At 61.0% G+C, this 114,366-nt stretch carries 108 protein-coding genes and 1 pseudogene (1 of these 109 only partly in view); 40 read left to right on the top strand and 69 right to left on the bottom strand.

Annotated elements, in window-relative coordinates; translation table 11 throughout:
* Positions 1-1,892, top strand: the 3' portion of a protein-coding gene (gene katG, locus B6S08_RS17065; protein ID WP_094202015.1) for a catalase/peroxidase HPI. Its footprint begins 298 nt before the window's first position; only the last 1,892 of its 2,190 coding nucleotides appear in the window; its start codon lies beyond the left edge, outside the window; the stop codon is at positions 1,890-1,892.
* 91 nt (positions 1,893-1,983) lie between these two features.
* Here the strand turns inward: katG and arsJ are convergent, their stop codons facing one another.
* Genes arsJ through B6S08_RS18635 form a run of 6 tightly spaced genes read right to left on the bottom strand, consistent with a single transcriptional unit; the run spans position 1,984 to position 7,276 of the window.
* Entirely contained in the window at positions 1,984-3,213 is a 1,230-nt protein-coding gene (gene arsJ / locus B6S08_RS17060; RefSeq protein WP_094202014.1) for an organoarsenical effux MFS transporter ArsJ, read from the bottom strand.
* Entirely contained in the window at positions 3,214-4,215 is a 1,002-nt protein-coding gene (locus tag B6S08_RS17055) for an ArsJ-associated glyceraldehyde-3-phosphate dehydrogenase (RefSeq protein ID WP_094202013.1), read from the bottom strand.
* Positions 4,216-4,239: 24 nt separating this feature from the next.
* Positions 4,240-4,728 (bottom strand): phosphatase domain-containing putative toxin, encoded by a 489-nt coding sequence (locus B6S08_RS17050; protein ID WP_094202012.1) that lies wholly within the window; start codon positions 4,726-4,728, stop codon positions 4,240-4,242.
* 2 nt (positions 4,729-4,730) lie between these two features.
* A complete protein-coding gene (gene arsB, locus B6S08_RS17045; protein ID WP_094202011.1) occupies positions 4,731-5,759 on the bottom strand; it encodes an ACR3 family arsenite efflux transporter in 1,029 nt (342 codons plus the stop codon).
* Positions 5,760-5,775: 16 nt separating this feature from the next.
* Positions 5,776-6,495, bottom strand: a complete 720-nt coding sequence (gene arsH / locus B6S08_RS17040) for an arsenical resistance protein ArsH (protein WP_094202010.1) — start codon at positions 6,493-6,495, stop codon at positions 5,776-5,778.
* Positions 6,485-7,276: a metalloregulator ArsR/SmtB family transcription factor gene (locus tag B6S08_RS18635; protein WP_094202009.1), complete on the bottom strand. Its 792-nt coding sequence runs from the start codon at positions 7,274-7,276 to the stop codon at positions 6,485-6,487. Before B6S08_RS18635 ends, arsH begins: the two co-directional genes overlap by 11 nt.
* A gap of 331 nt (positions 7,277-7,607) precedes the next feature.
* On the opposite strand from B6S08_RS18635, the gene folE2 reads away from it, so the two are divergent.
* Together folE2 and B6S08_RS17025 are read left to right on the top strand one after the other, a co-directional pair.
* Positions 7,608-8,525, top strand: a complete 918-nt coding sequence (gene folE2, locus B6S08_RS17030; protein WP_094202008.1) for a GTP cyclohydrolase FolE2 — start codon at positions 7,608-7,610, stop codon at positions 8,523-8,525.
* A gap of 59 nt (positions 8,526-8,584) precedes the next feature.
* Positions 8,585-9,916 carry a dihydroorotase gene (locus B6S08_RS17025; protein WP_094202007.1) on the top strand — a complete coding sequence of 444 codons (1,332 nt, stop codon included), beginning with the start codon at positions 8,585-8,587 and terminating at the stop codon, positions 9,914-9,916.
* A 2-nt stretch (positions 9,917-9,918) separates the two neighbouring features.
* Here the strand turns inward: B6S08_RS17025 and glmS are convergent, their stop codons facing one another.
* The 30 genes from glmS to gspE form a co-directional block, all read right to left on the bottom strand.
* Positions 9,919-11,748: a glutamine--fructose-6-phosphate transaminase (isomerizing) gene (gene glmS, locus B6S08_RS17020; protein ID WP_094202006.1), complete on the bottom strand. Its 1,830-nt coding sequence runs from the start codon at positions 11,746-11,748 to the stop codon at positions 9,919-9,921.
* Between the two features lie 10 nt (positions 11,749-11,758).
* Complete coding sequence (locus B6S08_RS17015) at positions 11,759-12,529, bottom strand: DeoR/GlpR family DNA-binding transcription regulator (RefSeq protein WP_094202005.1); 771 nt, start codon at positions 12,527-12,529, stop codon at positions 11,759-11,761.
* 256 nt (positions 12,530-12,785) lie between these two features.
* The gene (gene glmU, locus B6S08_RS17010; protein ID WP_094202004.1) at positions 12,786-14,144 is read right to left on the bottom strand and encodes a bifunctional UDP-N-acetylglucosamine diphosphorylase/glucosamine-1-phosphate N-acetyltransferase GlmU; all 1,359 of its coding nucleotides are present in this window, start codon (positions 14,142-14,144) and stop codon (positions 12,786-12,788) included.
* A gap of 182 nt (positions 14,145-14,326) precedes the next feature.
* Positions 14,327-14,752 (bottom strand): F0F1 ATP synthase subunit epsilon, encoded by a 426-nt coding sequence (locus B6S08_RS17005; RefSeq protein ID WP_094202003.1) that lies wholly within the window; start codon positions 14,750-14,752, stop codon positions 14,327-14,329.
* 18 nt (positions 14,753-14,770) lie between these two features.
* The gene (gene atpD / locus B6S08_RS17000; RefSeq protein ID WP_094202002.1) at positions 14,771-16,159 is read right to left on the bottom strand and encodes a F0F1 ATP synthase subunit beta; all 1,389 of its coding nucleotides are present in this window, start codon (positions 16,157-16,159) and stop codon (positions 14,771-14,773) included.
* Positions 16,160-16,192: 33 nt separating this feature from the next.
* The gene (gene atpG / locus B6S08_RS16995; RefSeq protein ID WP_094202001.1) at positions 16,193-17,053 is read right to left on the bottom strand and encodes a F0F1 ATP synthase subunit gamma; all 861 of its coding nucleotides are present in this window, start codon (positions 17,051-17,053) and stop codon (positions 16,193-16,195) included.
* A 45-nt stretch (positions 17,054-17,098) separates the two neighbouring features.
* Positions 17,099-18,640: a F0F1 ATP synthase subunit alpha gene (gene atpA, locus B6S08_RS16990; RefSeq protein ID WP_094202000.1), complete on the bottom strand. Its 1,542-nt coding sequence runs from the start codon at positions 18,638-18,640 to the stop codon at positions 17,099-17,101.
* A gap of 14 nt (positions 18,641-18,654) precedes the next feature.
* Entirely contained in the window at positions 18,655-19,185 is a 531-nt protein-coding gene (gene atpH, locus B6S08_RS16985; protein WP_094201999.1) for a F0F1 ATP synthase subunit delta, read from the bottom strand.
* A gap of 13 nt (positions 19,186-19,198) precedes the next feature.
* Positions 19,199-19,669 carry a F0F1 ATP synthase subunit B gene (atpF, locus tag B6S08_RS16980; RefSeq protein ID WP_014290940.1) on the bottom strand — a complete coding sequence of 157 codons (471 nt, stop codon included), beginning with the start codon at positions 19,667-19,669 and terminating at the stop codon, positions 19,199-19,201.
* 50 nt (positions 19,670-19,719) lie between these two features.
* Complete coding sequence (gene atpE / locus B6S08_RS16975; protein WP_071471457.1) at positions 19,720-19,944, bottom strand: F0F1 ATP synthase subunit C; 225 nt, start codon at positions 19,942-19,944, stop codon at positions 19,720-19,722.
* A gap of 60 nt (positions 19,945-20,004) precedes the next feature.
* The gene (atpB, locus tag B6S08_RS16970) at positions 20,005-20,784 is read right to left on the bottom strand and encodes a F0F1 ATP synthase subunit A (protein ID WP_094201998.1); all 780 of its coding nucleotides are present in this window, start codon (positions 20,782-20,784) and stop codon (positions 20,005-20,007) included.
* 8 nt (positions 20,785-20,792) lie between these two features.
* Positions 20,793-21,185 (bottom strand): ATP synthase subunit I, encoded by a 393-nt coding sequence (locus tag B6S08_RS16965; protein ID WP_094201997.1) that lies wholly within the window; start codon positions 21,183-21,185, stop codon positions 20,793-20,795.
* Between the two features lie 197 nt (positions 21,186-21,382).
* Positions 21,383-22,288 (bottom strand): ParB/RepB/Spo0J family partition protein, encoded by a 906-nt coding sequence (locus tag B6S08_RS16960; RefSeq protein ID WP_094201996.1) that lies wholly within the window; start codon positions 22,286-22,288, stop codon positions 21,383-21,385.
* Positions 22,285-23,088: a ParA family protein gene (locus B6S08_RS16955; protein ID WP_094201995.1), complete on the bottom strand. Its 804-nt coding sequence runs from the start codon at positions 23,086-23,088 to the stop codon at positions 22,285-22,287. The genes B6S08_RS16960 and B6S08_RS16955 overlap by 4 nt, the downstream gene beginning before the upstream one ends.
* Before the next feature lie 9 nt (positions 23,089-23,097).
* Positions 23,098-23,721, bottom strand: coding sequence for a 16S rRNA (guanine(527)-N(7))-methyltransferase RsmG (gene rsmG, locus B6S08_RS16950; protein ID WP_094202019.1), 624 nt, complete (start codon positions 23,719-23,721; stop codon positions 23,098-23,100).
* Positions 23,722-23,729: 8 nt separating this feature from the next.
* On the bottom strand, positions 23,730-25,619 hold the full coding sequence (gene mnmG / locus B6S08_RS16945) for a tRNA uridine-5-carboxymethylaminomethyl(34) synthesis enzyme MnmG (RefSeq protein WP_094201994.1): 1,890 nt from the start codon (positions 25,617-25,619) through the stop codon (positions 23,730-23,732).
* Positions 25,620-26,143: 524 nt separating this feature from the next.
* Positions 26,144-26,599 carry an FMN-binding protein MioC gene (gene mioC, locus B6S08_RS16940; protein ID WP_094201993.1) on the bottom strand — a complete coding sequence of 152 codons (456 nt, stop codon included), beginning with the start codon at positions 26,597-26,599 and terminating at the stop codon, positions 26,144-26,146.
* 59 nt (positions 26,600-26,658) lie between these two features.
* Positions 26,659-27,306: a general secretion pathway protein GspB gene (locus B6S08_RS16935; protein ID WP_094201992.1), complete on the bottom strand. Its 648-nt coding sequence runs from the start codon at positions 27,304-27,306 to the stop codon at positions 26,659-26,661.
* 13 nt (positions 27,307-27,319) lie between these two features.
* Complete coding sequence (locus B6S08_RS16930) at positions 27,320-28,972, bottom strand: ExeA family protein (RefSeq protein WP_094201991.1); 1,653 nt, start codon at positions 28,970-28,972, stop codon at positions 27,320-27,322.
* A gap of 49 nt (positions 28,973-29,021) precedes the next feature.
* Positions 29,022-31,118 (bottom strand): type II secretion system secretin GspD, encoded by a 2,097-nt coding sequence (gene gspD / locus B6S08_RS16925; protein ID WP_094201990.1) that lies wholly within the window; start codon positions 31,116-31,118, stop codon positions 29,022-29,024.
* Complete coding sequence (locus tag B6S08_RS16920; protein WP_094201989.1) at positions 31,115-31,639, bottom strand: type II secretion system protein N; 525 nt, start codon at positions 31,637-31,639, stop codon at positions 31,115-31,117. The genes gspD and B6S08_RS16920 overlap by 4 nt, the downstream gene beginning before the upstream one ends.
* Positions 31,636-32,229 carry a type II secretion system protein GspM gene (gene gspM, locus B6S08_RS16915; protein WP_094201988.1) on the bottom strand — a complete coding sequence of 198 codons (594 nt, stop codon included), beginning with the start codon at positions 32,227-32,229 and terminating at the stop codon, positions 31,636-31,638. Before gspM ends, B6S08_RS16920 begins: the two co-directional genes overlap by 4 nt.
* Entirely contained in the window at positions 32,226-33,302 is a 1,077-nt protein-coding gene (locus B6S08_RS16910; RefSeq protein WP_245849892.1) for a PilN domain-containing protein, read from the bottom strand. Before B6S08_RS16910 ends, gspM begins: the two co-directional genes overlap by 4 nt.
* 12 nt (positions 33,303-33,314) lie before the next feature.
* Positions 33,315-34,229, bottom strand: coding sequence for a type II secretion system minor pseudopilin (locus B6S08_RS16905; protein ID WP_245849891.1), 915 nt, complete (start codon positions 34,227-34,229; stop codon positions 33,315-33,317).
* The gene (locus B6S08_RS16900; RefSeq protein WP_094201986.1) at positions 34,207-34,872 is read right to left on the bottom strand and encodes a prepilin-type N-terminal cleavage/methylation domain-containing protein; all 666 of its coding nucleotides are present in this window, start codon (positions 34,870-34,872) and stop codon (positions 34,207-34,209) included. Before B6S08_RS16900 ends, B6S08_RS16905 begins: the two co-directional genes overlap by 23 nt.
* Positions 34,869-35,270 (bottom strand): type IV pilus modification PilV family protein, encoded by a 402-nt coding sequence (locus B6S08_RS16895; protein ID WP_094201985.1) that lies wholly within the window; start codon positions 35,268-35,270, stop codon positions 34,869-34,871. The genes B6S08_RS16900 and B6S08_RS16895 overlap by 4 nt, the downstream gene beginning before the upstream one ends.
* Complete coding sequence (locus tag B6S08_RS16890) at positions 35,263-35,727, bottom strand: GspH/FimT family pseudopilin (RefSeq protein WP_094201984.1); 465 nt, start codon at positions 35,725-35,727, stop codon at positions 35,263-35,265. Before B6S08_RS16890 ends, B6S08_RS16895 begins: the two co-directional genes overlap by 8 nt.
* Positions 35,696-36,124, bottom strand: coding sequence for a type II secretion system major pseudopilin GspG (gene gspG / locus B6S08_RS16885; protein ID WP_094201983.1), 429 nt, complete (start codon positions 36,122-36,124; stop codon positions 35,696-35,698). Before gspG ends, B6S08_RS16890 begins: the two co-directional genes overlap by 32 nt.
* A gap of 10 nt (positions 36,125-36,134) precedes the next feature.
* Entirely contained in the window at positions 36,135-37,355 is a 1,221-nt protein-coding gene (locus tag B6S08_RS16880) for a type II secretion system F family protein (protein ID WP_094201982.1), read from the bottom strand.
* 1 nt (position 37,356) lies between these two features.
* The gene (gene gspE / locus B6S08_RS16875) at positions 37,357-39,069 is read right to left on the bottom strand and encodes a type II secretion system ATPase GspE (protein ID WP_094201981.1); all 1,713 of its coding nucleotides are present in this window, start codon (positions 39,067-39,069) and stop codon (positions 37,357-37,359) included.
* Between the two features lie 227 nt (positions 39,070-39,296).
* On the opposite strand from gspE, the gene gdhA reads away from it, so the two are divergent.
* The 6 genes from gdhA to urtE all read left to right on the top strand — a co-directional run bounded on the left by gdhA (position 39,297) and on the right by urtE (position 46,639).
* Entirely contained in the window at positions 39,297-40,649 is a 1,353-nt protein-coding gene (gene gdhA, locus B6S08_RS16870) for an NADP-specific glutamate dehydrogenase (RefSeq protein ID WP_094201980.1), read from the top strand.
* Between the two features lie 298 nt (positions 40,650-40,947).
* Positions 40,948-42,258 (top strand): urea ABC transporter substrate-binding protein, encoded by a 1,311-nt coding sequence (urtA, locus tag B6S08_RS16865; RefSeq protein WP_245849890.1) that lies wholly within the window; start codon positions 40,948-40,950, stop codon positions 42,256-42,258.
* 132 nt (positions 42,259-42,390) lie between these two features.
* Entirely contained in the window at positions 42,391-43,989 is a 1,599-nt protein-coding gene (gene urtB, locus B6S08_RS16860) for an urea ABC transporter permease subunit UrtB (RefSeq protein WP_094201978.1), read from the top strand.
* A gap of 3 nt (positions 43,990-43,992) precedes the next feature.
* Positions 43,993-45,099, top strand: a complete 1,107-nt coding sequence (gene urtC / locus B6S08_RS16855; RefSeq protein WP_094201977.1) for an urea ABC transporter permease subunit UrtC — start codon at positions 43,993-43,995, stop codon at positions 45,097-45,099.
* Positions 45,096-45,941 (top strand): urea ABC transporter ATP-binding protein UrtD, encoded by an 846-nt coding sequence (gene urtD, locus B6S08_RS16850; protein WP_094201976.1) that lies wholly within the window; start codon positions 45,096-45,098, stop codon positions 45,939-45,941. Before urtC ends, urtD begins: the two co-directional genes overlap by 4 nt.
* Positions 45,941-46,639: an urea ABC transporter ATP-binding subunit UrtE gene (urtE, locus tag B6S08_RS16845; RefSeq protein ID WP_094201975.1), complete on the top strand. Its 699-nt coding sequence runs from the start codon at positions 45,941-45,943 to the stop codon at positions 46,637-46,639. Before urtD ends, urtE begins: the two co-directional genes overlap by 1 nt.
* A 19-nt stretch (positions 46,640-46,658) precedes the next feature.
* Here urtE and B6S08_RS16840 read toward each other — a convergent pair whose 3' ends face one another.
* A complete protein-coding gene (locus B6S08_RS16840; protein ID WP_094201974.1) occupies positions 46,659-47,009 on the bottom strand; it encodes a RidA family protein in 351 nt (116 codons plus the stop codon).
* 97 nt (positions 47,010-47,106) lie between these two features.
* Between B6S08_RS16840 and B6S08_RS16835 the strand changes: the two are divergent.
* Positions 47,107-47,919 (top strand): annotated as a pseudogene (locus B6S08_RS16835) (MOSC domain-containing protein); the annotation flags it as partial.
* A gap of 51 nt (positions 47,920-47,970) precedes the next feature.
* Positions 47,971-48,219, top strand: coding sequence for a 2Fe-2S iron-sulfur cluster-binding protein (locus B6S08_RS18710; RefSeq protein ID WP_425435403.1), 249 nt, complete (start codon positions 47,971-47,973; stop codon positions 48,217-48,219).
* 30 nt (positions 48,220-48,249) lie between these two features.
* Here the strand turns inward: B6S08_RS18710 and B6S08_RS16830 are convergent, their stop codons facing one another.
* The 5 genes from B6S08_RS16830 to B6S08_RS16810 form a co-directional block, all read right to left on the bottom strand.
* Positions 48,250-51,051, bottom strand: a complete 2,802-nt coding sequence (locus B6S08_RS16830) for an FAD-binding and (Fe-S)-binding domain-containing protein (RefSeq protein ID WP_094201972.1) — start codon at positions 51,049-51,051, stop codon at positions 48,250-48,252.
* Positions 51,051-51,704 carry a LutC/YkgG family protein gene (locus tag B6S08_RS16825; protein WP_094201971.1) on the bottom strand — a complete coding sequence of 218 codons (654 nt, stop codon included), beginning with the start codon at positions 51,702-51,704 and terminating at the stop codon, positions 51,051-51,053. The genes B6S08_RS16830 and B6S08_RS16825 overlap by 1 nt, the downstream gene beginning before the upstream one ends.
* The gene (locus tag B6S08_RS16820; protein ID WP_094201970.1) at positions 51,705-53,123 is read right to left on the bottom strand and encodes a LutB/LldF family L-lactate oxidation iron-sulfur protein; all 1,419 of its coding nucleotides are present in this window, start codon (positions 53,121-53,123) and stop codon (positions 51,705-51,707) included. It lies immediately after the preceding gene.
* On the bottom strand, positions 53,116-53,883 hold the full coding sequence (locus B6S08_RS16815) for a (Fe-S)-binding protein (RefSeq protein ID WP_206063769.1): 768 nt from the start codon (positions 53,881-53,883) through the stop codon (positions 53,116-53,118). The genes B6S08_RS16820 and B6S08_RS16815 overlap by 8 nt, the downstream gene beginning before the upstream one ends.
* Positions 53,884-53,946: 63 nt before the next feature.
* Positions 53,947-55,647, bottom strand: coding sequence for an L-lactate permease (locus B6S08_RS16810; protein ID WP_245849889.1), 1,701 nt, complete (start codon positions 55,645-55,647; stop codon positions 53,947-53,949).
* 160 nt (positions 55,648-55,807) lie between these two features.
* On the opposite strand from B6S08_RS16810, the gene B6S08_RS16805 reads away from it, so the two are divergent.
* On the top strand, positions 55,808-56,713 hold the full coding sequence (locus B6S08_RS16805) for a LysR family transcriptional regulator (RefSeq protein ID WP_165662648.1): 906 nt from the start codon (positions 55,808-55,810) through the stop codon (positions 56,711-56,713).
* Positions 56,714-56,731: 18 nt separating this feature from the next.
* On the opposite strand, the gene glcF is transcribed toward B6S08_RS16805, so the two are convergent.
* Genes glcF through B6S08_RS16790 form a run of 3 tightly spaced genes read right to left on the bottom strand, consistent with a single transcriptional unit; the run spans position 56,732 to position 60,461 of the window.
* Positions 56,732-57,946: a glycolate oxidase subunit GlcF gene (gene glcF, locus B6S08_RS16800; protein WP_094201967.1), complete on the bottom strand. Its 1,215-nt coding sequence runs from the start codon at positions 57,944-57,946 to the stop codon at positions 56,732-56,734.
* Positions 57,947-57,957: 11 nt separating this feature from the next.
* A complete protein-coding gene (gene glcE, locus B6S08_RS16795) occupies positions 57,958-59,016 on the bottom strand; it encodes a glycolate oxidase subunit GlcE (RefSeq protein ID WP_094201966.1) in 1,059 nt (352 codons plus the stop codon).
* Complete coding sequence (locus B6S08_RS16790; RefSeq protein ID WP_094201965.1) at positions 59,016-60,461, bottom strand: FAD-linked oxidase C-terminal domain-containing protein; 1,446 nt, start codon at positions 60,459-60,461, stop codon at positions 59,016-59,018. Before B6S08_RS16790 ends, glcE begins: the two co-directional genes overlap by 1 nt.
* 208 nt (positions 60,462-60,669) lie before the next feature.
* Here B6S08_RS16790 and B6S08_RS16785 point away from each other — a divergent pair, with 208 nt between their 5' ends.
* Both B6S08_RS16785 and B6S08_RS16780 read left to right on the top strand, forming a co-directional pair.
* On the top strand, positions 60,670-61,440 hold the full coding sequence (locus tag B6S08_RS16785; RefSeq protein ID WP_211284259.1) for an FCD domain-containing protein: 771 nt from the start codon (positions 60,670-60,672) through the stop codon (positions 61,438-61,440).
* 108 nt (positions 61,441-61,548) lie between these two features.
* The gene (locus tag B6S08_RS16780; RefSeq protein WP_094201964.1) at positions 61,549-62,583 is read left to right on the top strand and encodes a Gfo/Idh/MocA family oxidoreductase; all 1,035 of its coding nucleotides are present in this window, start codon (positions 61,549-61,551) and stop codon (positions 62,581-62,583) included.
* On the opposite strand, the gene B6S08_RS16775 is transcribed toward B6S08_RS16780, so the two are convergent.
* A complete protein-coding gene (locus B6S08_RS16775) occupies positions 62,577-63,548 on the bottom strand; it encodes a TDT family transporter (RefSeq protein ID WP_094201963.1) in 972 nt (323 codons plus the stop codon). The genes B6S08_RS16780 and B6S08_RS16775 overlap by 7 nt on opposite strands.
* 91 nt (positions 63,549-63,639) lie before the next feature.
* On the opposite strand from B6S08_RS16775, the gene B6S08_RS16770 reads away from it, so the two are divergent.
* The 14 genes from B6S08_RS16770 (at position 63,640) to B6S08_RS16705 (ending at position 77,102) form a co-directional block, all read left to right on the top strand.
* On the top strand, positions 63,640-64,512 hold the full coding sequence (locus B6S08_RS16770; protein WP_094201962.1) for a LysR substrate-binding domain-containing protein: 873 nt from the start codon (positions 63,640-63,642) through the stop codon (positions 64,510-64,512).
* A gap of 96 nt (positions 64,513-64,608) precedes the next feature.
* Positions 64,609-65,541: a metal ABC transporter substrate-binding protein gene (locus B6S08_RS16765; RefSeq protein WP_094201961.1), complete on the top strand. Its 933-nt coding sequence runs from the start codon at positions 64,609-64,611 to the stop codon at positions 65,539-65,541.
* Positions 65,538-66,443: a manganese/iron ABC transporter ATP-binding protein gene (locus B6S08_RS16760; RefSeq protein WP_094201960.1), complete on the top strand. Its 906-nt coding sequence runs from the start codon at positions 65,538-65,540 to the stop codon at positions 66,441-66,443. The genes B6S08_RS16765 and B6S08_RS16760 overlap by 4 nt, the downstream gene beginning before the upstream one ends.
* Positions 66,427-67,281: a metal ABC transporter permease gene (locus tag B6S08_RS16755; protein ID WP_094201959.1), complete on the top strand. Its 855-nt coding sequence runs from the start codon at positions 66,427-66,429 to the stop codon at positions 67,279-67,281. Before B6S08_RS16760 ends, B6S08_RS16755 begins: the two co-directional genes overlap by 17 nt.
* Complete coding sequence (locus tag B6S08_RS16750) at positions 67,281-68,126, top strand: metal ABC transporter permease (protein WP_094201958.1); 846 nt, start codon at positions 67,281-67,283, stop codon at positions 68,124-68,126. Before B6S08_RS16755 ends, B6S08_RS16750 begins: the two co-directional genes overlap by 1 nt.
* A gap of 104 nt (positions 68,127-68,230) precedes the next feature.
* Positions 68,231-68,356, top strand: coding sequence for an SDR family oxidoreductase (locus B6S08_RS16745; RefSeq protein WP_281254946.1), 126 nt, complete (start codon positions 68,231-68,233; stop codon positions 68,354-68,356).
* Between the two features lie 407 nt (positions 68,357-68,763).
* Positions 68,764-68,904: a hypothetical protein gene (locus B6S08_RS18435; protein ID WP_169716427.1), complete on the top strand. Its 141-nt coding sequence runs from the start codon at positions 68,764-68,766 to the stop codon at positions 68,902-68,904.
* A 291-nt stretch (positions 68,905-69,195) separates the two neighbouring features.
* Entirely contained in the window at positions 69,196-70,212 is a 1,017-nt protein-coding gene (locus tag B6S08_RS16735; RefSeq protein ID WP_094201956.1) for an XdhC family protein, read from the top strand.
* A 2-nt stretch (positions 70,213-70,214) separates the two neighbouring features.
* Complete coding sequence (locus tag B6S08_RS16730; RefSeq protein WP_094201955.1) at positions 70,215-70,931, top strand: nucleotidyltransferase family protein; 717 nt, start codon at positions 70,215-70,217, stop codon at positions 70,929-70,931.
* The gene (locus B6S08_RS16725; protein ID WP_094201954.1) at positions 70,924-71,415 is read left to right on the top strand and encodes a (2Fe-2S)-binding protein; all 492 of its coding nucleotides are present in this window, start codon (positions 70,924-70,926) and stop codon (positions 71,413-71,415) included. Before B6S08_RS16730 ends, B6S08_RS16725 begins: the two co-directional genes overlap by 8 nt.
* A 3-nt stretch (positions 71,416-71,418) precedes the next feature.
* Positions 71,419-73,704, top strand: a complete 2,286-nt coding sequence (locus B6S08_RS16720) for a xanthine dehydrogenase family protein molybdopterin-binding subunit (protein ID WP_094201953.1) — start codon at positions 71,419-71,421, stop codon at positions 73,702-73,704.
* Positions 73,705-73,821: 117 nt separating this feature from the next.
* Complete coding sequence (locus B6S08_RS16715; RefSeq protein WP_094201952.1) at positions 73,822-74,523, top strand: hypothetical protein; 702 nt, start codon at positions 73,822-73,824, stop codon at positions 74,521-74,523.
* 30 nt (positions 74,524-74,553) lie between these two features.
* Positions 74,554-75,165, top strand: coding sequence for an NAD(P)H-dependent oxidoreductase (locus B6S08_RS16710; protein ID WP_094201951.1), 612 nt, complete (start codon positions 74,554-74,556; stop codon positions 75,163-75,165).
* A complete protein-coding gene (locus tag B6S08_RS16705) occupies positions 75,165-77,102 on the top strand; it encodes a monovalent cation:proton antiporter-2 (CPA2) family protein (protein WP_094201950.1) in 1,938 nt (645 codons plus the stop codon). The genes B6S08_RS16710 and B6S08_RS16705 overlap by 1 nt, the downstream gene beginning before the upstream one ends.
* Positions 77,103-77,152: 50 nt before the next feature.
* Here B6S08_RS16705 and B6S08_RS16700 read toward each other — a convergent pair whose 3' ends face one another.
* The 14 genes from B6S08_RS16700 to azu form a co-directional block, all read right to left on the bottom strand.
* A complete protein-coding gene (locus tag B6S08_RS16700) occupies positions 77,153-77,512 on the bottom strand; it encodes a DnaJ family domain-containing protein (protein ID WP_094201949.1) in 360 nt (119 codons plus the stop codon).
* Positions 77,513-77,568: 56 nt separating this feature from the next.
* On the bottom strand, positions 77,569-78,459 hold the full coding sequence (locus tag B6S08_RS16695; protein WP_094201948.1) for a DMT family transporter: 891 nt from the start codon (positions 78,457-78,459) through the stop codon (positions 77,569-77,571).
* Positions 78,460-78,547: 88 nt separating this feature from the next.
* Positions 78,548-79,909 (bottom strand): tRNA uridine-5-carboxymethylaminomethyl(34) synthesis GTPase MnmE, encoded by a 1,362-nt coding sequence (gene mnmE, locus B6S08_RS16690; RefSeq protein WP_094201947.1) that lies wholly within the window; start codon positions 79,907-79,909, stop codon positions 78,548-78,550.
* Positions 79,910-80,027: 118 nt separating this feature from the next.
* Positions 80,028-81,689, bottom strand: coding sequence for a membrane protein insertase YidC (gene yidC, locus B6S08_RS16685; RefSeq protein WP_094201946.1), 1,662 nt, complete (start codon positions 81,687-81,689; stop codon positions 80,028-80,030).
* Positions 81,690-81,693: 4 nt separating this feature from the next.
* Positions 81,694-81,939, bottom strand: coding sequence for a membrane protein insertion efficiency factor YidD (yidD, locus tag B6S08_RS16680; protein ID WP_094201945.1), 246 nt, complete (start codon positions 81,937-81,939; stop codon positions 81,694-81,696).
* Entirely contained in the window at positions 81,900-82,262 is a 363-nt protein-coding gene (rnpA, locus tag B6S08_RS16675) for a ribonuclease P protein component (RefSeq protein WP_094201944.1), read from the bottom strand. Before rnpA ends, yidD begins: the two co-directional genes overlap by 40 nt.
* Positions 82,262-82,396 (bottom strand): 50S ribosomal protein L34, encoded by a 135-nt coding sequence (gene rpmH, locus B6S08_RS16670; RefSeq protein ID WP_014290886.1) that lies wholly within the window; start codon positions 82,394-82,396, stop codon positions 82,262-82,264. The genes rnpA and rpmH overlap by 1 nt, the downstream gene beginning before the upstream one ends.
* A gap of 261 nt (positions 82,397-82,657) precedes the next feature.
* The gene (locus B6S08_RS16665; RefSeq protein ID WP_094201943.1) at positions 82,658-83,398 is read right to left on the bottom strand and encodes an amino acid ABC transporter ATP-binding protein; all 741 of its coding nucleotides are present in this window, start codon (positions 83,396-83,398) and stop codon (positions 82,658-82,660) included.
* Between the two features lie 10 nt (positions 83,399-83,408).
* Positions 83,409-84,074 carry an amino acid ABC transporter permease gene (locus B6S08_RS16660; protein WP_094201942.1) on the bottom strand — a complete coding sequence of 222 codons (666 nt, stop codon included), beginning with the start codon at positions 84,072-84,074 and terminating at the stop codon, positions 83,409-83,411.
* 4 nt (positions 84,075-84,078) lie between these two features.
* Positions 84,079-84,837, bottom strand: a complete 759-nt coding sequence (locus tag B6S08_RS16655; protein ID WP_094201941.1) for an amino acid ABC transporter substrate-binding protein — start codon at positions 84,835-84,837, stop codon at positions 84,079-84,081.
* A gap of 233 nt (positions 84,838-85,070) precedes the next feature.
* The gene (locus tag B6S08_RS16650; RefSeq protein ID WP_094201940.1) at positions 85,071-86,015 is read right to left on the bottom strand and encodes a LysR substrate-binding domain-containing protein; all 945 of its coding nucleotides are present in this window, start codon (positions 86,013-86,015) and stop codon (positions 85,071-85,073) included.
* A gap of 27 nt (positions 86,016-86,042) precedes the next feature.
* Positions 86,043-88,052: a CocE/NonD family hydrolase gene (locus B6S08_RS16645; RefSeq protein WP_094201939.1), complete on the bottom strand. Its 2,010-nt coding sequence runs from the start codon at positions 88,050-88,052 to the stop codon at positions 86,043-86,045.
* Positions 88,036-89,640: a BCCT family transporter gene (locus B6S08_RS16640; protein WP_094201938.1), complete on the bottom strand. Its 1,605-nt coding sequence runs from the start codon at positions 89,638-89,640 to the stop codon at positions 88,036-88,038. Before B6S08_RS16640 ends, B6S08_RS16645 begins: the two co-directional genes overlap by 17 nt.
* 265 nt (positions 89,641-89,905) lie before the next feature.
* Positions 89,906-90,358, bottom strand: a complete 453-nt coding sequence (azu, locus tag B6S08_RS16635; protein WP_094201937.1) for an azurin — start codon at positions 90,356-90,358, stop codon at positions 89,906-89,908.
* Between the two features lie 325 nt (positions 90,359-90,683).
* Here azu and dnaA point away from each other — a divergent pair, with 325 nt between their 5' ends.
* The 7 genes from dnaA to B6S08_RS16600 all read left to right on the top strand — a co-directional run bounded on the left by dnaA (position 90,684) and on the right by B6S08_RS16600 (position 99,823).
* Complete coding sequence (gene dnaA, locus B6S08_RS16630) at positions 90,684-92,066, top strand: chromosomal replication initiator protein DnaA (RefSeq protein ID WP_094201936.1); 1,383 nt, start codon at positions 90,684-90,686, stop codon at positions 92,064-92,066.
* A 12-nt stretch (positions 92,067-92,078) separates the two neighbouring features.
* On the top strand, positions 92,079-93,179 hold the full coding sequence (gene dnaN, locus B6S08_RS16625; protein ID WP_094201935.1) for a DNA polymerase III subunit beta: 1,101 nt from the start codon (positions 92,079-92,081) through the stop codon (positions 93,177-93,179).
* 1 nt (position 93,180) lies between these two features.
* Positions 93,181-94,287 carry a DNA replication/repair protein RecF gene (gene recF, locus B6S08_RS16620; RefSeq protein WP_094201934.1) on the top strand — a complete coding sequence of 369 codons (1,107 nt, stop codon included), beginning with the start codon at positions 93,181-93,183 and terminating at the stop codon, positions 94,285-94,287.
* Entirely contained in the window at positions 94,280-96,697 is a 2,418-nt protein-coding gene (gene gyrB, locus B6S08_RS16615; RefSeq protein ID WP_094201933.1) for a DNA topoisomerase (ATP-hydrolyzing) subunit B, read from the top strand. The genes recF and gyrB overlap by 8 nt, the downstream gene beginning before the upstream one ends.
* 360 nt (positions 96,698-97,057) lie before the next feature.
* Positions 97,058-98,743 carry a dihydroxy-acid dehydratase gene (gene ilvD, locus B6S08_RS16610; protein WP_094201932.1) on the top strand — a complete coding sequence of 562 codons (1,686 nt, stop codon included), beginning with the start codon at positions 97,058-97,060 and terminating at the stop codon, positions 98,741-98,743.
* Between the two features lie 148 nt (positions 98,744-98,891).
* Entirely contained in the window at positions 98,892-99,314 is a 423-nt protein-coding gene (locus B6S08_RS16605; RefSeq protein ID WP_094201931.1) for an Hsp20 family protein, read from the top strand.
* A 65-nt stretch (positions 99,315-99,379) separates the two neighbouring features.
* Complete coding sequence (locus tag B6S08_RS16600; protein WP_094201930.1) at positions 99,380-99,823, top strand: Hsp20 family protein; 444 nt, start codon at positions 99,380-99,382, stop codon at positions 99,821-99,823.
* Between the two features lie 309 nt (positions 99,824-100,132).
* Here the strand turns inward: B6S08_RS16600 and B6S08_RS16595 are convergent, their stop codons facing one another.
* The 4 genes from B6S08_RS16595 to glyQ form a co-directional block, all read right to left on the bottom strand.
* Positions 100,133-101,392 (bottom strand): valine--pyruvate transaminase, encoded by a 1,260-nt coding sequence (locus tag B6S08_RS16595; protein WP_094201929.1) that lies wholly within the window; start codon positions 101,390-101,392, stop codon positions 100,133-100,135.
* 148 nt (positions 101,393-101,540) lie between these two features.
* Positions 101,541-101,882: an antibiotic biosynthesis monooxygenase family protein gene (locus B6S08_RS16590; RefSeq protein WP_165662680.1), complete on the bottom strand. Its 342-nt coding sequence runs from the start codon at positions 101,880-101,882 to the stop codon at positions 101,541-101,543.
* A 195-nt stretch (positions 101,883-102,077) separates the two neighbouring features.
* The gene (gene glyS / locus B6S08_RS16585; protein WP_094201927.1) at positions 102,078-104,147 is read right to left on the bottom strand and encodes a glycine--tRNA ligase subunit beta; all 2,070 of its coding nucleotides are present in this window, start codon (positions 104,145-104,147) and stop codon (positions 102,078-102,080) included.
* A 4-nt stretch (positions 104,148-104,151) separates the two neighbouring features.
* Positions 104,152-105,063 (bottom strand): glycine--tRNA ligase subunit alpha, encoded by a 912-nt coding sequence (gene glyQ / locus B6S08_RS16580; protein ID WP_094201926.1) that lies wholly within the window; start codon positions 105,061-105,063, stop codon positions 104,152-104,154.
* A 100-nt stretch (positions 105,064-105,163) separates the two neighbouring features.
* On the opposite strand from glyQ, the gene B6S08_RS16575 reads away from it, so the two are divergent.
* Entirely contained in the window at positions 105,164-105,733 is a 570-nt protein-coding gene (locus B6S08_RS16575; protein ID WP_094201925.1) for a DNA-3-methyladenine glycosylase I, read from the top strand.
* An 84-nt stretch (positions 105,734-105,817) separates the two neighbouring features.
* The gene (locus tag B6S08_RS16570; RefSeq protein WP_094201924.1) at positions 105,818-106,468 is read left to right on the top strand and encodes an OmpA family lipoprotein; all 651 of its coding nucleotides are present in this window, start codon (positions 105,818-105,820) and stop codon (positions 106,466-106,468) included.
* Positions 106,469-106,518: 50 nt separating this feature from the next.
* Here the strand turns inward: B6S08_RS16570 and B6S08_RS16565 are convergent, their stop codons facing one another.
* From B6S08_RS16565 to fadB, 4 genes are all read right to left on the bottom strand, one after another.
* Positions 106,519-107,442, bottom strand: coding sequence for an AEC family transporter (locus B6S08_RS16565; protein WP_094201923.1), 924 nt, complete (start codon positions 107,440-107,442; stop codon positions 106,519-106,521).
* A gap of 107 nt (positions 107,443-107,549) precedes the next feature.
* Positions 107,550-107,795 (bottom strand): sulfurtransferase TusA, encoded by a 246-nt coding sequence (gene tusA, locus B6S08_RS16560; RefSeq protein ID WP_094201922.1) that lies wholly within the window; start codon positions 107,793-107,795, stop codon positions 107,550-107,552.
* A gap of 83 nt (positions 107,796-107,878) precedes the next feature.
* Complete coding sequence (gene fadA / locus B6S08_RS16555) at positions 107,879-109,042, bottom strand: acetyl-CoA C-acyltransferase FadA (protein ID WP_094201921.1); 1,164 nt, start codon at positions 109,040-109,042, stop codon at positions 107,879-107,881.
* Between the two features lie 20 nt (positions 109,043-109,062).
* Complete coding sequence (gene fadB / locus B6S08_RS16550) at positions 109,063-111,201, bottom strand: fatty acid oxidation complex subunit alpha FadB (protein ID WP_094201920.1); 2,139 nt, start codon at positions 111,199-111,201, stop codon at positions 109,063-109,065.
* 230 nt (positions 111,202-111,431) lie between these two features.
* Between fadB and B6S08_RS16545 the strand changes: the two genes are divergently transcribed.
* The 3 genes from B6S08_RS16545 to hemG are packed head-to-tail and all read left to right on the top strand — an operon-like array spanning position 111,432 to position 114,067.
* Positions 111,432-112,052, top strand: a complete 621-nt coding sequence (locus B6S08_RS16545) for a YigZ family protein (protein WP_094201919.1) — start codon at positions 111,432-111,434, stop codon at positions 112,050-112,052.
* Between the two features lie 21 nt (positions 112,053-112,073).
* Entirely contained in the window at positions 112,074-113,531 is a 1,458-nt protein-coding gene (locus B6S08_RS16540) for a TrkH family potassium uptake protein (RefSeq protein WP_094201918.1), read from the top strand.
* 11 nt (positions 113,532-113,542) lie between these two features.
* Positions 113,543-114,067 (top strand): menaquinone-dependent protoporphyrinogen IX dehydrogenase, encoded by a 525-nt coding sequence (gene hemG / locus B6S08_RS16535; protein WP_094201917.1) that lies wholly within the window; start codon positions 113,543-113,545, stop codon positions 114,065-114,067.
* Positions 114,068-114,176: 109 nt separating this feature from the next.
* Here the strand turns inward: hemG and B6S08_RS18510 are convergent.
* Positions 114,177-114,366 (bottom strand): hypothetical protein (locus B6S08_RS18510; protein ID WP_211284221.1); only part of this gene is annotated, 190 nt, incomplete at its 5' end.

Below are 114,366 nucleotides of genomic sequence, written 5' to 3'. Positions count from 1 at the left end.
GTGCCGGCAGCTACCGCATCGCCGACGGCCGCGGTGGTGGCGGCACCGGCAACCAGCGTTTCGCTCCGCTAAACAGCTGGCCCGACAACGCCAACCTCGACAAGGCCAGGCGACTACTGTGGCCAATCAAGAAGAAATACGGCAACGCCCTGTCCTGGGCCGATTTGTTTATTCTGGCCGGCAACATGGCCTATGAGTCCATGGGCCTGAAAACCTTTGGTTTTGGTGGCGGCCGGGCCGATATCTGGCACCCGGAAAAGGACATTTACTGGGGCTCGGAAAAGGAATGGCTGGCCCCCAGCAACAACCCCAACAGCCGTTACTCCGGTGAGCGAAACCTGGAAAACCCGTTGGCGGCGGTGATGATGGGCCTGATTTACGTCAATCCGGAAGGGGTGGACGGCAAACCCGATCCGCTGAAAACCGCCCACGATGTGCGGGTCACCTTTGCCCGCATGGCGATGAATGACGAGGAAACCGCAGCCCTCACCGCCGGCGGCCATACCGTGGGCAAGACCCACGGTAACGGCAGTGCCGCCGACCTGGGAGCCGAGCCCGAAGGCGCCGGGCTCGAAGAACAGGGCCTGGGCTGGAACAACAAGGTGGGCCGGGGCATTGGACGCAATACCGTGACCAGCGGCATTGAAGGCGCCTGGACCACTCACCCCACTCAATGGGATGGCGGCTATCTGGATATGCTGCTCGACCACGAGTGGGAGCTGGCCAAAAGCCCGGCCGGAGCCTGGCAGTGGCAGCCGGTGAATATCAAGGAAGAAGACAAGCCGGTAGACGTGGAGGACCCCTCTCGTCGCTGCATGCCGATCATGACCGACGCCGACATGGCCATGAAGATGGATCCGGACTATCGCAAATACATGGAGCGCTTTCGTCAGGACCCGGCCTATTTTGCCGACACCTTCGCCCGGGCCTGGTTCAAGCTCACCCACCGGGATCTGGGGCCCAAAAGCCGTTACCTGGGCCCGGATGTGCCCAAGGAAGACTTAATCTGGCAGGATCCCATTCCCTCGGTGGACTATTGCCTGACCGACCAGGAAATCGCCGACCTCAAGGCGGCCATTCTGGCCTCCGGCCTGAGCGTGCCCGAGCTGGTGGCCACCGCCTGGGACAGTGCCCGCACCTTTCGCGGCTCCGACTACCGGGGCGGCGCCAACGGCGGCCGCATTCGCCTGGACCCGCAAAAAGACTGGCAAGGCAACGAGCCGGCCCGACTGCAAAAGGTACTTAGCGCCCTGGAACAACTGCGGGCCGGCCTCGACAAGCCGGTGAGCATGGCCGACCTGATCGTGCTGGGCGGCTGCGCCGCGGTGGAGCAGGCCGCCAAGAACGCCGGAGTGAAGGTCACCGTGCCCTTTGCCCCCGGCCGAGGCGACGCCACCGATGAAATGACCGATATCGAGGCCTTTGCCCCGCTGGAGCCACTGCACGATGGTTACCGCAACTGGCTGAAACAGGACTATGCGGTCACCCCGGAGGAAATGCTACTGGATCGTACTCAGCTGATGGGCCTGACGGCGCCGGAAATGACGGTGCTGGTGGGCGGCATGCGGGTACTGGGTGCCAATCATGGCGACAGCCGCCACGGTGTCTTCACCGACCGGGTGGGCGTGCTCAGCACCGACTTTTTCGTCAACCTGACCGACATGGCCTATCAATGGCGGCCGGCGGGGAACAACCTGTACGAAATCGTCGAGCGCAGCACGAGCAAGGTAAAATGGACCGCCACCCGGGTGGATCTGGTGTTTGGCTCCAATTCGGTGCTGCGCAGCTACGCCGAGGTCTATGCCCAGGACGACAACAAAGAGAAATTCGTGCACGACTTTGTGGCCGCCTGGACCAAGGTGATGAACGCAGATCGCTTCGATTTGCAGTAGGCCAACCGCTGAACCGTGGATGCCCCATGGTGATGAGTAAAACAAAGCCGCCGTAAAGGCGGCTTTGTCATTTTAAATGAGCACTAGCCATTCAGGCCGCCCTGGAAGAACGGGGCAAGCCGAATGAAATCAGCGTCGTCAGCAGCAGGAATCCCGCAGACACCCACAGGCAGGCCTGTATGCCGCTGCTGCCCTGTCCCGCCAACTGGAAAATCCAGCCCGACAGCACGGTGCCCAGCAGGCGCCCCATGGCGTTGGACATATAGTAGAAGCCCACATCCAGGGAAACGCCATCGTCACCGGCGTAGCTGACGATCAGATAACTGTGCAGCGAAGAGTTAACCGCGAACACGGCACCAAACAGCAGCAGGCCGCCGATGAGCACGACCGTCGGATCCCATTCAGCCATCAGCCCCAGCGCCATCGCCCCGGGCAACAGGGTCAGTATCAACGCCCACACCGTAGCCGCTCGACCGTCGGGCACTCGGCCCGACGCCTTGCCGGTGATGCGCGGCGCCAGCGCCTGCACCATGCCATAGCCGATCACCCACAGGGCCAGAAAGCCGCCGGTCTGACTGTGATTCCAGCCCAATGTCTGGGACAGAAACACCGGCAGCGCAACCACAAACCAGACATCACGGGCACCAAACAGGAACATGCGTGCCGCCGACAGAATATTGATGGAGCGGCTTTTGGAAAAAATGTCGCGAAATCTGGGCTTGTTTTTCGCCTTGCCCAGATCCTGCCTGAGCAATGCCAGGCTCAGCAGCCACACCAGCGTCAGCGCAATGGCCATGGCCGCCACCGCGCCGGCAAAGCCCAGCCCCATCAGCAGGGCACCGCCAAGGAAAAAGCCCACACCCTTGAGGGCATTCTTAGAGCCGGTGAGAATGGCCACCCACTGGTAGAGCTTGCCCTGGGCTTCACCGGGCACCAGCAACTTGATGGAGCTTTTGGCACTCATCTTGTTGAGATCCTTAGCAATGCCCGACAACGCCTGCGCCGCCATCACCCAGGGCACAGTCAGCCAGGCGGCGGGCACCAGCAGCATGGACAGCGCCAGCACCTGCAGCACCAGGCCGATATTCATGGTGCGGTTCAGGCCCAGATGGGCACCCAGCCAACCCCCGACCAGGTTGGTGATTACGCCGAAGATTTCATAGAACAGAAACAGCAGCGCAATCTCCAGCGGCGCATAACCCAGCCCGTGAAAATGCAGCACCACCAGCATGCGCAGGGCGCCGTCGGTCAGCGTAAAGGCCCAGTAATTGCCCGTTACCACCAGATACTGGCGAATGGCGGGGGAAAGCCGAGTCAGCATTTACCCACGCCCCACCTTCAGCGCCAGCTCGGCGGTGCGGTTGGCATAACCCCACTCGTTGTCATACCAGGCATAGATTTTCACCTGGGTACCATTGACCACCATGGTGGAAAGGGCATCAATCACGCTGGAGCGCGGATCCGTCTTGTAATCGATGGACACCAGCGGACGCTCTTCGTAGCCCATAATGCCCTTCAGCTCGCTATCGGCGGCCGCCTTCAGCAGGGCGTTCACCTCTTCCGCCGTGGTTTCCCGTTCAACCTCAAACACACAGTCGGTGATGGAGGCATTGGCCAGCGGCACACGAATGGCATGGCCGTTCAGCTTGCCCTTCAGCTCCGGAAAGATATGGGTGATGGCCGTGGCCGAGCCGGTGGTGGTAGGAATCAGGCTCATGCCACAGGCTCGGGCACGACGCAGATCCTTGTGGGGCGCATCCAGAATGGTCTGGGTATTGGTAATGTCGTGAATGGTGGTCATGGAGCCGTGCCGAATGCCCAGCCGCTCATGAATCACCTTGACCACCGGGGCCAGGCAGTTGGTGGTGCAGGACGCCGCCGTTACAATGGAGTGTTCGGCGGCATCATAGAGGTGGTCGTTGACACCCATCACCACATTGAGCACGCCCTCTTCCTTGACCGGTGCACTGACCACCACCCGTTTAACCCCCTGGTCCAGGTAGGCCTGCAGCACGGCCTTGCTTTTCATCTTGCCCGACGCTTCGATCACGATATCGCAGCCGGACCAGTTGGTGTCCGCTATCGCCTTGTTACGGCTGACGGTAATACGCGAACCGCCAATCAGCATGGCGTCGCCGTCTGCACTGGCCTCATGCTGCCAGCGGCCATGCACCGAATCAAAGTTCATTAAATGGGCCAGGGTGGCCGCATCACCGGCGGGATCATTAATATGCACAATCTCGGCGTCATGCTGATCAAACAGTGCCCGCATGGTCAACCGTCCCATGCGGCCAAAACCGTTAATGCCAACTTTAATGGTCATCGTTTTCTCCGTTTATCTTTCGTCTTAGCCCAAAATATAGGCACGCTGGGCGGGATGACTGAACGCCTTAGGGCGCAGCACCTGGATGGCCGCCACCGCTTCTTTTGCATCGTAACCGGCGGCAACCATCAGCTTGGCAGCCACCAGCCCGGTACGACCCGAGCCGCCCTTGCAGTGCAGGGCCAGGGCTTCTCCCGCTGCCAGGCGTTGCAGCAGTTCGGCTGAGCAGGCCTGCCAGGCATGATCAAAGTCGTCTCCCGGCAAATCATCATCCGGCACCGGAAGATGAAACCAGTCCAGTCCGGCGCTTTGTACGGCCGAGGCAAAGTCCGGCAGCCCCGCCTCGTTCAGCTCGGTCGCCGACATCAGGGTGATAATGGCGCTGGCGCCGCCCGCCTTCAGTTGTAACAGAGACTCGTTCAAATCAACCCCTTGGGTACCCGGGCAGGGCGTCAGCAGCAGGGTGCCCTGCCCCACGGGCAGCGGCCAGTATGAGTGTGACGAAGCAGACATAATCAATCCTCTTGGTGGGCAAACCAGCGATGGGTTTTATTGACGAAATAAACCAGGGACAACATCACCGGCACTTCAACCAGCACACCAACCACGGTAGCCAGTGCCGCCCCCGAGTGTAGTCCGAACAGGGAGATGGCCACGGCCACCGCCAGCTCAAAAAAGTTGGAAGTGCCGATCATGCAGGCCGGCGCAGCCACGTTATGGGGCAGGCGCAGCCACCAGGCGGCCACATAAGTAATAATAAAGATGCCGTAGGTCTGGATCAGCAGTGGAATGGCGATAAGGCCAATGGTCTGGGGCTGGGTCACAATGGTTTCGGCCTGAAAGCCGAACAGCAATACCACGGTGGCCAGCAACCCGAGCATCGACCAGGGCTTGAGTACACGCAGAAAATGGTCGAGGCGAACACCATCCCCCTTACGCTCCAGCCGGTGCCGGGTCCAGGCGCCAGCCACCAGCGGCAGCACCACATACAGCAGCACCGACAGCAACAGCGTCTCCCAGGGCACGGCTATGTTGCTGACCCCCAGCAGAAAGGCGGCAATCGGCGCAAAGGCGAAGATCATGATGATATCGTTGACCGACACCTGTACCAGGGTGTAATTGGGGTCGCCCTTGGTGAGCTGACTCCAGACAAATACCATGGCGGTGCAGGGCGCCACACCCAGCAGTATCATGCCGGCGATATATTCACCCGCGCTTTGCGGATCGACCCAGTCGGCAAAAAACACGCGAAAAAACAGCCAGCCCAGCGCCGCCATGGTGAACGGCTTGATCAGCCAGTTGATGATCAGGGTCAGCAGCAGCCCTTTGGGTTTCTTGCCCACATCCTTGATGGCACTGAAGTCTATCTGCACCATCATGGGATAAATCATGACCCAGATGAACACCGCTACCACCAGATTGACATGGGCCAGCTCCAGTCGCGCAATCAGTTCAAACAGATCGGGAGCCAGATTGCCCAGCCCCACGCCGGCGAAAATACAAAGGGCAACCCACAGCGTGAGATAGCGCTCGAAAATACCCATTTATTCCACTCCCTCGTTAAATTGCGCGCTGGTTGACGCGAGTCGTGAGTTGCTCGGCGCTTTCGACCCGCTCGGAGTAGCGGTTGGTCAGATAGTCGCTGCCGCCCCGGGTCAGCAGGGTGAACTTCATCAGCTCTTCCATGACGTCCACGATGCGGTTGTAATAGGACGAGGGCTTCATGCGATCATTATCGTCAAATTCCATAAAGGCCTTGGCCACCGACGACTGATTGGGAATGGTGATCATGCGCATCCAGCGCCCAAGAATGCGTAACTGATTAACCGCGTTAAAGCTCTGGGAGCCGCCACTTACCTGCATCACCGCCAGGGTCTTGCCCTGGGTCGGGCGCACCGCGCCCATGCTCAGGGGAATCCAGTCAATCTGTGCCTTCATCACCGAGGTCATGGCACCGTGACGCTCCGGCGAACACCACACCATGCCCTCACACCACTGCACCAGCTCCCGCAATTCCCGCACCTTGGGATGCTGTTCATCGGCATCGTCCGGCAAGGGCAGCCCGCTGGGGTTGAAAGTGCGGGTTTCGGCGCCCATTGCCTGCAACAACCGGCTTGCCTCTTCGGTCACCAGGCGGCTGAAGGAGCGCTGGCGCAGGGAGCCGTACAACAGCAGGATTCTGGGCGCGTGCGCGGGTCCGTTCACACCCAGGGCGTGCGGGTCGGGGGTTAAAAACTGCCCGGCATCCAGGTTGGGCAGATCGGGAATTTCACAGGACATTAAGGCTCTCCTCACCACAGACATTGCTTTCCGAAGACGGTCGTGACGTCATTTCGCCGAGACGGGCGCAGGGTTGTTCCAGCAGCTCCGGGCTGTGCTCCAGGGTGTCTTTGAGTATGTTGCGCATCCAGTCATTGAGTAACGGATGAATACGATAGAACACCCACTGTCCCTGACGCCGATCCAGCAACAGGCCTACCTTGCGCAGCTGGCTCAGGTGCCTTGATATCTTGGACTGCGGCAGGTTCAGCGCGGCAATCAGTTCACATACGCACAGCTCCCCTTCCCGTTCGATCAACAGCAGGCTCAGCAGCCTGGTTTCATCCGCCAGCGACTTGAAAAAGTCCAGCGGCTGTACGGACTTGACCTCAGACTTGATCTGCTTGCTGTTAACCAGCACAAACAGGCGTATTCGCTCACTGAGCTCCTGAAGCGTGAGGGCGAAGGCCCTTGGGTCACTGCTGCCCTTGGGATCGGGAAAATCCCAGGCCATGACCACCCCGCTGCCGGGCCAGTGACGACACTCCCGATGGGCCTTGTCACACAAGCTGATCACAAAGTCGAAATGCTGGTGTTCCAGGCTTTCAACCGACTTGGATTCCAGCCCGGCGGTGCTCAGGCCAAAGTCCTGCAGCGCCTTCAGGGTGCGAGGGTCCACCTCCGCAGGCTCGGTTCCGGCACTGAACACTTCGAAACTGTCACCGGCAAAATGGCGTAACAGGGCTTCCGCCATCTGCGAGCGGGCCGCGTTGGCCGTGCACACAAACAATACTCGTTTCATTGAACTCCCCCCGTATCATTGGCCCAACAATACATCCGAAAAAACAAATATTCAATTTATCACATATGTATTATTTCAAATTTAATGTCGTGCCCGATCTTGCTACCGGACAATGCGAAGGCAGTCGGTGCGGCAGGGATGGCGGTGAGCGGATATTCAAGACGGGTTCGCACCTTTCGGTGCCGGGTTCTCAGCAAAATAAATATGTTATAACATAACAGTAATTGAGGAATTCTCACCCATCACGGCTGCTCCCTTGACGCCTGCCTCATCGTTATCGGGCAGGCTTCATCAACAAGAAGCACCATCACTGCATCCAAATAGGCTGAGCATGAACAGAGATCTGCCAGACGTTGCCGCCGACGAACACTCACCCATTCAGGCCCCGCTGGAATGGGTTGGCATGAGTGGAATCGACCTTCCCGTCACCATTTCCGAACCGGGCTGCCCGGGGCCGGTCCATGCCGTGGTTGATGCCCAGGTCAATCTGCCGTCGGCAACGGTCAAGGGCATACACATGTCCCGCATTTACCGCATGCTGAATGAGTTGTCCCACCAGGCCGAGATCGCGCCGGCACAGCTTGAAACGCTGCTAGAGCGAATGATTGAAAGCCATAGTGACTGTCATACCGACAGCGCCCGGATCAGGTTGCGCTTTAACCTGCTGGCCAGGCGCGCGGCCCTGAAAACCCCCGAGCTGGCAGGCTGGAAGTCTTATCCCGTTCGGCTTGAAGCCACCCTGAAGCGCGGCGAGCTGTCACTGCAGGCATCAGTGCAGGTGGAATACTCCTCAACCTGTCCCGCTTCGGCCGCCTTGTCCCGACAGCTGGTGGCTCAGGGATTCAGGGATCATTTCCCCGACGGCAAGGGAGTAACCACGGAAGACGTCGCGGCCTGGCTGGAGCAGCATGCCACCCTGGCCACCCCCCACAGCCAGCGCAGCGAAGCACAGGTTGCCGTTACCCTTTGCTCAGATGCCCCAAGCTTTGGCCTGATGGCCCTCATTGATCGAATAGAGCAAGCACTGGCCACCCCGGTACAGACCGCCGTGAAACGCGCCGATGAGCAGGCATTTGCATCGCTTAACGGCCAAAACCTGATGTATGTAGAAGATGCCGCCCGGCGCATTCAGCATGCCCTCGGCGTGCACGACTCTGAAGCACAAATCCATGTTCGCCACCTGGAAAGCCTGCATCCCCACGATGCGGTGGCCTCTGCCAACGGAAACCCGGCCATGGCGGCGCCATAAAGTGACCTCGTTCGGCATCGCGCCAACCTGAATCTGATCAATAGGGAAACACACATCATATGAAACATGCAGACCTGCTGGTACTGGGCGGCACGGTAATGACGCCCAATGGTCCCGAGCAAATCGACATTGCCTGCCGGGAAGGCCGCATAGTGGCACTGGGGCCATTGCAGGGCACGTGGAGCGCAGACAACAGCCTGAATGCCCATGGACTGCATGTGTTGCCCGGGGTCATTGACAGCCAGGTTCACTTTCGTGAACCCGGCCTGACGCACAAGGAAGATCTCGATGGCGGCACCAAAGGCGCCGTGCTGGGCGGCGTGACCGCGGTTTTCGAGATGCCCAATACCAACCCGCTAACGCTGTGGCAGCACGATCTTCAGGCCAAGCTGAATGCCGCAGGGCAACGGGCCTGGTGCGATTATGCCTTCTATATCGGCGGCTCAGCGATTAACGCGCGGCAATTACAGGATCTGGAAACACTGCCTGGTTGTGCCGGGATCAAGGTTTTCATGGGCAGTTCATTTGGTGACCTGCTGGCGGATGAAGACGAGGTGTTGCGGCAAATACTTCGGCACGGACGCCGGCGCATGGCCGTTCACGCCGAAGACGAGGCGCGCCTGCGTGAGCGAAAATCCATGGTCGAGCTCAGCAAAGATGTGCATCGGCACCCCGAATGGCGTGATGTTGAAAGCGCCCTCAAGGCCACCAGGCGCATCGTGGCCCTGGCCGAAGAGACCGGCCGCCGCCTGCATATACTGCATATCTCCACCGCGGAGGAAATGCAGTTTTTGGCCCGGCACAAACACAGGGTAACCGTGGAGGTTACCCCTCATCACCTGACCCTGGCGGCACCGGAGTGCTATTCTCGTTTGGGCAGCCTGGCACAGATGAACCCGCCGGTTCGAGAGCAGCGCCATCGGGACGCCTTGTGGCAGGCCATTCGTGAGGGAGTGGTTGACGTAATTGGCAGTGATCATGCCCCCCATACCCTGGAAGAAAAGGCACAACCCTATCCACATTCCCCCAGTGGCATGACCGGCGTGCAAACCCTGCTGCCGATCATGCTTGACCACGTCAATGCCGGCCGGCTCAGCCTGCAGCGGCTGATCGATCTGACCAGCGCCGGCCCGGCACGTATTTTCGGAATACAGGGAAAGGGGCGAATCGCGCTGGGATACGACGCCGATCTGACCCTGGTCGACCTGGCCGCGCAGCGCACCATCACCAACGACTGGATCGCCAGCCGCAGTGGCTGGACACCCTACGATGGCAAGGCCATCACCGGATGGCCGATACACACGGTGGTGCGCGGCCATCCCGTGGTGCGGGATGAAACACTGTCCCCCACACCACAAGGCCGCCCCCTTCGCTTTCTGGAAACCGGTTAGCCTTATTCCACCGTGACCGACTTGGCCAAATTGCGGGGCTGATCCACGTCGGTCCCCTTGATCAGGGCCACGTAGTAGGACAGCAGCTGCAGCGGCACCGTGTAGACGATGGGCGCGATCACCTCGTCCACGTGCTCCAGCGACATCACCCGCATGGTGTCGTCGCCTTTAAAGCCGGCGCGTTTGTCGGCAAACACATAGAGAATGCCGCCCCGGGCGCGTACTTCTTCCACGTTGGACTTCAGCTTTTCCAGCAGCTCGTTGTTGGGCGCCACCACGATAATGGGCATGTCGGCGTCAATCAGCGCCAGCGGGCCATGCTTGAGCTCGCCGGCGGCATAGGCCTCGGCGTGAATGTAGGAAATTTCCTTGAGCTTGAGCGCCCCTTCCATGGCGATGGGATACTGCTCGCCCCGGCCCAGGAACAGGCTGTGATACTTGTCGGCAAACTCTTCCGCCAGTTGCTCTATGTCACCGGCCAGGGCCAGGGTGTCAACAATGTGCGCCGGCAGCGAACGCAGCGAGCTCACCAGGCTCGCCTCGGTCTGCTCGCTCATGTTGCCGCGGCAACGGCCCACCGCCGCCACCAGCATCAGCAGCGCCACCAATTGGGTGGTAAACGCCTTGGTAGAAGCCACGCCAATTTCGGCGCCGGCCCGGGTCATAAAGGCCAGATCCGACTCCCGCACCAGGGACGAACCGGGCACGTTACAGATGGTCAGGCTGCCCATGTAGCCGGACTCCTTGGCCAGCCGCAGGGCCGCCAGGGTGTCGGCGGTCTCGCCACTCTGGGACAGGGTGATCAGCAGGCTGTTGGGACGCACCACCGACTTGCGGTAGCGAAACTCCGAGGCGATCTCGATATCGCAGGGCACCCCCGCCAGGGCTTCGAACCAGTAACGGGCGACCATGCCGGCATGGTAGGAGGTGCCACAGGCGATCAGCTGAATATGCTCCACCTTTTCAAAGATGTCCCGGGCGCCGTTGCCAAAAGACTCCACCACCACGCCCTGCTCGCTCAGCCGGCTCTCCAGGGTGTCGGTGATGGCCTTGGGCTGCTCGTGAATTTCCTTCAGCATATGGTGGCGGTATTCCCCCTTGTCGCCGGCGTCATGGATCACGTCCGACTCCTGTTCGGCACGGGTCACCGGCTGGCCGTTGCTGTCAAAAATACGAATCTCCCGGCGGGTCACCTCGGCCACATCCCCCTCTTCCAGGAACAGGAAACGACGGGTGACCGGCAGCAGCGCCAGCTGATCCGAGGCGATAAAGTTCTCGCCTAACCCCAGGCCAATCACCAGGGGTGAACCGGAGCGCGCCACCACCACGCGAGAGTCGTCGTTGACGTCCATCAGCACGGTGCCATAGGCGCCGCGCAGTTCCCTGACCGTGGCCTGCAACGCCGCCAGCAGGCTGTCGGTGTGCTGGCGGTGCCAGTGCACCAGGTGGGCGATCACCTCGGTGTCGGTGTCAGACTCAAACGCATAGCCTTTCTCTTTCAGCACTTCACGCAGTTCTTCGTGGTTTTCGATAATGCCGTTGTGCACCACGGCGATATTGCCGGAAACATGAGGATGGGCATTGCGCTCGGACGGCTCACCATGGGTGGCCCAACGGGTGTGGGCAATGCCGGTGCCGCCGGCCAGCGGCTGCTCGTCAAGGGCGTCGGCCAGCGCCTGCACCTTGCCGAGGCGCCGCACCCGGCCCAGCTGGTTGTCGTGAATAATGGCCACCCCGGCGGAGTCGTAACCCCGGTATTCCAGACGGCGCAGGCCTTCCACCAGAATTTCCGCCACATCACGCTGGGCCACGGCCCCTACAATTCCACACATGCTCTTGTCCTCAGGATGAAGGCGCAATCACCAGGGTGATGCCCTTTTGCTCTAATGCTTGTTGTTCTGCTTCACTAATGCCGCTGTCGGTCACCAGGGTATGAATGGCGTTCCAGGGCAGTTCCAGGTTGGGGATTTTGCGGCCGATCTTGTCGGACTCCACCATCACCACCACTTCCCGGGCTACCTCGGCCATCACCCGCGACAGGCCGGTGAGTTCGTTAAAGGTGGTGGTGCCCCGCTCCAGATCGATGCCGTCGGCGCCAATAAACAGCTGATCAAAGTCGTAAGATCGCAGCACCTGTTCGGCCACTCTGCCCTGAAACGACTCGGAAGACGGATCCCAGGTGCCACCGGTCATCAACAGGGTTGGCTCGGGCTCCAGCTCACGCAGGACATTGGCGATATTGAGCGAGTTGGTCATCACCACCAGGCCACTTTTGCGGCCCAACTCGCCCAACAGTGCCGCCGTGGTGCTGCCGCTGTCGATAATGATGCGGTTGTGATCACGAATGCGCGCCGCCGCCGCCCGGGCCAGTGCCTGCTTTCGTTTTGAAACCGGTTCGGCCGGGCCGTCCGCCACCATTTCGCTCGGCACCGGTACGGCGCCGCCGTAACGGCGCAGCAACAGGCCGTTTTTCTCAAGGGCACCCAGATCCTTGCGAATAGTCACTTCCGAGGTATCAAACCGCCGAGCCAGTTCGTCCACGGTCACCTCGCCCTGCTCATTCAGCAGGGTGATGATGGTATGACGGCGCTGTTGGGTGTTGCGTTTCGACATGACGACATTAAGTTTCGTTTTGAAAGCTGAATGCTAGCAGATCAAAACAAGGGCTGGAAGCTTTAAGCGATTAGTTGTTGTAGGTTGAGAATGAGCGCAGCGAATTCCAACACGAAGCCGGCTGTGACATGTTGTGAATTCGCTGCGCTCATCGCCAGCCTACCCACTGCCGAGAAACATGAGCACAAAAAAACGCGGCCGTGAAATCACAGCCGCGTCGGTTTTATTTCTGGCTTTCAGCTTCGCGCTTCCAGCTTTATTTTTTGGTTGGTCGTGGCCAGTTCTTGATATGGCGCTGGGCCACGCGAGTGATCACCAGCTCGGCTTCGGCCACGTCCTTGGTCACCGTGCTGCCGGCCCCCAGGGTGGCGTTTTTGCCGATGCGCACCGGGGCCACCAATTGCGTGTCGGAGCCGACAAAGACGCCGTCTTCGATCACGGTCTGGAACTTGTTGACGCCGTCATAGTTGCAGGTGATGGTGCCGGCGCCAATGTTCACGCCCGCGCCGATCTCGGCATCGCCCAGATAGCTGAGGTGTCCGGCCTTGGAGCCCTGGCCCAGGCGGGCCTTTTTCATTTCCACAAAGTTGCCGACATGGGCGTCCTCGGCCAGCACGGCACCGGGGCGCAGGCGGGCGAAGGGGCCGGCGCTGCTGGCACAGCCCAGCTCGGCATTCTCGACGATGGAATAGGGTTTCACCTCGGCATCGTCGCCAATGACGCAGTTCTTGAGCATAGCGCCGGCGCCGATTTTCACCCGGTTGCCCAGACGCACCTCCCCTTCGATGATGACATTCACGTCGATCACCACTTCTTCGCCGGCGGTCAGAGTGCCGCGCAGATCGAAGCGGGCCGGATCCAGCAGGCTCACGCCCTCGCGCATCAGCCGCTCGGCCTGCATGCGCTGGTAGGCCCGTTCCAGCCCGGCCAGCTGCACCCTGTCATTGGCCCCTTCCACCTCGGCGGTGCTGGCCGGCTGCACGGTGGCAATGTCGCAGCCATCGCGGTGAGCCATGGCAAAGATGTCGGTCAGGTAATACTCCCCTTGAGCATTGTCGTTGTTCAGCTCGCCCAGCCAGGCCTTGAGTCGGCCGGCATCGGCCACCAGCACACCGGTGTTCACCTCGGTGATGGCCAGCTGTGCCGGCGTGGCGTCCTTTTGCTCGACAATGCCGGTGACCTGGCCGTTCTCCCGCACGATGCGGCCATAGCCGGTGGGGTTGGCCAGATTGACGGTGAGCAGCGCCACGCCATCGGCGGGCTGGGCGGCGATCAGCCGCTGCAGGGTATCCGCCTGCAGCAGCGGGGTATCGCCGTACAGCACCAGCACCTTGTCTTCATCGGCGATATCGGGCAGCGCCACCGCCACCGCGTGGCCGGTGCCCAGCTGTTCGGCCTGGTGGGCCCAGTGCAGATCCGGGGCTTCAATGCGCGCCTTGAGCTGATCGGCGCCGTGGCCGTACACCAGGTGAATGCCATCTACCCCGCAGGCCTGAGCGGCCTCGATCACATGGGCCACCATGGGCTTGTTGGCCACCGGGTGCAGTACCTTGGGCAGGGAAGAGCGCATGCGGGTGCCCTTGCCCGCCGCCAGAATTACCGCCTGAATCGTCATGAAAATATATCCCGTTTGAAATGACCGTGAGGAGTGAGGGGTTAGAGGTGAGGAGTAAAACCCGTTTGCAGAACGGTTGTTTCTCCTCACCCCTCACTCCTGACACCTCACCGTTAATGCCGTTATTGTGATTTTTTCGCAAAAAAAAAGCGACCCTGAGGTCGCTTTTTCGAACGTTCGGCTTAACGTACGTTTTTCTTAACCAACTGCAGCACGCGCAGTTTCGCCATAGCCCGGGCCAGTTCGGCGGCCGCTTCTGCATAGTCCACATCGTGTGAGGAGTTTTGCAGCTTGGCTTCCGCCGAGCGTTTGGCTTCTTCGGCCTTGGCTTTATCCAGATCTTCGGCGCGAATCGCAGTGTCGGCCAGTACCATGACACTGCTGCCCTGCACTTCCAGCATACCGCCGGAAACATACAGAACTTCCTGCTGGCCGGCCTTGGTCACGTATTGCACCAGGCCGGGACGGATTGCCGTCAGCAGGGGGGCGTGTCCGTAACGAACGCCCAATTCACCCTCAGAGCCGGAGACTGTCACCGCGCTGACAGAGCCGGAAAACAGACGCTTCTCGGCACTGACGATGTCCAGGTGAAAGCTATACTCAGCCATCAGGTCCTCCTTAGAGGCTTACAGTTTCTTGGCTTTTTCGACCGCTTCGTCGATGGAGCCAACCATGTAGAACGCCTGCTCGGGCAGCGTGTCGTAGTCGCCGTTCAGGATGCCCTGGAAGCCAGCGATGGTGTCTTTCAGAGACACATACTTGCCGGGGGCACCGGTGAACACTTCGGCCACGAAGAACGGCTGAGACAGGAAACGCTCGATTTTACGGGCGCGGGACACGGTCAGCTTGTCGTCTTCAGACAGTTCGTCCATACCCAGGATGGCGATGATGTCTTTCAGCTCTTTATAGCGCTGCAGCACGGTCTGTACGCCACGGGCAACAGAGTAGTGCTCTTCACCAACCACCTGCGGGTCCAGCTGACGGCTGGTGGAGTCCAGCGGGTCAACGGCCGGGTAGATACCCAGGGCAGCGATCTGACGGCTCAGTACCACGGTCGCATCCAGGTGGGCGAAGGTGGTGGCCGGAGACGGGTCGGTCAAGTCATCCGCGGGCACGTAAACGGCCTGTACGGAGGTGATGGAGCCGGTCTTGGTAGAGGTGATACGCTCCTGCAGAACGCCCATCTCTTCGGCCAGGGTCGGCTGGTAACCTACTGCGGAAGGCATACGGCCCAGCAGTGCGGATACTTCGGTACCGGCCAGGGTGTAACGGTAGATGTTGTCCACGAACAACAGTACGTCACGACCTTCGTCACGGAACTTCTCGGCCATGGTCAGACCGGTCAGGGCCACACGCAGACGGTTGCCGGGCGGCTCGTTCATCTGACCGTATACCAGAGATACCTTGTCCAGTACGTTGGACTCGGTCATTTCGTGGTAGAAGTCGTTACCTTCACGGGTACGCTCACCCACACCGGCAAACACGGAGTAACCGCTGTGCTCGATGGCGATGTTACGGATCAGTTCCATCATGTTTACGGTTTTACCTACACCGGCACCACCGAACAGACCAACCTTACCACCCTTGGCGAAGGGACATACCAGGTCGATTACCTTGATGCCGGTTTCCAGCAGCTCGGCAGAGTTGGACTGCTCTTCGTAGCTGGGGGCTTCGCGGTGAATGGACCAGCGCTCTTCTTCGCCGATGTCGCCTTTTTCGTCGATGGGGTTACCCAGTACGTCCATGATGCGACCCAGGGTCTGAACACCTACCGGCACCTGAATGGGCGCGTTGGTGTTTTCAATTTCCAGACCACGGCGCAGGCCGTCGGAAGAACCCATGGCGATACAACGAACAACGCCGCCGCCGATTTGCTGCTGAACTTCCAGAACCAGACCCTGGCCCTGGCCTTCCGTCGTAATCTTCAGCGCGTCGTATACGTGGGGAACCGCATCTTGCGGGAATTCCACGTCAACAACGGCGCCGATGATTTGGACTATGATACCCTTACTCATGTCAAATCCTCTAAACCTTTGAATACCTTCGCCTTATACGGCACCGGCCCCGGCAACGATCTCACTCAGCTCCTGGGTAATGGCGGCCTGACGGGCCTTGTTATACACCAGTTGCAGATCGTTGATGAGGTTGCCGGCGTTGTCGGTTGCGGCTTTCATCGCCACCATCCGGGCCGCCTGTTCGCTGGCCAGGTTCTCGACCACACCCTGATACACCTGGGATTCCACAAAGCGTACCAGCAGCGTGTCCAGCAGCGATTTGGGGTCCGGCTCATAGAGGTAGTCCCAGCTGTGGCTGGCCACTTCTTCTTCCGATGCAGGCAAAGGCAACAGTTGATCGACCGTCGGCTTTTGCACCATGGTGTTTTCAAACTTGTTGTACACCAGGTACAGCTTGTCTATCTCACCCTTGTCGTATGCCTCAAGCATGACGCTGACCGAGCCAATCAGGCTGTCCAGGGCGGGGTTGTCACCCAGGCCGGAAGCCTGAGCCAGTACCTTGCCGCCATAGCGGTTGAAAAAACTCACCGCTTTGCTGCCGATAAGGCACAGATCAACGCCCACACCCTTGTCGGTGCATGCTTTCATTTCGTTCATGGCAGCCTTGAACACGTTGATGTTCAGACCACCACAAAGGCCACGATCGGTGGAGACGATAATAAAGCCTACGCGCTTGACCTCACGGTCTTCCAGATAGGGGTGCTTGTATTCCAGGTTCCCCTGCGCGATGTGGCCGATCACCTTGCGTATGGTTTCAGCGTATGGGCGGCTGTGGTCCATGCGATCCTGCGCTTTGCGCATTTTCGAGGCGGCCACCATCTCCATAGCGCTGGTGATCTTCTGAGTGTTTTTCACACTCCCGATCTTGCTACGTATTTCTTTTGCGCCGGCCATGTCGCTTCTCCAATTCAGGTGGCAGCAATAAACGCTGCCACATGGTTACCAGGACTGGGTAGCCTTGAAGCTATCCAGCAACGCAGTCAGCTTGGCTACAACGTCTTTGTTGTAGTCGGCTTTCTCGTTGATCTCCGCCATCAGGGCGGCATGTTCTGAATTGGCGTAAGCGAGCAGGGCGTCTTCGAACGTAGTGATGAGCTTCAGCTCAACATCGTCCAGGTAGCCGTTTTCGGCGGCGAACAGGGACAGGGCCTGCTCCGCAACGGACATCGGACGGTATTGCTTCTGCTTCATCAGTTCGGTCACTTTCTGACCGTGGTTCAGCTGCTTGCGAGTAGCATCGTCCAGATCGGAAGAGAACTGGGCGAAGGCGGCCAGTTCGCGATACTGGGCCAGGGCGGTACGGATACCACCAGACAGCTTCTTGACGATCTTGGTCTGGGCTGCACCACCTACACGGGATACGGAGATACCCGGGTCAACGGCCGGACGAATACCGGAGTTGAACAGTTCGGTGGTCAGGAAGATCTGACCGTCGGTGATGGAGATCACGTTGGTCGGTACGAACGCAGACACGTCGCCGGCCTGAGTTTCGATGATCGGCAGCGCAGTCAGTGAACCGGTCTGACCTTTCACTTCGCCATTGGTGAACTTCTCAACGTAGTCGGCAGACACGCGGGAAGCACGCTCCAGCAGGCGGGAGTGCAGGTAGAACACGTCACCCGGGTAGGCTTCACGGCCCGGCGGACGACGCAGCAGCAGAGAGATCTGACGGTAGGCAACGGCCTGCTTGGACAGGTCATCGTACACGATCAGGGCATCTTCACCGCGGTCACGGAAGTACTCACCCATGGCACAACCGGCGTAAGGCGCCAGGTACTGCAGGGCGGCAGACTCGGAAGCGGAAGCAACCACCACGATGGTGTTCTTCAGCGCGTCATGCTCTTCCAGCTTGCGGACCACGTTGGCGATGGTGGACGCTTTCTGGCCGATGGCCACGTACACACATTTAATGCCGGAGTCTTTCTGGTTGATGATGGCGTCAACGGCCAGGGCGGTTTTACCCACCTGACGGTCACCGATGATCAGCTCACGCTGGCCACGGCCGATAGGAATCATAGCGTCAACGGCCTTGTAGCCGGTCTGTACCGGCTGGTCTACCGACTGACGGTCGATTACGCCGGGCGCAATCACTTCTACCGGAGAAGTGATATCGGTCTCGATGGCGCCCTTGCCGTCGATCGGCTCACCCAGGGTGTTAACCACACGGCCCAGCAGGCTGCGGCCTACCGGAACTTCCAGGATACGACCGGTGGAGTGAACCTTGGTGCCTTCGGCCAGATCGGCATAAGGACCCATGACCACGGCGCCCACGGAGTCGCGCTCCAGGTTCAGTGCCAGGGCGTAACGGTTGCCCGGCAGTTCAATCATTTCACCTTGCATGATGTCAGCAAGGCCGTGAATACGAATGATGCCATCGCTTACGGACACGATGGTACCTTCGTTTCGTGCTTCACTGACAACATTGAATTGCTCGATGCGCTGTTTGATCAGCTCGGCAATTTCAGTTGAATTCAGTTGCATGCTCTATTCCCCAATCAAGATTGCAGCGTTTCGGCCAAGCGGGACAGACGGCCCCGCACACTTCCGTCGATAACCAGGTCGCCGGCCTTGATGATAATGCCGGCCATCAGGCTCTTGTCGACGCTGCAATTCAGGTTCACCTGGCGTCCCAGACGCTGTTCCAGTGAAGCCTGAATCTTGGCCACTTGTTGCTTGGTCAGTTTGGCGGCAGATACCACATCGGCATCCACTACCCGGTCCAGTTCCGCCTTCATTTCGGCGAATTCCCGCACCACTGCCGGCAACACACTCAAGCGTCCGTTTTCAGCCAGAACCCGAATCAGGTTCTGGCCTTGCTCGTCGAGCTGTTCGCCACAGACAGCCAAAAACACTTCGGCCATCTTTTCCGCGTTCAGATCGCTGCTCAACACCTGGGCCATGCTGTCGTTTTGTGCCACTTCGGCGGCAAACGTCAGCATGGACAACCAGTTGTCGACCGCTTTTTTCTCAACGGCAAAATCGAAAGCTGCTTTGGCATAGGGGCGAGCAATGGTTTTCATTTCCATGGCTCTGATTCCCTTACAGTTCAGCTACTACTTTCTCAACGATGTCGCTGTTGGCAGCGGCATCAATCTGACGCTCGAGGATTCTCTCTGCACCCACCAGGGCAAGAGCAGCAACCTGCTTGCGCAGTTCCTCTTTGACACGGTTGCGTTCGGCTTCAACTTCCGCCTGGGCCTGTGCCAGAATCTTTTCACGCTCGGCCTGAGCCTCACGCGTTGCATCCTCGATGATCTGGGCCTTACGCTTGTTGGCCTGCTCAACAATTTGAGCAGACTGCAGCTTGGCTTCCTTCAGCTGTTCGGTTGCATTGGTCTGCGCCAGTGCCAGGTCTTTCTTGGCACGTTCGGCCGAAGACAGACCTTCGGCAATTTCTTTCTGGCGCTTCTCGATGGCACCCATGATGGGGGGCCATACGAACTTCATGCAGAACCAAACGAAGATGATAAACGCGATCGTTTGACCGAGGATTGTTGCGTTCATGTTCATCGCAACTCTCCTTTAAAGTTGGTTAGCAGACTGATTAACGTGCCGGGCCATTAGGCTACGGCGAAGATCAGGTACAGAGCCATACCAACGGTGATCATCGGGATGGCGTCAACCAGACCTACCACGATGAAGAAGTTGCCGCGCAGGGCAGGCAGCATGTCAGGCTGACGAGCAGCACTTTCCAGGAACTTGCCACCCAGCATAGAGATACCGATAGCACCACCGATAGAAGCCAGACCCAGCATGAGAGCGGCAGCGATGAAAATCATTTCCATTTTTTTTCTCCAATTGTTAGCGGTTAGAACGACAGCTTGTTAAATTTTTGTTATCGTTAATTAATGTTCTTCATAGGCCATCGACATGTAGACGACGGTCAGGATCATGAAGATGAAAGCCTGCAGAGTGATTACCAGAATGTGGAAAATCGCCCACGGCACATTAAGGACCCATTGAGACCACCACGGCAGCAGACCCGCGATGAGGATGAAGATCATCTCACCGGCGTACATGTTGCCGAACAGTCGCAGACCCAGGGAGATGGGTTTTGCGATCAGGGATACAGTCTCAAGCACCAGGTTAACGGGAATCATGGACCAGTGGTTCAGCGGTTGCATGGTCAGCTCTTTTACAAAGCCGGACACGCCCTTCATCTTGATGCTGTAGAAAATGATCAGGAAGAAGACACCGAACGCCATGGACATGGTGATGTTAACATCGGCGGAAGGAACAACCCTCAGGTAAGGAACGCCCAGCAATTGCGCACCATAGGGCAGATAGTCGACCGGGATAAGGTCCATCAGGTTCATCAGGAATACCCAGACAAAAATGGTCAGCGCCAACGGCGCGATCAACGCACTTTTGCCATGGAAGACGTCCTTGACAGATTTATCCACAAACTCAACCAGCAGCTCGATGGCACATTGCCACTTGCCTGGAACTCCGGTGGTAGCACGGGATGCCACCTTGCTGAAGCCCCACAAGAACAGCGCGCCCAGGACAACGGAAACAAGCAAAGAATCGATATTCAACGCCCAGAATCCCGAACCAATCTGCAGGTGTTGCAGGTGGTGAGAGATATAACCCTGGGAAGTTAGGACATCTCCTGTTGCAGCCATGTGTTTTCCTAGTAACGGTTGTTGAGAGTGAATGAAAGAATCCACTGCATCAGCAATGCCAGGGCGTAAGCCGCGTACAGGGGCAAGATACTCACCTCCATGTACTTGAACACCACCACAAACAGCATGATGGTGCTGGCCAGCTTAATCCCTGCCCCGCTGTAAAAGCTCGCCACAATGCTTTGCGGCGTGGCGTCACCGGCGCTTCTGGCCAGCACCACCACACTGAAAAGGCATTGGGGAACCCAGTAGATTCCGCCTCCAATGAAGGCGGAACGGGCGGCGGCCTCCCCCTGTCCGAAACCGAACAGGCTGGCGACTGCCACCACCAGGAGAAATTGATAAACCAGTATCGCCAGCGCCACTTGTCTGTCACTGAGGTGCCGGGTTTTCTGCTTCACAACCACTCCTGATACAGTTAGGGGCCTTTCCAATGGCATCCATCGGTTAAGCCCCAAAAAAGCAGGTCAAATTATACCCGTGAACGACACAAATGCAATTGCACTAAATCCTTATTTTTTACGGATTTCAGCGCTTTTTTTGGGCATTTTCGGTACGGTTGACCTGATTGAAGAATTACTACAAATTTTGCGTTCGCTCAGCCGCCGGGTTCATCCCCCAGGCCGAAGAAATTCCCTATTTTATCCAGCTCATTCAATGAGTTGTAGGAAATCACCAACTTACCTTTGTCCTTGTTGGTGGACTTGATTTCCACTTTTATTCCTAATTTTTCACCAAACTCCCGTTCGAGCTGGTCCATGAACAGCGAGCGGGGCTGCTCTGTTTGGGGCTTTTCCGGCGCAAGGCTGCGTTTTACCAGCTTTTCGGTTTCCCGCACCGTCAGCCCCTGCTGCGCCACGGTGTGGGCCAGCCGCGACTGGGCTTCCCCTTCCAGGGTCAGCAGCGCGCGGGCATGACCCATTTCCAGGGAGCCGTGCTCCACCAGCTGTTTGACGTCATCGTTGAGTTGATTGAGGCGCAGCAGGTTGCTCACCGCACTGCGGCTCTTGCCCACGGCGTCGGCCACCGTCTGGTGAGTGAATGCAAACTCCTCAATGAGCCGGGACAGGGCGCGGGCCTCTTCCATCACGTTGAGATCTTCACGCTGAATGTTTTCGATCAGGCCGATGGCCAGGGCTTCCTTGTCGGATACCGGCTTGACCAGTACAGGAACCTTGCTCAGGCCCGCCATGCGGGCGGCCCGCCAGCGTCGCTCACCGGCCAGGATCTCGTAACCGCCGGCCTCGAGCGGGCGCACTACGATGGGCTGAATAATGCCCTGCTGGCGAATGGATTCGGCCAGTTCTTCCAGCGCCGGCTGGGACATGTCCCGGCGGGGCTGGTATTTACCCGGCTGCAGGCTGCCGATGGCGAGCGCCTGCAGTTCGCCGCCGGCACCCGCTTCGGAGTGGCTGTCGGCCTGCTCCCGGCGCAGATTGGCGGCCGAGCTGGTGCTGAGCAGGGCGTCCAGGCCCTTGCCCAGTCCACGACGTTTGATATTCATGCTGTCTGTTCCACCTGTTCGGGGTTGGCCTGCTGATCTTCGGCCCGGCGCAGGATCTCGCCGGCCAGGGCGAGGTAGGACTTGGCGCCCACCGAGGACTTGTCGTAATACATGGCGGGAGTGCCGTGGCTGGGCGCCTCGGCCAGGCGCACGTTGCGCGGAATTACGGTGCGATACACCTTGTCACCGAAATAGCTCTTGAGCTGATCCGACACCTCGCTGGAGAGGCGGTTGCGGTGATCGTACATGGTACGCAAAATGCCTTCGATCTTCAGCGCCGGGTTGACCACCGCCGCCAGCTTGCTGATGGTATCGACCAGCGCGGTCAGCCCCTCCAGCGCGAAATATTCGCACTGCATGGGTACCAGCACCGAATCCGCCGCCGACATGGCATTGACCGTCAGCAGGTTGAGGGACGGCGGGCAGTCGATAAAAATGTAGTCATAGTGCTCCCGCACCGGGGCCAGGGCGTTGCGCAGACGCACTTCCCGGGCAAAAAACTCCATCAGCTTGATTTCGGCGGCAGTGACATCGCCGTTGCCGGCAATCAGGTGATAACCGCCGCTGGTGTCGGTGACCACCACCTCTTCCACCGGCCGCTCGTCCACCAGCAGCTCGTAGGCGGTGCAGTCCACCTGATATTTGTCGATGCCGCTGGCCATGGTGGCGTTGCCCTGGGGATCGAGATCAATCACCAGCACGTTGCGTTTGGTGGCCGCCATGGAGGCGGCCAGATTGACACAGGTGGTGGTTTTACCTACACCACCTTTCTGATTGGCAATGGCAATGACTTTTCCCACCGAAAACCTCTACTGGCTGGCTTGCGAAATGACCACCAGATGGCGGTCGCCTTCCTGCTCGGGCACGTGCAGCGGATAAACACCGTGACATATCAGGTGAGCGGGCAGGGATTGCAGCTCCTGCTCCGGAATAACCCCCTTGAGGGCGAGAAAACGGCCATGGGGAGCGGGCAGGTGCGCGCACCAGCTTAGCATGTCATCGAGGGAAGCAAAGGCCCGGCTCAGCACACCGTCAAACTTTTGCTCGGGCTGAAAGGCCTCTACCCGGCTCTGCACCGCGTCCACATTGGTCAGCCCCAGCTGATGCACCACGGTGCGAATAAAGCGAATGCGCTTGCCCAGGCTGTCGAGCAACACAAACTGCTTGTCGGGATTAATGATTGCCAGGGGCAGGCCAGGCAGGCCCGGGCCGGTGCCCACGTCGATAAAACGTTCACCTTCGAGGTAAGGGCTCACTACCAGGCTGTCCATGATATGGCGCACCAGCATGGACTCGGGATCCCGTACCGAGGTGAGGTTATAGGCCTTGTTCCACTTGTCGAGCAGCCCCACCAGGGCCACCAGTTGTTCCGCCTGCCGCTCGTTAACCTCAAGAGTGGTCTCGGCCAGCAGGGCTTGCAGTCGTTGCAGCATCATCACCCTCACGCCGACTTGCGCAGCAGGCCGCGCTTTTTGAGATGAACCAGCAGAATAGAAATGGCTGCGGGGGTTACCCCGGAAATGCGCGAGGCCTGGCCGAGCGTCTCGGGACGAGCCTGATTAAGCTTGGCGATCACCTCGTTGGACAGGCCGGAGACCTCGGCATATTCCAGATCCAGCGGTAATCGAGTGTGCTCGTTGCGCAGCTGTTTCTGAATTTCGTCCTTTTGGCGTTCGATATAACCGGCGTATTTGGTCTGAATTTCCACCTGCTCGGCGGCCTGCTCATGGTCGATGCCCGGGCCAATGCCCTCGATGGCCATAAGCGTGGCGTAGTCGAGCTCGGGGCGACGCAGCAGTTCTTCCAGATTGTGCTCCCGGCTGAGCGGGGTTTTCAGTTTTTCGTTCAGGGCCGGGGCGGCGGCGTGTTTGGGATTGATCCAGGTGCCGCGCAGACGCTGGCTTTCCTGCTCAATGCGTTCCACCTTGTCGCAGAACAACGACCAGCGGTGATCGTCCACCAGTCCAAGCCGGCGGCCTTCTTCGGTCAGGCGCAGATCGGCGTTGTCTTCCCGTAGCAGCAGGCGATATTCGGCCCGGCTGGTAAACATGCGGTAGGGCTCCTGGGTTCCCAGGGTGGACAGATCGTCCATCATCACCCCCAGGTAGGCCTGATCCCGGCGCGGTGACCAGGCATCACGACCAAAGGCGCGCAGGGCGGCGTTGGTGCCTGCCAGCAGCCCTTGGGCGCCCGCTTCCTCGTAGCCGGTGGTGCCATTGATCTGGCCGGCAAAGAACAGGTTGTGCAGGCACTTGTTTTCCATGTTGGATCGCAGATCCCGCGGATCGAAATAATCGTATTCGATGGCATAGCCGGGACGAATGATATGGGCCTGCTCAAAGCCGCGGATCGAACGTACGATCTGTACCTGCACGTCGAACGGCAGGCTGGTGGAGATGCCATTGGGATACAGTTCGGTGCTGGTCAGGCCTTCCGGTTCCACAAAGATCTGGTGCGCGTTTTTGTCGGCAAAGCGCATGATCTTGTCTTCGATCGACGGGCAGTAACGGGGGCCGATCCCCTCGATCACGCCGGCATACATGGGGCTGCGATCCAGGTTTTGGCGAATCACTTCATGGGTCTGTTCGTTGGTATGCGTGATGTAACAGGGCACCTGCTGCGGTTGATCCGCCCGGCTGCCGATGAAGGAGAACACCGGGGTCGGGTTGTCACCGGGCTGGGGCTGCATTACCGAAAAGTCCACACTGCGGGCATCAATGCGCGGCGGTGTGCCGGTCTTGAGCCGGTCGATGCGCAGCGGCAATTCACGCAGGCGGCTGGCCAGGGCGATGGATGGCGGATCTCCGGCGCGGCCGCCCTGATAGTTGTCCATGCCGATATGAATGCGGCCGTTGAGAAAGGTGCCCACGGTCAGCACTACGGTTTTGGCGCGGAATTTCAGCCCGGTCTGGGTAACCACGCCGGTGACGGTGTCTCCGTCAAGGATCAGATCGTCGCAGGCCTGCTGAAAGATCTTCAGGTTGGGCTGGTTTTCCAGTCGGGTTCTGACCGCCTGACGATAGAGCTGACGATCCGCCTGGGCGCGGGTAGCTCGTACCGCAGGGCCTTTTGATGCGTTCAGGGTACGGAACTGAATGCCGGCATTGTCGGCGGCCTGGGCCATGATGCCGCCCAGGGCATCGATCTCCTTGACCAGGTGTCCCTTACCGATGCCGCCAATGGCCGGATTGCAGGACATCTGCCCGAGCGTGTCGATATTGTGAGTCAACAACAGGGTGTTTGCCCCCATGCGGGCGGCGGCGGCGGCGGCTTCTGTACCGGCATGGCCACCACCAACGACGATGACGTCAAACCATTCTTCATATTGCATAGCGAACACTCTTGAAACACTCAGGTGAAAGGATCACGAACCCATGATGCCGACCGTCGGGTGGATCGGATGGCCTTGTTCAGGGGGCAAACATTTTAGCCGTTTTGCCGAACGGATGGAAACCGGATCGAGCGGATCCGTTGATCGCTTATAGATCTATGATCTTTAGATCGATCTTCTATTGGATCTATTATTAGCTTTCGCCGGATCTGTGTATAAGCGCTTTTTGATCATGGAGATCATTCACTTACCACCGATCGCTTGATGTGGAAAACGGATCCCGGACCCGCGTATGACCGGTGATTAACTTGCCACTTTATTCACAGGCGCTCGAGGTGATGAATTTAATTTATAGGATAACTATAGGTTTGGCACCGGTTTTATCCATAGTTATCAACATAAGCCATGGAAAGTAAAAATCCCGAGGGCATGACATTTGCCTCGGGATCTGTTGATAACTCGGTGGAAGAAAGGAGATCGCCCCTGGGCGCAAGATCGGACGACGCGCTCCAGGGGCTGGAGTATCAGTGGATCCCGGCCTGCTTCAGGCACTGATCCAGCCAGCGTATTCCCTGCTGCTCGGGCAGATCCCCCCGGCTTACATCAATCTCGAGGCGATCGCCGATCCGTTCCGCACCCAGGGTATTTAGCTGTTGATCCAGCTTTTGAATGGCGTGGCAAAAGGTATCGTAGCTGGTATCCCCCAGGCCCACGGCCAGGTACTGCAAGCCCTGCAGGACCGGGGCCTGCTGCTGTAGTTGCTCATAAAAAGGCTGAATGTTGTCGGGCAGATCTCCGGCTCCGTGGGTGGAGCACAGCAGCAGCAGAACATGATCGGGGGCGATCAAGATGTGATCAAGCTGGGGAGAAGTGTGAATAACCGTGGTATGACCCTTGGTTTGCAGTTGATCGGCCATTTCCTCGGCCAGATCCTCGGCGTTGCCGAGGGTGGATCCCACCAGCAGGGTAAAGTAACTCATAAGGTAACTCGCATGACTATCAGGCCCGTTATCTTAACCCAATATGGAATATTGAGCCCTCAGCCACCCACCGAATACAGATGGAACTCGTTGCCCTCAAAGTCCAGTATGACGCCTTCCGCAGTGATGCTGCGTACGGTTAACCCGTTGGTATGATCTCCTTCCCGCAGCATTTGACCGTTGATCTTGGCCCTGCGCGCGGCGGGATCCGGCGAGTATATGTGCACCGACAGGGTCAGGGCGGGCAGCCGGGCGCGAATGCCGGCGGACAGCGCACGAAGATTTGGCACGCCGGGCTCATGGGCCGACTCGGGTGTGGCATTGGCGGTTGCCGGCGGTGGGGCAACCACGCCGTGATGGGCCGATGGCTCCGTGTTTGAGTCGTGCAATCGAATGGCCGAAGGCGCTTCCACCAGAATGCGGGGCGCGTGAGTTCCGCTGATGACGGGGGCGGTTGAGGGTGTTACCTGGGAAGCTGGCGCAGGAGCGGAGGGCGGCCCCACCAGCCAGGGGACGCCAAACCGACCCAGCCCATAGCCGGCCGGCAACGCCAGCAGCAGGATCAGCAGCAGCCAGGGCAGGCGACGCCGGTAAAACGGCGGCGAGGGCGGCGGTGGCACCTCGGCGAGGATCGCGGGTCCAGTCACCGGCGCCTGGCCGTTGCGGCGGCGTTCCGATTGTTTTAGGGCATCGAGAATATAAGACATGGCAAGGCTCCGGTTAGTCGCTCAGCCTGGGCAGCCCGTTCAGGCTGGCACTGAAATAAACGCCGGTGCGGGGGCCGAAGATGCCGTCCGGGGTCAGTCCCTTGCTTCTTTGAAACGCCTCCACATCCATGCTCAGCACCTCGTCATAGTAGGGCAGATTGGTGCGCGCGGGGCGGTTTCGCCATGCGGCCAGGTGCTGCTCCAGCCAGGCGACGGCTTCACCCCGGCTGCCCGGTTGCAGCGACTCCTGATAATACGGGGGCGGTTGCCACAGCATCACATAGCTGCCGGGCCATTGTGCTGCCAGCTCGGTCAATGGCAATTGCATGGCCTTGCCGCCCAGCATGATGTTCGCCTGCTCGCCAGCAACGCCGGTCAGGGTGGCGTAAAGCGGGGGATATCCCGCACGTTCCAGCCTGAACACCGCCGGGTGGTTCTGTGCCAGCAGGGTGGAGAGCTCGCCATCTTGCTGCGCGCAGTCCAGCCGCTGGCTACGGGCGTAACGACAGACTACCGGATGGGTGTTGGGATCATACTCCAGTCGCCACAGGGCAAATAGCTGCCGATAGGCCATCACCTGGCTGAGTTCGGTATCTAGATGTTCTGGCCACTGAAAGGAAGGAGTCTGTACTTGAATGTCTTCAGCGGACTGAAGCGGTGGCACCTGCTCTGGCGAGGCGGCCGGTATGGCGGTGAGGTTTGACTCGGTATCGGTTGTCGAGGGAGCGGCCTGCTGTAGCGACATAAACAGCCTGGAAACCGTGCCCTGGTATTGCCAGCCGGTCAGGCCCAGCCCGGCTACCAGCGCCAGCAGTGATATGGCGGCGATGGCGGCTTTCCTTCGCCGGGCCCTGGGTGCCGATGTTCCCTGCACCTCCATGGCGGCGCGGTTGATGATGCCGGCGTCCACCCTGGGCAGGCGCTGTACAAAGGCGCCCAGCAGGGCGCGATCGCAGATCACGTTGATCAGTCGGGGCACGCCGCCGGTCACACGGTAAAGCCGGCGCAGGCTGTCCGGATTAAACAGCTGTACTTCAATGCCCGCCACCGACAACCGGTGGGCAATGTAGGCGCGCATTTCATGAAATGAAAGCGGCGCCAGGTGATAACGGGCGGTGATGCGCTGCGACAGCTGCCTGAGCTCGGGTCGGGCCAGCTTCTCCGCCAGCTCCGGCTGGCCCAGCAGCATGATTTGCAGCAGCTTGTGGGTATTGGTCTCCAGGTTGGTGAGCAGGCGGACCTGCTCAAGCAGCGCCACCGACAGGTTTTGCGCCTCGTCGATAATCAGCACGGTGTGGCGCCCTTGAGCATGGGACTCCAGCAGGTGATGATAAATGGCATTGGTCAGCTTCAGCGAATCGGGACGTTCGGGAAGGATCACCTTCAGCTCGTGACAAATGGCGCTGAGCAGTTCGGTGGCACTGTTGCCCGGGCTGAGGATAAAAGCCAGATCGGTTCGCTCCGGTACCTGTTCCAGCAAGCTGCGGCAGACCGTGGTTTTGCCGGTACCCACCTCGCCGGTAAGCAACACAAAGCCGCCGGGGCAGTTCAGGCCGTACTGCAAATGAGCCAGTGCTTCCCGGTGCTGCTGACTGGGATAGAGAAAACGGGGATCCGGCGCAATGGAAAAAGGCAGATCCGTCAGGCCAAAATAGTTGCTGTACATTGTATCGTCCCTGTGTAAACGCTCCTCACAGCGGTTTGCCCGAAGCGGGTTACATGGCCACCTGCTGCAACTTGCTGCGGTATTCCTGCGTCACGGCCCGGGCATCAATGGCATTGGTCACGGCGGTTGGCGTGATCAGCACCACCAGCTCGGTGCGGCGTGTGTTGGTACCGCTGCTGCTGAACAGCCATCCCAGTACAGGTACATGGCGAAGACCGGGCACGCCCTGGCTGTCGCGGCTGGTGTTTTCGCGTATCAGTCCCCCCAGCACCAGGGTCTCACCGCTCTGTATCGCCACTCTGGTGTCGATTTTTCGCTGGGTGATGGTGGGCGACTGAATATTGGATGTGGTGGTATTGGCCACGTCGTTCACCTCTTGCACCAGCTCCAGCACCACCATGCCGCCGGCGTTGACCCTGGGAGTGACTTCCAGCAGCACGCCGGTATCCCGATACTGAATGGTGCTGGTGACGTTCCCCACGTCGCTGTTGAGGTTGGTGGTCTCAGAGGTACGTATGGGCACCTGATCGCCCACCCTGATCAGGGCTTTCTGGTTATCCAGCACCATCAGCGAGGGAGAGGAAATGACATTGACCTTGGAATCACTGGCCAGGGCGGTCAGCAGGGCCCGGGTACCGGCGGCGTTAAAGACCTCGTAGCTGGCACTGACGTCCAGGCCGCCATCAAAGGGGGAAGGAATGGGAAGGGAGCCGACGGCACCCACACCACTGCGGCCGCCTCCCAGGCTGTTCTTGAAAAACCATTGCAGGCCATAACGCAGTTCGTCTTCCAGGCTGACTTCCACTATGGTGGCTTCCACCAGCACCTGCAGGGGCAGCTGATCCAGCCGCTTGATAGCTTGCTCGACCTTAGCGTAATCGGCGCTGGCGGCCATCACCACCAGGGCATTGCGTTCGGTATCGGCAATGACGCTGACTTCGCCCACATCCAGGCTGGCGGCGCTGATGCCGGTGGCAATCTGCACCGGTTCACCCTCTTCACCCTCCTCTCCGGTGGGCATTGTCTGTGGCCGGGGCTCTGCGCCATGGTGACGGCGCTGGCTGTCAAACAGCTGGTTAAGCAGCTCGGCCAGGTGTTCGGCCTTACCGTTCTGCACATGATAAACATACATGTTAAGGCCACGGGGGTTCTCGGCCCTATCCAGCCGTTCTATCCACACTCGGGCGTCGGTCAGGTAGCGCTCCTGGGGGGTGATCACCAGCAGGGCATTCAGTCGTTCTATGGGCAGGTAACGCACCATGCCGGCCAGCGGGCCTTCGGCTTCGTCGCCGAAGATGGTCTGCAGCTCGCTGGCCATCACTTCGGCGCTGCTGGCCTGCAGCCGAAACAGCCCCACCGACATGCCGCGCAGCTGATCGACATCAAACAGGTTCACGGTATCGCGAATATTGGTGAGTTCGTCATGGGTGCCGACCAGGGTGATCAGGTTGCGCACATCGTCCACCATCATGGCACCCTGGCGCGGTTTGACCGGCTCCAGAATTTTTTCCATCTCCCGGGCACCGATGTAACGCAGTGGCAAAATCAACATTTGGTAGCCCCGCTCGGCGGTGGGCGCCAAACGCGGGTTAAGGGTCGAGGTCGGCACCTCGCCGGCGGGCACCACATTGAACAATCCATTGCTGTGTACCAGGGCGGCCCCATGGGTTTGCAGCAGGCTTTCGAGGGTGGGCAGCAGATCATCCTGGCTGATGGGGCGGTTGGTTTGCAGAAAGACCTGGCCGCGCACCCGTTCGTCGAGGGAATAGTTCAGCTCCAGAATGTCGCCCAGAATGGTTTTAACCACCTCGGCAATGTCGGAGCCCTGAAAGTTGAGTGTCACCGCGCCGGGAGGCGGAGCCGTGCTCTGTGGTGCCTGGCCCAGGCGCAGAAAGTTGCCCGAGCCCCGGTAGATTTCGCTGCGGGTGACCGGCGTGGCCGCGGGTGCCGTTGTCAGGCTGGCCGAAAGGGGGGCGGCGGGGGGTTCATTGGAGGGCAGTTTGACCGGATCATAGCTGCGTTTCACCCTTTCCTTGCCCCAGGGCTTGTCGAGGGCGCTGTGATCGCCGGTGGGCGTGGTGCAGGCCAGCAACAGGGAGCAGACAATGCAGGTCCCAAACCAGTGATGTAAATGAAGCTTGCTCATGATGACTCCCCGTTACTTCCCTGTTCGGTAGCAGGCTCTTCGCCGTCGCTGGTCTCGGTGCTTCGAGACTGGCCGCCGGCGTCGTCCTTTGATGCCAGCGGCTTGGGCAATGGCCGGGTGGAAGGCGGCCTGGGTTCCCACAGCTTCAGCCTCAGGCGCTGACCATTGTCGAGCAGCAGCACGCCATCCTTGGTTATTTCTTCAAGCAGCCAGTTGCCATGTACATACATGCCGGCGCGAACCCGCAGCCGGCCTTCCCCCAGCCGCTCGCTGAACAGGGCCAGGGGTTGATCGTCCTCCCATACCACGCCGCTGAGCCGCCAGTGCGCGCGCATTTCCGCGGCGCTTTCGGTCAGGGCCGCGCCGTTATCGCTGTCGGGGCGGCGGGTGGCCTTGAACAGCGGTCGCTCCAGTATTGAGGCAAACTGCTCCAGGGGCGGATATTCGTGCCCTAAAACATCATCGGGCTGTGCCGGTGGCAGCCACAACAGGAATAACATGGGCCAGGGGAAAGGTTTCATGACGCCCCCTGTGGTGTGTAGCCAAGCAGGTTAAAACGCACATCAAGCGTGGGGCGCTCCGGCTGCTGGCGCCGGTTCAAGGGAGCGGTGCGTCTGTTCTCCCTGGATGAGGCGGATATCACCAGCTCACTGATAAACAGTACGGGAGTGTTTGACTCCAGGGCGTGGAGCAGGGGTACCAGCTCGTCCAGTTCACTGCGCAGGTGCACCCTCAGCATCACTTCCGGCAGGGGCGCATTGGCGTTGGCCGAGGCATTCTGAATGCTGATCAGCTGACCGCCGTGTTGCGCGACCAGGAGGTTAAGGTGCTGTTGCAACCAGGCCTGAGCCAGAGTGGGGCGCTGTTCGGGCAAATAAAGATCGTTGTCGGGCTGGCGGGCCCTGATGTGTTGCAGCTGCCGGTCGGTTTCATCCCGTTGTTCGGCCAATGCCCGGTAGCGCTCCAGCCGGGAGGCCAGCTGGTCGAGTTGCTCGCCCTGGTGGAAAAACAGCCCGATAAGGGGAGAGATGACCAGGCTGGTCAGCAGCACCATCACCAGCAGCAGTAAGCCCAGTGCCGCCAGTTGCTGTTGTCTGGCGTTCGGACTCATGGCGCCGCTCCTTGCACCAGGCGTGCGGTGATCATAAAGCGATCCCTGCTGGTGGCCGGGTTGATGGTTATCGGGGAGCCGAAGCGCACATCGAAAAACAGTGAGGAACCTTCAAGCAGGCCGATCAGCTCCGACGCACGGGTGGATTCGCCGCGAATCTGCAGGCTGTCTTCCTTCAGCTCGAGGCGCGTCAGCCAGGTGTGATCCGGCAACTGGCGAGTGAGTTCGTCCAGCAACAGCAGGGTGGCCCTGCGTTCGGCACGCCTCTGGCCAAGCCAGGTACGACTATCTTGAAGGGCCGTCAGTTCGCGCTTGAATGCGGCCGCCTGTTCGGCGTGCTGGCGCGGTAGCTCCAGTTCGGCAGTGAGGGTGTCAATGCGAGCCTGCCGGTGATAAAGGGGAAGCGCGATCAGCAACAGCACCATCACCAGCCCCAGGATCACCTTTCGGCTTTTCCGTCGACCGGCCCGTGGCGAAGTATCATTGGGATGAACGGGCAGCTTGATGGCTGGCGCCTTGGGCTGGTCGGCGGCGCACAGCAGGGCTGGGAAAATACTCAGCTCGGCCAGCTCGGCCAGGTGAGCATCGGTTTTCGCTTTGGGGGCCAGCAGCAGGTCAACCTGAATCTGCACGCTGGTTGCCTCCCTCGGTCGGGCATGAAAGCCGAAATAGACCTGGTCGGCGGTAAAGGGGGTGTGCCGGTCCATCTCAAAGCGCAGTACGGCTTCCAGATTGCCGGCAGTGGCGACGGGCAGGGTCACTCGGGTGAGCAACAGCTCATCCTGAGGCAGGTACAACCGTATTTGCCCCGCGTTGCGTACCAGCCGTTGCAGGGCCTCGGGTGGCAAGTCCTTGGGTGAGTGCACCTGGTTACCGGGTTGTTGCTCCAGCCGGTAGCCGTGGTGAGCGGGGTGAATGCACAGCATCTGGCCCGGCTGGCGTAGCCGCCGCTGCCATGTGGCCGGCAGCATGCCCAACAATTGTTCGCGCCACCAGTGCCAGAACCGGTAAAGTTCGGCCGACACCTGGCGGCCGTGCTGGCCGAGCCTGTGAGCGATGTTGTCCCCATCCATAGGGCGTCTCCGTCAAGGGGAGGTTTTCAAAAACAGCGGAACGAATTCCTGCTCTGTTTTCAGTACCCGCACCTGGCCACGCTGATTTACCTGAACATTGGCGGTAAGCCGGTAGCGATATTCCGGAATCCTGCGGGCTTCTGTATGAATAGTGTAGTTGACCCCGAAGGCATCGTTAACGAGCTGTGCCCGGGGAAACAGTGCGGTGGCCGGCGGCGGTTGCCCCGCGTCATGGCGGGCACGCCTGTCTTCGATAAACTGATCAACCGTGGCTTCGCTCACACCGGGCAGGGAAAGCAGCACCTGGCGGGGGGCAAACTGCGGATTGATGCCCCGGCGCGGATTACGCAGGGTCAGGCTGTGTCGAATTTGGCGGTACAGCGCCGGGGTCATTGCCAGCACGCGTTGCAGCTCTTCCACCGAGGTAAAGGGGGCATTGGCGGGGCCGTAGTCCAGGCCGGCGGCCAGATAGTCGTCGAGCTCGGCACCGTTGAGCCGGCGCAAATTGTCGCGGTCGCGCCAGTCCAGAATGGCATCCACCAGTCGGGCGCGCAGGGCGGCGTCGGGCTCCACCGTGGCCAGCAGGCCGTCGAGCAATTCGGGGCCGGCGGCGTTGAGATCGATGCGGCCGCTTTCATTGAACAGCGCCACATGCACTTCCATGTCGTCCAGCTGCACCACATTGGGACTGCCATCGGCCTGCCAGGGGCGTTGCTCTGGAGCTTGTGCCAGGGCCAGCAGCGCCAGCTGCTGGCCGGCCTCTGCCCCCTGGCGCAGTTGCGTGGCGGTGGCAATGTTTTCGCTTTGCCGGCCCTGGTTGCGGCTGTTCACCGACACCCCCGAGGCCAGCACCGTCAGCAGCAGCAACAGCCACAACACGCTGACCAGGGCGATGCCTGCCTGTCTAGTCGAGTTGCTTGATGACATCGGGCTGCCCTCCGGGAGATACCACCAGCGCCGGCCAGTCTTCGTTCAGTTGCAGCTTCACCAGTTCCGGCAGCGCATCTTGCTCCTGCCAGTCTGCCTGCCAATCGGACGCCGTGCCGTCTTCATGACGAGGCAGGTAGTTCAGGCTAAAGTCCTCGGCGGGCATCGTCAGCAACGGGGCAATGGTTTCGGGGTGCCGAAAGTCGTCCACCAGTTGGTACCAGTCAACGGTGCTCTTAGACCGCTCGGGCGAAATTTCGCTCAGGGCCCGGCTTTTCAGGATCAGCCTGGGCTGCTTTGGCTCCTGATCGTCCAGCGCCAGGTAGAACCAGGCCGGCTGGCTGACGCGGCTATGCCGCTGGGGCAGGGCCGAGAGAAAAATCAGTGAGTGCTCGTCTCCCTGAAACGACAGCAGCGCGGTTTCCCGGGTCTCCGGCACCGAGCGAGCCTCGCTGCGGGCCAGCAGCCGGCGCAGCAGGCGCTGGGCCTGCACGGTTTCACTCAGCACGTTGTTGTGTTCGTCCACGGTTTGCCAGGCGCGACTGGCCAGCCGAAAGCCGCCGAACATCAGTCCCGCCAGCAGGGTAAGCAGACTCAGGGCTACCATCAGTTCCAGCAGGGTGAAGCCGCGGACACGTGTCATCTGGCCTCCGTGCGAACCAGCCGCAGTGTGGCGAGCTCATAGCGGCGGCTGTCGCCCCAGTTCACCACCACCGACAGCCGGTAGGGAAGCAACTGGCTCTGGTTGTCCATCAGCGTCTGGGTGTCGAATTCCTCAATGCGGGATTCCCAGGCAAAGCGGTCGTCAAAGTCACCCCGCTCAACCCCGGGGCGCAGGGTAACGCCGGCGCTCAGCTCGGCGAGCCTGGATTCCGCCAGCAGCACCGCCTTTTGCTGATCCTGGACGGCCTGGGTGGTGCGCATCGCCAGGGAAAAAATATTGAGCAGCACGCCAAGGGTGACGGTGAGCACGGCAAAGGCCACCAGCACCTCCAGCAGGGTGAAGCCGCGCTGGCTTTGGGGGAACGCGGGACTAGTCATCAAACGACACCCTTCCACTCAGCCAGTCGACGTGAATGCGGTATTGCCGGCCGGCCCCCGTCAGCTGCAGGGTGCCGCCGCTGCTGGCGCCGTCTGGATAAAATGCCAGCTCGGCGTGAACCTGTGAAGCCAGCGTCGTTTCAGTGTCGAACAGGCTCAGTTCCACTCCGTCAGGCCAGTCGTATACCGCAGCCTGTCCCGACAACCGGGTATGTCGTTGCTCTGCGCTCAGTGTCAGGGTAACGGTGTCGCCGGTGGCGAGGGCCTGACTGCGGGCCAGCCGCAGCAGCGCGGCGGTTTGACGGCTGTAGCTCTTCAGCTCGGCGCCCGGCAGCAGGGCGGCAAAGCGGGGCAGGGCCACGGCCAGGGCCAGGGTAGCGATGGTCAGCACTACCAGCAGCTCGAGCAGGGTAAAGCCGGTGGCCTTATTCCCAACTGACCACGTCCTGGGCTTCACCCGAGCCTCCTTGCTGATTGTCGGCCCCCAGGCTGAACAGATCGAACTCGCCATGCTGGCCGGGAGCGCGGTACTGGTAGTCGTAGCCCCAGGGGTCCTGTGGTACCGATTTCTTGGTCAGGTAGGGTCCATTCCAGCCCTTCGTTTCGGTGGGGGCACTGAGCAGGGCTTCCAACCCCTGCTCGGTGGTAGGGTGGCGGCCCACTTCCAGCCGGTACAAATCCAGCGCCGTGCTCAGCTCCTTGATCTGCAGCGCCGCCGTTTTGGTTTTGGAGCCGCCCAGCTGGCGCAGCACCTGAGGGCCGGCCAGGCTGGCCAGCAGCCCCAGGATCACCAGCACCACCAGCAGCTCGAGCAGGGTGAAGCCGGTTCCGTATGTTTTATGTTGATAACGCACGTTTACCTCCCTAGATGGGCAGTTCGTTGATACCGAGAATGGCCATCAGCATGGAAATGATAATGCCGGCAATCAGCACCCCCAGGCCCAGGATCAGCACCGGCTCCAGTATGGTCAGCAGGCGCTGAATGGCGTTTTCCACTTCCCTGTCATAGGTGTCGGCTACCCTGAGCAGCATCTCTTCCAGCTGGCCGGTTTCCTCGCCCACGCGAATCATCTGTATCGCCAGGGGCGGAAACCGGCCCGAGGCCTGCAGTGGTGCCGCCAGCCGCTTGCCTTCCTTCAGCTCGCGGCCGGCCTCGGCCAGGACCGCTTGCAGCAACTGATTGCCCAGAGTCTGGCGGGCGATATCTAGGGCACCCAGCAGGGGTACGCCGCCCTTCATCAGGGTCCCCAGGCTACGGCTGAAGCGGGCCACTTCCAGCCGCTGTATCAGCGAACCGGCCAGGGGCAGGCGCAGTAACAGTGTGTGCCAGGCCAGGCGCACTCCGGGCTCACGCAACCGATGGCGCAGATAGAGCAGCACCAGCAGCAACCCCAGCAGCAGCCAGGGGCCGGTGTTTCTGATGAAGTCGGCGGTGCCGATGACGATGCGGGTGGGCAGGGGCATGGCCTGGCCCATGTCGGCGAACAGTTGCTGAAACTGGGGAATGACGTAGGTGAGAATGATCAGCAGCGAGGCGGCGGAAACCAGCAGCAGGATCAAGGGGTAGATCAGCGCCGAGAGCGCCTTTTCTCGCAGCCGGCGACTGCGATCAAGGTAGAGGGCCAGATCCGCCAGCCCCTGCTCCAGGTTGCCCGAGAGCTCGGCGGCGCGAATCATGTTGAGGTAAAAGGGCGAAAAGCCGGCGTTTTGCTCTGCCAGCACCGCCGACAACGCCTGGCCACGCCGAATGCCCTCGCGAATGCGGTCGAGCAAGTGCGTATCCTGCTCGCCGCCGCGCACCTGGATCATGATGCCCAGGGCCCGCTCCAGAGGAATGCCGGCCTTGAGCAGGGCCGCCAGATCCTCGGTCAGGGACTGAATATATCGGGCGCCTGTGCCCTGGCGGCCCAGGCCGATTTTGCCGGTCAGTAAACCGGGGCCGTGCGCGCCGGCGGGTTCGACACTGAGGGGGATCAGCCCCCGCTGTTGCAGTTGCCGCACTATGGCCTGCTGATCGGCGCCTTCCAGCCGGCCTTCCTGCTCTTCGCCGCCGTGGCTCACCGCCCGAAAGTGAAACAGCGCCATCTCAGCCCTCCTGAGTAACCCGAATCACCTCTTCCACATGGGTGATTCCCTGCAAGGCCTTGAGCAGGCCGTCGCCATACATGGTGCGCATGCCGGCGGCCACGGCGGCCCGCTGGATCTGGCCGGCGTCGGCATGGCTCAATACCAGCTTGCGAATGTCGTCGTTCATTACCAGCAGCTCCTGAATGGCCAGCCGGCCGTGGTAACCGGTGCCGGCGCAGTGGTCGCAGCCCACGGGACGATACAGCCGTATCGGCTCATTCGGGGCGAGTGCCGCCAGCCCGAGTTCGCGCACCAGTTCAGGCAAAGGGGTATAGCCTTCCTTGCAATGGGGACAGAGCACCCGTATCAGGCGCTGGCCGATAACGCCGTTAAGGGTTGAGGTCAGCAGGTAGTCTTCCACCCCCATTTCCAGCAGCCGGGTTACGCTGCTGGCGGCATCGTTGGTGTGCAGGGTGGACAGTACCAGGTGACCGGTGAGGGCCGACTGCACACAGATGCGGGCGGTTTCCAGGTCGCGCATTTCCCCCACCATGATGACGTCCGGATCCTGGCGCACGATGGCGCGCAGGGCGCTGGCAAAGGTCAGGCCGATGGCGGGTTTGACGTGAATCTGGTTGATGCCCTCCAACTGGTATTCCACCGGGTCTTCCACCGTGATCAGCTTGCGCTCGGCGGTGTTGAGCCGGTTCAGCGCCGTATACAGGGTGGTGGTCTTGCCGCTGCCGGTGGGGCCGGTCACCAGCAGCACGCCGTGGGGAATGGTCAGCACCTGCTGCAGCCTGGCCCGAGTGTCGCGGGCAAAGCCCAGGGCGTCGAAGTCGAGCACCACGCTCTCGCGGTTCAGCAGGCGCATGACCAGGCTTTCGCCGTGCATGGTGGGTACGGTGGAAACCCGAATGTCGAGGTCCTGGCCCTGCACGCGCAGCTCAATGCGGCCGTCCTGGGGCAGGCGGCGCTCGGCGATATTGAGTCGGGCCAGTATCTTGATGCGTGAAATAATGGCGGGGGTCATGCTGACCGGCGGAGCCTCGGCCTGCTGCAACACGCCGTCGATGCGGTAACGAACGTTGAGCCGGTTTTCAAAGGGCTCAACATGGATATCCGACGCCCTCAGCTCCACCGCCTTCTGGATCAGCAGGTTGACCAGCCGAATCACCGGTGCCTCGCTGGCCATGTCTTTCAGCTGGGCGATGCGCTCCTCGGTTTCTTCCTCTTGCTGCACCGCCGACAGAATGTCGCCCATTTTGCTCTGGCCTTCACCGTAGAGTCGTTCAATGGCGGCGTCGATCTCGGAGCTGACTCCCACCCTGGGCTGCACCGGCTGGTTGCAGAGCATGGCCATGGCCTGCAGGGCAAATTGGTCACCGGGATCCACCATGGCCAGTACCAGGGTGTTTTCTTCCTGGCCCAGGGGCACCAGGTGGTGCTCCTTGAGAAACCGGTAGGGCAGGGGCTGATCCAGCGGAGACGTGGGCGGGTAGTGCGCGCTGTCGGTCAGCGGCAGCCGGTACTGTCCGGCCAGGGTGCGGGCCAGCTCCCGCTCCGACATCATGCCCAGGTTGAGCAGCAACCGGGTCAGGGGCACCGTCTCCTGCTGCTGCTGGCGCAGGCGTGCCAGCCTGCCCAGCTCGGTTTGGGTGAGGTGCCCCTGTTCAATGAGTGTTTGGCCGAGGGCGCTGTCCTGCGCCGACCAGGATCCGCTGACATCCATATCCTTTGCCTCTCAGTGTGCATGATCAAGCATAGCCGCTTGCTTGAGGCCGAGGGCAGGTTGTGATCTGCCTCAACGTTCTAAGAGAGCATAAATATTCTTCTTTTTAGTATATGTATTTGAAAATTAGTCATTGACCCAAGGGCGGCGCCATATTTCAATATGTCGGGGTCTCTTAAATGTGCATCCCAGGTAAAGATTTAAATAAAATAACAAGGAAGAAACTCGTGACGTATATTCATGACACCATTGTCAGACTGCAGAAGACCAGCCCGGCACAAGCAGAATTTTATCAGGCGGTAGAGGAAGTACTCGACTCTCTGCAGCCGATCCTCGAAACCAACGAGAAATACAAGAAACACGCCATCATCGAACGCATGGTGGAGCCCGAGCGCCAGATTATGTTTCGGGTGCCCTGGGTGGACGACCAGGGTAACGTGCAGGTAAACAAGGGTTACCGCATCGAGTTCAATTCCGCCCTGGGCCCGTACAAGGGCGGCCTGCGTTTTCACCCCAGCGTAAACGCCGGCATCATCAAGTTTCTCGGTTTTGAACAGATCTTCAAAAATGCCCTCACCGGCCTGCCCATCGGCGGCGGCAAGGGTGGCGCCAACTTCGATCCCAAGGGCAAGTCCGACGGCGAAATCATGCGCTTCTGCCAGTCCTTCATCAACGAGTTGTACCGTCACATTGGCCCGACCAAGGACGTGCCTGCCGGCGACATCGGCGTGGGTGCCCGTGAAATCGGCTACATGTTCGGCCAGTACAAGCGTTTGACCGGCAACTACGACGGCGTGCTCACCGGCAAGAGCCTGCTGTGGGGCGGCTCCCTGGTGCGCAAGGAAGCCACCGGTTACGGTTGCGTGTACTTCGCTCAGTACATGCTGGAAGCCAAGGGCGACACCCTGGCCGGCAAGCGCTGCCTGGTGTCCGGTGCCGGCAACGTGGCCATCTACACCATCGAGAAGCTGTATCAGCTGGGCGCCATTCCGGTGACCTGCTCCGACTCCAGCGGTACCATCTATCACGAGACCGGCATCAACCTGGAGACCCTGAAGGAGCTCAAGGAAGTGCGCAAGGTGCGTCTGAACGAGTACGTGACTGCCCACCCGGAAGCCAAGTTCATTCCCGCCGCCGACTACCCCGCCGACGGCAATGCGGTATGGCGCATTCCGGCCCAGCTGGCCTTCCCCTGCGCCACCCAGAATGAGCTGTCTGAATCCGATGCCAAGGCCCTGATCGCCAACGGCATTATCGGTGTGTCCGAAGGCGCCAACATGCCGTCCACCCAGGATGCGGTGGAAGTGTTCCTGGATGCCAAAATCTGCTATGGCCCGGGCAAGGCCGCCAACGCCGGTGGCGTGGCCACCAGCCAGCTGGAAATGGCCCAGAACGCCAGCATGCAGCGCTGGAGCTTTGAGGAAGTGGACGAGAAGCTCAAGGTGATCATGAAGAACATCTTCCTGAACGCCAGCGAGACCGCGGCCGAATTTGGCGAGCCCCACAACCTGGTGCTGGGTGCCAACATTGCCGGTTTCCGCAAGGTCGCCGACGCCATGATCGAGCAGGGCGTGGTGTAACCGCACCGCCCCTTTGAATTACGTCTAAAGGCCCGGTATACCGGGCTTTTAGTTTTTCTGGGCCCGGCGTTGCCGGTCCGGTTTTGGTGACGTTTGCCACTTCGCCCGTGCCCTGTGCCCCCTTTTGGTGCCGGCTTCGCCCGTGTCCTCTGCGGCTGCACCCTTTTTGGGTTAATCACGCTCACCATTTTCGAACTTTTATTTCATGTAATTGTTTTTAATTGACTTTTTGTGATGGCATGGCCCTTGCTTTGCTCTCGAAGCACCCGTATCAGTGTTTCATCACAAGGAGCTTACCGTGAACAAATCCCTTTGCTACTCCGCCCTGCTGGCCGTCGGCCTGACATCCTTTTGTGCCAGCGCCCAGGACGATGTGATCAAGGTCGGCATACTGCATTCCCTCTCCGGCACCATGGCCATCAGCGAATCCACCCTTAAAGACACCGTATTAATGCTGATCGAGCAGCAGAACGCCGAGGGTGGCCTGCTGGGCAAAAAGCTGGAGCCGGTGGTGGTGGATCCCGCCTCAAACTGGCCGCTGTTTGCCGAGCGGGCCCGGGAATTGCTGGCCCAGCAGAAGGTGGACGTGATCTTCGGCAACTGGACCTCGGTGTCGCGCAAGGCGGTACTGCCGGTGGTGGAAGAGCTGAACGGCCTGCTGTTTTATCCGGTTCAGTATGAGGGTGAAGAGTCTTCCCGCAACGTCTTCTATACCGGTGCCGCGCCCAACCAGCAGGCCGTTCCGGCGGTGGATTACCTGATGAAGGAGCTGGGAGTCCAGCGCTGGGTATTGGCCGGCACCGACTATGTATATCCGCGCACCACCAACCGCATCCTCGAAGCCTACCTGAAGGATCATGGCGTGGCGGAGCAGGACATCATGATCAACTACACCCCCTTTGGTCACGCCGACTGGCAGAACATAGTGGCGGAGATCAAGCGCTTTGGCAGTGCCGGCAAAAAGACCGCCGTGGTGTCCACCATCAACGGCGACGCCAACGTGCCCTTCTATCGCGAGCTCGGCAACCAGGGCATAGACGCCGCCGACATTCCGGTGGTGGCCTTCTCGGTGGGCGAGCAGGAGTTGTCCGGCATCGACACCGGTCCCCTGGTTGGCCATATGGCGGCCTGGAACTACTTCATGAGCCTGGACACCGAAGCCAACGGCGACTTTATCGATGCCTGGCTGGACCATACCGGCAAGGACGACGCCGTCACCAATGATCCCATGGAGGCCCATTATATCGGCTTCAACATGTGGGCCGAGGCGGTGCGCAAGGCCGGCACCACAGAGGTGGATGCCGTGCGGGACGCCATCGTGGGTGTGACCGTGCCCAACCTGAGCGGTGGCTACGCCACCATGCTGCCCAACCATCATATCACCAAGCCGGTGTTTATCGGGGAGATTCAGGACGACGGTCAGTTCGAAATGGTCTGGCAGACCAGGGGCACCGTGATGGGGGACGCCTGGTCGGATTATCTGCCCGGCTCGCGACAGCTGGTGGCCGACTGGACCACCCCCATGCAATGCGGCAACTACAACGTGGTGACCGGTCAGTGCGGCGGCAGTCAGGCGCTGAAGGAAGCCCAGGCGGCGCTGGGCAACTGACCCCGGCATAAGGCCGGCAGCGGGCACGGGGTCATGCTGCCGGCCATTCACCGCCTGCCTTGAACAGCGTCATCACGGGGTGACGCTGTTCAAGGAAGCGCCTGAACGCACCGAAGAACAAAGGACAACACCATGAAGATGCTCAAGGACCTGACGCTCAGGCTATGGCTGGTGGCGGGACTGCTGATCCCGGCGCTGCCGGCCGCGGCTCAGGTCGATAACGGCCAGGCCCTGCTGGAGGCGCTGGACGTGCGCGCCTTTGACGCCAAGGGGCAGGCCATTGACGCCATTATCAACAGCGGGGATGCACGGGCGCGGGACTGGCTGGCGGCCCTGCTGGACGGCCGGTTGCAGCGCAGCAAGGCCGATCGGCGGTTTGTGCTGGTCGTCAGTACCGACGGCCGGCACTGGCCGGTGCTCGATGCCCTCAGCAATGACAGCCTGGGTACCCTGGGGCGCCGGGAGTTGAATCGAATCAGTATCAACAACCGCCTGCGCAACCAGTTGCGTAACGCCCTGGCGCAGCTGGATCTGCATGGGGACGATGCGGCCCTGCGCCGGGCTTCGGCCGAGCGCCTGCTGGGTGGGGTAGACGACGGACTGGTCCCCACCCTGACGGCCCTGCTGGCGCAGGAGAGCGACCGCCAGACGCGGCACCGGCTGAATCAGGCCCTGGCCATACACCGTCTGGAGCAGGGGGACATCACCGCCGTTGAAACGCTGACAGGCGATCTGCACAACGAGGTGCGCATCGCCCTGAACCGCGCCGCCGCGGGTGAGGGGGAACTGGCCGAGGCCGCCGGCCGGGCGCTTGCCGACATCGAACAGAACCTGAGGCTCAATCGCGCCGCCGAAACCCTCTACTTCGGCCTGAGCCTGGGCTCGGTGCTGGTGCTGGCCGCCATCGGGCTGGCGATTACCTTTGGGGTCATGGGCGTGATCAACATGGCTCACGGCGAGCTGATCATGCTGGGGGCCTACAGCACCTGGATGCTGCAGCAATTATTGCCGGGGCAGCCCGGACTGGCGTTGCTGCTGGCCATTCCCACCGGGTTTTTGGTGGCGGCACTGACCGGTATCGCCATTGAGCGGGGGGTGATTCGCCATCTTAAGGGCAAGCCCCTGGAAACCCTGCTGGCCACCTTTGGCGTCAGCCTGATCCTGCAGCAGCTGGTGCGCACCCTGGTCTCTCCCCTGAACCGTACCGTGGTCACGCCGGAGTGGATGAGCGGTTCCCTGGTGGTGAACGACGCCCTGTCGCTGACCCTCAACCGGCTTTATGTGCTGGGCTTTGCCCTGCTGGTGTTCGTTGCCCTGATGTGGGTAATGAAAGGTACCCGGCTGGGACTGGAGGTGCGCGCGGTCACCCAGAACCGCAGCATGGCCCGGGCCATGGGCATTCGTGCCACGCGCGTGGACATGCTGACCTTCGGGCTGGGCTCCGGGGTGGCCGGGCTGGCCGGAGTGGCCCTGTCCCAGCTCACCAACGTGGGGCCCAACCTGGGGCAGAACTACATTATCGACTCCTTTATGGTGGTGGTGTTCGGTGGTGTGGGCAACCTCTGGGGCACCCTGGTGGCCGGACTCTCGCTCGGTGTGCTGAACCAGATCCTGGAGCCCTGGGCCGGCGCCGTGCTGGCCAAGATCATGGTGCTGGTGTTCATCATCCTGTTCATTCAAAAGCGGCCGCGCGGACTTTTTCCGCAGAAGGGCCGGGCGGCGGAGGGCTAAACCATGTGGTTATTCCAACCTTTGCAGGAGCGCCAGACTCGGCTGTTTCTGGCGGTGTTGCTGCTGGCCCTGCTGCTGGTAAGCCTGGCCAATCTGCTGCTGCCGGCGGCGCATCCGCTGCATGTTTCCACCTATACCGTGACCCTGCTCGGCAAATACCTGAGCTATGCGCTGCTGGCGGTGGCGGTGGATCTGGTGTGGGGCTATCTCGGCATTCTCAGCCTGGGACATGGCGCCTTCTTTGCCCTCGGCGGTTATGCCATGGGCATGTACCTGATGCGTCAAATTGGTGATCGGGGCGTATATGGCCATCCCGAGCTGCCCGACTTCATGGTGTTCCTCAACTGGGACAGCCTGCCCTGGTACTGGGCCGGCTTTGACATGGCCTGGTTCGCCTTTGCCATGGTGTTGCTGACCCCGGGACTGCTGGCACTGGTGTTCGGTTTTCTGGCGTTCCGCTCCCGAGTGACCGGGGTCTATCTGTCAATCATCACTCAGGCGCTGACCTTTGCCCTGATGCTGGCGTTTTTCCGCAACGAGATGGGGTTTGGCGGCAACAATGGCCTGACCGACTTTCGCGAGTTGCTCGGTTTTGATCTGCGGGCGGACGGCACCCGGGTGGGGCTCTTTATCGCTTCCGGCATCGCCCTGGCGCTGGGTTACTGGCTGTGCCGGGCCATCGTGCTGAGCAAGCTGGGCCGAGTGTGCATGGCCTCTCGCGACGCCCAGGCTCGAACCCGTTTTATCGGCTACCGGGTCGAGCGGGTACAGCTGTTCGTCTTTGTGGTGTCGGCCATGCTCGCCGGTGTGGCCGGGGCCTTGTATGTGCCCCAGGTCGGCATTATCAACCCCAGCGAGTTTTCGCCGCTGTTTTCCATTGAAATCGTGGTCTGGGTGGCCCTGGGCGGACGCGCCACCCTGTATGGGGCGGTGATCGGTGCCCTGCTGGTGAACTACGCCAAGACGGTGTTCACCGGGGTCATGCCCGACGCCTGGTTGTTTGCCCTCGGCGGCCTCTTTGTGGTGGCGACCGTATTGTTGCCCAAAGGCATTGCCGGCGTACTGGCTCACCGCCGCTCTATCACCGCCCCCAAGGAGGCAAGTGCATGAACATGTTCAAGGCCCTGGCCCGTCGGGATCAGGTGTTTGATTTTATGACGCCCGAGGTCTCGCCGGTGGATGTGCGCCACGGCCCCATCCTCTATCTGGAAGACGTCAGCGTCAGCTTTGATGGCTTTCAGGCCATTAACAAGCTCAATCTCACCATAGATGACGGCGAGTTGCGGTGCATTATTGGCCCCAATGGGGCCGGCAAGACCACCATGATGGACACCATCACCGGCAAGACCCGGCCCGACAGCGGACAGGTGTGGTTTGGCAGCCGCCACAACCTGCTGCGAATGTCGGAGCCGGAGATCGCCACCCTCGGCATTGGCCGCAAGTTTCAGAAGCCCACGGTGTTTGAGGCGCTCACTGTCATTGAAAACCTGGAGCTGGCCATGGCCGCCGACAAGCGAGTGCTGCCCAGCCTGACCGCCCGGCTGAGCTCGGAGCAACGGGATCGCATACACGAAGTGGTGCGGCTGATCGGGCTCAAGCCCGCCGCCCATGGCCTGGCGGGCATTCTCTCTCATGGCCAGAAGCAGTGGCTGGAGATTGGCATGCTGCTGATGCAGCGGCCCCGGTTGTTGCTGGTGGATGAGCCGGTGGCGGGCATGACCGAGCAGGAAATGGAGCTGACCGCCGATCTGCTGACCCGGCTGGCCGGCAAGGGCAGGCAGTCGGTGGTGGTGGTGGAGCACGACATGGGCTTTGTGCGCTCCATTGCGCGCCAGGTGACGGTGCTGCACCAGGGCTCGGTGCTGGCCGAGGGCACCATGGATCAGGTATCCAGCGACCCGCGGGTGGTCGAGGTATATCTGGGGGAAGAAAGCGGCGCCGAGGTGGCCTGATGCTGACAATAGACAAACTCAACCAGTTTTACGGCGAAAGCCATACCCTCTGGGATCTGAGCCTGGAGATTCCCCGCGGCCGCTGCACCTGTGTCATGGGGCGCAATGGCGTGGGCAAGACCACCCTGCTCAAGTGCATCATGGGTGAAGAAGCCAGCCGCAGTGGCAGTATTCGCCTGGACAATGGCACCGAACTGACCCAGCGGCGGCTGGAGGACAGATCCCGGTTACGGCTGGGGTATGTTCCCCAGGGCCGGCAGATTTTTCCGTTGATGACGGTGGAAGAGAACCTGCGTACCGGCCTGGCGGCCCGGGGCGATGGCCTGCGCCGAATTCCCGAGCGAATCTACCAGCTGTTTCCGGTGTTGAAGGAGATGCGCCAGCGCCGGGGCGGAGACCTGTCCGGCGGTCAGCAGCAGCAGCTGGCCATTGGCCGGGCCCTGGTGCTGGAGCCGGAGCTGCTGATCCTGGATGAGCCGGGGGAAGGCATTCAGCCCAATATCGTGGCCGATATCGGCCGAGTGATTCGCCGGCTGATGGAAGAAGACGGGCTGACCGTGTTGCTGGTGGAGCAAAAGCTGCCCTTTGCCCGTAAATATGCCGATCGCTTTGTGATCCTGGATCGGGGCCGGCGCGTGGCCGAGGGCGAGATCGACGGTTTGTCCGACGATCTCGTCAGGCAGCATTTGACGGTGTAGACCAAACCGCCGGGGGTTCTTAACGCTCGGCGGCCACCACGGAAATTTCCACCAACAGCTCGGAGCGGGCCATGGCCGCTTCCACGCAGGCCCGGGCCGGGGCATGGCCTTCCGGTACCCAGGCGTCCCATACCGCATTCATGGCGGCGAAATCGGCCATGGTCTTCAGGTAAATGGTGGCGGACAGAATGTGCTCGCGGTCGGAGCCGGCTTCCTGCAGCAGCTCGTCCACTTTTTCCAGCATGGTGGCCGTTTGCTCGGCGATGTCCTGAGTGGCATCCTTGCATACCTGACCGCACAGGTAGATGGTGCCGTTGTGCTTGACGATGCGGCTCATGCGCTGGCCGATCTGCTGGCGTTCAATAGTCATTTGTACTTCCTTTTTGGCTTTTGATGAGGGCTAAAAGCCAGACCATACCGACTGCCTCCGGTTTGTAAACTTCATATTCTTATAAAGGTAAAACAATATGGCGACGATCACGGGAATTCACCACTATCCGCTCAAGTCCGCCGCCGGCCTGAGCCTTGAGGCGGCGCAGGTCACGCGAGAAGGACTGGCCGGCGATCGTCGCTATATGCTGGCCCGGCCGGACGGCAGCTTTGTGACCGCCCGCACTCACCCTCGCTTGCAGCTGATTGGCGTTCGGCCGGTGGCGGGCGGGCTGGAATGTTGGTACCAGCAGCACAACCTGTCGGTGCGCCACCGGCTGTTTTCGTTGCAGCCGGTGCAAACCGGTGTGTGGGGTGATGCGTTTATCGCCTATGCCACTCATGGGGAGTACGACGCCTGGTTCAGTGAAAGACTGGGCGAGCCGGTGCAGTTGCTGTGGCTGGGAGAAAGCTCCAATCGCTATCGCGACAAGCTGGGCACTTCGGTCAGCTTTGCCGACGGCTATCCGTTGTTGCTGATATCCAAGGCGTCGCTGGCGGATCTGAACCGCCGTGCCGGCACTCGATTGGACATGTCCCGGTTTCGACCCAACCTGGTGGCGCGCGGCCGGCGGCCGTTTGAGGAAGACGGCTGGCGTCGCATTCGTGTGGGTGAGGTGGAGTTTCTGGTGGCCAAGCCCTGCAGCCGTTGCATCATGACCACCATCATCGCCGGTACCGACCGTTTTCACCCTCAACAAGAGCCGCTGGCCACCCTGGCCCGCTACCGCCGAGGTGAAGACGGCGAGGTGTATTTCGGCCAGAACCTGGTAGCCCTGAACGAGGGCGTGATTCGCGAGCACGACGAGGTGGAGGTGCTCGAATACGCCACCGCGCCCATCTATCCGGACTTGGGCCAGGGTGTCGCGAACACCGAAGACAGGGGGCGGGAGCACAAGGCGGTGCAAGTGCGTATCGGCGAGCATGAATTTACCGGCAATAACCAGCACAGCCTGCTTACTCAGGCCGAGCAACAAGGCCTGACCCTGCCCCATTCCTGCCGCGCCGGCCTGTGTGGCCGCTGCAAGCAGACCCTGAGCGCAGGTGACGTACACCAGCCCGAGGCTCCGGCGCTGTCGGCGGCGGAGCGGGCGGCCGGTGTGGTGCTGGCCTGCTGCTGCGTGCCCCTGACCGATGTAACGTTGTCTTGAGGGGGCTTGCAGCAGCAGGTGTGAGCAGAGTTACCGGCTGGCCTCATCCACCAGGTAGAGAATGGACTCGTAGTTGATGCCGCTGTGGTGGCTCAGACCCAGTTCGCAGGTGCGGCTGTTACTCACCCCTCGCGTGCAGCCTGCCGGCACCTGGGCCTTGAGCGGCTTGAGCGCGGCGGCATTCAGTTCCGGAGTGGTAAAGCCCTTGTCGCCGGCAAAGCCACAGCACTCGATATGCTCCGGCACCACCACTTCCCGAGCGCAGCGCCGGGCCAGTGTCAGCATGGGCTCGGCGAGATCCATGCGCCGGCTGCTGCAGGTAATGTGCAGCATCACGGTGTCGTCCACCGGCTCGAGTGTCAGCCGGTCCATGGCGTGCTCCAGCACAAACTGCACCGGTTCAAATACCTTGAGCGGCAGATCCTGCGTTTCCTTGCTGCGCTTGGCGCAAGGGCTGGTGTCCATCAGCACCGGCCAGCGGCCCTGCTCGCTGGCCTGCCACAGGCGGGCTTCCAGCTCGGCGGCCTTGTCGTCGGCCTGTGCCATCATGCCCTTGCTCTGATAGGGCATGCCACAACACAGGTTGTTCAGATCAAAGGGCAGTATCACCTCAAAGCCGGCCTTTTTCAGCACCGCCAGGGTGACCTCGGTGAGGGAGCGCGCATCCCGGGCCCCCGGCGACTGACCCAGCACTCGGCTGGCGCATGAAGGAAAATACACCACCTTGTCGGGCCCGCTCCCGCCGGCTTCGGGACGGTGCGAGTTGGCCGCCGGGGTTTCCGGCAGCCACAGCGGCACCCGGTTCTTGCTCGCCTTGCGCAATCCGGCATTTAGTCGGGACAGGGTGCTTTCGCCCAGCAGCTTGCGCCCTGCGTGGGCGGTGTTCAGCCCCAGCGCCACGGCCCTGGTGGTGGCGGCGAAATGGCCGGCACTCCAGCGGGCGATGGGCTCGAACTTTTTATAGCGGGCGGTGCGAAGCTGACGCACCAGATCGCCGGTGTTAATGCCTACCGGGCAGCGCTGGGCGCACAGGCCGGTAGCGGCGCAGGTGTCCACTCCCTGGTAACGGAATACGGCGTCAAGTCGGTCTTCATTATGTTCACCCGCAGCCTGGCGGCGTTGCTGCTCGCGAAACAGCACAATGCGCTGGCGCGGGGTCAGGCTCAGATCCCGGGACGGGCACACCGCCTCGCAAAAGCCGCATTCAATGCATTTGTCGACGATCTCGTCGGCGGCGGGCAGGGGCTTGAGATCCTTGAGGTGGGCCTGGGCATCCTCATTGAGGATCACTCCGGGGTTGAGTAGGCCGTCCGGATCCAGCAGCGCCTTGATGCGTTGCATCAGGGCATAGCCTTCCCGGCCCCATTCCAGCTCTACATAGGGGGCCATATTGCGACCGGTGCCGTGCTCGGCCTTGAGCGAGCCGCCATAGTCGACCGCCACCAGCTTGGCGACGGCGTCCATAAAGCCACCATAACGGTCCAGTTCGGCCTGGTCGTCAAAGCCCTGGGTAAACACGAAGTGCAGGTTGCCGGCCAGGGCATGGCCAAAAATAATGGCTTCGTGATAGCCGAACCGCTCAAACAGCGCCGTTAGCTTTCTTACCGCCGTTGCCAGCTCTTCCACCGGAAAGGCCACATCCTCGATGATGACGGTGGTGCCGGTTTCACGTACCGCGCCCACCGCCGGGAACATGCCCTTGCGCATGGCCCAGAGGCTCGCGCAGATGGCCTTGTCCTGAGTAAAAGCCACCTCGTTGCGGCGTTCATAGGGGGTGACGGCGGTCATGGCCCGCTCGCACTTGTCCAGCAATTCGGCTTCGCTGGCGCCGTGCACTTCCACCAGTAGGGCGGCGGCTTCGGCGTCCAGTTCTCGCACAAAGCCGGGCATGCCGGGCTTGTCGGCAATAGAAGCCAGCGCCCGGCCGTCCATCAGCTCCACCGCGGCCACTTGTGTGCCGGCCAGGGCGGTCACCGCCCGGCAGGTGGTTTCGATATTCGCATAGACCAGCAGGCAGGAGGCCTTGAACGGGTGATCGGGCACGGTGTGGTAACTGACTTCGGCGATAAACCCCAGGGTGCCTTCCGAGCCGATCATCAGGTGAGCCAGCATGTCGATGGGATCGTCGAAGTCGATCAGGGCGTTGAGGCTGTAGCCGGTGGTGTTCTTCAGCCGGTACTTGTGCCGAATACGCTCGCTCAGCTCGGGGTTGGCCCTGACCTCGTCACTCAGTTGCCTGAGCCCGGCCAGCAGCTCGGGTTTTTGCTCGGCAAGGCGGGCTCTGCTGTCGGCGTCGCGAGTGTCGACCCGAGTGCCGTCGGCCAGCACCAAACTGAGTCCGTGCAGGGTGCGGTAGGAATTCTGGGCGGTGCCGCAGCACATGCCTGAAGCGTTGTTGGCGGCGATACCGCCTATTTTGCAGCTGTTGATGGAGGCGGGATCCGGGCCTATCTTGCGGCCAAAGGGCGCCAGATAGCGGTTGGCGTCGGCGCCGATCACGCCGGGTTGCAAGGCAATGCGGCGGCCATCATCCTCGATGCGGTGATGGCGCCAGTCATCGGTCAGGGTGATCAGCACCGAATCGGATACCGCCTGCCCCGACAAACTGGTGCCGGCGGCGCGAAAGGTGCAGTGAATCCGCTGCCGGCGGCAGGCCGCCAGCACCCTTACCACTTCATCGAGGTTGGCCAGGCGCAGCACCAGTTTGGGCAGCAGCCGGTAAAAGCTGGCGTCGGTACCAAAGGCCAGGCATAGCGACGGGTCGGTAATAATGCGCTCGGCCGGCAGGAATTCACCCAGCTCGTCGGCCAGGCGCTGGTAGCGAACCTCCATCACGCATCCTCCAGGATCAGTACCACCAACTCCTTGGGGCCATGGGCACCATAGGCCAGGGTTTGCTGAATGTCGGCGGTTTTGGACGGCCCCGACACCAGCAACAAATTGGTGGGCATGCCTCGGCCCCAGCCCTGTTCCGTCATCATGGCCGGCAGGTTGGCGTGCAGGGTGGAGGCCTTCAGAATGGCAATATGGCAAGGTGGCACCAGCGACAGGGTGCGTGGCTCCGCCGGCCCTGGCCACAGCACCAGGCTGCCGGTGGCGGCAATGGCGCCGTGGCAGCCGGTGATGCCGGCATCGACATGGTTGAACAGTTCGTCCTTCCACTGCTCCAGGGGCTGGTCAAAGCACAGCTGTTCGGCAGTGCCCTGCAGCGCCTGGGTGATCTCTTCAAAAAACTCGCCACCGGTGCCGGTGGCCAGCCGTTTGAGGCCGGCGCCGCTCACCCGTTCCCTGAGGGCGGCAACCAGTCCGGCGCGAGGCAGGCGCGTCACCTCGGCGTGATTCTGCTCCAGCAGTTCGGTCAGCCGGACCAGCATGTCTTCACGGTCGGTGCTGGTCCAGATCGGATAATCCGGGTTTTTGACCGGCAATGGCCGGGCGTTGACTCGACGCAGCCGGTCGAGAATGGCGGTACGTGCAGTCGACATTTATTTGTTCCTCTCGGCCATCAGCTCCCGCAGGGTTCTGGCGGCGGGTTTGGGGGCGGTGCGGCAGCGGGTCCAGGGGCCCAGTTTATTTGGAATCAGCCGGCGAAAGCGAGTGGCGCACCAGGTCAGCATGCGATACAGCACCGGCCGGCTGGTGATCAGGGCGAAGCTGCGCCATACAAAGGCCTCGGCGTTACTGGCCGCCGCCTTCTGGCCGCGCATCGGTGCGGTGCCAGGCTTGGGATCCTGCTTGGCTTCGTGGCGCAAGCGCTGCAGCAGCTCAGGAATGGGAATGCGTACCGGGCATACCTCACCGCAGGCACCGCACAGGCTGGAGGCGGTAGGCAGATCCTGAGTGGCCTCCAGGCCCATCAGGTGCGGCGAGATGATTTTGCCGATGGGGCCCGGATAAACGGTGCCGTAGGCGTGACCGCCGATGCGGGTGTACACCGGGCAATGGTTCATGCAGGCGCCACAGCGAATGCACTGCAGGGTCTTGCGCATTTCCTCGTCGGCAAAGGCCTGGCTGCGGCCGTTGTCGAGCAGTACCAGGTGCACCTCTTTCGGACCGTCGAGCTCGTTCTCCTTGCGCGGACCGCTGATCATGTTGAAGTAGGTGGTCACCAGTTGGCCGGTGGCGGAGCGGGTAAGCGCGCTGAACAGCGGCGGCACGTCGGCGAGGAATTCCACCACCTTTTCAATGCCGGTAATGGCGATATGCACCTCGGGCACAGTGGTGCACATGCGGCCGTTGCCCTCGTTTTCCACCAGGCACAGGGTGCCGGTCTCGGCCACGGCGAAGTTGACCCCGGACACCCCCACGTCGGCGGTGCGGTATTTTTCCCGCAGCACGTTCCTGCCGGTCTGGATCAGGGTGTCCACATCCAGGGTGTGCTGAAAGCCGGGCACGTGCTCGGTGAACAGCTCGGCCACCTGCCGTTTGTTCTTGTGAATGGCGGGCATGATGATGTGGGACGGCGTTTCCTGGCCGAGCTGGACGATGTATTCACCCATGTCGCTTTCCAGACAGGTAATGCCTTCCTTCTCCATGGCGTGATTGAGCTCGATCTCTTCGCTCACCATCGACTTGCCCTTGACCGCCAGGGTGCCGCCGTGGGACTGAATAATGTCGGTGAAAATGGCGTTGGCCTGGTCGGCATTTTCCGCCCAGTGCACGCGAATACCGTTGGCGATGCAGTTGCTTTCCAGTTGCTCCAGCAGTTCGGGCAGCTTGCTCAGGCAACGCTGGCGAATGGCCTCGGCCCGATCGCGAATGGTGCGCTCTTCGTCGGCGTCGGCAAAGGCGGTCTTGCGCTTGTCGCGCAGGTAGTCCATGGCGCCGCGAAAGTTGGCACGCAGTTCCGCATTGGCCAGGGCGGTTTCGGCCTGGGCGTGGAAGTGTTGGGGCCGGTTATGCATGTTTTTCCTCCAGCCGGCTCAGCAGAAAACTGGCCAGGTGCATGCCCCTGAGGGGCTGGCCCTGGTATTCCAGGGCGCCGTTGATATTGAGCAGGCAGCCCCAGTCGGCACTTATCAGTTGTTCGGCCCGGGTTTCGCACAGGTGCCGGGTCTTGTCCTGCACCATGGCTTCGCTGATTGCCGGATGGCGCACCGAGAAGGTGCCGCCAAAGCCGCAGCATTCGCTCTCGTAATCCTGCTCGCGCAGCTCCACTTGTTCGAGCTGGCCGAGCAACTGACGGGCGGTAACGTGCACATTCATCTCCCGGCGGGCGGCGCAGGAGGTGTGCAGCACCACGGACGTGGCCGGGCCCTTGTCTTCCAGCCGCAGGCGGCAGACATGCACCAGGAATTCGGTGAGTTCAAATACCCGATCACAGAATTCATTAACGCTTTGCTCGTGTTCACTGCCGGCGAACAGGCGGCGGTAGTGATGATGCATCATGCCACCGCAGGAGCCCGACAGCACAATCACGGGCCAGGGCTCGGGAAACAGCGCCATCTGGCTGAGCGCCGTGGTTCTGGCGTCGTCATCATAGCCGGAAGAGTAGGCGGGCTGGCCACAGCAGCTCTGCTTGGGCACATAGACAACCTCGACGCCGGTTCGCTCCAGCAGACGAATGGCGTCCAGCCCGCTGTCGGGTGAAAAGGTGTCTACCAGGCAGGTGGCGTAGACATACACCTTTTTCGGCATGGCCGGATAGATGCGAATCGTGGACAACATAAGGCAATTCCTTTCAGGGTTACAGCAGCGCCGCCGGCTCGCACCGGCGGCAGCATGGCATCAGGACAGTGACAGCAGCGGGTCGGACACGCCCAGGCCATAGATGGCGATCATGCCGATCAGGCCGAGGGCCACCAGGTAATAGAGGGTGGGCAGGGCGGTCTTGCGCAGGGTGGTACCTTCCCGGCCGAGCAGGCCGACGGTGGCCGAGGCCGCCACCACGTTGTGAATGGCGATCATGTTGCCGGCGGCGGCGCCCACCGCCTGCAGCGCCACCACCATGGCGGTGGATACTCCAAGGGTCTGAGCCACCTCAAACTGGAACTGGGAGAACATCATGTTCGACACCGTGTTGGAGCCGGCGATAAAGGCCCCAAGAGCACCGATCACGCCGCTGATGGCGGGGAAAAAGCCACCCACCAGATCCGAGGCCACCTTGGCGGTCATCACCGGCATACTGGCAATATCCGCCTCGTTCACCCCTGAGTTGATGAAGATGCGCACCATGGGCACGGTAAACATCAGCACAAAGCCGGCCCCGATCAGGGTCTTGGTCGACTCGTGAATGGCCGGGCCAAAGCTTTTGAGCGAGCGGGTCTGGCTCAGCACCGCCACCAGCGACACGAACACCAGAATGCCGCCGGGCAGATACAGGGGCTGAATACCGGCACTGATGCCTGCCTCGCCCAGCAGATTGCTGAAGGCGATGTTCCAGCCGGTCAGCAGCCCCTTGAAGCCATCATGGGTGCGGCTCAGCACCAGCAGCACCGGCAGCAGCAGATAGGGGAACCAGGCCAGGCCCAGGCTGATGGGTTTCTTTTTCAGGTCTTCGGTATGAATGACCAGGGAGCCCAACCACTCGGCGGGCCAGTCTTTTTCTTCCTGAAAATCAAAGCTGGTTTTGGGTACCAGAAAGCCTTTGCGAGCGGCGGTCACTACGATGGCCAGGCCCACCAGGCCACCCACCAGGGACGGAAACTCCGGACCCAGCAGGACGCCGGTCAGGGCATAGGGCACGGTAAAGGCCAGGCCGGCAAAGATGGCGAAGGGCAGAATTTCCAGGCCCTGTTTCCAGCTTCTGTCCTTGCCGAAGAAACGGGTCAGCATCATGCACATGAACAGCGGCATCAGAATGCCGATAATGGCATGGGTAATGGCCACGTTGCTGGTCACGGCCTGCAGGTAGGCCTCCCAGCCGGAGCCGGCCGTACTCAGGGTGTTGTCGATGGCGCCGTTATCGAGGCCGGTGGTCACGCCAACGATAATGGGCGTGCCCACGGCACCAAAGGAAACCGGCGTACTCTGAATCATCATGCCCATCAACACCGCCGCCAGGGCCGGAAAACCCAGCGCTACCATCAGCGGTGCGGCCACGGCGGCGGGGGTGCCGAAACCTGAAGCGCCTTCGATAAAGCAACCAAAACACCAGGCCACGATAATGGCCTGAATGCGGCGATCCGGGCTGATGGCGGTAAAGCCATTGCGAATGGTGGTGATGGCGCCGGTATGCTTCAGGGTGTTGAGCAGTAAAATGGCGCCGAAGATGATCCACAGCAGGGAGATGGAGATCACCAGTCCCTGCAGGGTCGAGGCCAACACACGCGTGCCGGTCATGTCCCAGGCCCAGAGGGCGATGATCACGGTGAGCAGAAAAGCCAGGGGCATGGCTCGTTTGGCCGGCCATTGCAGACCCACCAGCAGCACGGCGGCAAGCACTATGGGTGAAAAGGCCAGCAGCGCCAGCAGGGTTTCATTCAGCATGAGGTTGTCTTCCTTGTCGATTACGGGCAGTCATCACAGACATACAATAAAGGTAGGTTACGATTGCAGGCCGGATGTTAATCGAATGTAACCTTATCCATTCGCTTTTTGTGGATATATAGATTTAATGAAACTCATTGTTTCCAAAACTGGATAAATAATGCCGAGAACCGATGATCTCATTCTGTTTGCTCAGGTGATTGAGCTGGGTTCCTTCAGCAAGGCGGCCGAGGCCCACGGCCTGACCAACTCGGTGGTGAGCAAGCGCATTGCCCGGCTGGAGGAAGAGCTGGGCAGTACCCTGATCCACCGCACCACACGGCGCCTGGCCTTGAGTGAGGCGGGCCAGGTGTTGTATCAGCGGGCCCGGCTGGTGGCCCAGTCGGCACAGGAAGCGTTTGACGCCGTTACCGGCTACAGCCAGGCGCTGCAGGGGCACATTCGCATGTCGGTGCCGACCATTTCCGGCGAGCTGCTGCTGGCGGAGGCGGTGGCCGAATTTTGTGATCTGCATTCGGCCATCAGCATCGACATGTCGCTGGAAAATCGCTTTGTCGACCCGGTGGGGGAAGGCTATGACCTGGTGATTCGCACCGGTCACCTGGATGACTCCAACCTGATCGCCCGCCATATTCTGGACTCGCGCTGGCTTATCTGCGCCGCCCCCAGTTACCTCAGCCGGCACGGCAAGCCGCAGCAGCCCAATGATCTGCTGCAGCACAACTGCCTGATTTACAGCTATCAGGAGAGTGGCGCCCGGGACTGGCTGTTCAGCCGTCACGGCGAGATATATTCACTGCGGGTGAGCGGCAACTTTTCCACCGACAACGCCGCTGCCCTGCGCAAGGCCGCCCTGGCCGGGTACGGCCTGGCCTATGTGCCCCGCTGCCTGGTCTATCCGGATCTGCAGGCGGGCAAACTGGTTGAGGTGCTGCCCAACCGGGTGGGCAAGGTGCTTGGCATTTACGCGGTGTATCCCTACAACCGGCAACCTCCCCGCAAGATAAAGCTGCTGATCGAACATATTCGCTCCCGTTACATGGACATTCATCACTATTTCGAGTGATCGGCGCCGGCCGGCCGTTCAGGGCTCCGGATCGAGCAGTTCAATCCAGTGTCTTACCGGCACGGGTGCCCGGCTGGCCAGGTGCAACTGGCAGCCGATATTGGCGGTGACGATCTGCTCGGGGTTGCCCGCGGTCAGCGCCGCCAGCTTGTTGCTCAGCAGTCGCTGGCTCAGTTCGGGTTGCAGGAGCGAATAGGTGCCCGCCGAGCCACAGCAGAGGTGCCCATCCTGGACCGGGGTCAGTTCCACGCCGGCCTTGCGCAAAATGGCTTCCACCCGACCGCTCAACCCGAGGGCATGTTGCAGGGTGCAGGGGCAATGCACCGCGGTTTTGCGCCCCTTGCCGGCCGGTTGCAGCCGGCCCAGATCTTCATTTGCCAGCACCTCGCTCAGATCCCGGGCCAGGGCGCTGACCCGTCTGGCCTTGTCGGCATAGGCCGGATCACCGGCCAGCCGGTCGCCGTATTCCTTTACCATGGCGCCACAGCCGGAGGCGCTGATCACGATGGCCTCGGCGCCGGCTTGTATATGGGGCCACCAGGCATCGATATTGCGGCGCATAAAGTCGAGGCCTTCCTCATGGGCCGACAGGTGGTAGCTGACCGCGCCGCAGCACCCCGCCTCGGGCGCCGGCACCAGGCCGATGCCCAGCCGGCCCAGCACTCGGGCGGCAACGGCATTGGTATTGGGGGTGGCGGCGGCCTGGGCACAACCCGCCAGCGCCAGCATGACCCTGGAATGGCGAGAGGCAGGCCAGCGTCGTGCCGGTTGCGCCAGAGGCACCTTGGCCGCCAGCGCCGTCGGCAGCAGCGGCCGGGCCATGCGACCCAGCACCAGCAGGGGGCGCAGCCGGCTCGAATAGGGCAGCACGCGGCGCAACAGCCAGCGCAGCAGGCGCTGGCCCGGCGTGCGGGGCAGCTGCCGCTCCATGATGCCCCGGCCGATATCGGCCAAGCGGCCATAGCGCACGCCGGAAGGGCAGGTGGTTTCACAACTGCGGCAGGTCAGGCAGCGATCCAGGTGGGTTTGGGACTTTTGACTGACGTCGCCACCTTCCAGCAGCTGCTTGATAAGGTAGATGCGCCCGCGGGGCCCGTCCCGCTCGTCGCCCAGCTCCTGATAGGTGGGGCAGGTGGCGGTACAAAAGCCGCAGTGCACGCAGCTGCGCAGAATGGCGTCGGCCTCTGCAACATCGGGGTGATCCAGGTATTTCACATCAATACTGGTTTTCATGATGTTTCCCTCTACAGCCAGCCATACAGGCGGCCCGGATTGAAAATGCCCTGAGGGTCCAGCGCCGCCTTGAGCCGGCGCTGCAGTTGCTGCATGGGTACCGGCAAGGAGTGCAGCACCTCGCCCAGCCTGTTACCGCCCCGGTACAGGGAGACCTGGCCGCCCGCGGCATCGGCCAGGGCCTCCAGCTTCACTCGCTCGAATTCCCCCCGAAGCCAGCGTTGGCTGCCGCCCCAGTCGAGCAGCCAGGGGGCGTCGGGCAGGGCATGGGCCGCCGTCGGCTTCACCGAAAAGCGCCACAGCGGGGCCTCGCCGGCAAAGAAGGCCAGTTGCTGCTCGCGCAGTTGTTGCCAGAAGGCCTCGCCGTCTTCCATGATGTCGCCCGGCCATGTGCGGGCCGTGCCCTCGACCGCACTGGCGGCGCCGGACAGCCGCAGGTAAAGGTGATGGTCCAGCCAGCAGGCGGCGGTAAGCGGTTTGGGCTGGCCCGCCAGCCGGTTCATCTCGGCCAGGGCGGTGTCGGCGTCCATTTCCCGCACCAGGGTCAGGGTGCGGTCGGGCACCGGCATGACCTTGAGGCTGAGTTCGGTGATCACCCCCAGGGTGCCCATGGCGCCGGCCTGCAGCCGGGACACATCGTAGCCGGCCACGTTCTTCATGACCTGGCCGCCGAAACGCAGGTGTTCGCCCCGGCCATTGATCAACTTAAGCCCCAGCAGGTGATCGCGAATCGAGCCGGTCCAGGGCCGGCCCGGCCCCGACAGGTGGCAGGCCAGGGTGCCTCCCAGGGTGGCCTGGCCGCCGAACAGCGGCGGATCACAGGCCAGCATCTGCCCTTGCTCCGCCAGGGTGGCCTGAATGTCGGTGAGCGGCGTGCCGGCCCTGGCGGTGAGCACCAGCTCCACCGGCTGGTAGCCGATGATGCCGCTGTGGCCGGCCAGGCGCAGCGGCTCGCCTTTCGCCTGCCGGCCCATAAAGGGCTTGCTGTTGCCACCCCTAAGGTTGAGTTGAGTGCCCTCGGCCAGTGCCTGGCGTACCTGCTCAAGCAGGCTGTTGGTCAGATCTGCCATCAGTGCTCCTCCCTGTGGTCGAGGCTGCGGTATTCCTGGCAATGCCTGAGCAGGGGAATGCCCTTGCCGGGGTTGAGGGTGCCGAGCGCATCAAAGGCTGCCTTAATGGCGTGAAACTGGGCCAGCTCCTGGTCGCTGAACTGCACTCGCATCTGCCGAATCTTTTCGATGCCAACACCGTGTTCGCCGGTGATGCAGCCACCTACCGCCACGCACAGCTCCAGGATTTTGCCGCCGAACTCTTCGGTCTTCTCGAATTCGCCGGGCACGTTGGCATCGAACAAAATCAGCGGGTGCAGGTTGCCGTCGCCGGCGTGAAACACGTTGGCCACCCGCAGGCCGTAATGCGCCGACATTCGCTGCATCTCGGTCAGCACCTCGGCCAGCCGGCCGCGAGGAATGGTGCCGTCCATGCAGTAGTAGTCGGGAGAGATGCGGCCCACGGCGGGAAAGGCCGACTTGCGGCCCTTCCACAGCAGCATTCGCTCGGCCTCACTCTGGGACACGCGAATATGGCTGGCGCCCTGTTGCTGAAAGATGGCTTCAACCCGCGCAATGTATTCCTCCACTTCTTCCGCGGTGCCGTCCAGCTCGCACAGCAGCAGGGCCTGGGCGTCGGTGGGGTAGCCGGCCCGCGCAAAGGCCTCGGCGGCCACAATGGCGTGGCTGTCCATCATTTCCAGCCCGGCAGGAATGATGCCCTCGGCGATCACCGCCCCCACGGCGTCGCCGGCCTGTTGTACCTGATCAAAACCGGCCAGCACCACGCGGGCCTGTTCCGGCAGTGGCAACAACCGCACCGTGACTTCGGTAATGATGCCGAGCAGACCTTCGGAGCCGGTGATCAGCGCCAGCAGATCCGGCCCCTGGCTGTCGAGGCCGTCGCAGCCCAGGGTCAGCTTGTCGCCTTCCACCGTGAGCAGTTCCACCTTTTGCAGGTTGTGCACCGTGAGGCCGTACTTGAGGCAGTGCACGCCGCCGGAATTCTCCGCCACATTGCCGCCTATGGTGCAGGCGATCTGGGATGAGGGGTCGGGTCCGTAGTAGAGGCCGTAAGGGGCGGCCGCCTCGCTGATGGCCAGGTTGCGCACTCCGGGCTGGAGCCGGGCGGTGCGCGCCAGCGGGTCTATGTCGAGAATATGCTTGAAGCGGGCCATCGACAGCAGTACGCCCTCTGCACTGGGCATGGCGCCGGCGCACAGGCCGGTGCCTGCGCCCCGGGCCACCACCGGCACGCGGTGCTGGTGGCACAGTCGCAGCACGTGCTGTACCTGCTCCACCGTGCCCGGCAACACCACCAGCAGAGGCAGTTCGCAATACATGGACAGGCCATCGCACTCGTAGGGCCTTTGGGTTTCGGCGTCGGCTATCACGTATTCCGGCTCGATAAAGGTGCGAAAGGCCTGAGCCAGACGATCGCGCAACGCCGCTTGAGGGCTGATCATGGATTTCTCCTTGCTGCAATGGGGTCATGGCGAAGCCCGCCATTGGTGCCGTCACCCTGTCAGCATGGCCCGCCGACGATGCCGCAGCCACGGCTATTTCAACTGGTAACACCAGTTTTTACGCCGACGGTTGTTTCACGTTTGTTGCAATACTTTGTATAAAAAGGAGTATTTTGTCTGAGGGAGATTCATTGCGGAGGAATTCAAGGTGGTACAACCCATAGTGTCCGGCCCGGAATCGCTCTCCAGTGCCATCGCCCGCCGACTGGAGCAGATGATCCTTGATGGCACCCTGCTGCCCCGGCAAAAAATACCGTCGGAACGGCAGCTGTCGACCCGCATGGGCGCCTCGCGCACCATAGTGCGCGAGGCGCTGAAGGAGCTGCGTGGTCGAGGGCTGATTGAAACGCGACACGGGCAGGGTTCTGTGGTGGCCGGCCTGGTGCCGGTGGCACCGGCCGACGATCCCCTGAGTGGTCTGTGCCGGGAGCATGGCCGCACCCTGTTTGATCTGCTGGAGGTGCGCGAGCTGCTGGAAGGCCAGGCCGCCTGGCTGGCCGCCAGCCGGGGCAGCGAGCGGGACTTTCACCGCATTACCCATGCCTTTCAGGCCCTGGCCCAGGCGCCTTCCGATGCCATGGCCGCGGCCCGGCTCGATCACCGCTTTCATCAGGCTATCTGCGAGGCTTCCCATAACCCGGTACTGGTGCATACCCTGCAGGGCCTGATGCAGCAGATGCTGAATACCGTGCTGGCCTCGGTTACCCATCTCTATCACCGTGCGCCCTGCAAGGAGGAAATCGACCGCCACCACCGGCGAATCTACCTGGCGGTAACCGGTCGGCGTGCCGAGCGGGCGCGCAACGCCGCCACCGCCCATATTCGCCATATTCGCGAACGTTTGCTGGAGGTACAGTGGCAGGAGCGGCAGCCGGAGTACACAGGCCATGGCGGGCGGCTGTCGAGTGAGGCCAAGTAGGGGGCGCTTGACCCGGTGGGAAGGTCTGTGGTTTGTTGTGGGCCTGTATTTGCTTTCCCACGGTGCCGGCCCGACATCAGTGCGCCGGTTATTCGATGAGGTTGTTTCATGATTAAAACCGCCGTGATCGGCTACGGCCAGTCGGCCAGCATTTACCACCTTCCCTTTATCGACAGCCTGCCGGAGTTCGAGCTGGTGGCCATTCACAGCTCTCGGCCGGAACGGGTGCAACGGGACTGGCCCGATGTGCCGGTCTATACCGACGTGGACGAAATGCTGCGGGAGTCCGGTGCCCGCCTGGTGGTGATCACCGCCCCCAACGAGGTGCACTACGAGCTGGGGCGCAAGGCCCTGACCATGGGGCTGCATGTGGTGATGGAGAATCCGGCGGTCACCCAGCTGCACCAGGGCAGTGAGCTGATGCGCCTGGCCGACACCAGCCGGCTGTGCCTGATCCCCTTTCACAACCGCCGCTGGGACAGCGACTTTCTCACCATTCGGCGGTTGCTGGCCGAGGGCAAGGTGGGGCCGGTGCACAATTTTGAGTCGCACTTCGATCGTTTTCGCCCCACGCCCGAGGGCCAGGAAGATCAGCCCGGCGCGGGAGCCGGATCCTGGTTCGATCTGGGCGGTCACCTGGTGGATCAGACCCTGGAGCTGTTTGGCAAGCCGCTGGCAGTGACCGGCCGCTGCCTGCCGCAGCGGCCAGGCTCAAATGTGACCGATTATTTTCATGTGCAGCTGCATTATGCCGACAAGGAAGTGGTGCTGCATTCCAGCTCCTACCATCCGGGGCCGACCCTGCGCTTCAAGCTGCAGGGCGAGCGGGGCTGCTACATCAAGCTAGGGTTTGATCCCCAGGAAGAGCGGCTGCGGGACGGCATAGTGCCCGGCTCCCCCTATCTGGCCAAGGAGGCCGAGAGCGATTACGGCGTGTTTTATTCCGACGGCGAACCTGAGGTGATCGTGTCCGAGGTGGGCGGCTACCGCCATTTCTATGAAGACACCGCCAAGGCCATTCGCGGCGAGGGCCCGCTGCCGGTCACCATGCGTGACGCGCTCAACGGGCTCAATATCATCAGCCTGGCGGAAAAGAGCAGCCGGGAAGGGCGCACCCTGCCGGTGCCCGACGTTAATTACTGAGCCGGCTGGCGCCCCGGCCAGCGCAGCCGACCAAGGGCGGTCAGGTGCAGGGCGTAGCGCAGGGTTACATAGGCCACCATCAGGGTGGCCACCATCAACTCCAGCCGGGCCAGGCCTTCCAGCCGCGCCAGGGTGGTGGCATCCAGTCCCAGGCCGGCGGCCAGCGCCGCTACCTTGAACAGGGCGGTGGCACCGATCACCAGTGGAAAGGTGAAGGCGGCGTAGCCGGGGCTGAACGGCAGCCGCAGCAGGTGCAGCAGCGCCAGGTAGATCAAGGCCGTCATCAGCACTGCCACCCCCAGCAAAATGGCCACCAGCAGCGGATCCGGCTGTTCTGTCACGGTCAGGTAACCGGCCAGCGACAGACTGGCCGGTGCCGCCAGAATGGCGATGGTGGGCTTGGCAGCGTCCGGCACCGCGGTGCAGAAAATCAGCCGGTACAGCATCAGCGGCAGCAACAGGCCATAACACCCCAGACCAAACCACATCAGCCCCTGTGCCAGTGGTGCCAGCTCACCCCCCGGGCTGGCCACGGCGGCCACGATGATGCCCACCGGCGGCACAAACCAGCTCGGCACCATGTGGTGCAGACGAAAGGCCCGCAGCCGATGCCAGGCAAAGGCCAGCAAAAACACCCCGTGCAGCCCGGTGGCCAGCAACCACAGCAGTTCCCGGGCGGCGCCTGTCAGGGCGGCGGAGACCACCATGGTGGCCATGGCAAAGGTGGGCACCACGCTGCCCACCACCGGATGGGCCAGGTCTTCCGCCAGCAAGCGCGGGTGCAGCACAAATTTGGCGGTGAGGATCAGCAGCAGCACGGCGGCCAGGGCGGCGCCCAGCGCCTGCCCCTGGCCGGCAAACAGGCCGGTGTTTTCCCAGCACCAGCCGAGGCTGGCAATGCCCAGGGCCAGCCCGGCCATGGGCGTGGGGGCGGCGGCGAGACGATGACGAGTGGTGATCAGCATAATGGCGCTCCTCAGTGACTGCCGCCATCATAGAAAAGCCATGACATTCATGATATCCAAATGATTTAAAGCTAGCGTTTGGAAAAACTAAATGATCACCCTGAAACAACTGCAAGTGTTTGCCAGCATTGCCCGTCATGGCAACCTGGGCCTGGCGGCGGACGAAATCTGCCTGAGCCGGGGCGCGGTGTCCCAGTCTCTGAGTGAGCTGGAGCGGCGCTTGGGCAGTCCCTTGTTCGATCGGGTACACCCCAGGCTGCAACTCAATGATCAGGGCCGCCGGCTGCAACCCCTGGCGGAAGAGGTGCTGGGCCGGGTGGAGGAGATTGAGCGCCAGTTCGAGCAGGGTGGCGAGCTCACCGGCAGCCTGCGGCTGGGCGCCAGCCAGACCATAGGCAATTATCTGCTGCCGGCGCTGCTGGCGCGCCAGCCCTGGCTGCAGGCCGCAGTCACCATTACCAACACCCAAACCCTGTGCGACATGGTGGCGCGCTTTGAACTGGACATGGCGCTGATCGAGGGGGAAAACCGCCATGCCGAGCTGGAAACCCGGGACTGGCTGACCGACGACATGTTGATCGTGGCCGCCCCAACGCATCCACTGGCGGGGCAGTCCTGCCTGACGCCGGCCTGCCTGAGGGGCTGCGACTGGGTATTGCGTGAAGCCCGTTCCGGTAGCCGGGAGCAGTTTGACCGCCAGCTGGCTCCCCATCTCGCCGATCTGGGCCGCGTGCTGGAGCTGAATACACCGGAAGCGGTGATGCAGGCGGTGGAGCAGGGGTTGGGGCTGGCGCTGATCTCCCGGCTGGCGGCGGCGAACCGGCTGGCGCAGGGGCGGCTGGCGGTGATCGATGTGGGCCTCCGTCTGCCGCGCACCCTCGCCCTGGTGTGGCACCGGCAAAAGTACCACTCCGCGCTGCTGCACCGTTTTGTGGAGATCTGCCGGGAACAGGCCGGCCTGTGAAAATTATTTGAAAACGATTCTCATTCGTTTAGTGTGGTCGAGTAGGCCTGGCCGGAACCTGATTCAGGCACCATCATAAATAAACGAGGAGGAGCCATGGCAGATTGCATCACCAAAGGCCGGCGGGCAGGGCTGTGGGGACTGGCGCTGTCGCTCGTGCTGACGGCCCAGGCCGTGGGCGCTCAGGAAAAGTTCAAGGCGGTCACCACCTTTACCGTGATCGCCGACATGGCCCGCAACGTCGCCGGCGACGTGGCCGAGGTGGAGTCCATCACCAAGCCCGGCGCCGAAATTCACGAATACCAGCCCACCCCGGGCGACATTTTGCGGGCCCGCGGCGCCCAGTTGATTTTTGCCAATGGCCTCAATCTGGAGCTGTGGTTTGAAAAGTTCTATCAGAACCTGAACGACGTGCCCGAAGTGGTGGTGAGCCAGGGTATAGAACCCATGGGGATTGCCGAGGGCCCCTATGAAGGCAAGCCCAACCCCCATGCCTGGATGTCGCCGAAGAACGCCCTGATTTACGTGGATAACATTCTCGCCGCCTTTGTGCAGTACGACCCGGCCAACGCCGAGGCCTATCGGACCAATGCCGCCGCCTACAAGCACAAGATTGCCGCCGACACCGCGCCTATTCGTGATGTATTTGAGCAGATCCCGGAACAGCAGCGCTGGCTGGTGACCAGTGAAGGCGCCTTCTCCTACCTGGCTCGGGACTATGGCCTGAAAGAGCTGTATCTGTGGCCGATCAACGCCGATCAGCAGGGTACGCCCCAGCAGGTGCGCCATGTGATCGATACCGTGCGCCGGCATGCCATTCCGGTGGTGTTCAGCGAGAGCACCGTCTCCGACAAGCCCGCCCGCCAGGTGGCCCGGGAAACCGGTGCCCATTATGGCGGCGTGCTCTATGTGGACTCCCTGAGCGAGGCCGGCGGCCCGGTATCCACCTACCTGGACCTGTTGAAGGTCACCTCCGAAACCATTGCGAAAGGCATGCAGGACGGCATCAACAAGGAAAAGGCTGAATGACCCTGAGCACCGACATTGATGCCCTGGCCGCCTCAGCCGAGGGCGCCGGCATGGCGGCGATGGGTGTGACCGTCACCTATCGCAACGGCCATACCGCCCTGCACGACGCCAGCTTTCATATTCCCCTGGGCACCATTACCGCCCTGGTGGGGGTCAACGGCTCCGGCAAGTCGACCCTGTTCAAGGCCATCATGGGCTTTGTGCGCCCGGCCGCCGGCCATATTCGCCTGCTGGGCATGCCGGTGAGCAAGGCGCTGCGGCAGAATTTGGTGGCCTATGTGCCCCAGGCCGAGGAGGTGGACTGGAACTTTCCGGTGCTGGTGGAAGACGTGGTGATGATGGGCCGCTACGGCCACATGGGACTGCTGCGCCGGCCCAAGGCCGCGGATCATCGCGCGGTGGAGCGGGCGCTGGCGCGGGTCAACATGACCGGCTTTCGGCAGCGTCAGATCGGCGAGCTCTCCGGCGGCCAGAAAAAACGGGTGTTTCTGGCCCGGGCCCTGGCCCAGGACAGCCGAGTGATTCTGCTCGACGAGCCCTTTACCGGGGTGGACGTGACCACGGAAGAGCAGATTATCGCCCTGCTCAAGGAGCTGCGCGACGAGGGCCGGGTGATGCTGGTGTCCACCCACAACCTGGGCTCGGTGCCCGAGTTCTGCGATCGCACCATTTTAATCAAGGGCACGGTGCTGGCCCACGGCACCACGGAGGCGACCTTTAACCAGGCCAACCTGGAGCTGGCCTTTGGCGGCGTGCTGCGCCACTTTATGCTGACCGGCAACATGGTGCCCATTGGCGTGATCAGTGACGACGAGCGTCCGCTGATCATTGAAGGCGGCCGGGTACAGAGCCGCGACAGCCAGGCCAGGCGCGAAGAGGGTGGCGATGACGATCCTGCTTGAGCCCTTTGCCTATGGTTACATGATCAACGCCATCTGGGTGTCGGCCCTGGTGGGCGGAGTGTGCGCCTTTCTGTCCTGTTACCTGATGCTCAAGGGCTGGTCGCTGATTGGCGATGCTCTGTCCCATTCCATCGTGCCCGGGGTGGCCGGCGCCTATTTGCTGGGACTGCCGTTTTCCCTGGGCGCCTTTCTGGCCGGGGGCCTGGCCGCCGGCGCCATGATGCTGCTCAACCAGCGCAGCAAGCTCAAGGAAGACGTGATTATCGGCCTGATCTTCTCGGCTTTTTTCGCCCTGGGGCTGTTTATGGTGTCGCTGCAGCCCATGGCGGTGAACATTCGCACCATAGTGCTGGGCAACATTCTGGCCATCGACCCCGCCGACATTCTGCAACTGGTGATCATCGGTGTGGTGTCGCTGGCGGTGCTGCTGTGCAAATGGAAGGATCTGCTGGTGGTGTTCTTTGATGAAAACCACGCCCGTACCCTGGGGCTGAAGCCGGGGCTGCTGAAACTGGTGTTTTTTACCCTGCTGGCGGCCTGCACCGTGGCCGCCATGCAGACGGTGGGCGCCTTTCTGGTGATCTGCATGGTGGTCACCCCAGGGGCGACCGCCTATTTGCTGAGTGATCGCTTTCCGGTGTTGCTGATGATAGCCGTTGCACTGGGGGCCATCACCAGCGCCGTGGGCGCCTATATCAGCTACTTTCTCAACGGCGCCACCGGTGCCCTGATCGTGGTGCTGCAGACCCTGGTGTTTCTGCTGGCCTTTGTGTTTGCGCCCAAACACGGCTACCTGGCGGCCCGCCGGCGTGCCGCCGAGGCCAGGGGGGCAGCCTGATGGGGATGTTTGAGTGGTTGTTGCTGCCCTTTCAGCTCGACTTTATGGTGCGCGCCCTGGTGATGGCCATGGTGATGGCGGTGCCGGCGGCGTTGCTGTCCTGCTTTCTGGTGCTCAGGGGCTGGGCACTGATGGGCGATGCCATGAGCCATGCGGTGTTTCCCGGTGTGGTGCTGGCCTATATGGCGGGCATTCCGCTGGCGCTGGGGGCCTTTGGCGCCGGCATGGCCTGCGCGCTGAGCATTGGCTTTCTCGCCGCCAACAGCCGCATCAAGCAGGACACCGTGATGGGCATTGTGTTCTCCGGCATGTTTGGCCTGGGCCTGCTGATCTATGTGCAGATCAGCGCCGAGGTGCACCTGGATCATATTCTGTTTGGCGATCTGCTGGGGGTCGGCTTCGGGGATATTCTGGAGACCGGCGCCGTGGCCCTGCTGACCGTGCTGGTGCTGGCCACGAAGTGGAAGGACTTTTTGCTGCATGCCTTTGATCCGGTGCAGGCCCGGGCGGTGGGGCTTAAGGTGGGCTGGCTGCACTATGGCCTGCTGTGCCTGATCACCCTTACCATAGTGGCGGCGCTCACCTCGGTGGGGCTGCTGCTGGCCATTGCCCTGTTGATCGCCCCGGGTGCCACCGCCTTTCTGCTGACCCGGCGCTTTACTCACATGCTGCTGCTGGCGGTGCTGTTCGGTATCACCGGCGGTTTTTTCGGGGTGTATGCATCCTTCTATCTCGACAGCGCCCCGGCCCCCACCATAGTGCTGCTGATGACGGGGCAGTTCGCCATCGCCTTTGTGCTGGCGCACCGTCGTACTCAGCGGGCCGACAAGGTGGTGGCGCAGTAACCTTCTCGAAAGGCGGTTTACTCCACCTTTTCCCAGGTATGGTAAAGGCCAATGTGCTCGGGCAGGCGGGCGGAGTCCCGAATGGCTAGTAGGAGATCCATGTCGTGTGTGGGGGCCGCGTAGGCACAGTGGAAGACATCATGGGGGCGGTGATTTACCTGTCCTCCGATGCCAGTGCCCTGGTCACCGGCAGCAGCCTCAAGGTCGACGGCGGCTGGACGGCGCAATAATGAAAATGCGCTCGCTGCAACTTCTTCCAGCGAGCTCTGTTGCCATAAAGGATTATGAAGTTCGACTACGGTAAAGCACCCAGAGGCAGAGGGCTCCCAGAGCAGCCAGACTGCCACCAGGCTCCCAGCACTATCATCGACAAGCCGATAAGCATTGAAATACAGGAACCCCGAACATTGGTGACCGCCTGCCGGTGCCGAAGGGTCACCGCCGCGATGCCGCCAACAAATGGCAGCAGAAAGATGAGGAGGCCGTCCTGCCAGGCCATGATGATGCCGGCCCTCAGTGAGGGCATGAGCGCCAGGTAGAAACCGCATAATGCCCAGCCCGCCATGTTGACGGGGGTAATGTCCCAGATGACCGGCTTGATGTTCGCAGGCAACACCATCACCGGCAGGAAGCGGCAATGGTCATGGAGACAGACGAGCTGCTGGAACGACTGACGGACAAGTTGTTGGCGCCATTGTTCTACCGGGTCATTTACGATTCCAGAGGGGTCGGTGAAGGTCAGCTGGACGCCTGGATAAAGGACGCCATTCACCGCTGATCCCCAGCGATGACGAAACCTGTACTCGTGTTTATCGGGGTTGAACCGGGTCGCACTTTCGTGCCCGCAGCGGCCACTTTTTCATGAAGATTGTGTTGCACCCGGCTTGCTTCCCGGCCGGCTTTGGCATGGCTTTTCAAGCTCTCGGGAGTTTGTGCTTACTTACTTTCTACTCGAATGAACACCCATGGTTTAAGTGGTTACTAAAAGTATACTGGTTGAATATTGTTACCAACCTTCTAGACTAATTCTTCAGGCACCATAATCCCGAACTTAGTCGAAAGGCTCGCCATGTCTAACCAGCTGTCCACCCTGCTCGCACAATGGTATTCACAAAGGTCTCAGGCCGAATGGGTGCTGGGCACCGTCTACCAGACGGAAGGCTCAAGTTACCGCAAGGCCGGCGCCATGATGTTGTTCAGCAGCCTGGGGCAACAGCTGGGTATGCTGAGCGGTGGCTGCCTGGAAAGCGATATTCAGCTGCATGCCCGCAAGGTGATGCAGACCGGCAGTGCCATGACGTTGCGCTACGATGGCAATGATGAAGACGATCTGTCCTTTCAGCTTGGCATCGGTTGTGGCGGCGTGGTGTATGTGTTGCTGCAGCCCGTTACCGCCGCCAATGACTATCTGGGGCTGGAGCAGGTGCATCAGGCGCTGTCTGCACGACAAAGGGGGGTCTACTACCAACGCATTCCCGAGACCAATGGCAGGGTGGAAGGGCGTTTTCTGCTCAGCGAGGCCGTTTCCAGCAACTCCTTTCATATCAAGGGCCGGCTGATTCGTGACGGAGACGAGCAGTGGCTTGAGACCCCCATAGTGCCAGAGCCTCACCTGCTGATCGTGGGCGGAGGCCTAGATGCCAGATCCGTGTCTGCCATGGCCCATACACTGGGTTGGCGTGTCAGCATATGGGACCCCAGGCCGGCCAATGCGCGTGCCGAGTTTTTTATGTCGGCCCACGAAATCCTGCGTGTTCCCGCCGATACGCTCACACACTTCGTCAGTGCCCGGCGCGTGGATGCGGCGGTATTGATGGCCCATAACATCAGTCTGGATGGTGCGGCACTCAGGGCGTTGCATCAGACGCCGTTGCGTTACCTGGCCATGCTGGGGCCCAGGCATCGACGGGACCAGGTGCTGGAATGGGCGGGGCTGTCCATCGACGATATCAACATCCCCCTAGCAGGACCGGTCGGTCTGGACATTGGTGGAGAGCTGCCCGAGAGCATCGCCCTGGCCATGCTGGCCGAGTGCCACGCGGTACTGGCCGGTGGCAGCGCGCGATCACTGAGTGGAGTGCTGTAGTCATGTCGCGAATCGCCACCCTGATCATGGCCGCCGGTGGCTCCACGCGCTTTGGCGGCTGCAAACTGCTGGCCCCCGTCAATGGAATGCCGCTGCTGAGAAGAAGCATCAACACCGCCCAGCAAGTGACGCCGGGACACGTATTTACGGTGACCGGCGCCTGGCATGAGGCGATCGAAAAGGCACGCATTGAAGAGTCCTGGGAGCCTTCGTCCTTTATTTATCATCATGGTTGGGCTCAGGGGCTGGGCAGTTCCATCGCGGCCGGGGTGCGCTACCTGGTTTCCATCCAGGCAGGCTATGACGCCATTCTGGTCATGCTGGCCGATCAAATTGACCTGACCCCCGCCAACCTTGCGGCGCTCACCTCACAAGCTGCTCCCCGGGCCATGCTGTGCGCGGCCTATGGCGAATCCTGCCGCGGCGTACCGGCACTGTTTGGCAGTGCGCATTTTGACACCCTGATGCGCCTGAACGGCGATAGTGGCGCACGGCAACTGCTCAGATCCGCGCCCTCTGCGGTGGTGGCGGTGCTCATGCCGAGCGCGGCCGTGGATATCGATACACCAGACGCGCTGGCTGCCTGGCATCAAGCCGCCATACAGAGCCATTCCCATGATTCATGCCTGACGGAGTCAGGGAACGGCTTGGATTCAACCACTCCATTATCAGCAAGCTTCCATCACTGCTCCCACAAAGAGAGTTACCATCATGATTGAGTTCACATTAAATGGCCGGCAGGTCAGAACCGAGGCCGAGGCTGATACGCCGCTGCTTTGGGTTATTCGGGACGAATTTGACCTCAAAGGCACTAAATATGGTTGCGGCGTTGCCATGTGCGGCGCCTGTACCGTTCATATTGACGGCAATGCCTACCGTTCCTGCTCTTATATGGTTGGCCAGGTGGCCGGCAAGTCGGTGACTACCATAGAAGCACTGGACAACCATCCGCTGCAGCAAGCCTGGATAGAAGAGCAGGTGCCCCAGTGTGGTTACTGCCAGTCCGGCCAGATCATGCAAGCCGCCACCTTGCTCGAAGCCAACCCGAATCCTTCCGAGCAGGACATTGTGAACCACATGAGCACCAACTACTGCCGCTGCATGGCGTATGTACGGATCAAGAAGGCCATTCAGCGGGCCGCTACCGAGTCTCAGGCCGGCGTGAATATCTTTGACCCCAGCGCGCCCAATCAGGAGGCCTAAACCATGAATAGCCTGAAAGCGAAGAAGGACACCATAGATCTGTCACGCCGCAGCTTTTTGATCGGCACCGTGCATGCCTCCGTGATGATGGCGTTTGCCCCGGCCATCTTTTCTTCTGCCCTGAGCGCGCAGGAAGCGCTGTCTGACAAAATGTTTTCTCCTACCATCTGGTTTGAGATGGATGCCCAGGGCAATGTGATGATTAACATCGCCAAGGCAGAGATGGGGCAGCATATCGGCACGGCGCTGGCGCGGATCCTGGCGGATGAGCTGGCCTGTGACTGGGACAAGGTAACCATCAGGCATGTGGATACCGATCCCAAATGGGGCTATATGGTGACCGGTGGCTCCTGGTCCATCTTCCATTCCTACAAGCCGCTGTCTCAGGCCGGTGCCGCCGGCCGGCTGGCACTGATTGACGCCGGCGCAAAACTGCTGGGTGTGAGTGCAGAGCAGTGTGACGCCCGGGATGGCAAGGTCTTTCATGGTGACCAGTCCGTCAGTTATGGCGATATCGTCACCAGGGGTGAGCTCAACAGAGTATTTACCGCCGAGGAAATTGCCGAACTGCCCATCAAGCCTTCCAACAAGCGCCATTTGATAGGCAAGCCTTCCAGGGCGCTGGATATTCCGTCCAAGACCGATGGTTCCGCCGTGTATGGCATCGATGTGGAAGTGGAAGGCATGGTGTATGCGCGCCCGATTCTTCCTCCCACCCGCTATGGCAGTACGGTTGAAAGGGTGGACGACAGCGCAGCGCGTGACATCAAGGGATACCTTGGCTATGAGGTGCTGAAAGACCCCAGTAAGACCTGTGAGGGCTGGGTGACCGTGATTGCGGATAACTTTCCCTCGGCCATCAAGGCCGCCAATGCCATCAAGGTGGACTATAAGGCGGGCGAAACCGCCACTGTCAGCGAAGCCGACCTGCAGAAAGAAGGGGAGCGGCTGGTGCGGGATCGCACTCAGGGGCTGCTGTTTGTTGATGAGGGTGATGTCACCAGGGCGCAGGCCGACTCCGGCAAAACCATAGAGGCCCTCTATACCACCGCCACCGCCAGCCACTTTCAGCTGGAGCCGTTAAATGCCCTGAGTGAATTCAGGGACGGCAAGTGGCATGTGCATACGGGGAACCAGTGGCAATCACTGACACTGCCGACCATTGCCAAGGCCGCCGGCGTTTCCGAAGACGACGTCATCATGCATCAGTACTACCTGGGAGGGGGCTTTGGACGTCGTTTGTACGGAGACTGGATCGTGCCCTCGCTGCTGACCGCCAAGGCCATCGACAAGCCGGTCAAGCTTATCTTCACGCGAGAAGACGACACCCTGTTTGATCAAAGCCGTTCGGCATCTACCTCACTGTTTCATGCTTCTTTTGATGATAACGGTAATTTCACCGGCCTGGAGCACGCCTTCGCCGCCGGCTGGCCCACCCTGACCATGGCGCCCGGATTTATGGCCGACAGCGTGGACAAGAAAGGCAAGATCGACATGTTCTCCGCCTCGGGCGCCGATCACTGGTACAGCATGGCCAACCACCGTGCGCGCGCGATCAACAATGAACTGGCGCAAAAAACCTTTACCCCCGGCTGGTTGCGCGCCGTGGGCCAAGGCTGGATCGTTTGGGGCCTGGAGTCGTTTATCGATGAAATCGCCGTGGAACTCGGCAAGGATCCGGCCGAGTTCCGTCTGGCGTTGCTGGATGGCGCCGGCAAGCAGGCGGGCAAGGCGCCGGAAAGTGTCGGTGGGGCAAAGCGCCTGCACAACACCCTGGCACAGCTGAAGGCCAAGGTGGCAGATATCAAGCTGGAGGCGGATGAAGGCATCGGCTTTTCGGTCAGCGCGGGCCAGGAACGTACCATGCCGGCCTGGATTGCCACGGCGGCGCATGTTCATGTGAACCGCCAATCCGGAAAGATTACCGTCAAGAAACTCTGGGCCGTTGTCGACGCCGGCATTGTGATCCACCCCGATGGCGCCCTGGCGCAGATTGAGGGCTCATTGCTTTGGGGTACCAGCCTTGCCCTGTTTGAGCACAATGCCTACCAGGATGGCCGGGTCAGCAAGACCAACCTGCATAGCTATCTGCCGTTGCGAATGAACGACCTGCCGGAGATGGACATTGAATTCATCGAGAGCGATGAATTTCCGGTCGGCCTGGGTGAGCCCGGTGTCATTGGCGTGGCACCGGCGATTGGCAACGCGGTTTATCAGGCGGTGGGCATTCGGTTGCGCGAACTGCCCATGCTGGCCAACCACGTACTGAATACCCTGGCGGTTGGATAAATCTGGCGGATCAAACCAGGCGAAAGTGTTCCACGTATCGCGCGTGGAACACTTCCTTTGGCCTGAATCGGTTACCACGGTCTTGTGCCAATGACCGGTAACACGTGATGAAAGGGAATGGTGACAACAATGAAGGCTCTTACATCGGTATCACTGAATTCTCTGTTTCTGGCAGTGGTGGCGCTGGCACCGCAGCATGCCAGGGCAGACGCCTATTCGGATTACATGGCCTCGCCATCGGCGGCAGGGGCATTCCAGTATCTCTACCAGGTGGCCACCCACCCACGTTGTGCCAATTGTCATGGTGTGGTGGAAGATGGCATACACCGGCCGACGGTGGGCGATCAACGTATTCCGCACCCGATGAATATTACCTCGCTCAACAACATTCGGCTGATCGCACAGGATGGCAAATTTGTCATGGCAGACAATCTGCAGCCGGTTAACTGCCGAAGCTGTCACCGGGACGAAAACGGAACAGAAGCGGGCATGCCTCCCGGCGCCGCGAATGATTTAATGCCCGGGTTTGTCTGGCATATGCCGCCCGTCACCATGGTGATCGAGCAAGACATCACGCCGGCGGAACTCTGCAACAACTGGCTCGACCCGGCCAAAAACAGCTTCCTGGCGATGCGTGGCGGTCGATCCGATATGGCGACCTTTAAAAAGGAGTTTGAGCACCATGTTCAGGACGATCCCCTGGTGCGGTGGTCGTGGGACCCCGGGCTGAATCGCATCCCGGCGCCCGGCTCCCACCAGGATTTTGCCCAGGCCATGACACTATGGATTGATGGCGGTGCGCCCTGTCCCGCTGGCTGATGCATATGAAACCTCGCAGGGGAGCATTGAATGCCGCGTAATATTCTGATCCTGTTTGCTCATCCTTCGCTTCATCGATCAGAGGCCAATGCTCCCCTGCTGGCAACGGCACGACAGGTTGACGGTGTCTCTGTTATCGATCTTTACGCGGAGTACCCCAACTTCGCCATCGATATCGACAAGGAACAGCAGCGCCTGCGTCAGCATGAGATCGTTATCTTTATGCATCCCCTCTACTGGTATTCCACGCCGGCCATTCTCAAGGAATGGCAGGATCTGGTGCTGGAATATGGGTTTGCCTATGGCGCCGGCGGCACCGCACTGAAAGACAAAATCTTTCTCAGTGTCACCACCGCCGGAGCGAACGCCGATGCCTATTGCGCCGAGGGGTTCAACCACTTCAGCCTGAGGGAGTTAATGCGCCCTCTGGAGCAGACCGCTCGCATTTGCGGCATGCATTACTTGCCCCCCTTCGTACTCTATGGTGCACGCACTGCCGGCGACGAAAATAGGATTCAACCGCATCTGGAACGCTGGCAACGGCTGCTTATCGCACTGAGGGATAACACCCTGGATCTGAACCAGGCGCAGTCGGCCGCCTCTCTCAACGACGTGCTCTCGCTGTCCGCGGAGGATATGTGATGACGGTTTACTTCATTCAGGCCTTTATCTATCTGTGTGCGGCGGTGATCACCGTGCCCCTTGCCAAGCGCCTGGGCATGGGCTCGGTGCTGGGTTATCTGATCGCCGGGGTGATCATCGGCCCGGTGATTGGGCTAGTGGGTGAAGAAACCGAGACCTTGCAGCATTTTGCCGAGTTTGGGGTGGTCATGATGCTGTTTCTGGTTGGCCTGGAGCTGGAGCCGAAGGTGCTGTGGTCTATGCGCAACCGGCTGCTGGGGCTTGGCGGATTGCAGGTTGGGCTGACGTCGGTCGCCGTGGCCGCGGGGCTGCTCGTCCTGGGCCTGGATTGGCGCCTGGCCACGGCCATCGGCGTTATTCTGTCACTGTCTTCCACCGCCATTGTGCTGCAGACCCTGAACGAAAAGGGGCTGGCCAGAACCGAGGGCGGGCGGGGGGCGTTTTCCGTGTTGCTGTTTCAGGATATAGCGGTCATTCCCATTCTGGCGTTGCTGCCCTTGCTGGAATTGCCGGCGTTAATGGCCACGGGCGCGGCCGTGGCGGAACAGGCGGCCGAGCACGCCCATGGCAGTGCGCTTGAGCATCTGCCCAACTGGTTGTATGCGCTGGCGGTACTGGGAGCCATTGCCGGCGTTATTCTGGGAGGGTACTTTCTCAGCCGCCCGCTGTTCCGGTATGTGGTGCAGTCGGGCCAGCGCGAAGTATTTACGGCAACGGCCCTGATGCTGGTCATTGGTATCGCGGCACTGATGAGCCTGGTGGGGCTGTCTCCGGCATTGGGAACCTTTCTTGCCGGTGTGGTGCTTGCCAACAGCGAGTTTCGCCATGAGCTGGAGTCCAATATCGAGCCCTTTAAGGGGCTGCTGCTCGGATTGTTCTTTATTACGGTTGGCGCCAGCATCGACTTCACCGTGTTGGCAGCAGAATGGATGCTGGTGATTGCGGCCGTGATAGGACTGATGACAATAAAGGCGGCCATTATCTATGTGGTGGCTCTTCCCTTTGGCCTCGCCAAGAGCGACCGCTGGCTGTTGGCCCTGAGCCTGGCTCAGGCAGGCGAGTTTGGCTTTGTATTGCTCAGTTTCAGCCTGCAGAATCATGTTATTCCTGCCGAAGTGGCCCAACTGGTGGCGCTGGTGGTGGCCATCTCCATGTTCCTTTCTCCTGCACTCTTTATCGCGTATGAGAAGGTGCTGCTGCCCCGTTTCACCGTTGCCAGCAATACGCGGGAAGCCGACCGAATCGACGAGCAGGGAAATGTGCTTATTGCCGGTGTTGGACGGTTTGGCCAGATTGTGAATCGGTTGCTGGTGGCCAATGGCATCAAGACCACGGTGCTGGATCATGAGGCCGGACAAGTCGAAAACCTGCGCAAAATTGGTGTGAAAAGCTATTTCGGTGATGCGACCCAGCCGGAGCTGCTACATGCCGCCGGCATAGAGCAATGTGCACTCTTCGTTGTGGCCATTGATGACAAGGTGCGCGCGGTAGAGCTGGTCAGGCATGTGAAGCGTGATCATCCCGGGCTGACGGTACTTGCCCGCGCCCATGACCGTGGTCATCTTTATGAGTTGCAGGAAGCGGGGGCGGATCATGTAGTCAAGGAGACCTATCATTCGGCACTGGCCCTGGGGGGCGAAGCGTTAACGCGTCTGGGCCTGCATCCGTTCCGGGTTGAGCAAAAGAAGTTCATCTTCCACAGCATGGAGGATGGTATTCAGGGCACCATGTATCAGGACTGGAAAGCCACCGCAGGGGAAGGGCGGCATTTGACCAACTACCGGCAATTGTTCCTGGAACTGGAAGTGTCGCTGAGGCAGGCAATGGAGCGCGATCGGGCGGATAATCATGCACATGATGAGCGCGGCTGGGCACCGCCGCCCAAAGGCTATGATCAAGTGCTTAAAGAGGCGGACAAGACAGCCTCTGAACAGTGATACGACGTCATGCATGCCGGACAGGGAGGCCATCGCCATGCACTATTGGCTCAGTCTTTTTGGCCCAACCGACCAGCCAGTTGGTGTTGTCCTGGCGCCGAAAGTTGCCGAAAGCGCTCGCCCAGGGTCAGTTCCAGCCGGCGCAGGGTGCGCTCCAGTTGCACGCGTTCGGCGTGATTTTCGGTCGTGGCCAGCAGATCCTGCAGGCGCAGATATTCCTTGCGAGCTTCCAGTTCCGGCGGCAGGTAGCCGGCGTTTTTCAGTAGCCGGTAACCGGCGCGCAGGTGCTCGGGCACCAGGCTGTCGTCTTCCAGCTGCTGGGGCCGACCGGCACCGGGCAAATCGTCAAACTGGCCTTCCTTGCGCGCCTGGTTGATGGCCTGCTCGGCCAGCTGGTCAATTAACCACATGATTCCTCCGTACTCATGCCCGCCCCATACCAATACTACCTTCGCCGGCAAGAGGGTTAGCGGGAAGGCGACACGGCCACCAGGCGCCGGCTCTGCAGCAGGGTGTAGGCGCCGCTGCCCACAATCAGTACGCTGCCGAGCACCGTCATCACATCCGGCTGCTCGTGAAATACCAGCATGCCCAGCACCAGGGCAAACAGCAGGCGGGTATAACGAAATGGGGTGACCACGGAGATCTCTCCGGTGCGCATGGCAATGGTCAGGGCGTTGTAGGCCGCCACACCGAACAGGACGGCGGCCAGCACCTGGGCCGCCGTGGCAGGAGCCATCTTCCAGCCGTCGAGCGCCAAGGCCTGTCCGTTGACAAGCTGAAGTAAAATGCCCGAGGGGATCAGCACCAGAAAACCGCATACACCCAGCTGAAAGTTGGACAAGGCGGGTGGTGCGGCCCGGGTGGCCAGATCCCGGCCCGCAAACCCCAGGGTACTGATGACGGCAAACAGAGAGGCAGGGTTAAAACCCTCCAGTCCCGGCCGAATGATCATCAGGACACCGGCAAACCCGACGGCAATGGCCAGCCAGCGCTGCATGCCAACCCGTTCGCCAAAAATGACCGCCGCGCCCAGAATTACCACCAGGGGAGACGCCTGCAGTATGGCCGACGCGCTGGAAAGCGGGGTCAGGGCGATGGCAAGGGCAAAGCACACACGCCCGGTCATTTCACAGACGGAGCGGATCAGGATGGCGCGGGACCACATGGCTCGGGTCAGAACCGAGCTTCCGCTTCGCCATGTCAGCATCATAAAGATCAGGGTGCCGCCCAGGCCTAACAGGGTGAGCACCACCCCAATGGCCGCCTCGGTAGCCGCCGCCTTGATGAACATGTCCTCGACCGCAAAGGCCGCCATCGCCATCACCATAAACAGGCTGCCGCGCATGTTCTCCATTTGTGCCGCTCCTCCTTGAGTGGAAATACGCTTCGGGGGGATGCCGAGCGTGCCCTTCAGCCATCGGCCGGCCAGCGAATTGACGGTTTCACTTGCCGATACAAAAGCTTGAGAAAATCCTGCCCAGCAGATCATCGGAGGTGAATTCGCCGGTGATCTGGCTGAGTTGTTCCTGGGCCAGGCGCAGTTCTTCCGCCACCAGTTCGCCGGCCATGTACACCTCCAGCTGCTCTTTCGCCATGATCAGGTGCTGATCGGCATGGTGCAGGGCGTCCAGGTGGCGCTGGCGGGCGCTGAAGCCGCCTTCGCCGCCGCCCTGAAAGCCCATGCAGGCCTTGAGATGCTCTTTGAGTGCTTCCACCCCTTCGCCGGTGCGGGCGGAGATGGGGTATACCGGGTGTTCGCCGTCGCTGCTCACGGTCAGTGCCTCGCCGGTCAGGTCGGCCTTGTTGCGCACCACGGTCAGGCCAATATGGGCCGGCAGCCGGTCGATAAAGTCGGGCCAGATGTCTTTCGGGTGCAGCGCCGCCGTGGTGGTGCCGTCCACCATAAACAGAATGCGGTCGGCCTGCTCGATTTCGGCCCAGGCCCGCTCGATGCCGATGCGCTCCACCGCATCGCTGGCCTCGCGCAGGCCGGCGGTGTCGATAATATGCAGGGGCATGCCGTCGAGGTGAATGTATTCCCGCAACACGTCCCGGGTGGTGCCGGCAATGTCGGTCACAATGGCCGATTCCTTGCCGGCCAGGGCGTTGAGCAGGCTGGACTTGCCGGCGTTGGGCCGGCCGGCGATCACCACCTTCATGCCCTCGCGCATAATGGCGCCCTGACGGGCTTCCCGCTGCACCTCGGTCAGCCGGTCCATGATTCCGTACAGCTCGCCGGCGATTTTGCCATCGGAGAGAAAGTCCACTTCCTCGTCGGGAAAGTCGATGGCCGCTTCCACATAGATGCGCAGGTGAGTAAGCGCTTCCACCAGGCCGTGCACTCGAGTGGAAAACTCCCCCTGCAGCGACTGCAGCGCCGAGCGGGCGGCCTGCTCGCTGGACGCCTCAATCAGATCGGCAATGGCCTCGGCCTGGGCCAGATCCAGTTTGTCGTTGAGAAAGGCGCGCTCGCTGAACTCGCCGGCCCGGGCCGGGCGCAGGCCGGGCAGGGTGAGAATGCGGCGCACCAGCATGTCCAGCACCACGGGGCCGCCGTGGCCCTGCAGCTCCAGCACGTCTTCGCCGGTAAAGCTGTTGGGGCCCTTGAACAGCAGGGCGATGCCCTGATCCAGCACAGTGCCCTGTTCGTCCCTGAACGGCAGGTAGTCGGCATAGCGCACTCTGGGCACTCGGCCCAGCACGGCCTGAGCCACGGCCTCGGCTTGGGGGCCGGAAACGCGAATAATGCCGACGCCGCCGCGTCCGGGGGCGGTGGCCTGAGCGACTATGGTGTCGTTGGACATGGGTTCTGTTACTCCGGAATAAGCTGTTCGGTTCAGTATGGCGGTGATGTCCGCCAATAAAAAAGGCGGCCCTCAGGCCGCCCAGTGTATTGCGTTATCGTCACTCAGGCCAGCCGCCTCAGGACGTGGCCTTGCTGTGCAGGCCCTTCTTTTCCAGCTGGCGGAAGATATACCACTGCTGGGAGATGGTGACCACGTTGCTCACCAGCCAGTACAGGGTCAGGCCGGCGGGGAACCACAGGAAGAAGAAGGTAAAGATGATGGGCATAAACTGCATCACCTTCTGCTGCATCGGGTCGGTGATGGTGGTCGGGCTCATCTTCTGAATCACATACATGCTGGCACCCATCAGAATGGGCAGCACGAAGTAGGGATCGCGCACCGACAGATCGTCAATCCACAGCATGAAGGGGGCGTGACGCAGCTCAACAGACTCCATCAGAACCCAGTACAGGGAGATGAAGATGGGCATCTGAATGAGGATGGGCAGACAGCCGCCGAGCGGGTTGACCTTTTCCTTCTTGTACAGCTCCATCATGCCCTGAGACATCTTCTGGCGGTCGTCGCCATAGCGCTCGCGCAGGGCCATCAGCTTGGGCTGCAGCATGCGCATCTTGGCCATGGAGGTGTACTGGGCCTTGGTCAGCGGATACATGATGCCACGCACCACAAAGGTGGTGAGCACGATGGCCAGACCCCAGTTGACCACAAAGCCCTGCAGGATCTGCAGCAGCTTGAACAGCGGCTGGGCGATGAACCACAGCCAGCCGTAGTCCACGGTCAGATCCAGGTTGGGGGCCACTTCGGCCATCTCATCCTGCAGCTTGGGACCCAGCCACAGCTTGGCAGACAGGCTCTGCTCGGCGCCTGCTGCCACCGTGGTGACCGGGGCCTTGAAGCCGATAATGCCCTGGCCCTGGTTGTTCAGGAAGCGGGTATACAGCTGGTTTTCGCCGTTTTCCGGAGCCACCCAGGCAGACACGAAGTAGTGCTGCAGCATGCCGATCCAGCCGCCTTCGGTGGTCTGGTTCAGGTTGGCTTCACGCACGTCCTGGAAGTCGTATTTGCTGTAGCGGGTTTCGCTGGTGGAGTAGGCCGGGCCGCGGTAGGCAGACGCCATCAGCATGCTGCCGCCATCGTCACCGGGCTTGCTCTCGCTCTGCTTGAGCTGGGCGTAGAGCTGAGCCTGTACCGGCTTGTCGCTTTGGTTGCGAATGTCGTAGTTAACACCCACTACGTAGCGACCGCGCTCCAGGGTAAAGGTTTTGGTGAAGGTAACGCCGGCCTCGTTGGTGAAGGTCAGCGGCACGCTCAGGCGGTCTTCGCCCTCGGCCAGACGGAATTCACCCTGCTCGGCCTGGTAGACCGGGCGGCCGTCGGCGCTGGCATCGGGACCGTCGCGACCGATAAGGCCACTTTGTGCCACGTTGACGAAGTTGGCGCCATTGCTCAGCAGCACGAACTTGTCGTCGGAGTTGAGCTCGTCGTCATGTTCCAGCAGCTCGGCGCGCACAATGTCGCCGCCCTGAGTGTCGATGGTCAGTTCCAGGGTGTCGGAGATCAGGGTCACCAGCTGGCGGCTGGCGGTCACGGGGGCGTCGGTAGGCACTTCGCCACCGGCCTGGTCCGACTCGGGAATAAAGCTGTCATCGCCCGTGCTGGTTTGGGTGCTTTGCTGCGCCGTCTCTGGCTGGGGCGCCTTATCCGTCTGCCACTGTTGCCAGATGAGAAAGCTCACCAGCAGCAGCGCAATAACAAGTATGTTGCGTTGGGATTCCATAGTGTCAGTTTCTTCGCTTTGTCGGGACCGGATCGTGGCCGCTTGGACCTAAAGGGTGGCATTTTAATAGACGTTTGATAGTTAACCAACCGCCTTTTGCAAAACCGTGGAGTTGAATGGCTTCAATGGCGTATTGAGAGCAGGTGGGGGTAAAGCGGCACCTGGGACCGAGCAGGGGGCTGATAACCAGCTGATAAAGCCGTACCAGGCCTATGCCGAGTCTTTGCAACGGCGAGAGAGGGTGCGCCATAGCCTTTCCATCAACTCGAACAGTTCGTCGTTGGGCACGTCTCCGATACCTTTCTTGGCGATCACCACAATGTCGACCGAGGGCAGCTTGTGCTGCTTCAGGCGAAATGATTCACGCGCCACCCGCTTTACCCGGTTACGCCACACGGCGCGCTTGAGTGCTTTTTTGGGCACGGCAAGACCGAGTCGGGGATGTTCCAGACCGTTGGGTTTGGCCAGCAGGGTAAGGTGGGGGGAGGCGGCTCTGACGGGGTTGTCGAAGACGTTTTTGAATTGAGCGGGAGTTAACAGACGTAACTCCCGTGAAAAGGCGTGCCGGGCCATTAGGCGCTCAGACGGGCACGACCTTTGGCGCGACGGGCAGCCAGTACTTTACGACCGTTTTTGGTGGCCATACGAGCACGGAAACCGTGGCTGCGCTTACGCTTCAGATTTGAAGGTTGAAAAGTGCGTTTCATTGTTATTACCGCTTCAGTTAACTGTACAGTTTGACCGCCGTGGCGAAAGGCGCGCTGCACCAACCAAGACGACCCATAAAAGAGGCCGAATTCTAAACAGTTAAGTGCGCGTCGTCAATCGACATGGCATTGAATACCGAGCCGGCGCCTTTGCATGCATGGCTGGCCGGATCGATCCCGGATCCGTGAGGATCGCGGGGCATGAATTATACCCACACCGGCGCCGTTGGCAACAGGTGTCTGCCAAGCCCGGCGATCGTCTCAGCCGGCGGGCAGCACCTTGCGCAGAAAGGCGCGAGTGCGCGGATCCTGCGGGTTGGTCAGCAGCTCGGCCGGTGGGCCCTGCTCCACGATGCGGCCGCCATCCATAAAGATGACCCGGTCGGCCACGTCCCGGGCAAAGCCGATTTCATGGGTGACCACCACCATGGTCTGGTGCGCCAGCGCCAGCTTTTTCATCAGCCCCAGCACCTCGTCCACCCATTCCGGATCCAGCGCCGAGGTGGGTTCGTCAAACAGCATGACCTTGGCGTGGCTGGCCATGGCCCGGCCAATGCCCACCCTTTGCTGCTGACCGCCGGACAGGGAGGAGGGATAGGCGCCGGCCTTGTCTTCCAGGCCGATGTCGCCAAGTATGCGCAGGGCCTCCGCCTGGGCCTCGGCCTTGGGCTTTTTCCATACGGTGATAAGCCCCTCGGCGATGTTGTCCCGGGCGGTCTTGTTGGCGAACAGGGCATAGTTCTGAAACACAAAGGAGGTGCGCTTGCGCAGCTCAATGGCCTGTTTGCCGTTGTGCCTGGCCAGATCGATGGCAAAGCCGTCTATCTCCAGGCTGCCCGCTTCCGGGGTTTCCAGCAGGTTGAGGCAGCGTAGCAGGGTGGACTTGCCGGTGCCCGAAGGCCCCAGGATCACCACGATTTCACCCTTATTGATGTCCAGGCTGATGTCGTTCAGTACCGTCTGGCCGTGATAGACCTTGGTCAGGTTGCGTAACTTGATCATGTTGCCTCGGTCAGTAAGCCGCGTTCAGGCGGCGCTCCAGCCGGCCCTGAAGGTGGGTAAAGAACACCACCACCGCCCAGTAGATCAGTGCCACCGCAATAAAGGACTCAAAGAACTTGAAGCTGCTTGAGGCTTCCTTCTGGGCCGTGGCCATGATCTCGGCCACCCCAAGGGTAAAGGCCAGCGAGGTGCTCTTGATCATGTCGATGAAGTAGTTCATCAGCGAAGGCGTGGCGATGCGCGCCGCCTGGGGCAGAATAATGCGCTGCATGGCCTGGCCCCGGGTCATGCCGATGCTCATGGCCGCTTCCATCTGACTTTTGTGAATGCCCAGAATGGCGGCGCGAATCGACTCGGCCATGTAGGCGGCAAAGTGCAGGGTCAGGCCGATGACGGCGGCGGTAAAGGCGTTCATGCCGATGAAAATGGGCATGATCTGGGGCAGGCCGTAATACAGCAGGAACAGCTGCACCAGCAGCGGTGTACCGCGGAAAAACGAGATAAACAGCCGTGCCAGGGCGTTCAGCCCCGGCAGTTCAAAGGTTCTGATCACCGCCAGGGTGCCGGCGATGATCAGGGCGAGCACAAAGCCCAGCAGCGCCATTTCCATGGTCGTGCCCAAATATTTGAACAGGATTGGAAACAGCGCCAGGGTGTAGTCGATATCGAACTGCATGAGGTTACTTGCTGGTAATGTCGGCGTTCAGCCACTTCTCGGAAATGGCCTGAAGGGTGCCGTCGGCACGCATGTCGGCCAGCGCCTTGTTCACCTCGGCCAGCAGTGCCTGCTGTTCGGGGTTTTTCACAAAGGGAAAGGCGTTTTCAATGGTTTCAAAGGGCTTGCCGGCCAGTTGCAGCGGCAGGCCTGCCTCGTTGATCAGCTGGGCGGAACCCACCCGGTCCATCACAAAGGCGTCAATCCGGCCCAGGGCCACGTCCTGTTCCAGGTTGGTTTCGTAGGTGATGATGTCGATCTCGTTATTGGTGTCGTGCTTGCGCATCAGCTGCTCAAAGTTGGAGCCCAGGTTGACGGCCACTTTCTTGCCCTTGAGATCCTCCAGGCCCTGAATGCTGTCGTTGCCCTGACGAACCACTATCTGCGCGCCGTCATACACATAGGGTTCGGCGAAGTCGTATTTTTCCAGCCGCTCTGGAGTAATGGAGATCTGGTTGGAAATGGTGTCGATGCGGCCGGTGTCGAGCATGCCGAACAGGCCGGAGAAGTTGGTGGTTACAAACTCCACATCCCGCTCGATGCGCTTGCCAATCTCGTTCCATACATCCACTTCAAAGCCCTGCAGCTCGTCTTGCTTGACGAAGGTAAAGGGAAAATAGCGGCCAGACATGCCCACCTTGACCGGATCGGCGGCCATGGCGGGGGCGATAAGGGTAGCGGACAGGGCCAGGGCGGTGCCCAGACGACGAATGGATGCGAACATGGTAACTCTCCTTATTATGAACCCGGACGAAAACGGCCACGTCCGGCATCATTACAGCATAAATGACGGTGGCCTTTTTATACCAGCCGGGGCCATGACACCAGTATCTTACAAGTTATCAACCTGAAAAGGGGAGGCGGTGGCGCCACTCGGCCGAAAAATCCTCAACAAAAGATTCATGAGAATCCTTTTTCCATGAGTGTGACGATGTGGCGAACCGGAGAAGCAAGGGCTCACTCCGGCAGCAGCCAGCGTATAAACTGGCGCGCGGCCACCGAAGCGTGGCGATGGCTGGGCTCCAGCAGGCACAGGTAACCCCGGCTGGGCATGCTCTCGGGCAGGGCCTGCACCAAAGCGCCCTCGCTCAGATAAGGCTCCAGTAACCGCTCCCACCCAAGCGTAATGCCCTGACCGGCCAGGGCCGCCTGCATCAGCAGCAGATAGCTGTTGGCCTTGAAGGTATGGGCCGGCGCCTGCCAGGGCTGCTCAATGCCGGCAAACCAGTCCCGCCAGGTGAGCCAGTCGTGGTAGTGATCTTCCAGCTCCAGCAGGGTGTGTTGTTTCAGCATCTGGGCCGGGTCGGTAATGGGGCCGTTTTGTTGCAGATAAGCCTTGCTGCACAGGGCGATCACCCGCTCCGGGCCAAATACCGGCCGAATGCGTACGCCTTCCGGTTCCCGCTCGCCGGGCAGCAGATAATACAGCGCCAGATCGAACTCGCTGGGATCGAGCCGGCGCGGGTCTTCTGCGGTCAGAATGCGAATGTCCAGTTGCGGACAGGCCCGCTTTAGCTCGGGCAGCCGGCGGGTCAGCCACATGGAAGCAACGGTGGGGCTGGATGCCAGGGTCAGCTGCAGGCTGCCCTGGCGCCGGGTGAGCTCGGCGGTGCCGCTGGCCAGTTCCCGCAGCAGCCCCTGCACCAGTTCAAAATAACGCTCGCCCGCCGGGGTCAGCGTCACACTCAGGGCATCCCGAGTAAACAGCGGCCGGCCCAGACACTCCTCCAGCCGTTTGATCTGCCGGCTGACGGCGCTCTGAGTCAGGTTGAGTTCGGTGGCGGCCTGCGTAAAGCTGCGGCGGCGTGCCGCCGCCTCAAAGGCCTGCAGGCAGTTGAGGGGCGGCAGTGGCGAGATTTTCTGGGACATGGCGGTGCGGGCAAGGCTGTCGGTAACAGTCATTACTCTACCCCTGCCCGTCCGTCATGACTACTGAGCTCGGCGCGGAATGCGATATTCCCAGCTTTTATCGTTAAAGGGCTGGTCATTGAGCCAGGCCTGCTGATGGGCGGTCAGGTAGTAGTGGTGTTCGTCTCCGGTCATGCTCAGCCGGCTTTCCACTCGCACCTGCCAATCGTCCCGGCCGGCCCGGTACAGCCAGTGAATGTCGGCCTGAGTGGCGTCGGGATCATAAGGCCGAGTGCGGTACTCCTCGGTGGCCTTTTGCTCTACCCAAAAGCCGTGGTCAAGGAAGCGGTAGGTGCCCATGTCGTCGTCCACCCGCAGGCACACCTCGCCGGACGCTACGTCCTCGGTAATGGTGCGTTTGGGGGCGGGTTCGCGCAGGTAGTCCATGTTGACCGGTTGGGCCGACTCGGGCGGCTGAAACGGGTTGTCGATGGCCTTGCCCTCAAAGACCGGCAGCAGCAGTTGCTGGGCGCCGGGAGCCAGGGTCAGGGTGGTCAGCTTGCGGCTGGGCCACAGCAGCGGAAAGTGGGCGGTGGAAATGGCCAGCCGCAGCCGGTGACCGGCGGGCACCTTGTAACCCATGTTGTCGAGCACCACCTCAAAAGCCATGTTTTCGCCCGGCACCGGCGGCGTGACTTCGGCGCGGTCATGGCGCAGGCTCAGATTGAGGGTGCCGTAGCTTACCAGGGTGGCGCGGCCGTCGGGGGCGACGTCGCAGAGGCGTACCGTGACCTGTCCGCAGTCCTGATCCACGGCGCCGGTCAGGCGCACCCTGGGGTTGCCCAGCAGCGGCAGCGGCTCGGCGAGCGGTGCGCTGTCAAAGCACAGCGATTGGGCGTCGTCCCGGCGCTGGTCGGTGGGAAAGTCCGGGCCAAACCAGATGGCACAATATTCGCCGCCGTGTACGCCCGTGGTCAGCGGCGAGCAAATGGAGGTGGGCTCCGTCAGCGAGTACTCACCCTCGCGCAGGCCGCCGTCGGCCAGGCTGAAGGTTCTGTCGCGAACCTGGGAGGCGGGCCAGCCCTCGGTCTGCACCCAGTCACCGGCGCGATGGGCGGCCATGGCCACCGGCGGCTGTGCCTCCTGCAGGTAAAAGGTGCACTCGGGCTCGTCCATGATGCCGGTGTCGATGTCCTTGAGCCAGTGATCCCACCAGCGCAGTGCCTCCTGCAAAAAGCCGATGGCCGGATCGGGAATGGCGAAGTGGGGATACTTGTGGATCCAGGGACCTATCAGCGCCTTTTTCGGGCAGGTCAGCTGTTCCATCATGCGCACCGGAGTGTTGCGGTAGGCATCGCCCCAGCCGCCGATGCAGTATACCGCGGCCTCGATGTCGGCATAGTTTTCACAGACGGAGCCGTGCTGCCAGTAGGCGTCCCGGGTGCCGTGCTCGATCCAGGGATGGGCCATCAGCGGCATGTTCTCCAGCCGGTATTTCCAGCGTTCCAGCCAGTCGTCACCCACCAGCCGCGGGTCGGGCACGGCGGCGGAAAAACTCAGCATGGTGGCGGCCCAGCCCAGGTTTTCCAGCAGCAGGTTGCCACCCTTGAAGTGCACGTCGTCGGCATAGCGGTCGTCGGTGGAACAGAGGGTGATAATGGCCTTCAGCGGCGCGGGCCGGCGCGCCGCCAGCTGCAGGCTGTTAAAGCCGCCCCAGGAGATACCCATCATGCCCAGCTTGCCGCTGCACCAGGGCTGGCGGCTGATCCAGTCGATCACCTCCAGGGCGTCGTCCTGCTCCTGTTGAAGGTATTCATCCAGCATCAGGCCGTCGGACTCGCCGTTGCCGCGAATGTCCACCCGCACGCAGGCATAGCCGTGACCCGCCAGGTAGGGATGGGTGAGGGCGTCGCGCACCGCGGTGCCGTCGAGCTTGCGGTAGGGCAGGTACTCGAGAATGGCGGGCACCGGGTTCTGCTCCGCGTCTTCCGGCAGCCAGATGCGGGCCGCCAGCTGAGTGCCGTCCTTCAGCGGAATCAGGGTGTGTTCGATCTCGCGTACGCGATGGGGAAATTCATGCCTGATGTGCATTTGCCGGAACTCCTTCAGGGGGGGATGAATGTGTGGTGTTGCGTCCGCCGGCGGCGCCGGGGTGTGCGGCGTGAGTAACCAGCGCCGGGTTGGACAGCCAGTGCCACAACGAGCCGCTGGCCAGCAGAATGATGAACAAGGCGGGCAGGCCGCCCAGGTTGGACAGCATCTTGACGCCGTCGATGCCCACAAAGGACACCATCACCCAGGACACGGTGCCGATCACCGAGCCCCATAGCACCTTGATACCGATATTGCTGTCCTGCTGACTGTCGGCGGTCAGGCCGCGAGTGCACAGGCCGCCAATGGCGTCGGTGTTGGAATCGGCGGCGGTAACGTAGGACACAAAGGCGATAAACAGCAGCAGCACTATCATCAGCTGGCTGCCCGGCAGCTGCTCAAAAATGTGGTAGAGCACGTGCTCCACGCCGTCGTTATTGAGCACTGCGTTGAGGCCGGCGGCCTGGTGCAGATCGAGATAAATGGCGGTGCCGGAGAAAATGCAGATCCAGACGATGGCGAACAGCGCCGGATACACCAGGTTGATGCGAATAAACTCGCGCACCGTGTAGCCCCGGGCGATTTTGCCGAGGAACAGGGCGGTGACCGGCGCCCAGGCGAACCACACCGCCCAGTAGAAGATGCTCCACCACTGGGGCCAGGGGTCGCCGGCGGCGGCGCCGGTAAACAGGCTGCGGGAGAAGAAGGTGTCCAGATACAGGCCCAGGGACTCGGTGCCCAGGGCGACCATAAAGGCGCTGGGGCCAAAGCAGAACATGAACACCCCGAGCAGCAGCAGCAGCCAGGCGTTGAGCGCCGACATGCGGGCGATGCCCTTTTTCAGGCCGCTGGCGGCGGAGAACACAAAGGTGGCCACGATCAGCGCAATCACCACGCCCAGTCGAAACGGGCTGGTGTCGCCGCCCAGATACTGACCGGCGCCGCCGGCCAGGGTGAGGGCGCCGGTACCCAGGGACGAAGCCATGCCGGCCACCAGGGCGTAGAGGGCGATGGCGTCGATCAGGCTGCCAAGGCGGCGGGTCAGCCGCGGCCCCAGCACCGGCTCCAGCATGCTGCCGATGGAAAAGCGCTTGCGCTGGTTATAGAAGGCCAGGGCGAACACCAGGGAAGGAATGGTGTAGATGGCGTAGGGGGTAAAGGACCAGTGCAGGAACATGGTGGCCATGGCAAAGCGCGCCGCCTCGGGTGAGCCGGCTTCCAGCCCGGCGCTTTCGGGCGGACCGAACAGGTGATACAGGGGCTCGGCCGTGGTCCAGAACAGCACGCCCACCGCCAGGGTGGTGCACAGGGTAATGGAGAACCAGCGCCAGCGGCTCAGCAGCGGCTCGGCCTGGTCGCCACCGATACGAACCCGGCCCAGGGGCGAGCAATACACCAGCACCGCCAGCACCAGCAGGTAGAGGCTGCCCAGGCTGAACAGCCAGGAGAAGTTATCGAGAATGGCGCCGTTGAGTGTCTTGGTGGTGGCGAGAAAGCCATCGAGGTTGAGATAGCTGGCGAGCAGGGCACCCAGCAGCAGCAAAAAGGTCGGCCAGAACACCAAAGGCCGTATATTGGTCAATAGCATAAAGAATCACTCCATGATCGGATACTGCATATCCTGTTGATTCTGTTCGAAATAGAGCCATATGGGCTGGAATTTAATCCACTATTTCAACATTCCACAGCCAGTGTGCAGAGTCGCCCTTTATGGCTCAAATGACATATGAACACGGGGTCATGATCCCATGGCATGGGGAGGGAGAGTGATGCTGGCCCGATAAGGAGCAGGCCGGGGCAACAAAAATGCCGGCGGTTGCCGGCATGGTGAACAGCATGGAGTGAGACTAGCCTTATTCCGTGATGGTGAACTTGCCTTTCATGATGCCGATATGGCCGGGAAAGGAGCAGAAATAGCTGTAGTCGCCACCGGCACTCATGCCCTCGGTGCTGAAGGTGACGGTGCTGCTTTCGCCGCCGCCGATCAGATCGGTGTGGGCCAGAATGCGCTCATCGCTGGTGTCCAGGTAGTCGTTGTCGGCGCCGGCACTGATGCCGCCGCTGGCAATGGCCTGCATGTCGGCGGTCTGGCTCAGCACCCAGTTATGGCCCATGACTTTCTTGTCCAGGTTGCCGGTGTGGTTCAGGGTCAGGGTCACTTCCTTGCAGCTGGCGGGTACGCTCAGCTCCTGCTGATTAAACTGCATGGCGTCGTTGCCTTCGATGGTCAGGCTGCACTCGTCGGCCAGGGTGGGCAGGGCCGCCGACAGCAGCACCAGGCCGGCCAGAGACTTGATTACTTTCATGCCGTGAACTCCTCAATGATGGAATGAATCGAAAACCACCCCTGAGGGTGGATCGATCCTTACCTTTACACAAGGTGATAATGATTATCAATATTCATTTTTCAGAGGATCCCGGCATTTACAGGGATCCTTTGTGCAATCCACAGTATACAAAATGTGCGTAGCTTGTTTATAAAGCTGAGGATCCTGTGTATTGCGGTGTGGTTTATTCACATAAGTCAAGGATCATATTTTTCAGGATCGGCGCGATCCGGCTAGAGATCCTGAAGTCGGGCAAGTAGAATGACGACCCCCTTGATTGATCCCTTTTGTTTCAGGAGTTCGAATGAGCGCTATGCTTTGGCAGCAGTGTCTTGCCCGGCTACAGGACGAATTGCCTTCCGCGGAATTCAGCATGTGGATCCGGCCGCTGCAGGCGGAGCAGGGCGACGAAACCCTGACCCTGTTCGCCCCCAACCGTTTTGTGCTCGACTGGGTGCGTGACAAGTACCTGATTCGCATCAACGGCCTGCTGGGCGAGTTTTGCGGCAACCAGTGCCCCCAGCTCAAATTCGAGGTGGGCAACAAGCGTGCCCAGGTCAACCTGATGGCCAACAGCGCCAGCCCCAACGGCAGCAAGCCCCAGGCCCGGCCGCAGCTGGTGCCGTCCTGGAGTGAGCAGGCGGACGACAAGCCGCAGATCAATCACAAGAGCAACATGAACACCAACTACACCTTTGACAACTTCGTTGAAGGTAAGTCGAACCAGCTGGCCCGGGCCGCCGCCCGCCAGGTGGCCGACAACCCGGGAGGGGCCTACAATCCGCTGTTTCTCTATGGCGGCACCGGCCTCGGCAAGACCCACCTGCTGCACGCGGTGGGCAACGGCATTCGCGAGCGCAAGGCCGATGCCCGGGTGATTTACATGCATTCCGAGCGCTTTGTGCAGGACATGGTCAAGGCGCTGCAGAACAACGCCATCGAAGAGTTCAAGCGCTACTACCGCAGCGTGGATGCCTTGCTGATCGATGACATTCAGTTCTTCGCCAACAAGGAGCGCTCCCAGGAGGAGTTTTTCCACACCTTTAATGCGCTGCTGGAAGGCAATCAGCAGATCATTCTGACCTCGGATCGTTACCCCAAGGAGATCGACGGGGTCGAGGATCGGCTCAAGTCCCGCTTTGGCTGGGGCCTGACCGTGGCGATTGAGCCGCCGGAGCTGGAAACCCGGGTGGCGATCCTGATGCGCAAGGCCGCCGAGAACAAGATCCACCTGCCCGACGAAGTGGCCTTCTTTATCGCCAAGCGCCTGAGATCCAACGTGCGCGAGCTGGAAGGGGCACTGAACCGGGTGATCGCCAACGCCAACTTTACCGGCCGCTCCATCAATATCGACTTTGTGCGCGAGGCACTGAGAGACTTGTTGGCGCTGCAGGAAAAGCTGGTGACCATCGACAACATTCAGAAGACGGTGGCGGAGTATTACAAGATCAAGGTGGCGGATCTGCTGTCCAAGCGGCGATCCCGCTCGGTGGCCCGGCCACGTCAGCTGGCCATGGCCCTGGCCAAGGAGCTGACCAACCATTCACTGCCCGAGATCGGCGACGCCTTTGGCGGCCGGGATCACACCACTGTGCTGCACGCCTGTCGCAAAATTGGCCAGCTGCGGGAAGAGAGTCATGATATAAAGGAAGATTATTCCAACCTGATTCGAACCCTGTCTTCCTGATCGGAGAGCACCATGCAGTTTACCATCAGCCGCGAAGCCCTGTTGCGCCCCCTGCAACTGGTATCCAGTGCCCTGGGAGGCCGGCCCAACCTGCCGATCCTCAATAATATTCTGCTGAGCGTCGGCGACGACGCCCTGTCGATGACCGGCACCGATACCGAGGTGGAAATGGTGGCCAGAGTGCCGCTGGAAGGCGCGGTGACCGCCGGCCGCACCACGGTGCCGGCGCGCAAGCTGTTGGACATCTGCCGGGGCCTGCCCGACGGCGCCGGGCTGACCTTCAGCCAGGAAGGCGATCGCCTGCTGCTGCGCTCCGGTCGCAGCCGTTTTAACCTGTCCACCCTGCCGGCGGAAGATTTTCCCAATATCGAGGAATGGAGCTCGGAACTGGAGTTCGACATCAACCAGCTGGCGTTGAAGAAACTGATTGAAGCCACCCAGTTCTCCATGGCCATTCAGGATGTACGCTATTACCTCAACGGCATGCTGTTTGAAACCGACGGTAACAGTTTGCGCACCGTGGCTACCGACGGTCACCGCCTGGCCACCTGCCAGCGTGAGCTGGAGCAGGAACTGCCGGCCCAGCAGGTGATAGTGCCGCGCAAGGGCGTGCTGGAACTGGCCAAATTGCTGGAGCACGAAGATCAGGACGTGCGTCTGCAGGTGGGCAAGAGCAACCTGCGTGCCGTGACTCAGGGCTTTATTTTTACCTCCAAGCTGGTGGACGGCCGGTTTCCCGATTACCGCCGCGTGCTGCCTCGTGAGAGTGACAAGACCCTGATCTGCGATCGGGAAGGGCTCAAGCAGGCCTTTACCCGGGCGGCGATCCTGTCCAACGAGAAATTCCGTGGCGTGCGCCTCAACCTGCAGCAGCAGACCCTGAAAATCACCGCCAACAACCCGGAGCAGGAAGAGGCGGAAGAGGTGCTGGACGTTAACTATCAGGGCAGTGATCTGGAGATTGGCTTTAACGTTTCCTATGTGCTCGACGTGCTCGGTACCCTCAAGTCGGAGCAGGTCAAGATGAGCCTGAAGGATGCCAGCAGCAGTGGTCTGATCGAAGCCGAAGACAACGGCGATGCCCTCTACGTGGTGATGCCCATGCGGCTGTAACATGGCCCTGCTCAACCTTCAGCTCAAAGACTTTCGCAATATTCGCCATGGCCGGCTGGTGCCTGCCTCGGGCATCAATGTGCTGGCCGGCCCCAATGGCAGCGGCAAGACCAGCATTCTGGAAGCCATTCACTACCTCGGCGTGGGCCGCTCCTTTCGAACCCATCTTACCGGCCGGGTTATTCAGCAGGGCGAACAGGCCTTTACCCTGTTTGCCCGAGTACAGCGTGAGGACGAAGAAGGCCTGCCGGTGGGCCTGTCCAAAACCCGGGGTGGCGACACTCGGCTCAAGGTGGCGGGCCGCAGGGCCGAACGCCTGGCCGATCTCGCCCACATTCTGCCCATTCAGTTGATCCACCCGGAAGGGTATAATCTGTTGACCGGCGGGCCCAAGTTGCGGCGGGCCTACCTGGACTGGGGGCTGTTTTATTCCCGGCCGGAGTTTTTTGCCGCCTGGGGTCGCTTTCGGCGTTTGCTCAAGCAGCGCAACGCCCTGCTGCGGCAACAGCGGCCTTACCGCGAGCTGGGTTATTGGGATCCGCAGCTGGTGGCGGCGGGCGAGGCATTGAGTACGTTTCGGCAGGACTATGCCGACGCCATTGCCCCGGTGATCGCGGCCATTGCCGCCGACTTTCTGCCGGAGTTCGAGTTCAGCTTTGACTTCTTTCGCGGCTGGGACCGGCAGACCGAACTGGCGAAAGTGCTGGAGCAGGGCTTTGAGCGGGACGCCAACCTGGGCTATACCCAGGCGGGACCGCACAAGGCCGAGATAAGAATAAAGGCCCGGGGTATGCCGGTGCAGGATTTGCTGTCGCGTGGCCAGCTCAAGCTGCTGGTGTGTGCCATGCGCCTGGCCCAGGGGCTGTATTTAAAGCAGCAGTCCGGACAGGACTGTATTTTTTTGATCGACGACTTTGCGTCCGAGCTGGACCAACACAAGCGGGGATTGCTGGCCGGGCGGCTGAACGAGCTGCAGGCCCAGGTGTTTATCTCCGCCATCGACATCAGCCAGCTCGGTGACATGATCACACGGGACAACAGTAAGCTGTTTCACGTGAAACAGGGTGAAATCACCGAAACCCAGGAGTGCAAGCAAGCCAATGAGTGAACACACTTACGACTCTTCGAGTATCAAGGTATTGAAAGGTCTGGATGCGGTCCGCAAGCGTCCGGGCATGTATATCGGCGACACGGATGATGGCACTGGCCTGCACCACATGGTGTTTGAGGTGGTGGACAACTCGATCGACGAGGCCCTGGCCGGCCACTGCAAGGACATCGTCGTGACCATTCATGCCGACGGCTCGGTGTCGGTGTCCGATGACGGCCGGGGCATTCCGGTGGACATTCACGAAGAGGAAGGCCGCTCCGCCGCCGAGGTAATCCTGACCGTGCTGCATGCCGGCGGCAAGTTCGACGACAACTCCTACAAGGTCTCCGGCGGTCTGCACGGGGTGGGGGTGTCGGTGGTGAACGCCCTGTCGGAAAAGCTGCAGTTGACCATCTGGCGTCACGGCAAGGTCCATGAACAGACCTACCAGCACGGCGAGCCTCAGGCCCCGCTGACCGCCGTGGGTGAAACCACCAAGTCCGGTACCCAGATTCGGTTCTGGCCCAGCGGCGTCACCTTCAGTGACACCAATTTCCACTACGACATTCTGGCCAAGCGCCTGCGCGAGCTGTCGTTCCTCAACTCCGGCGTATCCATCAAGCTGCTGGACGAGCGGGACGGCAAGGAAGTTCACTTTCAGTACGAAGGCGGTATTCAGGCCTTTGTGGAATACCTGAACCGCAACAAGACCCCCATTCACCCCAAGGCCTTTCACTTCACCAGCGAACGGGAAGACGGCATTGCGGTGGAGGTGTCGATGCAGTGGAACGACTCCTATCAGGAGAATATCTTCTGCTTTACCAACAACATTCCCCAGCGGGACGGTGGTACTCACCTGGCCGGTTTCCGCGCGGCGCTGACCCGTACCCTGAACGGCTACATGGACAAGGAAGGCTTTAGCAAAAAGGCCAAAACCTCCGCCTCCGGTGACGACGCCCGGGAAGGCCTGACCGCGGTCATTTCGGTCAAGGTGCCCGATCCCAAGTTCTCGTCCCAGACTAAGGACAAGCTGGTGTCGTCCGAGGTGAAAACCGCGGTAGAGCAGGCCATGGCCGAGCGCTTGCAGGAATTTCTGCTGGAAAACCCCAACGACGCCAAGATCGTGGTCAACAAGATCATCGACGCGGCCCGGGCCCGGGAAGCGGCGCGCAAGGCGCGGGAAATGACCCGGCGCAAGGGCGCCCTGGATCTGGCCGGCCTGCCCGGCAAGCTGGCCGACTGCCAGGAAAAGGACCCGGCGCTGTCCGAACTCTACATCGTGGAGGGTGACTCGGCGGGCGGCTCCGCCAAGCAGGGTCGTAACCGCAAGTACCAGGCCATACTGCCGCTCAAGGGCAAGATCCTTAACGTGGAAAAGGCCCGCTTCGACAAGATGCTGTCGTCCCAGGAAGTGGCCACCCTGATCACCGCCCTGGGCTGCGGCATTGGCCGGGACGAGTACGATCCCGACAAGATGCGTTACCACCACATCATCATCATGACCGATGCGGACGTGGACGGTGCCCACATTCGAACCCTGCTGCTGACCTTCTTCTACCGGCAGATGCCGGAGATCATCGAGCGCGGTTACGTCTACATCGCCCAGCCGCCCCTGTACAAGGTGAAAAAAGGCAAGCAGGAGCAATACCTGAAAGACGAGCCGGCCATGCTGCAGTATCAGACCAGCCTGGCCCTGGACGGCGCCACCCTGCATGTTAATGAATCGGCCCCGGCCATTGGCGGCGAGCAGCTGGAAAAGCTGGTCAATGACTACCGCAAGGTGCAGGAGCTGATTGTGCGGTTGTCCCGCCGGGCGCCGGAAGTGGTGCTGAACGAGCTGATCTACCAGCCCGAGCTGACCCTGCAGGCGCTGACCGATCAGGGCCTGGTCAACGGCTGGATTGATGCCATCAACCAGTCCCTGGAAAACAGCAACACCAACGGTACCCAATACTCCCTGGACGCGGTGTTCTCGGAAGAGCGCAACTGCTACCTGCCGCGGGTGAAAGTGCGTCAGCACGGCATTGAGCGGGAATTCCCGATCAGCTACGACTTCTTTGCTTCCGGCGAATACCGCAGCATTGTGGAGCTGGGCAAGGGCATCGCCAACCTGATAGAGGAGGGTGGCTACGTCAAGCGCGGTGAGAAGACCAAGACCGTGGACAGCTTTGCCGAGGCCCTGGAGTGGCTGATGAACGAAAGCAAGCGCGGCCTCTATGTGCAGCGCTACAAGGGGCTGGGCGAAATGAACCCGGAGCAGCTGTGGGAAACCACCATGGATCCGGAAACCCGCCGCATGCTGCGAGTGACCATTGAAGACGCCGTGGCCGCCGACCAGCTGTTCTCCACCCTGATGGGCGATCACGTGGAGCCGCGCCGCGACTTTATCGAGACCAACGCCCTCAAGGTCGCCAACCTGGATATCTGATTCCGGCTTGTGCACCGATACCAAAGGCAGCCCGCGGGCTGTCTTTTTCATATCTCGAAGCCTACAGTGCGAAGCAGTAACGAGGTTGCACTCCGCCGGCACGCTTCGTTGAAGGCCACTCACTAAAAAGCCTGCTGCGAACATACTTAATGTTCGTTCAGGCTTTTTACTTCGTCACGGCGAGCAAGCCCGCCCCATGGGACGTTCGGCAAATGTCACCCCTGACATTTGCCGGTCGACTACGACAATCCCCGTTACTGCTTCGTTTGACTACTGAGTTGTCTGTGTCCTTGACTACCTCATAAACCTAAGCCTACTAGACTGGAATAAGCCACATACTTAACGATAAAGGGGAGCACAATGAGCAACCACAGTCGCAAGTATTCCAGCCGGGTGGTGGACGGCACGGCCAGGGCGCCGGCACGGGCCATGTTGCGGGCCACCGGGTTTGAAGACGACGACTTCCACAAGCCCCAGGTGGGCATAGCGTCTACCTGGAGTAACCTCACTCCCTGCAATATGCATATCAACCAGCTGGCGGAAGAGGCGGCACGGGGGGCCGACGGCGCCGGCGGCAAGAGCATTATTTTCAACACCATCACCATTTCCGACGGCATTGCCAATGGTACCGAGGGCATGAAGTATTCCCTGGTGTCCCGGGAGATCATTGCCGACTCCATCGAGGCGGTGGCCGGCTGCGAAGGCTTTGACGGTCTGGTGGCCATTGGCGGCTGTGACAAGAACATGCCCGGTTGCCTGATTGGCCTGGCCCGGCTCAACCGGCCGGCGGTATTTGTTTATGGCGGTACCATACTGCCCGGCGACAACCACACCGACATTATTTCGGTGTTTGAGGCGGTGGGTGCCCACGCCAAGGGCGACATGACCACCCTTGAAGTGAAACAGATTGAAGACACCGCCATTCCCGGACCGGGCTCCTGTGGCGGCATGTATACCGCCAATACCATGGCCTCGGCCATTGAGGTGATGGGCATGAGCCTGCCGGGCAGCTCGGCCCAGAACGCCACCTCCGACACCAAGCTGAAGGACTGCCAGCGTGCCGGCGAGGCGGTGCTGAATCTGCTCAGGCATAATATTCGCCCGTCCGACATCATGACCAAACCCGCCTTTGAAAACGCCATCACCCTGGTGATTGCCCTTGGTGGTTCCACCAATGCGGTGCTACACCTGCTGGCCATGGCCCATGCAATTGGGGTGGAGCTGAGCCTGGACGACTTCTCCCGTATCGGCAAGCGCGTGCCGGTGCTGGCGGATCTACGCCCCAGTGGTCATTACATGATGTCGGAGCTGGTGGATATCGGTGGCATACTACCGCTGATGAAAACCCTGCTCGACGCCGGCCTGCTGCACGGCGACTGCCTCACCGTCACCGGCAAGACTCTTGGCGAGAACCTGGCCGGGGTGTCGCCTTACCCTGACGGCCAGAACATCATTCGCCCCCTCGACAACCCCATCAAACCCGACAGCCATCTGCGTATCCTGCACGGCAACCTGGCGCCGGGTGGTGCCGTAGCCAAGATCACCGGTAAGGAAGGCTTGAGCTTTACCGGCCCGGCTCGCGTGTTTGACTCGGAAGAGGAAACCCTGGCACGCATTCTCGATGGCACGGTGCAAAAGGGCGATGTGGTGGTGATCCGTTACGAAGGGCCCCGGGGAGGACCGGGCATGCGGGAAATGCTGAGTCCCACGTCGGCCATCATGGGCCGAGGCCTGGGCAAGGGGGTGGCGTTGATCACCGACGGCCGTTTCTCCGGCGGCAGCCATGGTTTTGTGGTGGGCCATGTGACCCCGGAAGCCCGCCAGGGCGGTCCGCTGGCGATCGTCGAAGACGGCGACATCATTACCATAGACGCCGAGCACAACCGGCTGGAACTGGAGCTGACCGACAGCGTCATCGCCGAACGGCTGGCCCGCTGGCAGCCACCCGAGCCCAGATATCGTCGGGGCGTGCTGGCCAAATATGCCCGCACCGTGGGCTCTGCCTCTTACGGGGCGGTAACCGACGGACGGGAAGAGGGACACTGAGTGAACAAAAAATATTCATGTTGCCGCTTGAAAGCGTAAAAGACCGTCCCTATATCTTTTAGTGAACAAGGCGGGTCGCTCGGTTGAGGGCCCGCACCGCCCGTCTGTATGGAGGGCAAGTCATTATCGCTCACTGGAGGATAGATTTATGTCACGCTTTGATTTCTCACCCCTGTACCGCTCTGCCATCGGTTTTGATCGCCTGGCGTCCCTGATGGAAAACGCCGCCAGCAATGGCAGCAACGGCAACAGCGGTTATCCCCCCTACAATATCGAGTTGCTCAGCGAGAATCAGTACCGCATCTCCATGGCGGTGGCCGGTTTTGCCCGTAACGAGCTGGAGATCACCAGCCATGAAAACACCCTGATGGTGAAGGGCCACAAGGCCCAGGAGCAGCAGGGCCGCAATTACCTGTATCAGGGCATTGCCGAGCGTGGCTTTGAGCGACGTTTTCAGCTGGCCGATCACATCAAGGTGACCGGCGCCGATCTGGAAAACGGCCTGCTGCACATCGATCTGGTGCGGGAAGTGCCGGAAGCGGCCAAGCCGAGAACCATCAGCATCGGCTGAGCGCGGTTGCACAAACAATTTGTACACACCCATTGACCTATTGCTTGCGATTGGAGGATAGGATTATGAGTCGTTTTGATTTGAGCCCCCTGTACCGTTCCGCCATTGGTTTTGACCGCCTGGTGGGCGATCTGGAACACCTGCTGCACGGCAAGAGCAGCGAGCAGCCGCCCTACAATATCGAAAAGCAGGACGATGACCGTTACCTGATCACGGTGGCGGTGGCCGGTTTCGCCGAGTCAGAGCTGGAACTGTCGGTGGAGCAGAACACCCTGCTGGTTAAGGGCAAGCGCGAACAGCCCGCCAGGGAAAGCCGCTACCTGTATCAGGGCATCAGTGAACGGGACTTTGAACTCAAGTTCCGGCTGGCGGATCACGTACAGGTAAAAGACGCCAAACTGGAGCACGGCCTGCTGCGCATCAGCCTGCTGCGGGAGGTACCGGAAGCACTCAAACCGCGCCGCATTGAAATCGGCGAGGGCCGGGTCCTGGAGCACAAGGACAAATAACCGATAGCTCGATAACACAACGCCGGCGAAAGCCGGCGTTGTTGTTTGTGAGGGCGGGGAAGCGAAGCCACAGCAGGGTTACCTCCACAGACACGCTGCGAGCCCATCCCTGGGGCACTCGGCACATGCCGTCCCTGGCATGTGACGGTCGGTTCCGGTAATCCCTGCTGCAGCTTCGAGCAACATTGGTGTTGTCTGCATGAAGCCAGTACGTAGGTTGGGATGAGTTTACGAATCCCAACACTTTGCCGACAGCTTGAATGTTGTGAATTCGCTGCGCTCATCGCCAACCTACGCCATAAGCCCATTTCAGTTTTGGCTCTCACCGTAAATCGCCAGCACTTCCTGCGCCAGGATTTCGATGCCGGCTTTCACGTCCGCTTCCGGCTGGGCGTAGTTCAGGCGAATGCATTGCTTGCTGTGAGCCCAATCGTCGTCATCGATGCCGGGGAAGAAGTAGTGCCCCGGTACCACCAGCAGTCCTTTTTGCTTGAGGCGCTGATATAGCTCCTGGCAGTGCACCGGCAGATCCTCAAACCACAGCCACAGAAACAACGCGCCTTCGGGCTTGTGAATATGAAACTGGGGCAGGGGAATGGCCTGTTGCAGCCATTCCACCGCCTGCTGCGCCTTGTTCTGGTAGAAGGGCTTGATAACGTCGTTGCTCAGGCGAATGATGTCGCCGTTCTGAATCATCGGCAGGGTCAGGGCCGGGCCCATGCTGCCCGGCGCCAGATTGACGATGCCGCTGATATTGGTAATGGCCTGCACTATGGTGGGGTTGGCGATCACGATGCCGCAGCGCACGCCGGGCAGGCCCAGTTTGGACAGGCTCATGCACAGTATGGTGTTGTCGTTCCAGAACGGCGTGGCATCACTGAAGATGATATTGGGAAAGGGGGTGCCGTAGGCATTGTCGATCAGCAGGGGAATGCCCTTGGCTCGTGCAATACGATCCAGGTGGCTGATCTCTTCGTCGGTGAGCACGTTGCCGGTGGGATTGGTGGGACGAGAGACGCAGATCAGTCCAATGTCGTCACCCACTTCCAGGCGGTCGAAGTCCACGTAATACTTGAACAGGCCATCGTCAAACCGACGAATTTCCGGCTTGCAGGCCACGAAGTGATCCTCGTCCAGGGCGCTGTCGCCATAGCCGATGTACTCCGGTGCCAGCGGGAACAGCACCTTCTTTTTTCGGCCATTCGCAAATTCACCGGCCAGCAGGTTGAACAGGTAGAAGAAGGCGGTCTGGCTGCCGTTGGTGAGGGCGATGTTTTCCGGGCCCACCTGCCAGCCCAGCTCGTTGGAGAGCAGATCGGCCAGGGCACGAATAAAGCTGTCCTTTCCTTGCGGACCGTCGTAGTTGGCAATGGCTTTCAGCAGGTCTCCGGTTTTCAGCAGCGACTGTGCCTGGCTGTCCAGGTAGGCCATCACCTCGGGAATGGCAGCCGGGTTGCCGCCACCCAGCATAATGGTGTTAGGGGCGGTCAGGCCCTGGTTGAGATCGTCCATCAGCTGAGTAATGCCGGAGTGACGGGTAAACTTCTGTCCGAAGGCTGAAAATTCCATGTTCGAGCTACCAATTGCGATACGAATGCGAAAGCTTCACGGTATCCGATATTGTGATTGGTGTCGACCGGCCGGCGGTGGTGTTTCACGCTGCCGGTACGTTCCTTGTTTCACGTGAAACAAGGAACGCGCCTTGGCTGGATTGTACCTAGTAGGTGTAGGTTTGGGTGGGACGGGCAAACTTGGACGGTTTGGCTTCATAACTGACCTTGAGCGCCAGTACGGTGCACTTCTCATCCTGCTCCAGCAGCGGGGCCAGTTCGGTGAGCAGTCGTTGACGCTGTGAGGAGTTCTGCCAGTGCTCCCAGCTTTCGATGCTTTGCCAGTTGGAGATGACATAGAAATGGTTGGGATGGTGCACATCCCGGTAGGCATCCCCCTTGAGGAATCCGGGGCGTTCGGTGATTTGCAGCATCAGGTTGCGAATGGTGTCCTGGTAAACGCTCTCCAGTCCTTCCGCTACCCGGCGTTCAATAATGACCTTGATCATCGGCATCGTCCTTGTGCGAGTGAAGTCACATTAAGTATTAACACAAATTCGGTCGATATTGGTAAGACCAGAACAAGAAACCGAGTGGGGTCAGGCTAGGGGCATGAAGGCTTGGTCGGGTGAGTCCATGGCTGACGGTCTCCGGATACAAAAAAGCCCCGCGAATGCGGGGCCTTGAGTGGCTATCTCACCGGCTTATTGCAGCAGGGAGATATCGGCCACACGCAGGAACAGGTTGCGCAGCTGATTCAGCAGGGCCAGGCGGTTGAGGCGAATGGCCTCGTCGTCGGCCATTACCATCACCTGGTCAAAGAAGGCGTCCACGCCCTCGCGCAGGGATGCCAACTCGGCCAGGGCTTTGCTGTAGTCACCGTCGGCAAACAGTGGCGCCAGGCGCTCGGCCAGCTCGGCTACCTGGCCGGCCAGTACCTTCTCGGCGTCGTCCTGCAGCAGCGAAGCGTTCACCTCGGTGGCAAGGTCACCCTCGAACTTGGCCAGGATGTTGCCTACGCGCTTGTTGGCGGCGGCCAGGGCGGCGGCGGCCTCCAGTTCGCGGAAGGCGCTTACCGCCTTCACCCGTGCGTCGAAGTCGGCGGGACGGGTGGGGCGACGGGCCAGCACGGCCTGAATCACGTCTACGCCGTAGCCCAGATCCTGATACCAGGAGCGGAACCGGCCCAGCATGAACTCCAGCACGTCATTGGCCACGTTCTCGTTGGAGATCTTGTGGCCGTAGAGGGCGCGAGCCTGGTCGATCAGCATCAGCAGGTCGAGCCGGTAGCCTTTCTCCACGATGATGCGCAGGGCACCCAGGGCGGCGCGGCGCAGGGCGAAGGGGTCTTTGTCGCCCTTGGGCGCCTGGCCAATGCCAAAAATACCCACCAGGGTATCCAGCTTGTCGGCCAGGGCCACGGCGGCGGACACGTCCTGGCCGGGCAGATCGTCACCGGCAAAGCGGGGCTGATACTGCTCCTTCAGGGCCAGGGCGACGGCTTCCGGCTCGCCGTCGTGGCGGGCGTAGTGCATGCCCATCACACCCTGAGTGTCGGTGAACTCAAACACCATGTTGGTGACCAGATCACACTTCGACAGCAGGCCGGCGCGCTCGGCCTGGGCCTGGTCGGCACCGATGGCGGCGGCCACATAGCTGGCCAGGGCGCTGATGCGCTCGGACTTTTCCTTGACCGTGCCCAGCTGCTTCTGGAACAGCACGCTGTCGAGCTGCTCCAGGCGGGATGCCAGGGTGGTCTTGCGGTCGGTGTTAAAGAAGAACTCGGCGTCGGCCAGGCGCGGACGCACCACCTTCTCGTTGCCCTGCACGATCTGGCTCGGGTCCTTGGACTCGATATTGGTGACGAAGATGAACTTCGGCAGCAGCCTGCCTTCGGCGTCGTATACCGGGAAGTACTTCTGATCACCCTTCATGGTGTACACCAGGGCCTCGGCCGGTACCTTGAGGAATGCTTCTTCAAAAGAGGCGGTCAGCACCACCGGCCACTCCACCAGTGACGTCACTTCTTCCAGCAGATCGTTTTCCAGATCGGCCACGCCACCCACGGCGGCGGCGGCATCCTTGACGCCGGCTTCGATAATGGCCTTGCGGCGCTCAAAGTCGGCCAGTACCTTGCCGCGGCTTTCAAGCTGTTCGGCATAGTGGTCGGCGTGATCGAGCTGGAATTCCCGCTCGCCCATAAAGCGATGGCCGCGAATGGTGCGGGCAGAGTCCACGCCCAGAATGGTGGCAGGCAACAGTTCTTCACCCAGCAGCAGGGTGAGGGTGTGCACCGGACGAATAAACTGGGTGGCCTTGTCGCCCCAGCGCATGGCCTTGGGGATAGGCAGCTTGTTCAGGGCCTGCTCCACCATGGCGGGCAGCAGCTCGGCGGCGGGCTGGCCCTGAATGTCGGCCAGGTGCACCAGCCATTCACCCTTGTCGGTCTTCAGGCGACCGGCCTGCTCCACACTGATACCGTTGCCCCGGGCCCAGCCCATGGCTGCCTTGGTGGGGTTGCCGTCGGCATCAAAGGCCGCCTGCACCGCGGGGCCGCGTTTTTCAATCTGCTTGTCGGGCTGGGCCGTGGCCAGCCCGCTAACCTGCACCGCCAGCCGGCGGGGGGCGGCGAACCAGCGAATGTCGGCAAAGGCCAAATCGGCACTGTTGAGTTCATTTTGCAGGTTGTCGGCAAAGGCCTGACCCAGGCTGCGCAGGGCCTTGGGCGGCAGCTCTTCGGTACCGATTTCTACCAGGAAATTCTGTTCAGCCATGCCCTTATCCTTCTTTTTTGCACATGGGGAAACCGAGGGCCTCGCGGGACGCGTAGTAGGCTTCGGCAACGGCCTTGGTCAGGGTGCGAATGCGCAGTATGTAGCGCTGACGCTCGGTCACCGAAATGGCCTTGCGCGCATCCAGCAGGTTAAAGGCGTGGCCGGCCTTGAGAATGCGCTCGTAGGCGGGCAGGGGCAGGGGCTTTTCCAGCTCCAGCAGCCGCTGGCATTCCTTTTCACACTGTTCGAAAAAGCCGAACAGGAAGTCGACGTCGGCGTGTTCAAAGTTGTAGGTGGACTGCTCCACCTCGTTCTGGTGAAAGATGTCGCCGTAGGTGGTCTTGCCCAGGGGGCCGTCGCACCACACCAGATCGTAAACCGAGTCCACGCCCTGAATGTACATGGCCAGTCGTTCCAGGCCGTAGGTGATTTCGCCGGTCACCGGCTTGCACTCCAGGCCGCCTACCTGCTGGAAGTAGGTGAACTGGGTCACTTCCATGCCGTTGAGCCACACTTCCCAGCCCAGGCCCCAGGCCCCAAGGGTGGGGTTTTCCCAGTTGTCTTCCACGAAGCGAATATCATGCACCTGAGGGTCCAGACCCAATGCCTCGAGCGAGCCCAGATACAGCTCCTGCAGGTTGTCCGGTGACGGCTTGATGATGACCTGAAACTGGTAATAGTGCTGCAGACGGTTGGGGTTTTCGCCGTAACGGCCGTCGGTAGGACGACGGGAAGGCTGTACGTAGGCGGCAGCCATGGGTTCGGGGCCGATGGCCCGCAGGCAGGTCATGGGGTGGGAAGTGCCGGCACCCACTTCCATGTCCAGCGGCTGCACTATGGTGCAGCCCTGGCGGGCCCAGTAATCCTGCAATGTCAGGATCAGTCCCTGAAAGGTATTGATATCGAATTTTTGCATGATGTTAGCGCCTTGATATAGGTGCATTCGCTGAGTGAAACTAGGCTACCGAGTATACCCGCTGGTCCGGTGCGAATATAGGCTGAATTGGGGAGGAACCATGGTGCAACGCTGTGCCTGGGTCAATCAGGACCCGCGATACATTGATTATCATGACCATGAATGGGGCGTGCCCGAGCGCGACGGCCGCGCCCTGTTTGAGAAGCTGTGTCTCGACGGCCAGCAGGCGGGCCTGAGCTGGTTTGTAATTCTTTGCAAGATACCGGCCTACCGTGAGGCCTTTGCCGGGTTTGAGCCGGCACGGCTGGCCGGTTTTACCGAGCAGGATGTGGAGCGGTTGATGCAGAATGCCGGCATCGTGCGCAACCGGCGCAAAATCGAGTCCATTATCACCAATGCCCGCGCCTACCTGGCGATGGAGGAGGAAGGCATCGACTTCAGCCGCTGGCTGTGGGCGTTCGTGGGCGGCCAGCCGGTCATCAATCACTGGGCCGAGTCTGCCGCCGTGCCGGCGACCACGCCGGAGTCCGATGCCATGGCGCGGGCGCTCAAGAAACGGGGCTTTGCCTTTGTGGGCAGCACCACCTGCTACGCCTTTATGCAGGCCACCGGCATGGTGAACGATCACCTGCTGACTTGCCATTGCCATCCCGCCAACGTCAGTCGTTGACCGCAAGCTTCATTCCGGACTTGGTTTATGGCGGGCAGCGGGGCTATATTGTCGCTTACTTGTGCTTTTTGAACGGGATATACCATGAAGAAGATTTGTCTGGCCGTGGCGGCGGCACTGGCTCTTTCCGCCTGTACCACCAATCCTTACACCGGCGAACGTCAGACTTCCAAGGCCGCCATCGGCAGCGGCATTGGTGCCCTGGCCGGCGCGGTGATCGGCGGCGCGTCCGCCAGCTCCAGCGATCGTGAAAAAGGCATCCTGATCGGTGCCGCCAGTGGTGCTGCCCTGGGCGGCGGTGTGGGTTACTACATGGACGTGCAGGAAGCCAAGCTGCGGGATCGCATGCAGGGCACTGGCGTCAGCGTGACCCGCAACGGTGATCAGATCATTCTCAATATGCCCAGCAATGTGACCTTTGCGGTCGACAGCGCCGAGCTGTCCCCCAGCTTCTACAATACCCTGAGTGGCGTGGCCATGGTGCTGAAAGAGTACGACAAGACTTGGGTAAACGTGGTGGGCCACACCGACAACACCGGCTCTGCCAGCCACAACCAGACCCTGTCCGAGCGTCGTGCCGCCACCGTGGGTCAGTTCCTGATCAGCCAGGGTGCCGCTGCCAATCGCTTCAATATTCGCGGTGTGGGTTTCAACCAGCCCATCGCCAGCAACGCCACCGAACAGGGCCGCGCCCAGAATCGCCGGGTAGAAATCACCCTGAGCCCCATGGGTTAAGCGACACACTCGGCAAGTTGATGAAAAATGTCCGCATATGCGGGCATTTTTTATGACATCAGCGTCAGCAGAGCCATCCATAGCGGCAATATCGCCATGGCCAGCAGGGTCTGCCCGGTAATGATGGCGGCCATCAGGGGCGCATTACCGCCCATCTGGCGCGCCAGAATGTAGGATGAGGTGGCGGTGGGCAGGGCGCTGAACAACACCACCACTCCCAGCTCCACCGGGGCCAGATTTATCGCCCAGCCGATGGCTGCTGCCAACATCGGAAACAGGCCGAACTTGATGGCGCAGGCCTGCCAGAAAGCAAAGCCGGTGCCTCTCAGGGCGGAAAGCTGCAGGGCGACTCCCACTGCAATCAGCCCCAGGGGCAAGGCCGCCTGCCCGGCCAGCGCCAGGGTGTCCTGACTCCATCCCGGCAGTCCGATGCCGGTGATATTGAGGGCGATGCCGGCCAGGCAGGCCAACAGCAGGGGGTTTCTGGCCAGTGCCCTGAATGCTCCCCAGATTCCTGCCTGGCCGTAGCTGCCGCTGGCCACAAAGATCAGCACGCATAATACGTTGACCAGCGGCACCATGATGGCGATGGCCACGGCGGCGGCGGTCAGGCCGGTCTCGCCGTAGAGCGCGGCCGCCCCGGCCACACCCACATAGGTATTGAAACGCAATGCTCCCTGAAATACCGAGGTAAAGGCGGGCATGTCCGCTCCCAGTCGATGGCGGTTCAGCCACAGGCCAAGGGCAAACAGGGAAAGCATGCCGGCCAGCAGGCCGACCATGCCGGCAAAGGCCACCTGGCTGAAGTCGGCGGTGGCCAGGGTACTGATCAGCATGGCGGGAAACAGCAGGAAATAGATAAAGCGTTCCGCCTCTGCCCAGAAGTGTTCCCCGGGAAAGCGCAGGCGCCTGAGCAGTACCCCGGTCAGGATCAGCAGAAACAGGGGGCCAAGGGCATGGCTGACGGCGAGCATGGACATTCCTTCTGGATATCGGGAGAGGGAATGCCAGCTTAGCAGCCTTGTGTCGGCGCGCCCACAGGCCTTTGGTCAAAGCGGTTGGCGCGGGTGAAGAAACGCGCTCAGTCGCCTTTTTGAATCAGAAAGTGATAAGGCAGCTCTTCTACCTGGCTGGACAACAACTGATGGTCCATAAAGCGGCAGAAACTGGGAATGTCGCGGGTGGTGGAGGGATCGTCGGCGGTGATCAGCAGGGTTTCACCGGCGGCCATGGTGCGCACCTGTTTGCGCACCATCATCACCGGCTCCGGGCAGCGCAGGCCGGTGGCGTCGAGGTGGTGGTGAGCATCGAAAAGAGAAGCGGTCATATCGGTCAATCAGGTTATAAAAACCCGCCTATCTTAATGCTGCCGAAAAAATGGTCAACCCCTTACTCCTCGTGTCTCACCCCTCACAGTCTTTCAAACACGGTCGCGATGCCCTGGCCCATGCCGATGCACATGGTGGCCAGCCCCAGGGTTGCGTCCCGCTGCTCCATCAGGTTAATCAGGGTGGTGCAAATGCGTGCCCCCGAGCAGCCCAGCGGATGTCCCAGGGCGATGGCGCCGCCGTTAAGGTTGACCCTGTCGTCCAGGGTGTCGAGCAGTTGCAGCTCCTTCAGCACCGCCAGCGACTGGGCGGCAAAGGCTTCGTTCAATTCGAACAGCTCAATGTCATCAAGAGTGAGGCCGGCGCGCTTTAGCGCCTTGTGTACCGCCGGCACCGGCCCCATACCCATGATGGACGGCTCGCAGCCGGCCACCGCCATGGCGCGCACTCGGGCCCTGGGTTTCAGCTTGAGGGCGGCGGCCCGGGCCGACGACATCATCAGCATGGCGGCGGCACCATCCGACAGCGCCGAGGAACTGCCGGCGGTGACGGTGCCGTTGGCAGGATCAAACACAGGACGCAGGCCGGCCAGTGACTCCAGGCTGGTGTCGGGCCGAATCACCTCGTCGGTCTCAAGGTTAAACAGGGCGCCGTCGGCATCATGACCCCGTGTTGCCAGAATTTCGTGATTGAAGCGGCCCTGTACCGTGGCTTCATGAGCGCGCTGGTGAGAGCGCAGGGCAAAGGCGTCTTGTTGTTCCCGGCTGATGTGGTGCATTCTGGCCAGCATTTCGGCGGTCAGGCCCATCATGCCGGCGGCTTTGGCCACGTTCAGGGCCAACCCGGGGTGAAAGTCCACGCCGTGATCCATGGGCACATGGCCCATGTGCTCCACGCCGCCGATCATAACGATGTCGCCGTCGCCCACCATAATGGCGCGGGCGGCATCGTGCAGCGCCTGCATGGAGCTGCCGCACAGCCGGTTCACGGTGACCGCGCTGACCGATTTGGGCAGGCCGGCCAGCAGGGCGGCGTTGCGGCCAATGTTAAATCCCTGCTCCAGGGTTTGCTGCACGCAGCCCCAGACAATGTCGTCGATATCCTTGGCGGCCAGCGCCGGGTTGCGGGCCAGCAGCCCCTGCATCAGGTGCGCCGACAGATCCTCGGCGCGTACATGGCGAAAGGCGCCGCCCTTGGAGCGGCCCATGGGGGTGCGAATGCAATCCACGATGACTACGTCGTTCATGCTCAGTCTCCTGCCGCCAGTCAGTAAAAGGTTTCACCGTTTTGCGCCATGTGGCGCAGCCGGTCGCTGACCTGATAGAGCGGGCCCAGCCCGGTATGGCGCTCCGCCATGGTCAGGTAGGCGTTCAGCCCCAGGGTGTCGAGCCAGCGAAACACGCCGCCGCGAAAGGGCGGAAAGCCCAGACCATAGACCAGCGCCATGTCCGCCTCGGCGGGCGAGGCGATAATGTTTTCCTCCAGGCAGCGCACCACCTCGTTGACCATGGGCACCATCATGCGCGCCACGATGTCGTCCTGCTCAAAGGGGCGCGGCTCGCCATGGTGCCGGGCAAGCAGCGTTCGGGCGGTATCGTCGCCGGTTTTCTGCAGCCGGCCCTTTTTGTCCTGTTGCCAGTGGTAAAAGCCATGGCCGTTTTTCTGGCCCAGCAATTGTTGCTCAAACATCAGGTCGATGGCGGTGCTGCCGTTTTGCTGCATTCGGTCGGGAAAGCCTTGTGCCATCACCGCGGCGGCATGGTGGGCGGTGTCCATACCCACCACGTCGAGCAGCCGGGCCGGGCCCATGGGCCAGCCAAACTGGCGTTCCATCACCCTGTCTATATCAGCAAAGTCGGCGCCGTCGGCGAGCAGCCGGTTAAAGCCAAAAAAGTAGGGGAACAGCACTCGGTTGACAAAAAAGCCGGGACAGTCGTTGACCACTATGGGGGTCTTGCCCATGGCCGCGGCACAGGCCACCACCCGGTTGATGGTGTCGTCGCTGCTGTGCTCGCCACGAATGATTTCCACCAGGGGCATTCGGTGCACCGGGTTGAAAAAGTGCATGCCGCAAAATTTGTCTGGGCGCCGCAGGTTGTTTGCCAGGGTGGAGATGGGAATGGTGGAGGTATTGGAGGCAATCACGGTATCCGCACCGACCTTTTGCTCCACTTCCGCCAGCACCTTGGCCTTTACATCGGGGTTTTCCACCACGGCTTCCACCACCAGGCCCACCCCGTCCAGCTCGTCATTACTCAGGGTGGGGCGAATATGTGAGAGCACCCCGGCCAGGTGGGCGCCGTCGATTTTGCCGCGCTCCAGCTGCCGAGTGAGTCGCTTGCCGGCTTCATTCATGCCCAGGGCCAGGGCGTCATTATTGATGTCCTTCATCACCGCTGGAATACCCCTGACCGCCGCCTGGCAGGCGATGCCACCGCCCATGATGCCGGCCCCCAGCACCGCCAGACGCGTGACCGGGGCGGCGTTTCTGGCGGCCTGTTTGGCCTTGCCCTTGACCACCTGGTCATTGAGGAAAATGCCCACCAGCGCATGCGCCGCCGGTGTGCGGGTGAGCTTGATAAAGTTATCCTGCTCCACTTGCAGGGCGTCATCACGGCCCATGCCGGCGGCGGCTTCAATGGTATTAACCGCCATCATGGGGGCGGGATAATGGTGCCCGGCCCTGGCCGCCACCATGCCTTTGGCGGTGGTAAAGCTCATGGCGGCTTCCTCCGGGCTCAGGGTAAGGGGGCCGTTTTTTTGCCGGCGGCGGTCCTGCCAGTTGTGCTCATCGGCCTGTTGCAGCAAGCGCAGGCCGGCGTCATGCAGTTTGTCGGTGCTCACTATGCCATCGAGCAGGCCGAGCCGCAGGCAGTCGCTGGCGCCGTGCTCCTTGCCCGTGGTGATCCACTCCATGGCGTTATCGGCACCCAGCAGCCGGGGCAGGCGAACCGTGCCGCCAAAGCCGGGCATGATGCCCAGCTTGGTTTCCGGCAGGCCGATGCGGGCGCTGGCGTCACCCAGACGAAAGTCGGTGGCCAGTATACATTCACAGCCGCCGCCCAGGGCGTAGCCACGCACCAGGCTCAGGGTGGGAAAGGGCAAGTCCTCCAGGCGGTTGAACAGGGCGTTGGCGCGACTAAGCCAGCCGGCCAGCTCGGCCTCGGGCAGCGCAAACTTGTCGAGAAATTCGGTGATGTCGGCGCCCACAATAAAGGTGTCTTTGGCGCTGGTTATCATCAGGCCGCAGATGTCTTGCCGTTGCGCCAGTGCGTCCAGGGCCGCTTCCAGCGCCAGCAGGGTGCGGCTGTCCAGCTTGTTGACGCTGCCGGGTGCATTCAGGCACAGCTCGGCAATGCCATTGCTTTGCCGCGTGATCGAAAGGGTTTCGCCTTGGTAGATCATGTCAATCGCTCCTTGAAGTCCCTGACGCGCCGCCTGATACAACCGGGCGTGATGCAATCACTATGGACAGTAACAAGGTACTTTTCAACGTGCTTTAAAACATGTGTTTGAATCCGTGGCAAAGGTGGAACAGTGAAGAGGCGGTGGCCTTTGATGGCTGTGTTATCATGGCCGGCCTTGTAAGAAACGCCCCTCGATCGAGGGCGGTGAGACCTGTTCAGGGATGGTTTATGGCCTTTACTCCTTACGTGATTCCGGCTGCCCCCGTGGTGTGGGAGCAGGAAATCAAAAAAAGCCGTTTTATCGCCTGTCTGGCGCACACGCCCAATGCCGAGGCGGCCAAGGCCTTTATCGAACGGTTACGGGCGGAATATCCCGATGCCCGCCACCATTGCTCGGCCTTTATTGCCGGTGCGCCGAACGATTCCCAGGCGTTGGGCTTCGGTGATGACGGAGAGCCGTCGGGTACCGCCGGTCGGCCCATGCTGGCCGTGCTACAGGGGGCGGGCATCGGTGAAATCACCGCCGTGGTGGTGCGCTACTTTGGTGGCATCAAGCTGGGCACCGGTGGCCTGGTGCGCGCCTATGGCAGTTCGGTGAACGGCGCCCTGGCCGAGCTCACCACCATGGAAAAGGTGATTGAGGGGCGGCTGGCATTGTCTGCCGACTACAGTGATATGGCGCAGCTGGAGAGCCTGCTGGCACAAAACGGCGCTGGCTGGGAAAAGGTGGACTATGGCGCCGTCGTCAGCGGGGTACTGCGGGTAGACATGCGACTGCGCGACACCCTGGTGCGGCAGATAAAAGACAGAACCCAGGGAAGGGTGATTGCGCGCCCGATCACCGATTAACACTCGAGCTTTGGAACAAGCATGCATATTCGCACCATTATTCGCATCGTGGGCATTCTGGTCGCCCTGTTCAGTGTCACCATGCTGGCACCGGCGCTGGTCGCCTATATCTATCGGGATGGCGCCGGGCTCGACTTTTTCAGTGCTTTTGTCATTTGTCTGATCCTGGGGCTGGCATTGTGGTTCCCCAACAGGGCGCACCATCAGGATCTGCGAGCCAAGGAAGGCTTTCTGATCGTGGTGTTGTTCTGGACGGTGCTGGGCAGCGTGGGGGCTATTCCCTTTTTGCTCAGCGCCGAGCCGGACATGACGGTCGCTGAGGCCTTTTTTGAATCCTTTTCCGGCCTGACCACCACCGGCGCCACCGTTATCAGCGGCCTCGACCATCTGCCCAAGGCCATCCTGTTTTATCGCCAGATGCTGCAGTGGCTGGGCGGCATGGGCATTATCGTGCTGGCGGTGGCGATACTGCCGATACTGGGCATCGGGGGCATGCAGCTGTTTCGGGCCGAGATTCCCGGTCCGGTCAAGGACAACAAGGTGGCGCCGCGCATTGCCGAAACTGCCAAGGCGCTATGGTATATCTACCTGGTGCTGACCATTGCCTGCGCCTTGCTGCTGTGGCTGGCGGGCATGAATCTGTTCGACGCCATCTGTCATGCCTTTTCCACCGTAGCCATCGGCGGCTTCTCTACCTACGACGCCAGTGTGGGGTACTTTAACAGCCCGATGATCAACCTGGTTATTGTGGTGTTTCTTATCATCGCCGGGGTTAACTTCAGCCTGCATTTTGCCGCCTTTTCCAGCCGGGGCACGCGACTGTCGGTTTACCGGCTGGATCCCGAGCTTAAGGTGTTCATCGGTGTGCAGCTGGCGCTCACCCTGATCTGTATGTCGGTGCTGCTGGCGCATCAGGTTTACAGTGATCCCTGGCAAGCCCTGGATCAGGCCTTGTTCCAGTCGGTGTCCATTGCCACCACCGCCGGGTTCAGCACCACCGGCTTTGCAGAGTGGCCGTTGTTTTTGCCGATATTGCTGATGTTTGCCTCCTGTATTGGTGGTTGCGCCGGCAGTACCGGCGGCGGCATCAAGGTGGTGCGTATCATGCTGCTCAACCTGCAGGGCATGCGCGAACTCAAGCGGCTGATCCACCCGCGGGCCGTCTACAGAATAAAGCTTGGCAACAAGGCGCTAGCTGATAGAGTGGTTGAGGCGGTCTGGGGCTTCTTTGCCGCCTATGCACTGGTGTTTGTACTGTGCATGCTGGCGCTGTTGGCTACCGGTATGGATGAACTCACCGCCTTTACCGCCGTGGTGGCTACCCTGAATAATCTGGGCCCGGGCCTGGGCGAGGTGGCCGCTAATTTCGGCACGACCACCGACGGTGCCAAGTGGATAATGGTGCTGGCCATGCTGTTCGGACGTCTGGAAATATTTACCCTGTTGGTGCTGTTTACGCCGGCCTTCTGGCGCAGCTGATTGAGGAGTCTATGGAAAAACTGTTGGTGCTTTATTCATCCCGCAATGGTCAGACCCACAAGATCATTGAGGCGATGCGGCCGGAATTCAGTGGTTATGACGTGGAACTGGTGGATTTGCACACCAACCCCAAGAAAAACCTGAGCAAGTACGACAAGGTGCTGCTGGGGGCTTCCATTCGCTACGGCCGTTTTCACGACAGCCTGTACACCTTTATCCATACCCACAGTGAGCAGCTGGCGGTCGCCGACTCCGCTTTCTTCTGTGTTTGCCTGACCGCCCGCAAGCAGGAAAAGGCGGTGCCGGGCAATAACGCCTACATCAAGAAGTTTCTGGCCCGTTCTCCCTGGCGGCCGCGTACCATAGGCGTGTTTGCCGGGGCACTGAAATACAGTGAGTACAACTGGTGGCAGACCCGTATCATTCAGCTGATCATGAAAATCACCGGCGGCAGCACGGATACCAGTCAGGATCTGGAGTTCACCGACTGGGACAAGGTCAGGGAGTTTGCGAAGAAAATCGCAGGACGTGGCTGATTTAGCACAACATAAATACAGCAAAAAGCGGTTTTGGTATGTTTTTCATACGAAATCGCTTTTTTTAATAAAAATGTCAAAAAAGCCCTTGCGCAAAATCGGCGGCTCCCTATAATGCGCCCTCACTGACACGGCGGAACACGCCGACGGTCACCAGGGTTGAAACAACACGAAACAAAGTTTGATTCAACGCTTGACGAACACCAAGGATTGCGTAGAATACGCAGCCCTGACCCGCTGAAGGGTCAACGCTCTTTAACAATTTATCAAGCAAACTGTGTGGGCACTCGCAGGATGTT

Origin of the sequence: Oceanimonas doudoroffii (assembly GCF_002242685.1) — a bacterium.
Lineage (GTDB): Bacteria > Pseudomonadota > Gammaproteobacteria > Enterobacterales > Aeromonadaceae > Oceanimonas > Oceanimonas doudoroffii.
The sequence above is the reverse complement of the archived record's forward strand: the minus strand, read 5'-3'. Positions and strand labels throughout refer to the sequence as shown.

Bases quoted from the DNA above. Each gene is read 5' to 3' on its own strand.
- B6S08_RS16705 (WP_094201950.1), top strand. From the start codon at position 75,165: ATGACGGTTTACTTCATTCAGGCCTTTATCTATCTGTGTGCGGCGGTG.
- B6S08_RS16700 (WP_094201949.1), bottom strand. From the start codon at position 77,512: ATGTGGTTAATTGACCAGCTGGCCGAGCAGGCCATCAACCAGGCGCGC.
- B6S08_RS16935 (WP_094201992.1), bottom strand. From the start codon at position 27,306: ATGTCTTATATTCTCGATGCCCTAAAACAATCGGAACGCCGCCGCAAC.
- B6S08_RS16650 (WP_094201940.1), bottom strand. From the start codon at position 86,015: ATGACTGTTACCGACAGCCTTGCCCGCACCGCCATGTCCCAGAAAATC.
- B6S08_RS16775 (WP_094201963.1), bottom strand. From the start codon at position 63,548: ATGCTGATCACCACTCGTCATCGTCTCGCCGCCGCCCCCACGCCCATG.
- dnaN (WP_094201935.1), top strand. From the start codon at position 92,079: ATGCAGTTTACCATCAGCCGCGAAGCCCTGTTGCGCCCCCTGCAACTG.
- B6S08_RS16840 (WP_094201974.1), bottom strand. From the start codon at position 47,009: ATGACTATTGAACGCCAGCAGATCGGCCAGCGCATGAGCCGCATCGTC.
- B6S08_RS16600 (WP_094201930.1), top strand. From the start codon at position 99,380: ATGAGTCGTTTTGATTTGAGCCCCCTGTACCGTTCCGCCATTGGTTTT.
- B6S08_RS16565 (WP_094201923.1), bottom strand. From the start codon at position 107,442: ATGCTCGCCGTCAGCCATGCCCTTGGCCCCCTGTTTCTGCTGATCCTG.
- yidC (WP_094201946.1), bottom strand. From the start codon at position 81,689: ATGGAATCCCAACGCAACATACTTGTTATTGCGCTGCTGCTGGTGAGC.
- B6S08_RS16930 (WP_094201991.1), bottom strand. From the start codon at position 28,972: ATGTACAGCAACTATTTTGGCCTGACGGATCTGCCTTTTTCCATTGCG.
- fadA (WP_094201921.1), bottom strand. From the start codon at position 109,042: ATGAACGACGTAGTCATCGTGGATTGCATTCGCACCCCCATGGGCCGC.
- atpG (WP_094202001.1), bottom strand. From the start codon at position 17,053: ATGGCCGGCGCAAAAGAAATACGTAGCAAGATCGGGAGTGTGAAAAAC.
- B6S08_RS16810 (WP_245849889.1), bottom strand. From the start codon at position 55,647: ATGCTGAATGAAACCCTGCTGGCGCTGCTGGCCTTTTCACCCATAGTG.
- B6S08_RS16570 (WP_094201924.1), top strand. From the start codon at position 105,818: ATGAAGAAGATTTGTCTGGCCGTGGCGGCGGCACTGGCTCTTTCCGCC.
- urtE (WP_094201975.1), top strand. From the start codon at position 45,941: ATGCTGACAATAGACAAACTCAACCAGTTTTACGGCGAAAGCCATACC.
- urtB (WP_094201978.1), top strand. From the start codon at position 42,391: ATGAAGATGCTCAAGGACCTGACGCTCAGGCTATGGCTGGTGGCGGGA.
- rnpA (WP_094201944.1), bottom strand. From the start codon at position 82,262: ATGGCCCGGCACGCCTTTTCACGGGAGTTACGTCTGTTAACTCCCGCT.
- B6S08_RS16695 (WP_094201948.1), bottom strand. From the start codon at position 78,459: ATGGAGAACATGCGCGGCAGCCTGTTTATGGTGATGGCGATGGCGGCC.
- gspE (WP_094201981.1), bottom strand. From the start codon at position 39,069: ATGGATGTCAGCGGATCCTGGTCGGCGCAGGACAGCGCCCTCGGCCAA.
- arsH (WP_094202010.1), bottom strand. From the start codon at position 6,495: ATGTCCTGTGAAATTCCCGATCTGCCCAACCTGGATGCCGGGCAGTTT.
- atpF (WP_014290940.1), bottom strand. From the start codon at position 19,669: ATGAACATGAACGCAACAATCCTCGGTCAAACGATCGCGTTTATCATC.
- glcE (WP_094201966.1), bottom strand. From the start codon at position 59,016: ATGGCAGATCTGACCAACAGCCTGCTTGAGCAGGTACGCCAGGCACTG.
- B6S08_RS16805 (WP_165662648.1), top strand. From the start codon at position 55,808: ATGCCGAGAACCGATGATCTCATTCTGTTTGCTCAGGTGATTGAGCTG.
- B6S08_RS16730 (WP_094201955.1), top strand. From the start codon at position 70,215: ATGTCGCGAATCGCCACCCTGATCATGGCCGCCGGTGGCTCCACGCGC.
- urtD (WP_094201976.1), top strand. From the start codon at position 45,096: ATGAACATGTTCAAGGCCCTGGCCCGTCGGGATCAGGTGTTTGATTTT.
- B6S08_RS16825 (WP_094201971.1), bottom strand. From the start codon at position 51,704: ATGTCGACTGCACGTACCGCCATTCTCGACCGGCTGCGTCGAGTCAAC.
- fadB (WP_094201920.1), bottom strand. From the start codon at position 111,201: ATGATCTACCAAGGCGAAACCCTTTCGATCACGCGGCAAAGCAATGGC.
- B6S08_RS16895 (WP_094201985.1), bottom strand. From the start codon at position 35,270: ATGACTAGTCCCGCGTTCCCCCAAAGCCAGCGCGGCTTCACCCTGCTG.
- gspM (WP_094201988.1), bottom strand. From the start codon at position 32,229: ATGAGTCCGAACGCCAGACAACAGCAACTGGCGGCACTGGGCTTACTG.
- B6S08_RS16715 (WP_094201952.1), top strand. From the start codon at position 73,822: ATGGTGACAACAATGAAGGCTCTTACATCGGTATCACTGAATTCTCTG.
- B6S08_RS16880 (WP_094201982.1), bottom strand. From the start codon at position 37,355: ATGGCGCTGTTTCACTTTCGGGCGGTGAGCCACGGCGGCGAAGAGCAG.
- B6S08_RS16660 (WP_094201942.1), bottom strand. From the start codon at position 84,074: ATGCAGTTCGATATCGACTACACCCTGGCGCTGTTTCCAATCCTGTTC.
- B6S08_RS16590 (WP_165662680.1), bottom strand. From the start codon at position 101,882: ATGATCAAGGTCATTATTGAACGCCGGGTAGCGGAAGGACTGGAGAGC.
- rsmG (WP_094202019.1), bottom strand. From the start codon at position 23,721: ATGCTGCAACGACTGCAAGCCCTGCTGGCCGAGACCACTCTTGAGGTT.
- B6S08_RS16540 (WP_094201918.1), top strand. From the start codon at position 112,074: ATGCATATTCGCACCATTATTCGCATCGTGGGCATTCTGGTCGCCCTG.
- B6S08_RS16790 (WP_094201965.1), bottom strand. From the start codon at position 60,461: ATGATCAGCCCTCAAGCGGCGTTGCGCGATCGTCTGGCTCAGGCCTTT.
- atpH (WP_094201999.1), bottom strand. From the start codon at position 19,185: ATGGAAATGAAAACCATTGCTCGCCCCTATGCCAAAGCAGCTTTCGAT.
- B6S08_RS16645 (WP_094201939.1), bottom strand. From the start codon at position 88,052: ATGCACATCAGGCATGAATTTCCCCATCGCGTACGCGAGATCGAACAC.
- B6S08_RS16735 (WP_094201956.1), top strand. From the start codon at position 69,196: ATGTCTAACCAGCTGTCCACCCTGCTCGCACAATGGTATTCACAAAGG.
- B6S08_RS16720 (WP_094201953.1), top strand. From the start codon at position 71,419: ATGAATAGCCTGAAAGCGAAGAAGGACACCATAGATCTGTCACGCCGC.
- B6S08_RS16710 (WP_094201951.1), top strand. From the start codon at position 74,554: ATGCCGCGTAATATTCTGATCCTGTTTGCTCATCCTTCGCTTCATCGA.
- rpmH (WP_014290886.1), bottom strand. From the start codon at position 82,396: ATGAAACGCACTTTTCAACCTTCAAATCTGAAGCGTAAGCGCAGCCAC.
- recF (WP_094201934.1), top strand. From the start codon at position 93,181: ATGGCCCTGCTCAACCTTCAGCTCAAAGACTTTCGCAATATTCGCCAT.
- atpA (WP_094202000.1), bottom strand. From the start codon at position 18,640: ATGCAACTGAATTCAACTGAAATTGCCGAGCTGATCAAACAGCGCATC.
- atpD (WP_094202002.1), bottom strand. From the start codon at position 16,159: ATGAGTAAGGGTATCATAGTCCAAATCATCGGCGCCGTTGTTGACGTG.
- arsB (WP_094202011.1), bottom strand. From the start codon at position 5,759: ATGGGTATTTTCGAGCGCTATCTCACGCTGTGGGTTGCCCTTTGTATT.
- gspD (WP_094201990.1), bottom strand. From the start codon at position 31,118: ATGAGCAAGCTTCATTTACATCACTGGTTTGGGACCTGCATTGTCTGC.
- gyrB (WP_094201933.1), top strand. From the start codon at position 94,280: ATGAGTGAACACACTTACGACTCTTCGAGTATCAAGGTATTGAAAGGT.
- B6S08_RS16770 (WP_094201962.1), top strand. From the start codon at position 63,640: ATGATCACCCTGAAACAACTGCAAGTGTTTGCCAGCATTGCCCGTCAT.
- atpB (WP_094201998.1), bottom strand. From the start codon at position 20,784: ATGGCTGCAACAGGAGATGTCCTAACTTCCCAGGGTTATATCTCTCAC.
- folE2 (WP_094202008.1), top strand. From the start codon at position 7,608: ATGAACAGAGATCTGCCAGACGTTGCCGCCGACGAACACTCACCCATT.
- B6S08_RS16750 (WP_094201958.1), top strand. From the start codon at position 67,281: ATGGGGATGTTTGAGTGGTTGTTGCTGCCCTTTCAGCTCGACTTTATG.
- B6S08_RS16640 (WP_094201938.1), bottom strand. From the start codon at position 89,640: ATGCTATTGACCAATATACGGCCTTTGGTGTTCTGGCCGACCTTTTTG.
- B6S08_RS18435 (WP_169716427.1), top strand. From the start codon at position 68,764: ATGGTCATGGAGACAGACGAGCTGCTGGAACGACTGACGGACAAGTTG.
- B6S08_RS16905 (WP_245849891.1), bottom strand. From the start codon at position 34,229: ATGTCATCAAGCAACTCGACTAGACAGGCAGGCATCGCCCTGGTCAGC.
- glyQ (WP_094201926.1), bottom strand. From the start codon at position 105,063: ATGCAAAAATTCGATATCAATACCTTTCAGGGACTGATCCTGACATTG.
- B6S08_RS16760 (WP_094201960.1), top strand. From the start codon at position 65,538: ATGACCCTGAGCACCGACATTGATGCCCTGGCCGCCTCAGCCGAGGGC.
- hemG (WP_094201917.1), top strand. From the start codon at position 113,543: ATGGAAAAACTGTTGGTGCTTTATTCATCCCGCAATGGTCAGACCCAC.
- B6S08_RS17055 (WP_094202013.1), bottom strand. From the start codon at position 4,215: ATGACCATTAAAGTTGGCATTAACGGTTTTGGCCGCATGGGACGGTTG.
- B6S08_RS16725 (WP_094201954.1), top strand. From the start codon at position 70,924: ATGATTGAGTTCACATTAAATGGCCGGCAGGTCAGAACCGAGGCCGAG.
- B6S08_RS16545 (WP_094201919.1), top strand. From the start codon at position 111,432: ATGGCCTTTACTCCTTACGTGATTCCGGCTGCCCCCGTGGTGTGGGAG.
- B6S08_RS16910 (WP_245849892.1), bottom strand. From the start codon at position 33,302: ATGGATGGGGACAACATCGCTCACAGGCTCGGCCAGCACGGCCGCCAG.
- B6S08_RS16765 (WP_094201961.1), top strand. From the start codon at position 64,609: ATGGCAGATTGCATCACCAAAGGCCGGCGGGCAGGGCTGTGGGGACTG.
- yidD (WP_094201945.1), bottom strand. From the start codon at position 81,939: ATGGCGCACCCTCTCTCGCCGTTGCAAAGACTCGGCATAGGCCTGGTA.
- B6S08_RS16605 (WP_094201931.1), top strand. From the start codon at position 98,892: ATGTCACGCTTTGATTTCTCACCCCTGTACCGCTCTGCCATCGGTTTT.
- B6S08_RS16755 (WP_094201959.1), top strand. From the start codon at position 66,427: ATGACGATCCTGCTTGAGCCCTTTGCCTATGGTTACATGATCAACGCC.
- B6S08_RS16665 (WP_094201943.1), bottom strand. From the start codon at position 83,398: ATGATCAAGTTACGCAACCTGACCAAGGTCTATCACGGCCAGACGGTA.
- dnaA (WP_094201936.1), top strand. From the start codon at position 90,684: ATGAGCGCTATGCTTTGGCAGCAGTGTCTTGCCCGGCTACAGGACGAA.
- mnmE (WP_094201947.1), bottom strand. From the start codon at position 79,909: ATGTCCAACGACACCATAGTCGCTCAGGCCACCGCCCCCGGACGCGGC.
- glmS (WP_094202006.1), bottom strand. From the start codon at position 11,748: ATGTGTGGAATTGTAGGGGCCGTGGCCCAGCGTGATGTGGCGGAAATT.
- B6S08_RS16780 (WP_094201964.1), top strand. From the start codon at position 61,549: ATGATTAAAACCGCCGTGATCGGCTACGGCCAGTCGGCCAGCATTTAC.
- B6S08_RS16575 (WP_094201925.1), top strand. From the start codon at position 105,164: ATGGTGCAACGCTGTGCCTGGGTCAATCAGGACCCGCGATACATTGAT.
- arsJ (WP_094202014.1), bottom strand. From the start codon at position 3,213: ATGCTGACTCGGCTTTCCCCCGCCATTCGCCAGTATCTGGTGGTAACG.
- B6S08_RS16595 (WP_094201929.1), bottom strand. From the start codon at position 101,392: ATGGAATTTTCAGCCTTCGGACAGAAGTTTACCCGTCACTCCGGCATT.
- ilvD (WP_094201932.1), top strand. From the start codon at position 97,058: ATGAGCAACCACAGTCGCAAGTATTCCAGCCGGGTGGTGGACGGCACG.
- B6S08_RS16900 (WP_094201986.1), bottom strand. From the start codon at position 34,872: ATGACACGTGTCCGCGGCTTCACCCTGCTGGAACTGATGGTAGCCCTG.
- mioC (WP_094201993.1), bottom strand. From the start codon at position 26,599: ATGAGTTACTTTACCCTGCTGGTGGGATCCACCCTCGGCAACGCCGAG.
- B6S08_RS17050 (WP_094202012.1), bottom strand. From the start codon at position 4,728: ATGTCTGCTTCGTCACACTCATACTGGCCGCTGCCCGTGGGGCAGGGC.
- B6S08_RS16820 (WP_094201970.1), bottom strand. From the start codon at position 53,123: ATGCATAACCGGCCCCAACACTTCCACGCCCAGGCCGAAACCGCCCTG.
- B6S08_RS16960 (WP_094201996.1), bottom strand. From the start codon at position 22,288: ATGAATATCAAACGTCGTGGACTGGGCAAGGGCCTGGACGCCCTGCTC.
- atpE (WP_071471457.1), bottom strand. From the start codon at position 19,944: ATGGAAATGATTTTCATCGCTGCCGCTCTCATGCTGGGTCTGGCTTCT.
- urtC (WP_094201977.1), top strand. From the start codon at position 43,993: ATGTGGTTATTCCAACCTTTGCAGGAGCGCCAGACTCGGCTGTTTCTG.
- B6S08_RS16830 (WP_094201972.1), bottom strand. From the start codon at position 51,051: ATGGAGGTTCGCTACCAGCGCCTGGCCGACGAGCTGGGTGAATTCCTG.
- azu (WP_094201937.1), bottom strand. From the start codon at position 90,358: ATGAAAGTAATCAAGTCTCTGGCCGGCCTGGTGCTGCTGTCGGCGGCC.
- B6S08_RS17005 (WP_094202003.1), bottom strand. From the start codon at position 14,752: ATGGCTGAGTATAGCTTTCACCTGGACATCGTCAGTGCCGAGAAGCGT.
- B6S08_RS18635 (WP_094202009.1), bottom strand. From the start codon at position 7,276: ATGAAACGAGTATTGTTTGTGTGCACGGCCAACGCGGCCCGCTCGCAG.
- glmU (WP_094202004.1), bottom strand. From the start codon at position 14,144: ATGACGATTCAGGCGGTAATTCTGGCGGCGGGCAAGGGCACCCGCATG.
- B6S08_RS17015 (WP_094202005.1), bottom strand. From the start codon at position 12,529: ATGTCGAAACGCAACACCCAACAGCGCCGTCATACCATCATCACCCTG.
- B6S08_RS17025 (WP_094202007.1), top strand. From the start codon at position 8,585: ATGAAACATGCAGACCTGCTGGTACTGGGCGGCACGGTAATGACGCCC.
- glcF (WP_094201967.1), bottom strand. From the start codon at position 57,946: ATGAAAACCAGTATTGATGTGAAATACCTGGATCACCCCGATGTTGCA.
- glyS (WP_094201927.1), bottom strand. From the start codon at position 104,147: ATGGCTGAACAGAATTTCCTGGTAGAAATCGGTACCGAAGAGCTGCCG.
- tusA (WP_094201922.1), bottom strand. From the start codon at position 107,795: ATGACCGCTTCTCTTTTCGATGCTCACCACCACCTCGACGCCACCGGC.
- B6S08_RS16920 (WP_094201989.1), bottom strand. From the start codon at position 31,639: ATGAAACCTTTCCCCTGGCCCATGTTATTCCTGTTGTGGCTGCCACCG.
- B6S08_RS16655 (WP_094201941.1), bottom strand. From the start codon at position 84,837: ATGTTCGCATCCATTCGTCGTCTGGGCACCGCCCTGGCCCTGTCCGCT.
- mnmG (WP_094201994.1), bottom strand. From the start codon at position 25,619: ATGCAATATGAAGAATGGTTTGACGTCATCGTCGTTGGTGGTGGCCAT.